The sequence below is a fragment of the Cloacibacterium rupense genome (assembly GCF_014645495.1).
GTDB classification, from domain to species: domain Bacteria; phylum Bacteroidota; class Bacteroidia; order Flavobacteriales; family Weeksellaceae; genus Cloacibacterium; species Cloacibacterium rupense.
Genome location: NZ_BMLV01000001.1, coordinates 806,081 through 921,423, shown reverse-complemented (window position 1 = coordinate 921,423; position 115,343 = coordinate 806,081). Strand labels below are relative to the sequence as shown.

The following is a 115,343-nucleotide window of genomic DNA, read 5'->3' as shown; positions in this document are numbered from 1 at the left end:
AAATTTGACGAAAAAGGACTAGAGCTCAAGTTCACCGAAAGAACTTTCCAAAGAGATAAACTCGCCATTGCTGATGTTTTCGGCATTCAGATTTCTTTTTCTAGAAAAAGAAAGGCTCATTTCATCGAGGAAGAAGAACTAGAACTTTCTCAGGAAAGTGTCTTTGACCAACTGCTGCTGATACAGGCCTACCGAGAAACCCAAGGCAAAACTGATGTGATGTTTTTCGAACCCAGAAGAGCCAGAGGTTTCGAACATCTCAATGGTATCATCCACGCCATTACCCAAAGAAAAGTCATCAAGTTTAACTATCAAAAATTCTGGGAAAACGAAAAATCGAACAAAGTGGTAACTCCCTACGCCCTGAAGGAATTTAAAAACAGATGGTACCTTTTGGCCGCTTACCATCAACCCAAAAATGGCAAATTTTTCATCATCACCTTTGGTTTAGACCGCATTTCTGACCTAGAAATTACCAATACCTCTTTTAAAAGAAATAGCATCAACGTAGAAGATGCCTACAAAAACTCTTTCGGCATCATCAGTGCAGACGGACAAGAACCTCAAGAGATTTTACTGAAATTTGACTACGAACAGGCCAATTACGTGAAAGCATTGCCATTGCACCATTCTCAGACCATAGTTTCTGAAAATAACCAAGAAACCGTCTTCAGAGTAGTGCTGGTGCCTACCTATGATTTCCAAAGAGAAATTCTCTCTCATGGCAAAAGAGTACAAATTTTAGCCCCAGAATCTTTTAAAAATCTAATGAAACAAGAAGTAGAAATCATGCTAAAAAATTTCTCGTAACAAAGTTACATTTTAAAATGAACTCCACCTTTGGGTGGTTTTTTTTCGAGTTTTCTCTGGGGTTTGTTCGGGGTTTGTTCGGGAATTCTCCCACTCAGCTTCGGAAAATAGGTACTTTTCTCGAACAAACCCCGAACAAACCTACCATTTGATTCGAAGGAAACCCCAACCCCAACCAAAGGGTTTTAAAACTTTTATCATTATTTTTTTAATTTTCTGGGTTCCCGTAGATGTGATTGATGTGGATTTTGTATTTTTGTTAATATTAGAATGTAATAATTTCTAGATTTGGAATTTCATAAACATTTTCAAATAGTTTTTACAAATAGAAGACCATGAATCAAATTTTTACAAGAGAAGAATTAATTAATGCAATACAAACTATTGATAATAATCCGTCATTAAAATCTGGGAGACATTCTTCTACCTATGATTTAATATATAATGGGAAAAAATATCCTCCTATTTTAGTTCTTTCTGTAGCTAATACATCAAAAGGAAATAAAGAATTAACTCTTGCAGATTTTGGAAACAGTGTTGAAATTCCATTTAAAATTCTTAATAATAATGGTTTTGATATTCTAAAAAAGAAAACAATTGATTTTGATGATAACGACGAAATAGAATTTATAAGTCAATTAAAAATATTTATAGATCAAGCTAATTCGAAAAATCTAAAAACCAAGAATTATGTTTCAAAATATTTAGGAACAAAAGTTAAGGTTAGTTTTGGCCAGGGTACAGCAGCACATATACCTTGGATTTCATTTTTAATTGAACCAAATAAAACAAGCGAAGGGATTTATCCAGTTTATTTGTATTACAAAGAATATAAATTGTTAATTTTAGCTTATGGTGTTAGTGAATCAGAAATTCCATCTGTTCAATGGTCACTACCTGAAAATGTACAAAGTATAAAAGTATATTTTATGGAACATTTCTCGAAGATACCAGAAAGGTATGGTGCTTCATTCATCCATAAAGTTTATGATGTAAATAACTTGCCTAATGAAAAAGTATTAGAGTCAGATTTAATTGAAATTATTGAAGAGTATAAATTGCAGTTTAGTGATTCTAAAATTGAAAAAGTAACAATGAAAGAAAAGAAATTATCAACCAAGGATTTCCAAACTGATATTTTAGAATCAGGTCTAATTTTTTCTGAAACACTAATTAATCGTTTTGTATCATCTCTAGTTACAAAACCTTTTGTTTTATTAACTGGATTGTCGGGTTCTGGGAAAACAAAAATCGCTCAAAGTTTTGTACAATGGATATGTCAAGATAAATCACAATTTAAAATTATTCCTGTGGGTGCAGATTGGACAAATAGAGAACCGCTATTAGGCTATCCAAATGGTTTGGTTAAAGAGGAATACATTACCCCAGATTCGGGGGCATTAAATCTTATTATTACAGCTGCAAAATCAGAAAATGCAAATAAGCCGTATTTCTTAATTTTAGATGAAATGAACCTTAGTCATGTAGAACGTTATTTTGCAGACTTTTTGAGTATTATGGAATCTGATGATAGAATAAATTTATACACGGGTAATGAAAGGATTGATTTAGAAGGGAATACTATTCCAAATGAAGTTTTTTGGCCAAAAAATTTATTCATCATAGGCACGGTAAATATTGATGAAACAACTTATATGTTTAGTCCAAAGGTATTGGATAGAGCCAATACCATAGAATTCAGGGTAGATTCATCTGATTTAAAAACTTTCTTTGAAAAACCAAAGAAAGTAGACCTTTCTTTATTAGAAGGTAAAGGAGCAGGAATGGCTCACAATTTCATAGAAATTGCTCACGACAAAGAAATACTAAACGAAGAAATCTATTCGCTTACATTTCTTAAATTTTTTGAAGAACTAAAAAAAGTAGGAGCTGAGTTTGGCTATAGAACAGCTACAGAAATGCTTTTACTAATTAAAAAACTTAAAACTTTCAGTAATCTATCAGACGGAAAATGTTTAGACATTGCAATTATGCAAAAATTATTGCCTAAACTTCATGGTTCTAGGAGTAAAATTGTAAAAGTTTTAGATGCTCTTATACTACTCTGCTTAAAAGAGGGGCAAGAGTTTTCTATTGCAAAATGTGATGAGGTTAGCGAAAGTAATATTATTTATCCTATCTCTTATGAAAAACTTATAAGAATGTACAAGAATGTTCTAGATAATGGTTTTACAAGTTATGCTGAAGCTTAATTTATGCAAAAAGAATTTCTAGAAATACCACTTAATCTTATAGAATCAGGATTGATTTTAACCATTTATCCTGAGGGGAATTCTGAAATAAGAGAAATAGATGACTTTGAAGCTAAAGAATTTTCTGAAAGTAAATATCAGATTCTTGAAGGTAATACTTATGAATACTATTTCAATAAAAGTAATTATCAATTATCTGCGAATATTTCTGGAATTGTAATACCATCTAAAAAACATGTAACTTCTGGCAGAATTGTTCCCAACATTTATGTAGGAACTTTAAGTCTAGATATTGTAGATACTTTGAAAAACGTTTCGATTTCTAAAATAGATATTGAAGTTTTAGCGACTAAATTTAATCAAGAATTAGATAAGAGTTATCGAGAAAATTATCGGCTAATGTTAGAAGACATTACAGATAAATGTACAGAATTATTAATGCAAATTAATTCTCCAGTTTATCAAACATTTGATATTAATTTTAATTCTGACAGTAGTACTATTTATCAACGGTTTTGTTTTATTCAATCGGTTCTTAATAATTCAGATTTTTACGAATCTGTTCAAAAAATAATTAGTAATCCTAAAACAAGTTGGGATGAGGAAACAGAGGTTATAGATATAAGAAAAGTTAAAAGATTTTCTAATGCTTCTATTCGTCAGATATTGACAGGTTCTAATAGGCTAAATTTACCAGAGAATCATTTTTTGAGGAATAATAATATAAATTCTGTTCCGCTAAAGATTAAAGGCAATAGAAAAATAGAAAATATAGATACTCCAGAGAATAGATTTATTAAGCATGTTCTAGAAAGATTTAAACAATTTTGTGAAGAATGTCTTTTAATCTTTGATAAAAACAAAATGGTTAAACCCATTCAAGAAGCTGAATTTTTAATAGATAAATTGAACAGAGAACTTAGTCAACCTTTTTTCCAAATTATAAATGAACCTAATTTTTTAAAATTAAATAGTCCCGTTTTACAGAAAAGAAGTGGGTACAGAGAAGTACTCAATAGATGGTTGCAATTTGAATTAGCATCAAAACTAATATGGAAGGGTGGTGAAGATGTCTATAATGCAGGAAAGAAAGACATAGCTAGTTTATATGAATACTGGTTATTTTTTACTCTTTATGATTTAATAAAAGAAAAATTTAATATTCATTCTGTAGATTTTGAGGATAAAGCTTATAAACATTTAATAGAACCAACCAAGGATGGTTTAAATGTTATGGTTAAATCGGGAAAACATACCGCTTTAAAGGGAATTTATACCAAAAGAAATAGAGATTTAAATGTAAAGTTTTCATACAACAGAACTTTTAAGGGTGGTGTTAATTATTCTGAAAAAATTACTGGAAGTTGGACTGCTCCTTTACGACCAGATTATACACTTAGTATTTGGCCTAAATATTTATCTGAAAAAGAAGCAGAGTCTAATGAATCTATTGTTCATATTCATTTTGATGCAAAGTACAAAATCAATAATTTTTATCAAACTGTAAATCCAAATATTGAAGATTTAGAGTTAGAAGAAACTTTAAATAGAGAAGAGATAGAGGAAAGAAAAGGAACATACAAAAATGTAGATTTATTAAAAATGCATGCCTATAAAGATGCTATCAGACGTTCTGGGGGAGCATATATTTTATATCCTGGTATTAAAGAAAAACCTTTTAGAGGTTTTCATGAAATAATTCCAGGATTGGGAGCTTTTTCTGTTAATCCATCAAATAATACATCTGAAATTAAAGAGTTATCCAAATTTTTAGATTTAATAATTGACCATTTACTCGATAGAACCTCTCAAAGAGAGAAACTTTCAGATGAAACTTATAAAATATTCAAAGAGCCTAAATCTGATGATAATGTTCTACATGAGCCAATGCCTGAATATTATGGTGAAGAAAAGATAAACCCTGATGAAACAAAAGTAATTGTTGGTTTTTATAAATCTAATGAACAATTAGATTGGATATTGAAACATAATCTTTATAATGTAAGAACTGGAACAGGAAAAGGTTCTTTACCATTGTCAAAAGATAATTTAAATGCTAAATATTTGATTTTACACGGTTCTGATGAATTAAAAACCAATAGGGTTTTTCAATTGTCATCAATAGGACCAAAAATATTATCTCAAAATGATTTAAACAAAAAAGGCTATCCAAATGCAACAGGTGAGTATTATTTGGTTTATAATATTGAGAAAAATGTTTCTGATGATTTTAATAATGTATTGATTGATATAAGGAAACTTTCTCAATATCAACCTTACAGAAACTCATCAAAACCATTTACTACGTCTTTAACAGAAATATTAAAAGCAAAAGAAGATTAATAAAAAAAACTAACCACCCATGGCCATCTCAAAAAACGGAATATTAGGAGGATTTTCAGGTAAGATAGGTAATGTAGTAGGCGTGCAGCTGAACGGTGAGCAGATTTTGCGTGCTGCCCCTAGACCTTCTAAAAAACCGCCCACAGAAAAACAACGCATCCAAAGATTGAAATTCTCTCTCGCCATAGAATTCACCAAGCCTTTTATGGGCATTGTAGAACGTTTTTTTATGGATAATGCCACTGTAGGAGAGAGAAAAACCAAAATAATCTCTTATGTCTTAAACCACGTCATCCAAATCCAAGAACAAGAATTCACCATAGAGTGGAGCAAGTTTTTATTGTCTTGTGGTACTTTGTCAGGTTTTCATCAGTTACAAACACAGTTTTCTGGTGATGAACTCACTTTGCAATGGCAAGACAATTCTCACCAAGGCTTTGTCCAAGCAGAAGATGAGGTCTATCTGCTGCTAGCAGATGAGTCACTAGTACACGTCTTATTTATAGAAAAAATAGCCCGGAGAAGTGATAGACAAGCCAAAATAACAATCCCCCAATGGACAGAGACAGAAGCCATATAGGGCTATGCCTTCCTTTACAATTCCGAAAACCAACAAACCAGCAACAGCTCTTACCTAGGCAAACAGATGAGGGGAGAGTGGTTGTAAAAGGGGTGTTGAAAATAGTTTTTTTATAGTGACCTATTACTTCAGTTTCAATTTAAATAAATTGATTAACAGTTGGTTTGCATTAGAAGGGTTTGGTAAAGTTCCGTTACCGTAGTACAATCCAAAATTATCTTCGTGATATACATGATAGGTGAAATGAAATTCATTGGCTTTGGCAATGTCCACCATATCTGTTACCCATTGTAGCCCCCCTTTATTGTTTTCAAAACAATGAACTCCCAAACCGAATTCTCCCATATATAATGGAACATTTTTGCTCTTGCCCCAATCTGCATATTTTTTAAGCATGTATTCTAAATAGGCTTTATTGCGTTTTTGAATTGGGTTTGGTGACGTAAGAAAATCTATTCTTAAACGGCAACCAGCATTGGCGGAGATGTTTTCGCCTTTCATCCATCCATTAATTTGATAAGAATAGCCTTGTTTTGTGAAAAATTTTTGGTTGTAATTAGATAAGTTGCAATCGCCAGTGGCACCTTCTATGTAGAGACTAGTATTGTTGCTAGTTCCAGTAGTGCTGCTCAAGCCAGAAGTGCCAGAATTATTACTGCTCCAAAATGACCAACCGTTTGTGCTGTTAAGAGAAGAACTGAAAACAGTTTTGGTGTAATGACCATTAGGGTCATATTCTTTAATTTCAATATCGTCAAAGTAGATTTTTCCGCCTACATTAGAAGCTATTAATGCGGGCAAACCTAATTTTATTTTGTCATCCGTTACTTTGTATTTTATGCCTTCAAAATACATCCAATCTTTTGTGCCGCTTTCTATTGCAGGGTTGTTAGATGTGGCGGTGTACCATTCTGTAGTGTCTGCATAGAGGTAAGTTTCGTCTGGATAACTTCCACCATCGCCTTGGTTTGCCCAACTGAATAATTGATGGGTGTATTCAAAAGGATTGTACATGTGGAATTCATACACTACATTGCTATCATTTATGCTAGGAAAATTATAGTCTGCAGTTTCTGTTTTTCCTTTCACATAATTGGCTCTTTCTATAAACAGAAGGTGGTTTTTATCTACCATTCTTATTTCGTTGGTAAGCCTTTGTGATAACTGTTGCCATTGTGAGATGTCACTAGATGGAGATGGCTCGTTTACCAACCCAAAACCTATGATTTGTGCTTCATCTTTGTATCTTTTTGCAATCTCTTTCCAAAGTGCAGTTAAGCGATTTTGATTTTCTACTGTATTCCAAAGAGCATCTCCACCACCATTAGATTGAAAACCACCTTGCGGAACATGCATATTTAAGATAAGAAAGATGCCGTTTTTCTTCGCCCAAGTGATGTTTTGATTGAGCCAATCCCAGCCCGATTGTTTGTATTGGTAAGGATTGGCATCATCTTCAAAAGTTTTGTAATTTAGATAGAATCTTACTGCATTCATGCCCATATCTTTTACACGAGCATAATCTATTTCGCTGTGGTGAGCGTATGGCAAAGGATTATCACTCCATACTTCATTTCCAAAAGCTATTCCTTGTAATGTAAGGGTTTGGTTAGAAGCATTCATGATTTTGGTGCCACTTATTCTGTACAAAGGATTGTGGGTTACCGGGGGATCTTCTGAAATATCACTTTTACAATTTTGAAGAAGAATGGCTAAGAAAGTTAATAGAAAAATATTCAATAATTTTTCAGAAAAAAACGCTCTTTCTTTACATGTAGAGATAGACATCGTTTGATTTTTAAACTTAAAATGGACTAACATTATTTTGAATTAAATGTTAAAAGGTTATGGTTTTCTTTTACTAAAACCTCATCAAAGATATTCATATTATAAGAAATAAAAGAAAATATAAATGTGTATTTTGTAGAAAAAAATAAAACAGTGAAGAAGATGTGAAAAATAAAACAAAACCTTTTAAATTCCCCCCAGCTCTCCGAAGTTACAAACTTCGGAGCATTTAAAAATAAAAAGCTCCCGATGTCGGATTTATAATCCGTGACCATAAACATTTTAAAGTTCCATAATCTTGAAGGGGTGGCTTTCGAACCGGTTCTAAAGACTAGGGTAGTGTAAAACTCATTTTCAACCACTAACCAATTCCCCTTCCATCAATAGCAACAAGCTTTAGCCCATTAAAAAAAAATGAAGAATAATTACCAATTCCATCCTCATCACCTTTTTCCATTAACCAACTCACTCAATCACTCAATCACTCAATCACTCATTCACTCATTCACTCATTCACTCATTCACTCATTCACTCATTCACAAATACATTAACCAACTATACCACCAATTGTGAGCCACCATCCAATAATCTACATAAATCTGCGGGAAACAAATTCTTCCAGTACCCAGTCTTTCTCTACACCATCCATGCTTCAAAACAACTGCCTTTTTCAGTTTTTCGGTAGGTAAGATAGCCTTGGTGTGCTTCCATAATGCTTTTGGCCAAGGTAAGACCTATGCCTGAGCCATTGGGTCGGGTAGTAAAGAAAGGAAGGAAAATTTTATCGGCTATTTTTTCATCAATTCCAGCACCATTGTCTTCTACTTTCATCAGAATTCTATTGTTGATTTCTAGAATTTCAATGTAGATTTTCTTGTGGTCTGTTTTACTTTGTAGTGCTAAAATCGCATTGGTGATGAGGTTCACCAAGACTCTTTCTATCATTTTTTCATCAGCATTCAGATAAAAATCTTTCAGTTGAAGGCCCACTTCTATATTGTTGTTCTTGAATTCTGTTTCAAAGATTTTTAATACGTTCTCAACGGCTTTCTTAAGGTTAAATCGATTTTTTTTAGGTTTTGGTAATTCTGCCACTTGTCTGTAACTATCTATAAAATGAAGCAATTGCTGAGATTTAGAATTGATGATTTTCAGACTGTCCTTCATTTCATTTTGGTCTTCGTGGTCTATTTCTTCTTGTTCTGCTAGGTATTCTAAATTATGAACCAAACTGTTGATGGGCGTTAGGGTATTGAGCAATTCGTGAGAAATCACTTTCATAAGATTGTTCCACGCTTGTTTTTCTTTTTTATCGATGATTTTTTGGATGGATTCTAGAGAAATTACACAAAAATCGATCTGTGGAGTAGTAATTCTAGAAGTACGAATAGAGTAGGACTGTTTGCTGCTCTCTTGTATGGAAATATCAATAAAATCTTGAGAATCTTGGTATTCTGTTTTTTCTATCAATTGATAAAATTCTGGAATTTTCTCTTCATAAAAGCTCCATTCATGATATTTGGGTACTTTTAGAATGTTCATAAAACTTGGGTTGCAATAGAAAATCTTCCACTTGTTTTCGGTGGTGTTTTTCTGAAGGATGATCAAACCAATTTCCAATTTATTAAGAATAGTGTCGTATAAATTTTTATAAGAATACAATTGGTATTGTTCTTCTTTGCTTTGATAATACAATTTTACAGCCGTGTTTTTGAGCTCATCTAATGGTTCTTCTTTAGGAAAAAGAGAAAAGTCTTTTTGCAAGACAGAAGTAATGATTTTCTCGGTTTCTTTTATTTTCGTTGTAATTAAAAAATAACCATAAGACATTAAAATCAAGCACAATAAGGAAAATAATAAGGTCGTGAAAAATTTATTTTCTCCCAAAAAATGATAAGCAATGATTCCAGAAATAATGCCCAGAACACTAAATAGTAACCATTGTAGAAAATAATATTTTTTCATTGAGTGAGTATTATTTGATAAGTTTTACTTAGTTTGAAAATGGTTTGAAACGGTTTGAAGTTGTTTGAAATAGTTTGACATTGTTTAAAAAGGTATGTTAGCCTATTCATTGGTTTTGTTAATTCATTGATTTTTTTCATCATTCATCATTCATCATTCATCAGAACTCCCATCTTCCATCTTCCATCTTCCATCATCCATCATCCATCTCCCATCTCCCATCTCCCATCTCCCATCTTCCATCTTCCATCTTCCATCTTCTAAATCCCAAATTTCTCCATTCGTCTGTACAGTGAAGCTCTTGTTAATCCTAATGCTTCAGCAGCTAGCGTAATATTACCTTTGTATTTTTTCAAGGCGTTCTTAATCAAGCGTTCTTCCATTTCTTCCAAATTTAAGGAACTTATTTTTTCCTCAGCAACAGAATGGTTGAGCGTAAGCGTAAGTTCTTCGGTTTCAGTTAAAATAATTTCCCTTTCTACAGAATGCTCTAGTTCACGAATATTACCCGGAAAAGCATAGTGTACCACTTCGTCTAAATTCTGAATTCTGAGATGACTTTTTCCGTATTTCTTCTCATATTTTTTGATGAAAAATTCGGCTAATGCTGGGATGTCTTCTTTTCGCTCTCGCAAAGGTGGCAGTTCTACCTCTACGGTATTAATCCTGAAATACAAATCTTCTCTGAAACGATGCTCCGAAATCATTTTCTTTAAATCGGCATTCGTGGCAAAAATAAATCTCACATCAGGAAAACGTTCTTTGGTTTCGCCAATTCTAGACAGTTTTTTGGTCTGGATTAAGGTCAGCAACTTTTGCTGAAGAGGTAAGGTAAGGTTCCCAATTTCATCTAAGAAAACTGTGCCGCCATCTGCATTTTCTATTTTACCAGCTTTATCGGTTTTGGCATCGGTATAGGCACCTTTGGCATACCCAAAAAGTTCTGCCTCGAAAAGATTTTCAGAAATAGAACCCAAATCGATATGCACGAAAGGTTCATTTTTTCTGGCAGAATTTTGATGAATATACTCTGCCATTACATATTTTCCGGTTCCGTTTTCTCCCAAAAGCAAAAGATTAGCATCAGTTGCCGCCACTTTTTTAATGGTGTTAAGCGCCTGCTGCATTTTCGGGGATTGTGTTTCTAGTTCGTAGTTTTTAGAATGTTCTTGCAGATTTTCCCACTGAGAAATTTTTCTGTTTTTTCTGGAAATATCTACTGCCAAATTCACCGAAGCGTACAGTTTTTCGTTATTCCAAGGTTTTAGAATAAAGTCTGTAGCACCGTTTTTCAGGGCTTCTACCGCCAGTTCTACTTCGCCATAAGCCGTCATCAGAATTACAGGAATATCTTTATTGATTTCCTTGATTTCAGACAGCCAATACAAGCCTTCTTTTCCATCCTCGAAACCTCTTCTAAAATTCATATCCAATAGAATCACATCTATTTGATGAGATTGTAAAGAGGTTACGATTTTATTGGGAGAATTAAGGGTAATCACTTCTGTGAAGAATTTTTTTAACCAAACTCTTGCCGAAAACAAAATATCTTCGTCATCATCTACAATTAAAATTCTGGCTTCTTTTTTTCGCATATTCGTGATACAATTTTTACATTAGTTTTTTACGTTCAAAACGTTCTTTTGCTTCAATTAGAGCTAAGTGTAATTTTTTTTCTAATTCTTTTTTTGGAGGCAATTCTGTCCAATATTCAGCTACCATTATCCCGTCTTTGTGCATTTCTAATAGTTCTACTTGTTCTTTACTACTTTCTGCGCAAAGGATTAATCCTATTGGGGTTTCTTCACCTTCTTGTCTTTCATTTTTATTAAGCCATTTCAGGTATAATTCCATTTGTCCTTTATATTTTGCCTGAAATTTTCCTAATTTCAGTTCTATGGCAACCAATCTTTTTAATGTACGATGATAAAATAATAGGTCAAGATAAAAGTCTTCTCCGTCTATAATCATTCTTTTTTGGCGTTCTACAAAAGCAAATCCTTTTCCTAATTCTAAAATAAAATTTTCTAGTTCGTGAAGAATTGCAGTCTCTATATCTTTTTCAAGAAAATTGTTTTGTAGTCCGAGAAAATCTAATAAATAGGGATCTTTGAATGTATTAATCGGGATGTTTTCGTTTTTGCCAGTTTGTAAATTTGCAATTTCAGTTCGTTCAAAAGCTTTATTGGCAATTTGTTTGCGAAGTTCTCTTTTTCCAAGTGTTCCTTCGATTGCTAGTTCCGCATAAAACAATCTTTTCTCTATTGATTTTAAGGGAATTAAAATTAAAAAATGAGACCAACTTAATTGTCGTGCCAGTGGAACGACAATCTGCAAATCAGAAAAAACTTCTGCAAACTGCATCATTCTTCTTACATTTTTTTCAGTAAAATTTCTTCCATAAGAGGTTTCCAATTGTGCCGAAACGGTCTGTACAATCTGTTTTCCGTATTCTGCACGCTGTTTTTTGAGAATATCATCATTAATACGTTTACCAATCTGCCAAAACAAAATCGTAAGCGTACTGTTAGCTTGCATTGCGACTTGTTGCTTACTTTGCTCTATTAATTTTGATAAATCAAAAAATAGTTTTTCGTTAGAAAGAACTATTTTATTTTCGGATGATTCTATAATTTTTGATTTTTTAGCCATCAGTTTTGGGAGTGAATTATAGTTTAGTTGTTCATTTTCGGACAAAAAGTGTTCGGAAACGGACAGTTTTTTTGATTTCTTACTTGTAATTGTTTCTCATTATCAATACCTTACAACTTCATAAATCTATGGCATTGCTATTGTGTAATATATTGTAAATCAATTCGGTATAATGGATACGAAATTAGAAAAAAAACAATCTAAACTCAAAATTATTTTAATCATTTCTGCCATTGCAGCAGCGGTGGTTTTATTTGCGGTTTATTTCTTACAACAAAAGAAAACGTATAACATTCCAGAAGAAGACATTCAAACCTCTGAAGTGGTCTTTGGTAAGTTCGAAGATATGTTGATGATAACGGCACAATCTCAATCTTTGAATTCTTCTTTAGTCAACGTTTTAGAAGGCGGAATGGTAAAAGAAATCTATGCCGAAGACGGACAAATGGTGCGTAAAGGAGAACCGCTTGCAAGAATCTATAATCCGAATACAGAATTCAATTTTATGAATCAGGAGACGGGAATTATGCAACAAATTAGCCAAATGAGAAATTCTTTGTTAGAGTTAAAAAATCAAGAATTTAATCAAAATAAAGAATTGCTTCAATCTCAAAATGATTACAACACGGCTTTGCAAACGTATAATCTTCAAAAAAGATTGTATGATGCAGAGATTGGGAGAAAAACAGAATTCGATTTGGCAAAGCAAAATTTAGAATATCAGAAAAAACGAAAACAACTTACTGAACAAGGCATTCAGAACGAAAATAACTCTAGAAACCAACAAATAGCTGAGATTAATAAATCTATCGGGCAAATGCAGAAGAGTCTAGACGTTTTGAGAAATAACAAAAATAATTTCTTGATTCTAGCTCCAGAAACGGGTAGGCTGTCTTCTTTCAATATTAATTTAGGTCAAAACCTTACTTCTGGGCTTAGCATTGGGAAAATAGATTTGATGGACGGTTACAAATTGGTAGCTAAAATAGACGAATTTTATATCAATAAATTACAACCAGGCATCAAAGGAACTTTAGATAATAGCGAACAATCATATAATGTAATCATTACCAAAATTTTACCTGAAGTAAAAGATGGGCAATTCTCTGCCGAACTCAATTTTGCAGACGAAAATAAACCTAAAGATTTAAGAATTGGGATGACTTTCGGGGTGAAACTGAAATTATCTGCCGATACCCAAAGTATGATGATTCCGAAAGGGAATTTCTACAAAGATACCAACGGAAAATGGATTTTTGTACTGAATGGAAATAAAGCGGAGAAAAGAAACATAAGCCTAGGAAGAGAAAACGCACTCTATTACGAAGTGGTTTCGGGCTTGAAAAAAGGCGAAAAAGTAATTACTTCGGATTACAGCGATTTCAAAAATTATGAAATTTTAGAAATTAAAAAATAAGCAAAGAATGATTTGGGCAAAAAAAATAGTAGGATTGTGTATTCTTTTGGCATCTGTTTTAGGTTTTTCACAAGAAAAATTAACACCAAAAGTAGATGAAAGAGTAGAATTGGTAAGTATTGCATTTAGACTAGCTGGCGCAGAAGAATACATGCGAAATGATAATAAAAAATATGCAGAAGACATCAATGCTTATTTTGAACCTTATAAAAATGCAGAAATTATACAATTTATTAAAGAAAATAGAAACCAAAATGGATTGGGTTATGATGCGGTAATGTCTATGGCAGCTCATCTTTCTTTCAAAAATAATCAATTTAAACTGGTTGCAGAAAAAGAGAATACATTAGATAAAAGATGGACAAAGGTAGATCAAAAGAAGTTTGTAGAACTACTGAATCAATTTTATAAAAAGTCAAATTTTCAGAAGTTTTTTATCAATCATGCTCAGAATTACGCTCAGGCAGAAAGAGAATATCAAGAAGTTATTCTAAAAGATTTTAATCTGAATTGGTATGCTAAATTTTACGGAAAAGTTCCTAATGAGGAGTACAAAATCATTCTAGGATACGGAAATGGCGGCGGAAATTATGGAATAAAAGTAGAACCCAAAAATGGTAAAACCATTGTAAATGCAATAGTTGGCGTTTGGGATTTTGACGAAAATGGTAATGCTAAATTTGATAAAAATGAATTTCAACCATTATTAATCCACGAATTTAACCACTCTTTTGTGAATTATATTTTGGATAAAAAAGATTATCATGCTCAAATGAAGAATTCTGCTGAAAAAATCTATGCTTTATTAGAAAAAGAAATGAATGCTCAAGCCTATGGAAACTGGGAAACTATGGTTAACGAAAGTATTGTGAGAGCTTCAGTAATAAGATATATGATAGCTCATCATTACGCTCAAAAAGATATTGATGATGAAATTTTGGCACAAAGAGGTCGTCAGTTTTTATGGATTAAAGAATTGGTAGATTTGCTTGGAAACTACGAACAAAACAGACAAAAATATCCAACTTTGGAGAGCTTTTATCCCGAAATTATAGCGTTTTATAAAAATTTAGAACCTCAGGTAAAAACAATGATAGCGCAACAACCCAAAGTGGTTTCTGTTTCGCCAGATATTTGGAATAAGAATGATGTAGATCCTTCCATTACAGAGATTACCATCAATTTCAGCGCAGAATTATTAGATTTTATAAATGTAAAAATGGGAGTGCAAGGCAGAGAGCATTTTCCACTTTCTAAAAATTTAGGATTTGAAAACAACCATCAATCGATAAAATTTAAAATGGAGTTAAAACCTAACACCGAATACGAATTTATACTCGGAAACAGATTTAGAGATAAAAATGGATTTCCATTAAAAGAAACCTCAATAAAGTTTAAAACGAAATAATTAAGTAATTTTTATAAAAATAAAATCAAGATGCAAAAACTATTATTAATACTTATCACACTTATTCTCAGTTTTCTAAGCCCTGGATTGGTAGTGAAGGCAAAAGAGATTTCGAGTAAAGCAGAAAAAATTGAAACTAAAACCATCACACTGAATCATTTTGCTCATATTCGTTCTGAAATGATTTTTGATGTAGAAATAATAAAATCTAACGAAGAAAAAGCAGAAATAAAAAGTAATTATTTAGCTTACGTAGAGGTTAATGTAAAAAATAATGTGCTAGAAATTGGCTATAAAAAAGGGCATTCTTTAAATAATGTTTCTACTAAAGTTATCATCTATGCCAAAGATGTAAAAACGATTAGTGCAAGTACAGGTTCTGTGGTAAAAATTAAAAATAACTTTGGAATTGAAAAATTTTCTACAGAAAGCGGAGGAAAGATTTTTGGTGATTCTAATGCAAAAAATGTGGCAATTGCCACACAATCTGGCGGTTCTTTTCTTGGAACAATTAACACAGAAAGTTTGGTTTTGAATGCAGAATCTGGAAGTTCTATTGATGTTCAGGGAAAAATTAATTCGGCGAAGATTACATCTGAAGGTGCATCACAAATTATAGCGACTAAAACCAATATTTCTGTAGCTAATGTAAACGCAGAATCTGCTTCATCAGTTACATTGAGTGTTTCCAAGGAATTGACAGCTTCGGCAAGTTCTATGGCAAAAATTAGATACAAGACTTTATCGGGAATCAAATTTTCGGCGAAAAGAGATTCAGGCGGAACAATTGATTCATTTTAAAATACTAAACTATAAACTTAGAAAACTCAGATTAAATGATGACCTCAAAGCTGATTTATAATAGCATTTTGACTTTGATGATGATTTTATTAACGGTAAATCTGAAATCTCAATCGAAAGTGGATGTAGAATTTAATCCCAATATTGCAACCTATTCTATTGTTGAATTTTTGGTGGCAAAAGAGCAAGGAAGGCTTTTCTATATCGATGGAAAATCAGATATCAGTTACCTTCCTTTAGCAGATTTGGCAAATAGAGAAATGACAAAATATGACAATTCCAAAATCATCAAAGCGATGCAAAATTATCTACAGATTGTAGGTCAGCAACAAGATTTGACGTATCAGGTTTTATTGAAACATAATGTATTTCCTGCAAAAGGTTATGCTTTTCAGATTGAAGAAAATGATGTTGCCAAAAAAGCAGCTGTAGAGAAATTTGCAGAACAGTTGAGAGAATTTTATATCGAACGCAATCTTGGAAAATTCTTCAAAGACCAAAGTCGTTTTATAGAAGGTGCAAAAAACGAAGTCAGAAGAAACATACCGGCTGGTTATATGACAAAAATGGAAAAATACTACGGGCAAAAGTTTCTGGCTTACAGATTTTACGTAAATCCATTAGATGTTGTGCCTTACAGCGAAGTTTTTTGGCACGGAAACGGACCGATGTTTAAGTCTAACAAAGGACAAATTGCCAATATGATTAGCAGTGCTTATGTTCCGCTCAAAAAGAAAAATAACATCAAAGATTATACAGAATTTGGATTTAATCATCCAGAAACGACTAATTTTCTCATCACACACGAATTTGGTCATTCATTTGTCAATCAATATTTGGGAAAATATGAAAATAAAATTAATCAAAGCAATAATCTGATGTCTGAAGCTTTTATAGGAAAGATGGACGGACAAGGTTATTCTTACTGGCCATCTTGCATAGGTGAACATATTGTAAGAACAGGTGAAATTAGAATTGCTTTGGCGAACCGAAACCCTGAATTGGCAGAAAAATTAAGACAACAGCACATCAAAGAAAATTCTTTTGTTTTGATTCCTGACTTCGAGAAGAAAATGGAAATTTATGAAAACAACCGAAAAAAATATAAATCATTTAAAGAATTTGTTCCTGAATTGCTGACGGTTTTAGATGAAACTAATGTAGAAAAAGTAAGAGCAAAGCTCGGTTTGCCTAATGAAAAATATGAAGTGACTCTATCGGTAACTGTTCCTGAAAACAGTGGTGATGTTTACATCACAGGCAATCAATCTTCTATCGGAAGTTGGAATCCTCAGAAAATTAAACTCAATAAAATTAATGAAACAACCAGACAAATTACCTTCACTACATATCCTGATTTGAAATTCAAACTGACAAAAGGAAGCTGGGAAACGGAAGGATTTGTTGACGGAATCGAAGAAGGAAAAGATATTTCTTTGTCCTTAAATAAAAACACATCATTGAATTATACCATTAAAAACTGGAAACAATAAAAATTTACCAATAATTATGAAAAATATATTCAAAATATTGCTTGGAGCAGTTATTCTTCAATCTTGCATCATCGTAAAAACAGATAAAGAAGGAAACTATAGCAATTATAGTACATCTCAAAATGGGGAAGATTACTCAACAAAACCAATGGAAAGTCACGATTTTTTTGTGACCAAATTTTCAGAAATCAAAGCACAATCTGCAATGAAATTTTATATTAAAAAGGCAGATAAACAAAAGGTTGTGGTAAATTCTAATGCACCTTGCTTGGTTGTGGTTTCTTCTAAAAATGGAGTTCTAAACATTGAATACGCTCATAAAAATGGTTCTCTAAATAATGTAAAAACCGAAGTGACGGTCTATACCCCAGATTTTGATAAATTGAATGCTTCTAGTGCAGCACAAATCTTCATTGATGATGAATTTCAACTAGACAAACTAAATATCAATTTGAACAGTGCTGGCAAAATAGCAGGAAATATTTTTGCCAATAAATTATCTGCTAATATATCTAGTGCTTCTACTTTAGATGCTAAAATTCAATCGAAAATTATCGATTTAGAAGTGAATTCCGCGGCTAAAGTTAATCTATCAGGAAACGTAGATAACATAAAAGTAAACGCTTCTAGCGTTGCAAAAGTGAACCTAGAAAACTTGAAATTTAAAAATATAGAACAAGAAACCAACTCATTAGCAAAAATTTATACCAAATAAATCTAAAACTATCAAACTAAAAAATATGATCACAACAAGCAACTTATCAAAAATTTATAAAACCGAAGAAGTACAAACTACAGCACTTAACAAAGTTAGTCTTAGTATAAAACCAGGCGAATTTGTAGCCATTATGGGGCCTTCTGGTTGCGGGAAATCTACATTGTTGAATATCTTGGGGCTGCTAGACAGTGCTTCCGAAGGGTCTTATCAGTTTGAAACTACAGAAACAGTGGGCATTTCTGAAAAGAAAAAATCAGACATCAGAAAGAAAAACATAGGATTTATTTTCCAGAATTTTAATCTGATAGATGAATTGACGGTTTACGAAAATATAGAACTTCCATTAATCTACAACGGAATTCCTTCTTCTGAAAGAAAACAACGAGTGCAAGAAATTATGGAAAAAATCAATATTGCGCACAGAGCCAAACATTATCCTCAGCAACTTTCTGGTGGTCAACAGCAACGTGCTGCCGTTGCCAGAGCATTGGTTACCAAACCAAAATTGATTCTAGCGGATGAACCTACAGGAAATCTAGACAGCTCCAACGGAAACGAGGTAATGAACCTTTTGGCAGAACTTCACCGTGAAGGTTCTACCATTGTAATGGTAACGCACTCTTCTTATGACGCTGGTTTTGCCTCTAGAATTGTCAATATGAAAGACGGCGAAATCTTCAGCGAAGAACACGCAGCACAAAGAAAAGATGTTTTCGAAAAAGCAGACGCAAAAAACTTTGAATAATAAAGCTGGAAGCGGGGTGATGGATGCAGAAAGTTATTGAACACAATATTTTAAACATCCAGCTTCCATCATCCAGCTTCCAACCTAAAAAACTACAATTATGCTCAACAATTGGCTCAAAATAGCATTCATCAATTATAAAAAAAACTGGCTTTCTACCATCATCAATTTGTTTGGATTGACCGTAGGATTAACGGGTTTTATGCTCATTCTAATGCATTGGAATGACGAAGAATCTTTCGAAAGTTGGAATCCTAAGAAGAACGAAATCTATTCTGCATCGTTCTTCTACAAAAAAAATAAAGATTACGGCAGCAATATCTCTTACCCAATGGCTGAAACGGGATTAAAAAAAATCCCTGAAATTCAAGACTATTTGCTTTTGGCAGGAACTGGCTCAGATAAATTTGTGACCTCGCAAAAATCATTCTATGCAGAAAATGGATTTGCTGTTTCTAAAAGTTTCTTTAAATTTTTTCCATTCAAATGTCTAGCAGGCAGCTATCAAAATATCTTTGAATCGAAAACAGATATCGCCTTGTCTTCTGAATTGGCACAAAATCTATTCGGAACTCAAAATCCTATCGGACAAAAAGTGAAAATGAGCATCGGTGAGTTTCTAGTAAAAGCGGTTTATGAAATTCCAAAAGAAAATTCTCAATTAAAGCCGAATTATGTTTTATTAGGCGCAGACCGCTTTGATGCAGATAAAGACCAATGGGGAAATTTTAACTATGGCTGTTTTTTTATGCTGAAAAAAGGAGCAGACCCAGCAGTTGTTGAAAGAAAATTCAAAACAGAGGTTATAGATTTAAGAGCAAAATTAGGAACTGAAGGAAGTGCAAAAACATCCCCAGAAGAGTATCTGGATTTGTATGGACCTAATGAATTATTGCTTACCCCAATTACAGAAATCAAACTCCATGCAAAATCTTCTTGGTTTGGTAATCCAGATTTCAAAATCATCCTTATTTTGTTTTCTCTGTCTGTGCTCATTGTAGTATTATCGGCCATTAATTTTATCAATCTAAAAACGGCGCAATCATCTCAAAGAGCCAAAGAAATAGGCGTAAGAAAAGCAATAGGCGTTTCAAAATCCTCTTTGGTATTGCAATTTTTATTAGAAACATTCATCATTTGCCTCTTTTCATATTTGCTTTCTCTGGCATTAACAGAATTATTGTTGCCGAGTTTTAATGAATTCTTTGGCAAAGAAATAGTGATGAACGATTGGCGTATTTATTTCTATTCTTTTTTAATGGTGCTAGCAGTAACTTTGATTTCAGGAATTATTCCAGCGATTTATTTATCCAATTTCAAAGCAATAGAAACTTTAAAAGGTAACTTCGCCAGAAGCAAACACGGAATTTGGCTCAGAAACGGAATTCTAACATTGCAATTGATTATTTCTTCATTCTTCATCATTGGTGGATTGATTGTCAACAGTCAAGTGAAATATATGATGAACAAAGATTTAGGATTTAATGGAAAACAAATTCTATTCATTGTTTTTAACGAATACACCCCAAAACCTTGGCTAAAATATGAAAAATTAAAAACGGAGGTGTCAAAAATAAAAGGAGTAGAAGAGGTAAGCTTTGGTGAAGCTTCACCCAATAGCGGAAGCAATAGTTCTTCTAATATAGATTTTCAAAACAAAAGTATAGATGGTCAACACGGTGCTATGGATTACAATTATCTGCAATTTATGGGAGTGAAATTGAAAAAAGGTCGTTGGCTAAACCCCAATTTAGCATCAGATACCATCAATACTTTTTTAGTTAACGAAGCTTTTGTAAAAGAAATGGGCTGGACGGACGAACAAGCACTGAATAATCAAGTTAATCCAGGTTTTGATTATCAAAATAAATACAAAATTGTGGGTATCGTCAAAGATTTTAACCTAAATGGTCTTAATCATAAAGTGAATCCTGTAGTCTTTTTTCACTATCGAGAAACAGAATGGAAACGCTTCAATATCCAAAATATGCAAGTGAAAATAAGTGCGAATGATCAAGAGGAAACCCTCAATAGATTAAAGCAGTATTGGGAAACAAAAGTAGAACCAGGTTATCCTTTTACCTCGTATTTTTTAGACCAAAGATTTGCAAGAACTTTTGTGAAATATCAAAAACAAAAAACGCTATTCACCATTTTGAATGCCATGGTTCTTATGGTAGCATTGCTTGGCTTATTTGCATTATCATCCCTAATGATTGAACAAAAACTGAAAGAGGTAGCCATCAGAAAAACATTAGGCGCTTCAGATAGCAACTTAATGCTAGGATTAACCAAACAATTTCTTTGGATGACTTTAATAGCTGTGCTCATCAGTATCCCAATCAGTTATTATTTTATGAATGAATGGCTGAAGGATTTCGCCTATAGAATTGAAATGCCCTTCTTCCCATTTGTATTGAGCCTTGTTGTTTTATTGACATTAACTTTTACAGTAGTAAGCGTCAAAGCATACAAAGCCACCAAAGTAAATCTTGTGAATTATTTGAAATACGAGTAAATTGTTGGTAGTTGTCGGTTGATAGTTGATAGAACTTTCGCCGACAACCACCAATCATCAATCATCAATCATCAATCATCAATCATCACTCATCAACCATCAACCATGATAAACAATTGGCTCAAAATAGCATTCGCTAACTATAAAAAAAACTGGCTTTCTACCCTAATTAATGTTTTGGGATTAAGCTTGGGCTTAAGCATTTTTCTAATGGTTTTCATCCATTGGCAAGATGAAAAATCTTATGAACAGTGGGTTCCTAATCATGAAAATATTTACGTGGTAGAAAATCATGTTTCTAATTTTGGTGACCTTACCCAATCCAGTTATCCTCAATTATATGTTTCTAAAGAGAAATTTTCAGAAATCGAAGATTTTGCAATCGCCAATGTTTGGAGCTGGTACAAAACCAAGTTGGTTGCTGGCAATAACTCTAGCTATTCTACAACAGGGCAGGTTTCTAATTCTTTCTTTAAATTTTTTCCATTCGAAACAGTAGCTGGTAATTCTAATAATGCTTTGAGAGACAAATCTCAAATTGCATTGTCAGAAAATACAGCCAAACAATTGTTTGGGAAAGAGTACAAAAATAGCATCGGGAAAACAGTGAAAACGGACCAAAATAATCAAGTCTATACGGTTTCTCTAATCTATAAATTGCCAAAAGAAAATTCGGTTTTCAAAGCAGATTATCTATTGTTAGAGACTCCTGACGAACCTTCACCTCAATGGCTAAATTATAGTTTTATTGGTCTTTTTAAATTAAAACCCAATACTGATGTCAAAAAGTTAGAAGAAAAATTGTCTCAGCAACAAAGAGAACAAGAAGAAATTTCTTCCAAAAAATGGGGCTTTAAAGTGGATAGCAAAGATAGAGTAAAGGTTTATCTAACACCATTATCAAAATTTAAACTAGAATCCAAAGGAGAGGGGATGAATAAAGGCGATAAAAAGTCAATTTTGATTATGCTAAGTTTATCTGTTTTGATTTTGATATTATCAGGAATTAATTTAATAAATCTGAAAACAGCACAAGCTTCTCAACGTGCCAAAGAAATAGGCGTACGAAAAGCAATGGGAAGCTCTAAATCTAAAATTATCACGCAGTTTTTACTAGAAAATTTAATGATTTGTCTTGTCGCCTACATTATTGCGTTTGCCTCCATAGAATTGTTATTGCCTTCTTATAACCAATTTTTAGAAAAAGAAATGCTATTGAATGATGCTCGAATTTTTATCTATTCTGGACTCTTATTGTTGGGTTTTGCTTTGATTTCAGGAATTCTACCGGCCTTGTATTTGTCTAATTTTAAACCGATTAATACCCTGAAAGGTAATTTTTCTAGAAGCAAGCACGGTGTTTGGTTGCGTAATTTTATCCTGACCTTACAATTGATTATTTCATCTTTCTTCATCATTTGTTCTTTAATTATTCATTCTCAAGTCAAGTTTATGATGAATAAAGATTTAGGATTCAGGGGAGACCAAACCATTCAAATAGATTTTAAAAAGACCAATTATTTTGAGAAAGATTATGATGTTAAAAAGTATGAACGCCTGAAAAATGAAATAAGAAAAATAAGAGGTGTGGTAGCAACTACAGGCTCTATACAATCTTTAGGAAGAGGAATTAATAATTCTTCTATGGCTAAATATGCCGCAGATACTACGAAAGTGGTCAATAATGTTGCTGTAGGTGCAATAGAAGAAAATTATTTCGATTTTTATAAAATAAAAATGGTCTCTGGAAGAGATTTAGACTGGAGAAAAGCTTCAGACACCATTAGTGGCGCTGTGGTCAATGAATCTTTCATCAAGGCTTTAGGATGGAATAATCAACAAGCATTGGGTAAAGAACTTTTTACCGGTTGGGAAGATAAAAAGAAGTATAAAATTCTTGGCGTTGTAAAGGATTTCTATTACGGAGGAGTTGATAAACCGATAGAAGCAGCCATATTTTTTAACTACAATAGAAATTGGGCTAAAAATAATATGACCAATCTCCAAATAAAACTAAACCATAATGATATCGAAGGTACCATCAACCGCATCAAAGAATTTTGGCTCACCAAAGCAGAACCTGGCTATCCTTTCGATTATGAGTTTATAGACAAACAGTTTGCTAAAACCTTCGAGAAATTCCAAAAACAGCAAACACTTTTTACCATTTTAAATATTGTGGTTTTGTTAGTCGCATTACTCGGTTTATTTGCCTTGTCGTCTCTTTTAATTGAACAAAAACTGAAAGATGTGGCCATCAAAAAAACACTAGGAGCAGATGAAAAAACCATTGTTTGGGATTTAACCAAAAGATTTTTAATCATCGCTGCTATCGCAGTAATCATCAGCATTCCATTTGGGTATTATGCCATGAATGAGTGGCTGAAAGATTTCCATTATAGAATAGAAATGCCAGTTTGGCCTTATGTTTTGAGCTTTGTTCTTTTGCTTCTTCTCACGTTTGTGGTGGTAAGCTTCAAAGCATACAGAGCGACCAAAATCAATCTTGTAAATTATTTAAAATACGAATAAAGAGGAAAGCTGGATGCTAGAAGTAGGAAGTTTTGCATCACATTCATCAGTAAACACCTAATAAAACATGAAAAAACTACTTTTTATATTATTTATTAACTTTTTGCCGGCACAACAAAAATGGAACTTGCAGCAATGTCTAGATTATGCAATGCAAAATAGTCCAGAAGTACAACAAAGCATCATCAATGTTAATAAAAACCAGAGACAAATTAATGCGGCCAAAGGCTATTTATTGCCTTCGGTTAATGCAGGCCTTAATCACAGTTATAGTTTTGGGTCTACCATTAATCCCAATTCTAATCAGCGCGAAGCACTCAATGTGCAGTACGACCAATTTTATGCACAAGCCAATGCAGAACTTTTGAATTGGAAGAATTATCTGAACATTTCTCTAACTAAAATCAACAAAGAAAGTTCAGAATATCGTTTAAAATCGATTCAAAATGAAGTAAAGTTGAGCGTCATTGGACTGTTTTTTCAATATATGAAAGACAAATCTTGGTTTGATGTGCTTCAACCACAAATTTCTGGGATGAAAGAACAAATTGCCAGAACTGAAAAAGAAGTGGAAATTGGGAACAGACCAAAAAGTGATGTCTATGATATCAAAGCCAATTTTGGAACCATTCAAGAACAATGGATTTCGGCGCAAAACCAAATGAATATTTCTAAAATCAATCTTTTGGCAGCTCTAAACATCAATAAAGACAGCCTAGATTTTGAAACTGACCAAAAACTAAATACCGATTTCAACTTTATCAACTCGCAAGACTTAATAGAAAAATTGGTGAAAAAAAATCCAGTTTACCAAGAAAACCGTAGAAATCTAGATTATGCCGAAAAGAAAATAAAATGGGCAAAATCTGATTATTTGCCTACCATTTCAGGACAATACCAGTGGTCTTCTTTTTACAGTAAAAATTTAAAAGAAAGCATCAATACTGCATTTTCTGAGCAATTTAATCAAAACAAAAATTCTCAAGTCTCTCTAGGGCTTAATGTTCCTTTGTTTCAAAAATTTCAAGTAAAAAATGCAGTTGAGCTAGCCAAATTAGACCAACAATACACGGTTTTTGAAAATCAGAAAAAACTCAATGAAATTTATAAAACATTAAATATCATAGCAGAGCAATACGAAAACGCCTTAGAAAAAAATAAAATTCTCCAACAAAATTTCGAGAATCAAAAGCTCTCTTTTGAACGTTCAGAAGAGAAATACAAAGAAGGATTAATAGACGCCTACACGTTTTTCTTGGTGAGAAACAATTGGTTACAAGCCAATTTTAACTTGAATTCTAGTCAGTTCGAGGTAATGCAACAAAATGCTTTGATTAAAGTTTTTGATGAAAGCAATTAATAAAACTCACTAAATTTTCATAACAACTAAATTAAATTTTCACTGTCCTTTTCTAAGGGCAGTTTTTTGTAGCTCAACTAAAGAACTTAATAGCTAAAAATAAAAAAGAATCAACCTAATAATCTAATAAGCCCGCAGGCGGGGGTAACTAACAACATTTTTCCTCCCTTTAAGACAAGTACAAAGAAAAATGTTCTCCAACAATCAACAATCGTAACCATTCCCCTTCCATGAGGGGGTTGCTTTCCTTTCCCAAAATCGACCTAGAAAACGGAGGCGTTAAGAAATTGCTTTCTTTTTTCGTTAAAAAAGTTTTCCTGTTTGAGCCGCTTTGGTCAAAGCTTAGGAGGCGAAACTAAGTGAAACAGTTCGACGACCGAAGGGAGTCAAACCTAGCGCAGCGGTTCGACGACCGAAGGGAGTCAATTTTAAAACTTTTAGAAAAAAGTAAGCGATTTTAGCCGAGTTTCCAGTCTTGATTTTTTGTTCTTTTGCATTAAGGCAAATCGCAAATCGATTCGCTGATTCCATAGAAAAAACAGAAACTATGAAGCAAAAGAACGAAATATTAGATCAAACCAGAAAGCGGATTTGCAATCCGTGCTTGTAATAAAAGAAGAAGCGCAAACTGTAAGAGGTTAGCGTTTTTTGTTATAAAAATTTGTATATTTACAACTACTTTGACCACCTAGACAAATGAAAAAAAGCGAAAGCTTTTTTGAAATTTGCGAACGAAGTTCAGAGTTAGACAGCGAGACAGGATATTACTATTATGGTGCTAGATACTACAACCCTAGGGTAAGTCTTTGGTTAAATGTAGATCCACTGGCGGACTATAATCCTTTCTATAATTCTGAGCATTATATAGATGGGCAACACAACGGTGGAGTTTATATCAGCGGTAATATAAATCCATACATTTATTGTTATCAGAACCCTGTAAGGTTTATATATCCTAATGGAAAGCAGGTAGATACAAATGCGCCTGCTGCAATTAAATTTTACAAAAATTTACTAAAATAATGATAGCTATGAATTTGAAAATAAGAATTATATTAACTGGATTTGTTTTTTTATTATTTAGTAATTGTGTATTGTGTCAAAAAATAGAAGTATTTATTGATAAAGCCTGTGTGAGAAATAACAACCTAGATGTGAGTATAATTATAAATAATAAAACTAATAATTTATACTCATTAAATAATTTCTTTAGTTCTCAAAAAAATATAAAAGAAGAAAATAAAATATTTATTATTGAAAAAGATTCAGTAGTAAATATTCCTAAATTAAATTTTTATAAAGAGAAAATCATTAAAAAAACTAAATGGTTGGTTAAGCCTAATTCTTCTAAAAATATTAAGATAAACATATATAAATTTATAAATAAGAATGAGGCGGGAGGAATATATCTTATTTTAAATACTACTGAAATCTATAATAAATACTTAAAATTAGACCTAGCATTAAAAAAAGAGGATAATTCTGTTGAAAGCATTTCCACTAACTTAGTTAAAATAGAATATTGTAACTAAATGTAGAAGTATAAGTCACTGGCTACACCTTAACGAATATTTAACTTCCCCGCTCTCCGAAGTTTGTAACTTCGGAGCATTAATTAAAAAAGGCTTCAGCTAAACGAAGTCTTCGACTCCGTGCCTTTACATTTGCTAATAATTACTTTAAAAAAATTGAAACCCCGATGACTGAACCCGAAGAACTCAGGATTAGAGGAAAAAAAATTCTTTCAAATAATAAACAATACTTGTAACCATTCTCCTTCCATGAAGGGATGGCTTTCGAACTGATTCGAAAGACGGGGTAGTTAAACCCATCACCAAAGAAAATGAAGATTTTACATCCTTTAGGACCGAGGAAAATTAAAATCTTCATTTTCAACCACTAACCAATTCCCCTTCCATCAAGAGGAACAGGCTTCAACCCGTTTAAAAAAAATAAAAAAAATGACCAATTACACCCTTATCACCTTTCTTCTACCAACCAACTCAATCACTCAATCACTCAATCACTCACTCACTCAATCAATCAATCACTCACTAAAACATCAACCACCCATGCCAATAATCCACAAATTCTACCTTTTCAATCAAAAACCAACTTGCCTTAAAATGGTTTTCCCCATTGGGACAAGAGTTACTTGTTCTAATTGTTGCGTAGAACTATTCAACAATTGAGTTGTAATGTCCCCATTCTGATATGTGGTTTTTACTCCTTTTTGATAGCGGTATTGATGATTTGATAATGGTTCGTAGGTGAAATCTGTAAAATCTGAAAAATAAGTTTTTCCCTTGATTTCTTTAGCTTCTATTGGCAATGCAAAAAGCAACGCACCATACGTAAAATAGTGTGAACCAGTAGGGTCAGACTTTATTTCTACTTCTGCATCAAAAGAGAGATTGACCTTGTCTTTAGCAGAAAAAACTCTTTCGATAATGATAAAATCATCTTCTAAACGATATTTTTCTGTGGTGTTGATTTTTTTTACCCAATCAGGTTTTCTAATTTTTAAAGTAAATTGGGTAGCCTGAGGTTGCGTAATTTGAAAAACAAATCGGTTTTGGTAAGGATATTCTGTGATATTCTCAATTTTTACCAGAACTCCATTGATTGTAGTTTCCAAAACATTGGGCATTAGCAATGTAGCAACCAATGTACTCTCGTTTTCTTTCATCCAAGAATTTTGAACAAAATAAGGCGAAATTCTTCCAGCATTGGGGTTACAACACACCGCTACATCTTGATGGGCTGGCGAATATTTGTAACGAGTTTGTTTTCTATCGACTTCTATTTCTCCGTTTTTCGTCCCCAACATCTCAAAAGAATTATCGGTTTTTAAATACGCAATACATGAATGATTGGGGTTTCTAGAACCTTGTGCAGCATTGTAAAAGATATTTTCTATATCGTTACCCACGGTCGCTTTTCCTGTTTTTTGAAGCAGTAAACTATAACTGTCCAGCAATTCTTGAAGCGAACAATATTCATAACCTGTGTGTGTGGCATCTGCATTTCTTTCCGCAATCCATTCGTCACCAATGGCACCGCCACTCATGGTGGTTGCATTTTTTATTCGATGGAGATACTCCGCTAAGGCATGGTCTATTTCAGCCGTGTTGGCCGCATATTTGGCAATAATTAGGGGTCTAAGATGCTCAAAAGTGTGTACGCCATGAGATTGGAGTTTGTAGTTCGGGTTTAAAATATTTTTCAACTGAACATCGGCTTCAGATTGATAAGTGTTGGAGAAATCCTGATACAAAAACAAGGCATATGCTCTGTATTTTTCATTTTGGGTGTGAAAATAAAGTCTTTCCAAAATATCGGTAAAGGTTAATCCGTGTGAAACACCACCATTAAAAGAATTTCCAGAACTGAACGGACTAGATGCATAGATGGGGTAATTCGTCATCACATTTTCTACCGCTCTTTCTACCGCTTTGAAAACTTTTTCATCTTTAGTATATTCATAATACGCCAATAATCCACGGTATAAGGTTGCCTTAGACCACAGTTCACCATTTTCGGAGTTGAATTTGTAACGCAATTCTTTGTCATAAATCCCAAGGTAGCCATCTTCATCTTGTGTTTTCAAAATGCTTTCTACATATTTTTTTGCTTTTTCAATCCCTTTTGGGTCATTCAACAAAAAAACATTTCGAACATAACCGTCCCACCAATTCGATTGGGTTTCACTGTTCCACCATTTATATTGTTCATCACCTTCTGCATCGCCTTCTTTCATATTTCCCAAATCTTTGACTTTAGAATGCTTTTGCAATCTTCCTTCTCCATAAATAGGGTCATAGATGAGTTCTGGAACAATCTGGTCTAGGTTTCCTACAAAACCATCCACATCTTTTTGCATTTGTTTTTGCAGCCATCCTGTTGGTTTTACGCTACCAAAGGGGAGTGTGGTCAACTTTTCTGAGGTTTTTTGGGCATTCAAATTCATACTTAAAATGAATATACTTGAGATGAATAAGTTTTTCATAAGATTATTATTGGGGAGAAATCATTTCAAATGTTAAGGTTCCTCCATTCATAATGTCTTGGTAAGTTATAAATGGATTTTTTATGTTTTTGTCGTTCAAAAAGCGACTTTCATTGTATATATTTTGTTCAGAAAAATTCTTTGTATCTACCGTGAAATTTTTATTTTTTGAAAGATGAATCACCGCTTTTTTTACTTGTGGACTTCCCAATACATATTCGCCATTGGCTGGGTTGACAGGATAAAATCCTAAGGTAGAAAGAATATACCAAGCCGACATTTGTCCGCAATCGTCATTGCCAATCATTCCATCAGGGGTGTTGTTATGAAATTGATGGATGACTTGGTGAATGTATTTTTGAGCTTTTTTAGGTTCGTTGCTGTAGGCATACAAATATATAATGTGATGACTCGGTTCGTTGCCATGAGCATATTGCCCAATCATGGCTTCTTGTCCTAAAAATTTGTTCGGATTTTTGGCTTCAGTGGTGAAAAATTCATTCAGTTTTTGGGTAAATTGAGACTTACCGCCCAAAAGTTGGGTGACCCCATTGATATCGTATTGAGTGGGCGTCCAAAAATATTGCCATGCATTGGCCTCGGTATAATCTCCGGGATTATTGAGGGGTGAAGTGGCCATTAAAGGATCAAATGGCGTGCGCCAATTGCCTTTCGTATCTTTTCCTTGGAAAAATCCAGTTTTTTGATTGTACAAATTCTTATAATAATTCGCCCTTTGGGTAAAAGTGTTTTCTACGGTTTTATGGTTTAAATTTTTTGCCATTTCTGCCACACACCAATCATCATAGCCACTTTCTAAGCTTCGAGAAACAGCTTCATTGTCTAATTTATCAAAAGGATAATACCCGTATTGATTGTACAACTCCCAATCAGAATTGATGTGAGATTTTGTAGAGGTCTCTACCATGGCTTTTAAGGCTTCTTCTGCATCAAATCCTTTAAAACCATTCTTATAGGCAGACAATATCATCGGAATGGCGTGATTGCCAATCATACAATAATTGTCTTGTCCCCATGCAGTCCATATTGGTAAAAATCCTTTGACTTTATGATGAATAAGCATGGTTTCAATAATTCCGTCAATTTTTTCAGGAACTAAAATCTGCAACAACGGAAAGGCCCCTCTGTAAATGTCCCAATTAGAAAGGGTAGAATAGTAGGCTTTGTTTGCAGCTATGGCAATTTGGTCATCTACACCTCTGTATTTTCCATCGACATCAGCTATATTAGAAGGCTGCAAAAACAAATGATACATGGAAGTGTAAAATATTTCTTTCTGTTTCGGAGGGGCTTCAATACTGATTCTACTCAAGTATTTTTCCCAAGTTTTTGCGTTTTCTTGATATACTTTTTCAAAATCCCAATGCGGAATTTCGGTTTTTAAATTCATTTTTGCACCTTCTACAGAAACCGTAGATAAAGCGATTTTTACTTTCAGTTTTTTGCTATTCATCAAAGAAAAATTCAATAGATATTGAGGTGCTTTATCGTTTTCTTTCTTTTCAAGCAATGCAGATTGAGTAAATGGCTGATCAAATGTCAAGGTAAAAAAGTATTTGCGGTTCACCCAATTTTGGGTAGAACAATAACCAGAAATGGTATGGCTGTTTTCTATTTTTACATCACTCTCGAGTACCAATCCTTTTTGATGGTTTTCATCAAAAACGAAACGCAAACCGTGCTGCAAATTCACCAAAACTTGTGCCTCTGCTTCTGGAAAGGTGTATTGATGAAAAGCCACTCGCTCACTACACGTAAGTTCTACTTTTACATCATCTTTTTTGGTCAATGCATAATAACCTACTTTTCCTACTTCAGTATTTTTAAAATATGCATTTCTAAGATTGGCCTTTTTAGGATTTATGGGCATTAACAGTACATCTCCCATTTCATTAATCCCTGTTCCGCTAAATCTAGTTTGCGAAAAGCCCAATAGCTTTTCGTCTTTGTACTGATAACCACTGGTATAATCCCAACCAAAATCCCGGTTATCTGGCCCTGGCTGTACCATCCCAAACGGCATTGATGGGCCAGGGTAGGTATGCCCAGTTCCGTCAGTGCCTATAAATACATTCACCCATTGGCTGTTCTGTGAAAATGCCATTTGAAAGGTGAAAACGATGAAAATGAGAAGGATGCGCATTTGGATTTTTATTTGTAGTAAAATTAATCATCATTTTTCTGAAAAAACAATACTATTTGATACACTATAAGTAGTATGTTCTCTTTATTTGTACCTTTGAATAAAATTTGAATCTTAATACTGATGACTCCTAATTTTGAAAATATTTCTAAAGAATATACTCTGAACGTCTTTTCATTTACCCAAGATTTTTTCGAGTTCAATTGGCATTTTCATCCAGAATATGAAATAACATTGATTCTAGATGGTCAAGGGAAAAGGTTTTTAGGCAACTGTGCTGAAGATTTTTATGCTCAAGATTTGGTGTTTATCGGCTCTAAAATTCCTCATACTTGGAAGAGCGAACCCCAAACAGGAACTTCAGTGAGCGCTTTGGTGATTCAGTTTTCGGAAGCTCTACTTCAACCCATCATAGAACTATCAGAGTTTTCTGAACTTAAAAAATGGCTCGACTTATCTGCATTTGGTTTAAAAATAAAGACTAATGATAAAATTCTGAAAAAAATGCAAGAACTAGAAAAGTGGAGTGGAGCGTTGCAAATCATCAAATTTTATGAACTCCTGTGGTTTTTGTCTCAACAAAAAAACGAAAAACTACTCACAGAAGCTTACGAAATCGACTATTCTAAAAAACACCAACGCATCACTTTTTTGCTAGATTATCTAGAACATCACTTTCAAAATCCATGTACAATAGATGAGGTAGCCGCTTTGCTAAGCCTTACCAAAAGTGGCTTTGCTAAATTCTTTAAATTGCAAACCGGAGTTTGCTTTTCTCAGTATATGAATGAGTTACGGGTGAAAAAAGCCATAAAACTCCTCACTGAAACAGACCAAACCATCAAAGAAATTTATACCCACGTAGGATTTGAAAATCAAGCGTATTTCAATAGAGTTTTTAGAAATATAACCTCTTCAACTCCCAAACAATACAGAATAGCACAATGGGGCAAAAATTCATAAATTTCAAATAACTCATCTTTTCTCTAGTCTTCAGTATTTTCAATTAAAACCCGCAATAATCTAGAAAAACCATAAAATTCTGACACATTAAAATATCCTTCGCTTTTTGAAATTTATTACCATATTTGTAACTCAATACTTTTAAAAATGAAACTTTTTTACGTCATTATCGGTTGTACCCCAAAAGGTAGACATACAGAACAACACGATGCTTTTTTTGGGATTGCAGAACATATCAGAGATTTAGTACCAGAAATCATTAACTTTTGGCCTGAAGCTCAAGGAATATTGCATATAGATGCTTATAGAGAAGTAACTATTGCAGATGGATATCGAGTAGAAGTGATAGAAAAAACAGAAAAATCAACCGAAGAAGCCTTATTTTTCTTCAACCTAGGAGGATACCTACCCAATGTCTTACAAGAGTTTCATCATCAAATGTTGGTGGTAGAAAATAACCTTGCCGAAGCTACCAAAAAAGTAAAAGCCACGCCTTTTTTCAGAGACTATCACCAACCCAACGGGGCATCTAGTCATATCGATGATAAATATGCTCTAGATGTAGACGATGTCTTTGCAGTAGAAGATATTTTACCAGCATCGCAGAAAGCAAACTACAACCTAAGACTTACCAAAACAGAGGATAAAACAGAAGATATAATCTATAATGGTTATTTTAAATTAAATCAATTGTAGTAGATTCTCTATGCTAAAATTCTGAAACAGAAGTGCCAAAATTTTAAAACTTTCACTTCTAAAAATAACCCTTAATCAATTAACCAACAATACCCCTAATTCACTATATAACAACCAGATAGGCGGAATTACATTCCGTGCTTTTTCATACTTTTCCCCTCTAAAAAGAGGGGTGCCCGTAGGGCTGGGTGTGTAATTAAAAAAACAATTTTCCTCCCTTTAGAGTTAGGGCAAAGAAAAATGTTCTCCAACAATCAACAATCGTAGCCATTCCCCTTCCATGAAGGGGAGGCTTTCGAACTGGTTCGAAAGACGGGGTAGTTAAACCCATCACTAAAGAAAATGAAGATTTTACATCCTTTAGGACCGAGGTTAATTAAAATCTTCATTTTCAACCACTAACCAATTCCCCTTGCATCAATAGAAACGGGCTTTAGCCCGTTTAATAAATTGAGAAAATATTTGGCTTTAGCCAAAACCTAGAAAATCAAAATTTTTATTCAAAAATCAACTGATTTTCATCAATTTCTACCAAAATTCCGACTTCCCGTATTTCTTATTAATAAATTTTGTTTATTTTTGATAAAAAACAAATAAGCATAGACTCAAAATTACAACCAATCAAATACTTACAATTATTTCCAAACGAATATTTTGCTATAAATCAGTGTTTTAGTATTTAATTGCTAATATTTATGAGTTACTGGCAATGTTATCTCAAATCACTGTTTAAAAGAAGACTGGAAGAAATATGACAATTAATAAACATTTAAAATAATCTTTATGAGTAAAAAAATTTTGATTTTATTTTTAACTATTAGTTTTTCATTTGCATTAGCTCAAACTAAGAATGAGAATTTAAACGCTCAACTTGGAGAAATGAAAAAATTCTTTCTTGCAGGAGATTATGAAAACTTTGCAAATTACACCTATCCAAAAGTTATTGAAATGATGGGCGGAAAATCAAATATGGTAAAAGTTACTAAACAAGGAATGGACAAAATGAAAGATGATGGATTTTCATTTACCGATTTGAATTTTAAAAATCCAACTGAATTTCTAAAAAAAGGAAAAGAATTACAATGCAGTATTACACAAGTAATTGTCATGAAAACTCCTCGAGGAAAAATAGAATCTGAATACACTTTAATTGGAATATCTAATGACAATGGACAGAAGTGGACTTTTATCGATACCTCTGGAAAAGAAAAAGAAACAATGCTTAAGTATTTCCCAAATCTGCACGAAGACATTATTATAAAACCAAAAAAACAAAAGCTAATCGAATAAAACCAGATGGCGAGGGAATATACCAGATAGGCGGAATTGCAATCAGTGCTTTTTCATACTTTTTGTCACCTCCTATAGAAAATATATTTACATGAAATACCTTTTCAAATGCGCCACCGCTTTTAAAACCGTTTCCTCCTTTTTTGCAAAACAAAACCTTACAAAACCGGTATTCCTCTGATCTTGATAAAATGCACTCAAAGGAATTGTCGCTACCTTGCATTCTTTAGTCAACCAAATGCTAAATTCCTTATCCCCCAAGTCTGAAATCTCATGGTATTTCGCTAACTGAAAATAACTACCCTCGGCTTTTTCGTTGAAATGAAAAGGTATATCTTTCATCTCTGATAAGAAAAAATCTCGTTTTTCTTGAAGATATTGGCTATTGGCTTTGACATCAAAATGTTCTAAATGCTTTGCCAATGCATACTGTGCAGGTGTATTCACACTAAAACATAAATACTGATGCACACTTCTAAAGGCTTTGCTTAATTCTTCAGGAGCCAGTATGTAACCCACTTTCCAACCCGTAATGTGAAACATCTTCCCAAATGAAAAAATGGCAAAACTTCTTGCTCTCAATGCTGGGTGATGCCATATACTGTAGAATTCATGACCATCAAAAGTGATTAAATCATATACTTCATCAGAGATCACAATGATTTCAGTGTCTTTAATCAATTGATAGAGTTGTTCGTAATCATCTTTTTTCCAAATTTTTCCCGTGGGATTATGCGGAGAATTGATGATAATGGCTTTTGTTTTTTGGGTAATCGCTTTTTTTATCGCATCAAAATCTGCTTCGAATTTTTCGTTCAAACTTACAAAAACAGGAAAGCCCCCGTTGGTTTCTATCGCAGGAACATAACTGTCATAATGAGGTTCTAGTATGATAATTTCGTCTCCAGGTTCTATAACAGATGCAAGTGCAGTGTAGATGCCGTAGGTAGCTCCAGGTATTATCGTTAACTCATGTTGAGAAACAGAGATATTTCGATTATGATTAAAATAAATCAAGGCCTCTACCAACATAGGCAGTCCGTTCATAGGAGCGTACTGATTGAAATTTTTTGCGGTAGCTTCTGCCAATAAAATCTTGAGATTCTGGTGAATGTCATCATCAGGAAATCCTTGTGAAAGATTAACTGCGTTTTCTTGCAGTGCAAGAGCAGTCATTTCTGCAAAAATAGTGGTTTCAGCACCTTGATGTTTCTTCGGAAGTTTCATGTTCTTGGTTTGCTCAAAAATAACATTTATAAAACGAACAAAAAAATGATAATGGGAACATTCTTTCCTAATCTAAAAATCAAGCTATTCAAAAGAGTAATAAACAATACTTGTAACCATTCCCCTTCCTTGAAGGGTGGCTTTCGAACTCGTTCGAAAGACGGGGTAGTTAGAAATAACCCTTCCATCAATAGAAACAAGCTTCAACCCGTTTAAAAAAATAAAAAAAATTTCAATTATATCCTCATCCTTTTTTGTCCACTAAAACTAATCCGCTTTAGAACTTACCATTCCCAAAATCGACCTAGGAAACCGCAAGCGTTAAGAAAATTAATAGGCTTTTCGTTAAGAAAATTCCATGTTTGAGTGGCGGCAATAACCCACTTAAATAGAATAAATTTTCTTTCCGCCCGAAACCTAGCGCAGCGGTTCGACGACCGCAGGGAGTCAAACCTAGCGAAGCGGTTCGACGACCAGAGGGAGTCAATTCTGGAATTTTTAGAAAAGGCTATTAATTTTTAGCTGAGGATTTCCAGTCTTGATTTTTTGGTTCTTTTGCATTAAGGCAAAAGAACGAAAAAAAAGACGACCGAAGGGAGTCAATTTTAAAACTTTTAGAAAAAAGAATGTAATTTTAGCCGAGTTTCCAGTCTTGAAACCTAGCGAAGTGGTTCGACGACTAGAGGGAGTCAAACCTAGCGCAGCGGTTCGCCGAATCCTCTGAAAAAATATAAATGATGAGGCAACTTTTGGTTCTTTTGGTTCAAGCCAAATCGCAAAGCGATTCGCTGATTCCTTAGAAAAAAATAAAAACTATGAAGCAAAAGAATGAATTCTGCGCAATCTGTGGGAAATAAAATCATCCATTTTTCTCCCATTATCCATCTCTACCACTCACCAACTCACCCACTTCATTACTACCCCTTCACAAATCGACCTAGGAAACCGCAAGCGTTAAGAAAATTAATGGGCTTTTCGTTAAGAAAATTCCATGTTTGAGTGGCGGCAAAAATCTACTTAAATAGAATAAATTGTCTTTCCGCCCGAGTTCTGGAATTTTTAGAAAAGGCTATTAATTTTTAGCTGAGGATTTCCAGTCTTGAATTTTTGGTTCTTTTGGTTCAAGCCAAAAGAACGAATTAAAAGACGACCGCAGGTCAAACCAGATAGCGCGGAATTGCATTCCGTGCCTTTTCATATTTTTCCCTCTAAAAAGAGGGGTGCACCTAAGGCGGGGTGTGTAATTAAAAAAACAATTTTCCTCCCTTTAGGACAAGGACAAAGAAAAAAGTTCTTAATAATCAACAATCGTAACCATTCCCCTTCCTTGAAGGGGTGGCTTTCGAACTGGTTCGAAAGACGGGGTAGTTAGAAATAATCCTTCCACCAACCAACTCAATCACTCAATCACTCAATCACTCAATCACTCAATCCCTCAATCCCTCAATCCCTCAAACACTAACCAACTATACCACCAAATGTGAGCCACCTTCCAACCCAAGCATCCTTTTTTTAATTAAATTGTTCATTGTGAGTAAAATCATTGATAATTTAAAATGAAATATTAATAAAAATCTTAATTTTATACCACATTATTTTTAATTATAAAAGAAAAATACTTTGAAACCAACTGATATTAAAAATCCTGAATATTTCCATAAAGTAGTGGATTGTCAGTACGCTTGCCCAGCTCATACCCCTGTTCCTCAATATATTAGATTGATTGCCGAAGGTAAATATTCTGAAGCTTACATGATCAATTGGGACTCTAATGTTTTCCCAGGGGTTTTAGGAAGAACCTGCGACAGACCTTGTGAACCTGCTTGTAGAAGAGGAAGATTGGCGGAGGAAGAACCCGTTGCCATTTGCCGCCTAAAAAGGGTAGCAGCAGATAACAAAGACGAAGTAAAAAGCCTAATGCCTAAAGCTCCTTTTGCCTCCAACGGAAAAAAAGTAGCGTTAATTGGCGGTGGTCCCGCTTCTCTTACTGTGGCTAGAGACTTAGCTCCTCATGGTTATGAAATTCATCTCTATGAAGAACAAAAAAAAGCAGGTGGTTTTATGAGAAGCCAAATTCCTGACTTTAGATTACCCGAAACAGTGCTAGACGAAGAAGTAAACTATGTTTTAGATTTAGGAATTCACACGCATTTTAATCAATATGTCAACAGTTTGAAAGAATTTTTATCTAAAGATTATGATGCCGTTTTCGTAGGTTCTGGTGCACCAAAAGGTAAAGATTTACCCAACTTAGATGGAAGAAACGAAGGGGCTGCCAATATTCATGTGGGCATCAATTGGTTGGCAAGTGTAGCCTTTGAACATACCAAATCTATTGGCAAAAATGTATTGGTTTTAGGGGGCGGAAACACCGCAATGGATTGTTGTAGAACGGCTAGAAGATTGGGTGGTGAAAACGTAAAAGTGGTCGTAAGGAGCCCTTTTGCTGAAATGAAAGCCTCGCCTTGGGAAAAAGAAGATGCTCAACACGAAGATATCCCAATTATTGACAATCACGTTCCGAAATCTTTCGTGACTGAAAACGGAAAATTAATTGGAATGACTTTCGAAAAAGTAACCGCAGTGTATGACGATAACGGGAAACGCAGCTTGGTACCAACGGGTGAACCTGATGTCTTCATGGAAGCTGATGATGTGTTAATCGCCATCGGACAAGAAAATTCTTTCCCGTGGATTGAACGTGATTTAGGAATTGAATTCGATAAATGGGAAATGCCCATCGTAAATGAAACTACTTTTGTAAGCACCAATCCTAAAGTGTTTTTCGGAGGTGATGCAGCTTTCGGTCCCAAAAATGTGATTACAGCAGTTGCTCACGGTCATCAAGCAGCCATTTCTATCGATTTATACTGTCAAGGAAAAGATTTGGTGAATGATAGACCTTCTCCGTTTGTGAATTTGGTGAGCCAAAAAATGGGAATTCACGAGTGGAGTTATGATAACGCAGTGGTGAATGATGCCCGCTACGTTGTTCCTCAATTAGAGAAAGAATTGACCCTGAAAAGCCTTAAAAAAGAGGTAGAACTAGGTTTCGATTTGTCTCAAGGTTTCAAAGAAGCAGAACGTTGCCTCAATTGCGATATCCAAACGGTTTTTACAGAAACCAAATGTATAGAATGTGATGCGTGTGTAGACATTTGTCCTACTTCATGCATCAGTTTTGTGCCGAATCAAGAAACAGAAGATGAGTTAAGAGCGGTTTTAAAAGCGCCAGCCAACAATAAATCTCAAGATTTATACGTTTCTGATATCCTGAAAACTCAACGGGTAATGGTCAAAGACGAAAACGTTTGCTTGCACTGTGGTCTATGCGCAGAACGTTGCCCAACTTCAGCTTGGGACATGCAAAAATTCTTCTATAACATCACCAAAGCTGGGAACAAAATTTATTCAAAATAGGTTCAAATTAAGAAAATGACACATAATAAAATAAACGATTTTGTAGTAAGATTTGCCAATGTAAACGGTACAGGTTCTGCAAGTGCCAATTTTTTATTTACAAAAGCCATATTCAGAATGGGAATTCCTGTAACTCCCAAAAATATTTTCCCAAGTAATATTCAAGGTTTGCCTACTTGGTACGAAGTTCGCGTTAGCGAAAAAGGCTATCTCGCCAGAAAAGCAGGAATCGATTTAATGGTGGCAGTCAATCCGCAAAGTATGTTGCAAGACGTAAAATCGGTGAAAGCTGGCGGTTATCTTTTGTACGATTCTTCCAAAAAATTGCATGCAGAATTCATCAGAGATGATATCAATTACATCGGTATTCCTTTGATGGAAATGTGCAACGCTGCTTACAGTGATGCGCGCCAACGTCAATTATTCAAAAATATCATTTATGTAGGTGCTTTAGCAGCACTTTTGGATATTGATTTCAAAGTTTTTGAAGATTTATTAGCAGAACAATTCAAAGGTAAAGAAAGACTCATCCCTGCCAACATAGAGGCTTTAAAAATGGGAGTTGATTATGTGAAAGCCAATTTCCAATATCCACTTGAATTTAAAGTAGAAAGAAGAGATTTAATTGGCGATAAAATCATGATGGATGGTAATACCGCTTGCGGTTTAGGTGCGGTCTTTGCAGGTGCTTCTGTGGCAGCTTGGTATCCTATTACGCCTTCTACATCGGTGATAGAGGCTTTTTCTAAATATGCAGAAAAATTCAGAATTGATCCCAATACCGGGAAAAGTAATGTGGCCATCGTTCAAGCTGAAGACGAACTCGCTGCCATAGGTATGGTCATTGGGGCGAATTGGAACGGTGCTCGTTCTTTCACCGCTACCAGTGGACCGGGCTTAAGTTTGATGAACGAATTTCTAGGCTTGGCCTATTTTGCTGAAATTCCTACGGTTTTAATCGATGTTCAACGTTCTGGCCCTTCTACAGGTATGCCTACCAGAACTCAACAATCAGATATTCTAGAAGCTGCCTATGCTTCTCATGGTGATACAAAACACGTTTTACTGTTCCCTGCTAATCCCAAAGAATGTTTTGATATGACTGCTACTGCTTTTGATTTGGCAGAAGAATTACAAACACCAGTGATTCTAATGACTGACCTAGATTTAGGAATGAATGACCATATCAGCGAACCGCTAGTCTGGGACGAAAATAGAAAATACAACCGCGGAAAAGTTTTAACCGCTGAAGATTTAGATAAAATGGAAAAATTCGGGCGTTACCTAGATGTAGATGGTGATGGCATCCCTTACAGAACTATTCCTGCTACGCATCCTACCAAAGGTTCTTACTTCACCCGTGGCTCTTCCAGAGACGAATATGCAGTCTATACCGAAAGCAGCGAAGCTTACCAAAGAAATATGGAAAGATTGATGAAAAAATGGGAAACTTCTAAAAATAAGGTGCCTGCTCCTGAATTATTTCAAGAAAAAAATGAAGGTAAAGAGGGAATCTTATTCTTCGGAACATCCACTTTTGCTGCCGAAGAAGCTATGGATGTTTTAAAAGAAAATGGTTCTCCTTTAGATGCCATCAGAATTAAGTCTTTCCCTTTCAATCAAACAGTTCAAGATTTTATCAATGACCACGAAAAAATATATGTGGTAGAACAAAACCGTGATGCTCAAATGAAAAGCCTTCTTTCAATAGAATTGGGAGTAGACCCATCAAAATTAATTTCAATATTGAATTATGACGGTGCTCCTATTACTGCTGATGTGATCTTAAAACAAATCTCTAATCAATTCGCAACTCAAACCTTATAAAATTGTAGAAAAATGAGTTATTTCAAACCTAAATTTCGTCACCCCGAACTCCCTAAAAATCAATTAGGCTACACCATAGATTATTACGAAGGGTCTCTTTCTACACTCTGTGCAGGTTGCGGACACGATTCTATCTCTGCTTCTATTTTACAAGCGGCCTTCGAAATGAATATAGAACCTCACAAACTGGCAAAACTTTCTGGTATTGGTTGCTCCAGCAAAACACCAGCATATTTCCTTAATAATTCTCACGGTTTCAATTCTGTACACGGTAGAATGCCTTCTGTTGCAACCGGAGCTAATCTTGCCAATAAAGAACTCATCTATTTCGGAGTTTCTGGGGATGGGGATACCGCTAGTATTGGGATGGGACAGTTTATCCACGCCGTTCGTAGAAATCTCAACATGGTTTATATCGTCATGAACAATGGCTGCTATGGCCTTACTAAAGGTCAAGATTCTGCTACTGCCGACCAAGGTTCTATCAATAAAAAAGGTAAAGAAAACCCTTTTGAATCCATTGACTTAGCCAGTCTGGCTCTAGAAATGGGAGCGGGTTTTGTGGCGCAAAGTTTTTCAGGAGACAAAAGTCAATTGGTTCCTTTAATCAAAGCGGCCATGAAACACAAAGGCTTTTCTTTTATCAACGTGATTTCTCCTTGCGTAACGTTCAATAACAATGTGGGTTCTACCAAATCCTATGACTACGTACGCGAACATGTAGAAGCTACTTCTACCATCGATTTTATCCCCGAAATGCAAGAAATTAACGCCAATTACGACGAAGGTAGCCTCCAAAAAGTAAAATTGCACGATGGCTCTCAACTCAATTTGCATAAACTAGCTAAAGATTGGAATCCTACAGATAAACGCTCTGCCATCAATGCCATGCAAAATGCCAAAGAAAGTGGTGATATCCTAACCGGACTCATCTTCCTAGATGATAATCAAGTAGAACTCCACGAAATCCTAAATACTTCGGATAAACCACTCAACAAAATGACTGAAGCTGAACTCTGCCCAGGTAACGATGTGCTTCAAAAAATAAATGCAGGTTTTAGATAAAAAACATACAAAAATTCCTGTCAATTAAATCATTCTTACTAAAATGATTCTTTAAAAGTTTTATGAACAGTCTTCATAAAACTTTTTTTATGCCCACTAATAACCTATGTTGGATAAATAAAAATCCCAAAAAAATGAAATTTTGTTTCCTTTAGAAACGTGGCAAATAAAATCATCCATCTTTTCACCCATTCACCATTTATCACCAAAGGCGAAACTTAATGCCCTTAATCCCTTAAAGAAAACTTCATGTTTCCTCTCAATATATGATTTCCCTAATTCTCTCAAATTTCTAACCATAATAAACTACCTAATAATCTGTGAAAATCTGCGCAATCTGTGGGAAATAAAATCATCCATTTTTCTTCCATTATCCATCTTTACCACTCACCAACTAATCCATTATACTACCAATTACATCAAAGGTTCCGTAGGAACCCAATGAGTGTAACAAAATAAGCTTGTAGCTATGAGCGTTCCATAGGAACGCAATGTCTTTTTAATAGAAATAAATGATTATAATAAGACTACCTTTTGAGTTAACCTCTTTTAAAAATTGAATTCTAAATTGACTTCAACCGAAATCTAAATCTAAATTGCCTTCTAAAAGGCTTATTTTCAAACATTTTCTTACACCTTTTTCTATTCTAAAATCTTGAGAGTAAAGCTGTTAAAAATAATTTTACCCTGATCAAATATTACCTAAAAAAATGCGCCTCTTTTTTATGCTTTTGCACCTATTTTTTATCATTCATAACGATTTAATAAACAGGAGTTTGAAGTAGGGTTGTAGTATAGTTGTAGTATAGTTATAGTATAGATAATGAACCTTTAATAAAACTCAAAGCCATCTTACATTCATCTCAAAGGAATGGGTAATCTATCGACCGTAAAGAGGAAAATAAAGGATTTTCTAAGCTTTTTAAATGGCGTTAGATATTTATTTCCTCAAAAACACTATTTTTACTTCATTAAAAATTATGAAAAAATGAAACTAACAAGAATTTTTGTTCCATTAGTATCGGCTATGCTTTTGTACAGTTGCGCGTCTAACAACCTCTCTTATGACGGCAAAGCTTTTAAAAACGCCTATGCCTCCATCAAAGCAGATGAATTAAAGAAAAACCTAACCATTATCGCTGCAGACGATATGCAAGGCAGAGACACCGGCTCTGAAGGACAAAAAAAGGCTGGTAAATACATCATAGATTTCTATAAAAATATAGGGGTATCTTATCCTAATGCATTAGGAAGCTATTACCAAATCGTGCCTAAAGAAGCCCTAAAAAGCCGAGGAAGAGAACTACCAGAATCCGAAAACATATTAGCCTTCATAGAAGGTACAGAAAAACCAGATGAAATCATCGTTGTTTCTGCACATTACGACCACGTGGGAACCAAAAATGGAGTAGTCTACAACGGAGCAGATGATGATGGTAGCGGTACCGTAGCCGTAATGGAAATCGCTGAAGCTTTCCAACAAGCCAAGAAAGTGGGCAAAGGTCCTAAACGTTCTATCTTGTTTCTTCACGTAACTGGTGAAGAGCATGGTTTGCTAGGCTCTAAATATTATGCAGACCATCCTGTATATGAAATGAAGAATACCGTAGTTGACCTAAATATCGACATGATTGGTAGAAGTGATAAAGAAAACGAAGGCAAGAACTATGTTTATGTGATAGGTTCAGAAATGTTGTCCTCAGAGTTAAAAGTCATCAATGAAGCGGCCAACAAAATTACACACAATCTAGAACTCAATTATAAATATGATGACCCAAAAGACCCGATGAGATTATACTACAGAAGTGACCACTACAATTTTGCAAAAAGCGGAGTGCCAGTTGCTTTTTATTTTGATGGCATTCATGCAGATTATCACCAGCCAACAGATGATGTAGATAAAATAGATTTTCCTTTACTCCAAAAAAGAACGCAGTTGGTTTTTGCTACAGCATGGGAATTGGCAAATCGTGATGCGAGAATTGTAGTTGATAAGAAATAGTGAGAGGGTTTTAGACTTGAAGAATGGTAGAGTTATAGAGTTATAGAGCGATAGAGTTTTTTTTCTCCTATTCTCCCATTCAAAATAGTAGCCCCACCAAGAATCGAACTTGGATCTAAAGTTTAGGAAACTTCTATTCTATCCATTGAACTATGAGGCCGAACAACAAATTTAAAAAATTAAAATCAGACTTCACGTCTGATTTTTTTATGATTTTGGTCAAGAAATAAGATGAAAGAACCCGCTCTTTAGAAGCGAGTTCAGTAGATAAAACATCTCATTTTTTTTAGTTAATGGCAAAAGAAAAGGGAAGCCGACGGTGCTTCCCTTAAATTTTTATCTCAAATTTAATTGTGATTTCTAGTGCGATTGGTGAAGAAAATTTCATAACCTTAATTTTCTGTATTAAAGATACAAAATATTTTGAATCAGTATATTAACTAAATGTTAATATTCACATTTTGTTCACAATTTTTTTGTGGATTGTGATAAATATCTTCTTTGAACTCATCAATTTTTATAATTTCTCCTTCACAAACCTCGCAGTTCTAGAGATTTTATCTTCTGCCAAATCTTCTGGTGTTCCTGCAAAAATTACTTCGCCACCGTGTTTTCCTGCATCTGGACCAATGTCTATAATGTAATCTGCAGATTTTATAATATCTGGTTGGTGTTCTATCACAATCACAGAATGCCCTAAATTAATAAGCGCTTGTAGAGATTTTAGCAATTTATTAATATCGTGAAAATGCAATCCAGTACTTGGTTCATCAAATACAAAAAGCGTTTTTTCTGTTGTAGCACCTTTTACTAAAAACGAAGCCAATTTCACACGTTGTGCTTCTCCACCAGAAAGCGTAGAAGAACTTTGCCCGAGTTGTAAATATCCTAAACCTACATCTTGAAGTGGTTTCAGCTTGGTTACAATTTTTTCTTCGTGGTTTTCAGAGAAAAATTCTAATGCTTCGTCAACTGTCAAATGTAAAATATCCGAAATATTTTTTTCATCATATTTTACCTCCAAAATTTCATCTTTAAAGCGCGTTCCATGGCAATGTTCACATTCCAACTCAATATCTGCCATAAATTGCATCGAAACCGTAATTACGCCGTCACCTTTGCATTCATCACATCTTCCTCCGTCAACGTTGAAAGAAAAATGTTTAGGTTTCAAGCCTTGAACTTTTGCAGATTTTTGTTTCGCAAAAAGGTCTCTGATATCGTCGTAAGCCTTCAAATAGGTTACAGGATTAGAACGAGAAGATTTTCCGATTGGGTTTTGATCAATCAATTCAATATTTTGAATCACTTTTTTAGGAAATTCCACCGAATCATAATCTGCTTTTTTTCCACCCATTCCTAATTCTATTTGAATTGCATTTGTGAGAATTTCTTTCATTAAAGTTGATTTTCCACTGCCAGAAACTCCCGAAATTACGGTGAGAACTTCTAGCGGAACTTCTACATCAATATTTTTGAGATTATTTTGTCTCGCACCTTTTATTTTGATGAATTCTTTCGGTTTTCTACGTTTTTCAGGAACTTCAATTTCTAATCTTCCTGTTAAATATTTCGAGGTTAAAGTATCGGCGTTTTTCAATTCCTTGAAATCTCCAGCAAAAACCAATTCACCACCCAAAAATCCAGCTTCCGGACCAATGTCTATGATGTAATCTGCCGCTTTCATTACATCTTCATCGTGTTCTACCACAATCACGGTATTTCCTAAATCTCGAAGATTTTTTAAAACTTCAATTAAATTTTCTGTATCTCTGGAATGCAAACCAATACTTGGTTCGTCTAAAATATAAATACTTCCTACCAAAGAACTTCCGAGAGAAGTGGCGAGATTAATTCTCTGCGATTCACCACCAGAAAGCGTGTTAGAAGTTCTATTTAAAGTTAAATATCCTAATCCAACTTTATTCAAAAATTCTAAACGAGTGTTGATTTCGTAGGTTAATCTTTTGGCGATTTCTGCATCGTGTTTGTTGAGTTTTAGGCTTTTCATTAACTGAAGTAATTCATCTAAAGGAATTTCTACCAAAGATTGAATATCGTGTCCGTCAATTTTTACATATTCCGTTTCAGGACGAAGACGTTTTCCCTCGCAAGTTGGGCAAGTTGTTTTTCCACGGTATCTGGAAAGCATTACTCTATATTGAATTTTATAGAGATTTTCTTCCAACATTTTGAAGAAATTGTCAATACTTGGGAAACTTTTTGTTTTATCACCTCTCCAAAGAAATTGTTTTTGCTCTTTCGATAGTTGATAATACGGTTTATGAATAGGGAAATCTTTGGCTTTTTTAATGAATTCTTTTTTCCATTCACTCATAGAATCGCCTCGCCAACAAGCAACTGCGTCTTCAAAAATGGATAAATTTTTATTAGGAATTACCAAATCTTCATCTATTCCAATCACTTTTCCGTAGCCTTCACATTCCGGACAAGCTCCGTATGGATTATTAAAACTGAAAAAATGAACATTGGGTTCGTTAAAGGTAATTCCGTCAAGTTCAAATTTATTCGAAAATTCTTTGGTTTTTCCACTTTCAGTTTCTTTCAAAGAACATGTTCCGTGTCCTTCATAAAATGCCATTTGTACTGAATCTGCCAATCTTTGCAGAAATTGTTCGTCGTTTTCATAAGAAAATCTATCAATAATGAGATTAATTTCCATCGTTTCTTCAGGAACGAAACCAAAACTTTCTAAATCTTCAATATTGGCTACATTTCCTGCAACTTCTAACCTTGTAAAACCTGCAACTTTCAAAGTTTTAAGTAAATCTTTAAATTTTTTAACCTCAAATTGAAGCGGCGCTCTCAAAAGAAACGTTTTACCTTCATTTTTTTCGATGAAATTGATAACATCTGTTACCGAATCTTTTTTTACTTCTTCGCCAGAAATAGGAGAGTATGTTCTCCCAACTCTAGCAAAAAGAAGTTTCATATAATCGTAAATTTCGGTAGAAGTTCCCACGGTAGAACGCGGATTGCTAGAAATTACCTTTTGTTGAATGGCGATAGAAGGTGCTAGTCCTTTGATGTCATCAATCTTTGGTTTTTCTAATTTTCCGAGAAATTGTCTTGCGTAAGAACTCAAAGATTCTACATAACGTCTTTGTCCTTCAGCATAAATAGTATCAAAAGCGAGAGAAGATTTTCCACTACCAGAAACGCCAGTTATAACGATGAGTTTGTTTTTCGGAATCAGTACATCTATATGTTTTAGGTTGTTAAGATGTGCATTTTTTACGAAAATATATTTCTTGATGTCAATGTCTTGTGTTGTAGTCATAGCAAATTGAAGAATAGCAAAATTACGGAATTTTTTTCGGAAAATATTGTGATGCTGTATTTCTAAAATTGTTGAGAAAATTTTAAACAAACATTTGGTTTTTTAAGAAAAATTGACAACCTTTGTTGTACAAATTGTAATTAAAATCATTATGAAAAAAATCATTGAACATTTAATTGCACATTTGATGAAAATGAGATAATTAGCAATAATTATCGAAAAACTAAGGCCCAACTCTTGTTGAGCCTTTTTTATTATTTCTAAAATTTAATCTTGATTTTGATTTGATAATTAAAAAAATCATATAAATTTGCCCGATTTTTTATCAAAAATAAAATATGAAGAAACTAATTGTAAGTATCGCTCTATTAGGGCTAATTTCTAATGCAACAGCTCAAGAAAAAAACATAGACGAAGTGACCATTACGGGCAAATTAATGGATTTACCACTGAAGAAAAGCAGTGTAAATGTTACCATCATAGATAAAACTCAAATTCAAAATTCAGCCGCTCAAAGTGTAGAAGAAGTTCTGGCTTATTACACCGGAATGGACATTAGAAAACGTGGGGCCAATGGTGTACAAACAGATTTATCCATCAGAGGAAGTAGTTTTGAACAGGTTCTCTTGTTGGTTAACGGAATTAGAATGGCTGATTCTCAAACGGGTCATAATACGATGAATCTTCCTTTTGATCTGGCTTCTGTAGAAAAAATAGAAATTCTAAAAGGCACTGCAGCTAGAGGTTTCGGAAACGGAGCTTATGCTGGTGTTGTGAATATCATTACAAAACCTAATTCTACGAATAGCCTTACAGTAAGAGGAGAAGGTGGTGATTTTAACACCTATGCTTATGGTGCTGCTTCTAACTTTGGGACAGAAAAATTTAGAAATTTTATTCAAATAAATAATTCTGAATCTGATGGTTATAGATACAATACCGATTATAAAATTAAAAATATTTGGTATCAAAATAACCTTGCCATAAAAGATGGAAATCTGAAATTGATGGCGGGTATTCAGGAAAAAAAATTCGGGGCGAATGGCTTCTATGCTTCGCCAGCTTTTACAGACCAATATGAGGAAGTACAAGTTTCTTTGGTTTCAGCCATTTTTGAGAAAAAGCTTTCGGAAAGTATTAATTTCAATGCAAAAACCTATTGGAGAAGAGCGCAAGATATGTACTTGTTTGTAAGAAATAATCCTTCGCTCTACAGAAATATGCATATTGGGAACAATGTAGGAGTAGATTTAGGAATTAATTTTAAATCAAAATTAGGGATTACAGGATTTGGGGCAGATCTAAGAAAAGAATTTTTAGCAAGTAATAATTTAGGAAGCAGAGAAAGGTTTGTTTCTCAGGCTTTTTTAGAGCATCATTTCTCTTTATTTAATGAAAGTCTGAATATTTCTCCGGGAATTTCTTGGACAAAATTTAGTGACGGAAAAGATTATTTCTTGCCAGGTATTGATGTGAGTTATACTGAGGAAAATAATAAGTTTTACGCAAATTTTGCTAAAGTGAATAGAATTCCTACCTATACAGATTTGTATTATATAAGCAGAGCAGAACAAGGAAACCCTAATCTAAAGGCAGAAACAGCGTGGTCTGGAGAGTTTGGTTATCAATATCAAGATGGACAAAACTATCTGAAGTACAGTATGTTTTGGAGAAAAACAGACAATGCCATAGATTGGCAAAAGGATAGCACAACTTCTAAATGGACAGCTCAAAATATAGGAACATTAGAAACTAAAGGTTTTGAAATGGAAGCTAATCATCAGGTAAACAATTGGTTAGGTTATTCGTTTGGATATACATATTTAGATAATCAAAATCTAGATAAAGATATTATTTCTAGATATTCTTTAGATAATTTAAGACATCAGTTTGTGGCTAAACTCAGAAATAATTACAAAGGGTTGTCTAATGAGTTGATTTACAGATACAACGAAAGAGTGAATCTGGGAAGTTATAATTTGCTAGATGACAAAATCAGTTATCAGTTTAAGAATTTTAATGTCTATGTTTTGGTCAATAATATTACCAATTCTGATTATATAGAGACTTCATTGGTGCCAATGCCAGGAAGGTGGTTTCATGCAGGATTTACCTATCAATTTAGTTTCAAATAAAAAAGTATTGCCAACTCCCAAGATTTGGCAATTTTTTTTCCACAAACATGAGATTTATTTTGAAAAAATCATTAATTCCTATAAATTTACACCTATTAAAAATTGATGACCAATGAAAAAAATCTTATTATTTGTTTTTGTACTTATTGCTAGTTTTTATTTCGCTCAAGATTTTAAAACCATCATAGCACAAAATACTTGTAAATGCGTGAAAGATGTTAAAAAAGAAAATTTAACGAAGAAGCAGATAGAATTTCAGTTTGGAATATGTATGTTCAAGGTTGCTAATCCTTACAAAGCTGAGATTAAAAAAGAATTTGGAATAGACATAAGTGATTTTTCTAAAAAAGAAAATATGTATAAATTGGGAACAGAAATAGGCATTTTGATGGCCCAAGAATGTCCTGATGTTTTTGAACAATTTATTCCGGAGGATAAGAATGAATCTCAAGCTGAAGCTGAAGAAGTGGTGTCTAATGAAGAACTAATGAACGGCGAAATTACTAAAATTGAAAAAGAGAATTTTGTGGTATTTTATATGAAAGGAGATAATAATATTCTCACTAAATTTTATTGGATTTCTAATGTAGACTCAAATATAGAACTCGAAAAAAAATATAATGAATTGGTAGGCAAGAAAGTAAATGTAAGCTATTATTCTGCTGATATCTTTGATTATCGTATAAATGAATACAGAAAAATCAATATTCTCTCAATGTTGAAAACTGAATAAAAATTAATGATTTTCAAGTTTGTCTATTGTTTCCAAAATCGTATATTTGTGTACTAAATATAATTTTAATTTATGAAATTTATTGTTGCAAGTGGTGAATTACAGAAAGCTCTACAGATTGTAAGTGGAGTAATTTCTAGTTCTCAATCAAGACCCATCTTAGAAAATTTTCTTTTTGAATTAGATAATGAAATATTAAAAATTACTGCTTCAGACGGCGAGACTACACTCATTACTTCGGTAGGGGTAAAATCTGATGATAGTGGTAAAATTGCAGTTCCTGCTAAAATGTTTCAAGAAGTGATTAAGTCTTTCGGAGACCAACCCCTTACTTTTTCTGTAAAAGAATCAGAAAGTGGAGAAGGTGGTTTATTAGAAATTCTAGACGAAAAAGATAATTATTTCGTGGCACTTGATAATGCCGAAGATTATCCAGAATTACCAGAATTCGATGCTGCTCAGAAAGTAACCATTTCATCTGGAGTATTGGCAGATGCACTAAGTAACACCCTTTTTGCAACCAGTAATGATTCTCTAAGACCTGTAATGACGGGAGTTCTTTTCCAGTTTTCTGATAAAGAAACCAATTTTGTCTCTACAGATTCTCATAGATTGGTGGTTTACAAAAGAACAGACGTTACCAGTGAAGAACCAGTAGAATTCATAATGCCGAAAAAACCATTGTCTATTTTCAAAAACATTTTGTCTAGTTCTAATGACGATGTGGTGATTGAATTCAACGAAAATATGGCTAAATTTACCTTCGGAGAAAACATCTGGATTTGTAGATTAATAGATGGTAAATATCCTAATTATTCTGCGGTAATCCCTAAAGAAAACCCGAATGTATTGACCATTAATAGAAATTTATTGTTAAGTTCTATCAGAAGAGCTTCTATTTTCTCTAATAAATCGACCAACCAAGTAAGATTTAAACTTTCTGGAAATATCTTGCATTTACACGCAGAAGATACTGAGTTTGCAAACAAGGCAGATATGCAAATCCCTTGTAACTATGCTGGCGAAGACATTAATATTGGTTTCAGTTCTAAATTTTTAACAGAAATGCTTTCTGTTTTAGGGGCTGATGATATTACACTGAAAATGTCTCAACCAAACAGACCAGGAATTGTAGAACCAGTTGACGGTTTAGACGAAAACGAACACATCTTAATGCTTTCTATGCCAGTAATCGGAATGTAATTTCTGTATTTCGAGATACGTATTTCGTGTTGTCGAGATTAAAAAATATCAATAGAGTCGGACTTTTGTCCGACTTTTTTTATTGAAGCTCAATTTGACTTCATACAAAACCGAAATTAAGGTTTTTAAATTTTCTTATCTCTCAAAAATTCACGATATTTGCAACTTACTTTTTTAGAAAAAGTTTAAAATTATTTTTAGACTTTAAACATTAGACTTTAGACATAAATTATGAAAATTTCTAACAATTGGTTAAAAGACTTTATCAAAACAGATTTAAGCTCAGAAAAAATTGGGGCTTTTCTTACGGATATTGGTCTAGAAGTAGAAGGAATAGAAAAATATGAATCAGTAAAAGGAAGCCTTGAAGGAATAATCGTAGGTAAAGTATTGACTTGCGAGCAACATCCTAATGCAGATAAACTCAAAATAACTACGGTAGAAGTAGACGAAGGAAAAATTCTAAATATTGTTTGTGGCGCACCTAATGTTGCAGCTGGACAAACGGTCCCAGTAGCTGTAGTAGGTACTAAAATCTATGACAAAAAAGGAGGCTTTTTCGAAATAGCTAAAGCTAAAATTAGAGGTGAAGTTTCAGAAGGAATGATTTGTGCTGAAGATGAATTGGGACTTTCTGATGACCACGGTGGAATAATGGTGCTAGACGAAGAAACTTATAAAGTAGGACAACCTTTTGCTAAATATTTTAGCTTAACTAATGATGAAGTTTACGAAATTGGTTTAACACCTAACAGAACAGATGCAATGTCTCATTATGGTGTAGCGAGAGATTTACAAGCTTTTTTATCTAATAATGGACTAAAATCTGAATTCGAAAAAGTAAGCACTGCAATTGTAAGTACAGAAGGTGAACACGGTTTTGAACTTGAAGTTGAAGACTCTGCATTATGCCCAAGATATATTGGTGCGATTATAGAAAATGCAAAAGTAGCACCTTCTCCTGTTTGGCTTCAAGATAGATTGAAAGCAATTGGTCTTTCACCAATCAATAATGTGGTAGATATCACCAATTATATTTTACACGGTCTTGGTCAGCCTCTTCATGCTTTTGATGCAGATAAAATTGCAGGTAAAAAAGTAAAAGTAGGGGTAAACGAAGCTGGAACTAAATTTACAACACTAGACGGAATTGAAAGAACTCTAAATGGTTCTGAAATTATGATTAAAGACGGAAATAACCAACCAATGTGTATTGCTGGTGTTTTCGGGGGTAACGATAGTGGTGTTTCAGACGAGACTAAAACCATATTTTTAGAAAGTGCGTATTTTAATCCAGTTGCCATCAGAAAAGCGGCGAAATCTCATGGTTTAAATACAGACGCTTCTTTCCGTTTCGAACGTGGAGTAGACCCAAATAATACCAGAACTACAATCACTCAAGCTATTAAATTGATTGAAGAAATCACTGGTGGAACAAAAGTTGGAAATCTTCTAGAGCATTATCCAAGCAAAATAGAAGACGCTAAAGTGATTTTTAGATATTCTAAATTGGATCAAATTTTAGGTATTAAAATTCATAGAGAAAAAGTAAAAGAAATATTAAAATCACTTGATATTTCGGTACTTAATGATATTCCAGATGGTTTAGAATTGGCAGTTCCTGCTTACAGAGCAGACGTAACCAGAGAAATAGATGTAATTGAAGAAATTCTTAGAATCTATGGTTATAATAAAGTAGATGCGCCTCAGAAAATATCTTTCAGCCCTGTAAAACTAAGTTTTGACGACCAAGATGCATTAGAAAATTCTTGGGCTAGAACTCTTCAAAGCAATGGTTTCAATGAAGTGATGAACAATTCACTTACCTCTGTAAAAGACGAAACCAATGCAGTGAAATTGCTCAATCCTTTGAGTGGAGATCTGGCTTTTATGAGAAAATCTTTGTTAGAAGGACTTTTAGAAAATGCAATTTACAATATCAATAGAAAAAATTCTGATATCAAATTTTTTGAATTAGGAAAAATTTATCACAAAAAAGAAAAATACGAAGAAAGAAAGCAATTGGCGATTTTGGTTTCTGGTAGAAATAATCCTGAAAATTGGTTATTGCCAAAATCTTCTACAGATTTCTTTACATTAAAAAGTTTTGTCAATATTCTTTTGAATAAATTAAATTTAAAGACTGAAGAAATTTCTCTAGAAGATGAGAGATTTGATGATGCTTTAGAAATTGTTTCTAGCGGAAAAAGCATCGCAAGATTAGGAAAAGTCTCAGCAAAACTTTTAAAAGATTTTGATATTGACCAAGATTGTTTTTATGCAGAGATAGAACTAGAAACTGCCCAAAAATTAAGAAGTACAGACAATTTTAAATTTGTAGATATTCCTAAATTTAATAAAATTAGAAGAGATTTGGCATTGTTAGTAGATAAAAATGTAACTTATGCAGAATTATATAAATCTGCAAAGAAAAACCCTTCTAAATATCTTAAAAACATCAATTTATTCGATGTTTATGAAGGTAAAAATCTACCAGAAGGCAAAAAATCTTATGCGCTAAGTTTTGAACTTTTAAATGAAGAAAAAACATTGGAAGAAAAAGATATCACTTCTGTGATGGATTCTTTGATTAAGAATTTCAAAAAAGAATTTAATGCCGAACTTCGTTAGTAGTAACCATTAATCAAAATATATCATATGAAAAATATAGTTTTAGCACTTTTTGCATTGATTGTTGTTGCTTCTTGTGCTTCTCAAATGGGTAAATCTTCTAAACAAGAAGTGGTTACCAATACCCAATGGACATTGGCTGACCAAGTTTCGGGGAGTAAAATTCCTACTTTAAACATAGAGGATAAGAGAATTTCTGGAAACGGTGGTTGCAATAATTTCTTTGCTGAAGCTACGGTAGATGCCAAGACTGGTACTTTTCTTATTGGAAATGTAGGTTCTACCAAGATGGCTTGTAATGACCTAAAAACAGAACAAAATTTCTTTAATTTGTTAGAACAAGCCAATAAATATACTGTGAAAGACGGTTATTTAGAACTTTATAAAGATAATCTTCTTTTGTTAAGATTCAAAAAATAAGCTGAAAACCTCGATTTAATCGAGGTTTTTTTTATTTGATAGCTTTAATAAATTCTTCGGCCTTTTCTTTCCAATTTTCGTTTTCTAGAATTGTTTTTACGAAAGCAGTTCCTATAATTCCGCCTTGTGATTTTTCGGTAACTTGTTCGAAATCTGATTTATTTTTGATTCCAAAACCAATCATTACAGGGTTTTTAAGTTTGATGGAAGCTAATTTATTCAAATATTCTTCGTTTTTCACTTCTTTGTTTTCGTTTCCTGTGGTAGATGAACTAGAAACGGCATATAAAAATCCAGAACTTAAAGAATCTAAATATTTAATACGCTCTTCCGAAGTTTCTGGCGTTACTAAAAAGGTAAAATTCAATCCATATTTTTCTAAAATAGGTTGATAATTTTTTTCAAATTCAATGGGAGGTAAATCTGGAATAATCAATCCCGAAACTCCTGAATTAGCACATTCTTCGCAGAATTTTTCAAAACCAAAACTCAAAACAGGGTTAATATAACCCATCAAAATCACAGGAATGTTGATTTCATTTTTCACTGATTTCAGTTGAGAAAAAAGCTTGGCAATCGTCATTCCATTTTTTAGAGCCAATTCGTGTGCTTCCTGAATTACAGGGCCATCTGCAACAGGATCAGAATAAGGCATTCCGATTTCCATCATATCTGCACCAGAATTCTGGATGGTTTTCATCATTTCTGTGGTATCTTCCAAATTAGGAATTCCTGCAGTGAAATATATATTTAATTTTTTCATAATAATCGTTTTTAAAGAATGAATATTTCGCCTTTTAGGTAGGTTTTGCATTTTCCGCTGATGAGAATTCTATCGTTTTTTAATTCGCATTCTAAAACACCACCACGTTTTGAAATTTGTTTCGCAATAAGTTTAGTTTTGCCTAAGTTTTCTGCCCAAAATGGCGTTAAAGTAGTGTGAGCAGAACCCGTAACAGGATCTTCATTTACTCCGCAATTGGGACCAAAAAATCTAGAAGTAAAATCGTAATTATCTGATTTTGAACTTACAATGATTCCTCTAGCCTCTATTTTTGTAATTTCTGAAATTTTGGGTTGTATATTTTGAATTTGAAGTTCATTTTCAAAAATCAATAAATAATCTGTTTTTCCTCGATAAGCTTCAATGGGTTGAAAAGCAAAACATTTCTCAAAAATAGATAAATTTTCCACTTTTTGAAGATTATCTTTTGGGAAGTCTAAAGTTAATAAATCACCATTTTTAGTAACGGTAAGTATTCCGCTTTTTCTAGAAAAGAAATTGATTTTAGCTTCCGTAAATCCTTCAAAATTCATTAAAACAAATGCCGATGCTAGAGTAGCGTGACCGCATAAATCTACTTCAACTTCTGGTGTAAACCAACGAATTTCATAGCCATTTTCTACAGGAACGGTAAAAGCGGTTTCTGCCAAGTTGTTTTCGGCGGCGATTTTCTGCATCGTTTCATCATTTAACCAGTGTATTAGCGGACAAACAGCTGCTGGATTTCCCGTGAAAAGTTTCTCTGCAAAAGCGTCTATTTGATAGATTCTTTGTGTCATATTTATCAAATTAAATATTAAAAAAATGAATGATTGATACCATAATTTTTGGAATGTAGTATAAACCAATAAAAATTAGAATTCCAGTGATAACGTATTTTAAAAAGTTATTCTTTAGAATTAATGCATTGGTAAGTTTTAATTTAGAAAATGCTTGCAAAATTTGTTTTCTATGCCAATAAAATATAATAAAAATTAGAATCTGGTAAAGAATAGCACCTAACAAAGCACCGAGATGAACTCCATAAAAAATATCTTGTAAAATGATGTTAACAAGAATTGAAGTCAAAATAAATCCACCTAAAATTCTGGTTTTTGGAAGGATTAATAAAACCGAACCTACAATTTCAAAAATACCTATAATGACTGAAAAAGTTTTTGAATAGGCATAAAAAGCCCACATTAGTTGCATTCCTTTGTATGAATTTAAAGGTTGCGTATATTGATTGATGTCTCCGAACTGAATGTATTTTGCTGCACCATATACGCTCATATGAAGCGCAACATACAAAACAAAAACCCATTCTAAGAGTTCAATAAATTCTTTACGAGAAAATAATTTCATTGTGATAAATGTTTCAAATACGTTTCCATATCTTTATCACCACGTCCGCTTAAGCAAATTACGACTACATCGTCTTTTTGGAAGGTTTTCTTCTTCAAAACTTGCAATGCGTGTGAACTTTCCAAAGCGGGAATAATGCCTTCTAATTTAGTCAATTCAAAAGCAGATTCTAACGCTTCATCATCATTAATACTGAAAAATTCTGCACGATTATTTTTAAATAAATTAGCGTGAAAAGGCCCAATTCCTGGGTAATCTAACCCTGCAGAAATAGAGTGAGGTTCTATCACTTGTCCATCATTGGTTTGCATCACAATACTTTTACTACCATGCAAAACGCCAGTTGTTCCAAGAAAAGTTGTAGCTGCAGATTTTCCTGAATTTACGCCGAAACCACCAGCTTCTGCCGCAATAATTTTCACAGAAGGTTCATCTACAAAATGGTAAAAAGTTCCTGCTGCATTGCTTCCTCCGCCAACACAAGCAATTACGTAATCCGGATTTTTTCTACCTATTTTCTCTTTCAATTGCCATTTAATTTCCTCGGAAATTACACTCTGAAATCTCGCCACCAAATCTGGAAAAGGATGTGGGCCAACTACACTTCCGATGATGTAATGGGTAGTTGTAGCATTGTTAATCCAATCTCTCAGTGCTTCATTTACAGCGTCTTTCAAAGTTTTTGAGCCAGAAGTTGCAGGAACAACTTTTGCTCCGAGCATTTTCATTCTTGCAACATTAGGAGCTTGTCTCGCAATGTCAATTTCTCCCATATAAACGATGCATTCCAGATTCATTAAAGCGCAAGCTGTCGCCGTTGCAACGCCGTGTTGACCAGCTCCAGTTTCGGCAATAATTCTCTTTTTTCCTAGTTTTTTGGCGAGAAGAACTTGTCCGAGAGCGTTATTGATTTTATGAGCGCCAGTATGGTTTAAGTCTTCACGTTTCAGGTAAACATTAGTGCTGTATTTTTCGCTTAAATTTTTTGCAAAATAAAGTGGAGTAGCTCTTCCTACATAATCTTTCAATAAATCATTGAGCTCGGTTTTGAACTCTTCAGATTCTATAATTTCTATATAATTATGTTGAAGTTCTTCCACGTTTGGATAGAGCATTTCTGGAACAAATGCGCCACCAAATTCTCCGTAATATCCGTTTTTGTCAGGGTTTTTATATGTCATTTTAATAATGATTTGAATGTTTTTATTTTTTCTACATCTTTAATACCTGCCTCAATTTCAAATTTTGAATTGATGTCTAAAGCAATTGGTTGATGGTTGATGGTTGATAGTTGATGGATGTTTTCTAACGAAATTCCGCCACTTAAAAAATAAGGAATTGGAATTTCTATTTCGTTGAGAATTTGCCAATCAAAAGTTTTTCCTGTTCCTCCGAAAGCTTTGCTGTCTGTGTCGAATAAAAAATAGTTGATGGTTGATGGTTGATGGTTGATGGTTTTTTCCAATTCTTCTTTCTTTTGATTACCAATTCTAATTACTTTAATGATTTTAGTGTTTTTGCTCAACTTTAACCCTAACTTTTTTACAAATTCTTCTTCTTCATCTCCGTGCAATTGAATAAAATTGAGTTTTGCTTTTTCTGAAATTTCGACAATTTTTTCAACCGTTTCATTCACGAAAACGCCTACTTTCCCTTGATGATTAATTTCTGCAATTTCTTTTAAACTCAAATGATTCAATACAAATCTTGGAGATTTTTCGTAGAAAATAAAGCCTAAAAAATCTACATTCAAAGAAATTAATTCTTGAATTTGAGACTGTTGAGTTAAACCACAAACTTTAATTTGCAATTGGCTTTTAGCTTTTGGCTTTTGGCTTTTCATTATTGGTAAATTGTTACATTTCTATATTGTTACATTAGAAACAAATTCTTTGAATTTATTTCCGGGATTTTCGTTTTTCATAAAATATTCGCCCATCAAGAAAGCATCAAATCCTTTTTCTTTCAGAAATTTAAAATCTTCTACATTGTAAATTCCACTTTCGGCAACTGATAAAGTTCCTTTTGGAAGGAGATTTTTTAAATTGACTGAATGCTGTAAATCAACTTTGAAATCTTTTAAATTTCTGTTGTTAATTCCCACCAAATCAATTTCAGAATTGAAATGTTTTAACTCTTCTTCGGTGTGAATTTCTAACAAAACTTCCAAATTCAATTCGTGAGCCAAATCTGTAAACTCCTGAACTTGACTAGTGGAAAGACAAGCTGCAATCAGTAAAATGACATCTGCACCGAATGATTTTGCTTCATAAAATTGGTATTCATCTACCATAAAATCTTTCCTCAAAATCGGAATATTTACTGAATTTCTAACATTCAAAATATCCTCAAAATTTCCTCCAAAAAAATCTTTATCCGTGAGAATTGAAATTCCACTTGCACCGAACTCTTCGTATTTGGTAACTACTTCCGAAGGTGAAACTTTATCGTTGATGATTCCTTTTGAAGGCGATTGTCTTTTAAATTCTGCGATAATTCCGTTTCTGGATTTTACAGATTCTTTCAAAGAAAAAGTTTCTTTCCCAAAAAATTCTGAATTTTTGAGTTCATCAACAGAAATTTTACTTTTTGAGAAAGCTATTTCTTCTTTTTTTCTAACTATTATTTTATCTAAAATGTTCATGTTTTTTAAAACGCAAAGAGCGCAAAGATTTTTTTTACAACTTTGAAAATATTTTTAAGTTCGCAAAGATTCATCTAAAGATGAATTGCAGAGTTCGCAATTTTTCTAATTTTCAACTTTCAATTTTCAATTTTCAATTAGTTTAATAAGACATTCCAAAGCTTTTCCGTTTTCTAAACTCTCTTTTGCAGCAGCTAAACTTGCCTCGTAATTTTCAAATTTCCCAGTATTTTGTAATGCTTTTGCAGCATTGGCAAGAACTACGGCGTTTTGTTCGTAAGTTCCTTTTCCTTCTAAAATATTTCTGAAAATTTTGGCAGCTTCTTCTTTAGAATTTCCTCCAAAAATAGTTTCTGGAGCAATATTTTTGAAACCTAATTCTTCAGCAGAGAAAATTTCTTCTCCATTTTTATTGAAAATTTTGGTGTCGCCTGTCAAGGAAATCTCGTCGTAACCGTCTAAAGCGTGAACCAACATAAAATCTTCGTTGTTTTTTTGTAAAATATATTGATACAACCTCGCAATTTCTAAACTGTAAACGCCAATCATAGAAAATTTTGGTTTTGCAGGATTTACCAAAGGTCCCAAAAGATTAAAAAAAGTTCTTAAACCTAATCCTTTTCTCAAAGGTGCAACCGATTTCAACGCTGGATGAAAAAGCGGAGCGTGAAGAAAGCAAATATTGGCTTTTTCTAAATCTTTCTTCAAATCTTCTTGATTATTTTTGAATTTGTACCCTAATTCCTCCAAGACATTAGACGAACCAGAAATCGCAGAAACGCCATAATTACCGTGTTTTGCTACTTTTTGTCCGGTTCCTGCAACGATGAAACTTGCCAAAGTGGAAATATTAAAGGTGTTTTTTCCATCACCGCCAGTTCCAACAATGTCAACCAAATCGTGAGTTCCGAGATCTACTTTTACCGCCAAATCTAGCAAAGCATCTCGAAAACCTTGCATTTCTTCTAGCGTAATGCTTCGCATCATAAAAACGGTGATAAACGCCGAAACTTCTGTTTCGTTGAATTTATTTTGTGCAATTTCAATCATTATCGCCTTTGCTTCGGCTTTGGTCAATGTTTGATGATTGAAAAGGTATTGTAATATTTGTTTCATAGTGCTATTTGCAATTGGCCATTAGCTTTTTAAAAAATTCTCTAAAATTTCTCTTCCTTTCGGTGTTAAAATACTTTCAGGATGATACTGTACTGCGTGTACATCGTACTTTTTGTGTTTTAGGCTCATAATCATTCCAGAATTATCAATAGAAGTAATTTCTAATTCTTCAGGAAAATCATCAGGATTTACCGCCCAAGAATGATACCGCCCAACTTCTAAAACTTCGGGTAAATTTTCTAAAATTTTGTGAGGTTTTATTTGTTTTGCTTCGGTGGCAACTCCGTGATAAATTTCAGAAAGATTAATTAAACTTCCACCGAAAGCTTCGGCAATTGCTTGTTGCCCCAAACAAACTCCAAAAATAGATTTTGTTGGAGCATATTTTTTAATCACGTCAAGTAAAATTCCTGCTTCTTCGGGAATTCCTGGTCCAGGTGAAAGGATAATTTTATCATATTGGTTGATGTCTTCCAAAGGAATTTCGTCATTTCTGAATACATCTACTTTTTCGCCCAAAATTTGTTCTACAATTTGAACCAAATTATAAGTAAAACTATCGTAATTATCGAAAACTAAAACTTTCATAATTTTTCTGCTTTTTTAACTGCCATTTTCAAGGCGTTTAGTTTGTTATTTACTTCTTGCAATTCACTTTCTTCGGAAGATTTAGCAACAATTCCAGCTCCAGCTTGATAAAAGAGTGTGTTGTTTTTGCTCAAAAATGTTCTAATCATAATCGCTTGATTGCAACTCCCGTCAAAGCCTACAAAACCGATACAACCACCGTAATAACCTCTGGAAGATTTTTCGTAAGCGTCTATTAATTCCAATGCTTTATATTTTGGAGCGCCACTTAAAGTACCTTGCGGAAAAGTGGTGGCAATCATTTCATAAGGATTAGTGGTTTCTTCTAATTCTGCGGTAACTTCTGAAACCATGTGAATAACGTGAGAAAACAACTGAATTTCTTTTAATTTAGAAACCGTTACGTTTTTTCCTAATTTGCTTAAATCATTTCTTGCTAAATCTACGAGCATCGTATGTTCGGCATTTTCTTTTGGGTCTTTTTTTAGAATTTCTACAGATTGTAAATCTTTTTCGGTGTCACCAGTTCTGCGGAAAGTACCTGCAATTGGGTGAATGATTGCTTTTTGATTTTGAATAATCAACTGACTTTCAGGACTAGAACCCATTAATTTATAATCTCCATAATCAAAGAAAAATAGATAGGGAGATGGATTGATGTTTCGTAAAGCTCGGTAAACATTGAATTCGTCTCCTTGGAATTTTTGCTCGAATCTTCTGCTGAGAACCAATTGAAAAACATCACCTCGGAAACAGTGTTTTTTGGCTAATTCTACCAAATTTCTGTATTCTTCATCAGTGAGATTAGAGGTTTCTTCGTCTATTTTTTCGAAAGAGTAGAGTGCAACATCTTTGTTATGAATAATGTTTTCAATTTCCAAAATTTCGGATTTTAAACCTTCGATTTTATTTTCAATCAAGAACATTTCGTCATTAAAGTGATTGATGGCAATCACGTACTGATAGAGTCTGTAGCGTAAAAGTGGGATTTCTACTTCTTTGCTTTGAGGTTTGAATTTAATCGTTTCAAAAAACTGAACGGCATCAAAACTAGTGTAACCAAACAAACCTTGCGCTATTTTTTCTACAGGATTTTTCACCGTTTCACAATCAAAACTTTTAGAAAAATTTTCTAAATATTCTGATATTTTCAAACCTTCTGGAATGACAGATTTTTCTGGAGCTGTTAAAGGAAATTTAACCTCCATTTCTTGCAGATTTTTAATTTCTACTCCTGCAATTGCGTTGATGGCGATGTACGAAAAACTATTGTTATTTACATTATGGTCGGCACTTTCAAGAAGAATAGTGTCTCTGAATTTATCTCTTAATTTCAGATAAATTCCCATTGCGGTATGTAAATCTCCCATCAAAGATTTGGAAGTGGTTTTTATTTTAGTTTTTGGTTGTTGGTTTTTGGTTGTTGGCATATTTAAAGGTTTTAAATAAAAAAAAGACTTCAACGGATAAATCGCTGAAGTCTTCTTTTATGAAATTAGTTTACGTAGAACGTTTCCATAGCAGTTTAGCTTAGACTCAGCGAAGAGTATAAGTGCCACCACCAGTTTTTGTTCATTGTTGATTTCATTGGTACAAATATATAAAGTATTTTAATTTTTGCAAATATTTTTAAGCATTTTCTGAATTTAATTTGCTGTGTTTTTTCCCGTAGAAGAAATAAATTCCTAATCCTACGATAAACCAAAGACCAAACCAAAACCAGTTGTTGTGCGTCATCCCAGTTAAAAGATAAAGACAAGAACTCAATCCTAGAAGTGGAATTAATGATAAATTTTTAAGATAAGAAAGAACAACTAGCATCAAGTTGATCATAATATAAATGATTACAGAAAGTCTGAATTCGCCTTGCTTTTCGTCTGAAATATTCCATAAATCGTGGAAAAATTGAGGTTGCCAAAAATAAAATCCGATCAATCCTCCTAAAAATAATATAGGGAATATAAACTTAGAATTGATGTAAGGAAGGTGGAAGCTGCCTTTTACTTTTTCGCGAGCAGGCATTAGTAAAATACCTCCATTTACCAATACAAAGGCAAAAATAGTCCCTATACTTGTAAAATCTAAAATAAAAGATTTGTCTGTAAAAAAAATAGGTAAGCCAACTGCTATACCAGTGATAATGGTCGCAAAAGAAGGTGTTTTGTATTTTGGGTGAACTTCTGCAAATTTTTTAGGCAAAAGTCCGTCTCTACTCATACTCATCCAAATTCTTGGTTGACCCATTTGGAAAACCAATAATACGGTGGTTATTGCAATAATCGCGGTTACAGAAACTACAAATTCCATCCAAGGGATATTGCCATTTTCTGGAGCGAAGATAAATGAAAGCGGATCACCAATTCCTTCAAATTTTCGGTAATCTACAATTCCGGTAAGAACTAAGGTTAGAACCATATAAATTGCTGTACTAAGCACTAGAGAAAGAATCATTCCTTTGGGTAATGTTTTTTCGGGTTCTTTGGTCTCTTCAGATAAAACACTGAGTGCATCAAATCCAATATATGCAAAGAAAACACCACTTACGGCTGCCATTACACCAGCAAAACCATTGGGCATAAAGGTTTTTACTCCGTCATTATTGGTAGGAACCCAATTGTCTGAATTGATGTAGAAAACGCCAACGGCAATAATTAGCATAATTACAGCCAATTTCATAATTACCAAAATGTTATTGAAATTTCTACTTTCTTTGATACCTATGTAAACCAACCAAGTGATTAAAGCATTGATAATTAATGCAGGAATGTCTACAATAAATTTAATTCCGGCAACTATAGGTGCGGTAGTCCAAGCGGTTATTAATTCTTTATTTTCAGAGCCTGCCAAAAATGCTTTTTTAGCTTCTGTATAACTTGTTGTTAAATAATCTGGAATATCAAAACCTATTCTTTCTATAAATGAGGTGAAATAATCACTCCAAGAAAAAGCTACATAGATATTCCCAAAACTGTATTCCATGATGAGAGCCCAACCAATAATCCACGCAATAATTTCTCCGAAACTAGCGTAAGCATAGGTGTAAGCACTACCTGCTGTTGGGATTCTGGTAGCAAATTCTGCATAAGACATTGCGGTAAAACCACATGCAATTCCACAAATGATATATAATGTAATTACACCAGGTCCACCCCTGAAAATAGCCTCGCCTAAACTACTAAAACTTCCAGCTCCAATAATAGCGGCTAATCCAAAAAACACAATATCCCAAAGACCTAATGCTCTCTCTAATCCAGAATTACTCTTTATAGTAAATGTCTTTTTTCTAAAAAGTTGGCTCATTAATTCAATTTTTATCTGTCAAAGTCACAAATGTAATGAATTTTGTGTTTAAGTATTATTTTAAATAGGGGTAAATCTAAAAAAAAATAAATCATCTAATCATTTCCTAGTTTTCAAAGAAAAAATCTTTATAACTTGTTTCTGCAATAAGTTTTCAGTATTTTCGTTCAATTAATGTACATCAATTCATCCTTAACCAATGAATAATAAACAAAAATTCTTACTGCTTTCGGCATTTTCTTTATATAGTTTTTCTGAAGCACAACAATCGCAATTTTTTGCAGACCAAGAACTTTACCGCTATAATTTAGCTGAAAATCTTTACCAAAATAAAATCTACGCTGCTTCTCAATATGAGTTTTCTAGACAATATTTTTTTAACCAAAATCTAGAAAATTCTAAAAAAGAAACCGCGCTATTTTTTAGCAATGTTATTGGAGTAATTTTAGGGAAAAATTACGCAGAGCAAGGTTTGGATAATTTCATCAAAGAATATCCTAAATCTGCACTTTTTGCGCAAGCCAATTTACCTTTGGCAGATTATTATTTGGCTAAAAAAGATTTTCCAAAAGCTTTAGAAACGTTACAAAAAGTCAATCAGTATCAATTGGATAAGCAAGAAAATACGCAGTATATCTTAAAGTTGGGTTATGCCAAATTTATGACTGGCGATTCTAATGGTGCAATTGAAGCATTAGAAGAAGCCTACAAAACCGCCGAAGATAAAGGCGATATTGCATATATGCTCGGGCATTTGTATTATGCTGATAAACAAAACGATAAAGCATTTCAGTATTTTGATGAGATTAAAAATCAAGAAAAATATGCTAAATTGGTAAAGCCTTATTACGTGCAATTGTATTTCAATGAAAAACAATATGATAAGGCTATTTCCGAAGGAAATGATTTATTAAACGAAGATATTTCAACAGCTTATAAAGCCGAAGTTCACAAGATTATCGGTGAAAGTTATTTTATGCAAAAACAATATTCTGAAGCATATCCTCATCTAAAAGCTTATTTGCAAACTCAACAAAATCCTTCGGAAAGTGATTTGTACGAAATGGGTTTTGTGGCAGCAAATCTTCAAAAATTTGATGAGGCAATTTCTTACTACAATAAATTGCTTAATTCTAAATCTGCTTTGGCGCAAAATGCTTATTATCAATTAGGTAACGCCTATTTAGAAGTAGGGAAAAAACAAGAAGCTTTGGCTGCTTTTCGTTCTGCAAAGGAAATGACGTATGATAAAAACGTCTCAAAATTAGCTCACGAACAATACGCAAAACTGAGTTACGACATCGGAAATCCGTTTGAAAGCCCACAAATTGCCATCAAATCTTACCTCGAAAAATATGGTTATTCTAAAGAATTAGAGCAACTTTTGGTAAAATCTTATTTGTATTCTGGAGATTACAAAGGCACAATAAAAGCCATCGAAGAATTGACAGGAGTTGATGCTCAAACCGAAAAAATCTACCAAGAAGTGTTGTTTCTCTACGGAACAGAACTTTTTAACAAAGGTGAATTAGATGCTGCGGAACAGAATTTCAAGAAAAGTTTAAAATACAATCTTAATAAAACCTTCAACTTAAGAGCGCAATATTGGTTGGCGCAAACCTATTATCAAAAAGGAGATTACGCGACTGCAATTTATGGTTTTGAAAAATTGGATAGAAATGTAGAAGAGTTTCCAGAAAAACAACAATTGAGTTATGATTTAGGATACGCTTATTTCAAATCTAAGAATTTTGAGAAAGCTAAAGAATATTTCAAAGAATATCTTAAAAATCCGAAACCAGAGTTTAAATCTGATGCAGAATTGCGATTAGCAGACACGTATTATGCTGGTAATGAACTGAATGAAGCGATTGCAATATACAATAAAACAGAAGGTGCGAACGATTACACGCAGTTTCAAAAAGCAATGGCGATTGGTTTCAAAGGTGATACAGAAGCCAAAATTGTAGAATTGAAGAGATTAATTTCAAATTATAAAAACTCTGAATATCAAGATGATGCGTATTACGAATTGGGAACTTCTTATGCTTCGATTGATCAGTTTCAAAATTCGAGTGATGCGTTTTCGCAAGTGATAAAAATTGGAGCAGATAAAGATTTGGTAGCGAATGCAGAAATCTACAGAGCGCAGAATTATGAAGACTTAAATCAGCCAGAAAAAGCTTTAGCAGAACTGAAATCTCTTGGCAATAAATATAAAAATACTGCTTATGCAGAGAAAATTGTAGCGGCAGCAAAACCAATTTATTTGAAAAACGGAGACGCTTCTGGTTACGAATATTTTGCGAAAAACTTAGGCGTAAATATTGCTCAAACAGATTTAGATGAAATCAATCTTTCTTTGGCTCAACAACAATTTGCGAAGAAAGAATACGCAAAGGCCATTCCGAATTATGAAAAGTTTTTAACCCAAAATCCGACAGGTGAAAAATTCTACCAAGCGCAATATGAATTGGGCGAAAGTTATTATCAAACCAAAAATTTAACGAAAGCGAAATTGGTTTTAGGTGAGGTTGCTAATGCTCAAAATGATTATCAGGAAGATGCTCAAGTAAGAATTTCTCAGATTTTGTTGAGTGAAAATAATACTTCGGAAGCTAAAATTTATTTAGAAGGACTTACCAATTCTTCGAATATCAATATTAAAAACTTCGCCAATACTGAATTGATGAAAATCTACGCCGAGGAAAAGAATTTCTCTCAAGCAGAAAAATTTGCGAATGAAGTATTGAAAAATTCTAAAAATTCTGCTGCGGTTTTAGAACAAGCGAAAGTGATAAAAGCCAGAAGTTTGATGAATCAAGGTAAAGATAAAGACGCGCAATCTGCTTATGCTGCGTTAGAAAAATCTGCAAATACAGAAGTGGCAGCAGAAGCTTTATATGCAAAAGCTTTTTATCAAAACAAAGGAAAAGCCTTCAAATCTTCCAACGAAACGATTTTCAAACTCGCAAATAATTATGCTTCAGAAGAATTTTGGGGTGCAAAAGCTTTGGTGTTGATGGCTAGAAATTATTTGGCTTTGAAAGACAATTATCAGGCAAGTTATACTTGTGATCAAATCATAGAAAACTATCAAGATTTCCCAGAAATCGTTTCAGAAGCTAGGGGAGTGAAAGCGATGATTAAGTAATTTGATAATTAATTTAACTTTTAAAAAATGAACAAAAACATAAAAATATTATCTTTCGTTTTAGTAGGAATTTCGCAGTTTTCTTTGGCTCAAATCAAAGAAGAAAGACTGATTCTCGATAGAAAACGCGAACCTGAAGTGAAGAAAATCGAAAAGAAAAAAACTTCGGTAGAAACAGAGAAAAATTATCCTCCGAAAGAAAAAGAGCAAGAACCTGTGGATTACAAAATTACCAATGTTCCTGCGGTTTCAGATTTCAAAACTTCTACTATTGAAGGTGAAGATATTTCTCCGAAATTCAATAATGATAGTCAGCGAAACTATTTTCAGGTTGGTTATGGCAACTATTCTAAATTTTTGGCAGACGGAAATATCTCTTACGAAATTAATAAAGACACAGAGGTTGGCGTAGATCTTCACGGACTTTCTACCAATGGTTTGAAAAAGGAATTTCCTTGGAGTTCCAAGCAAAGTGATTTCAATGTGGCTGCGTTTATCAATTCTACTACAGAAACAGGTAAATTCAATATTACGGCAGATTTTGGTAATCATAATTACAATTATTACGGAATTTATGCACTTCAACCAGCTGCTGATATTGATTTGAAACAAAGTTACAATGAATTGAAAATCAATGGATATTATGATTTTTTTAAAAATAATTGGATTAATGATGTTCGATTTAAATCTTCGTTATTGACGGATCATTTCGATGCCAAGGAAAATTCTGGGGAAGCTCAAATTAATTTTTCTAAATACGATTTACCGTTTTTAGCAGAAGAAAATACCAAAATCAATGCAGATTTAGGCGTGAAACTTTCTACCCAAAAATCAACTTTTGAATTACTGAATCAAAACCAATCGCAATATTTAGTTACGAGTTTGAAGCCTAAAATTTCTTTCTACAAAGGCAATTCATATTTGGCAATTGGTTCAGATTTTTCTTTTGTGAATTCTAAAATTTCGGATAAAAATACAGCGGAAACTAAAACCAACAATTTCCGATGGTTTCCTTATGCAGAAGTGCTTTACGAAGCTACAGAACAATATAAATTCTACGCAGGAATTGATGGCGGAGTTCAGTTGAATTCTTATTCTAATTTGCTCCAACAAAATTCATTTCTTGTTTCGGATTTGGTTTTGAAACCTACAGAAACCAAATATCATTTTTATTTTGGTTTGAAAGGAGACATTGATCAGGATTTGAAATATGATGTGAATGCAGGTTTTAGTCAATTGAAAAATGCACAGTTTTTCAAAGCCAACAATTTGTTTGATTTCAACAATACGCTTAATCGTTCTGCTTATAATTTTGCGAATAATTTTTCTGCAATTTATGATGACGGAACTTTGAGTGAAGTGAAAGGAAGTGTGCAATATTTTCCTTTGCAGAATTTGGTTTTAGATACGGAACTTCATTTTATGAAATTTAATTTGAAAAATCTAAACGAAGTGTATTACAAACCAGTTTTGCAATCTACTTTTGGCGCTAAATATTCTTTGTTAGACAGAAAGCTAAATCTTGGTTTCAAAGGAATTTTTGTAACGGAAAGAACCACTAATTCTTATAGTGTAGTAACTACTTTTCCATATTTTTCGATGCAGGAAAATGTTAAAAAATCTTTACCATCTTACTTGGATTTAAATCTAAATGCTGATTATAAAATCAATAAAAACTTTACGGTTTTTGTGATGGGAAATAATCTTTTGAACAAAAAATACGAACATTATTTAGGTTATAAAGTTCTAGGAGCGCAAGTTTTAGGCGGTATTAGAATTGCTTTTTAATGAAGAAGAACTTATTTTTGCATTCTCAAAATTAAAGAATTTAAAATCGTAAATCATAAATCGTAAATAAAATAGGCTGCATAGTTTAATGGATAGAACTTCGGATTTCGGCTCCGACAGTGAGGGTTCGAATCCTTCTGCGGTCACATAAAACTTCCTTTTTGGAAGTTTTTTTGTTTTTAAGAGCGTTTTTTTAGGGATGTAATTAATAAATTTCAAAAAAAATATAAATTAATCGCTTTAAAATAAGGGTTATTTGATAAATTTTATTAATTTTATCAATAATTACCCTATTTTAAATAGGGTTAAATCACAAATGTATGATTTTTGAAGATTTTAAAACTGATTATAATGGGTCAGACAAGGTTTGGGACGAGATGTTTTCTCGTGATGGTGTAAGAGAGCATTATGAACTTTTTCTTAATGGTTTAAAACAAATGGGCAAAGAAGAATTGGCCAATAGAAATGAGTTGGCTAAAAAACTTTTTATGACTCAGGGAATTACTTTTACCGTTTATGATAACGGAGAAGGTATCGAAAAGATTTTTCCTTTTGATGTAATTCCGAGAATTATTGAGCAAAAAGAATGGCGAACTATAGAAGAAGGAATTAAGCAGAGACTTAAAGCATTAAATATTTTTTTGAAAGATGTTTATCACGGGCAATTCATCATAAAAGATGGCATTATTCCTGCGGAATTGGTGTATTCTTGTCCGTATTTTCTCAAGCAAATGGTAGGTGTTGATGTTCCTTATAATGTTTATACGCATATTGCTGGTGTAGATTTAATTAGATCTAATGACGGACAATATTATGTTTTGGAAGATAACCTCAGAACACCTTCAGGAGTTTCTTATATGCTCGAAAATAGAAATATTAGCAATAGAATTTTCCCTAATGCATTGAGAAATAATAAGGTACAACCTGTAAGAAATTACCCTGATTTATTGCTTAAAAATTTGCTAGAACTTTCTAATTTACAAACAAGTAAGCCAGAAGTGGTTTTGTTAACCCCAGGAATTTATAATTCTGCTTATTTTGAGCATTCTACTCTTGCTAAATTAATGGGAATAGAATTGGTGGAAGGTAGAGATTTAGTGGTAGATAATCTTAAAGTTTACAAAAAAACAACCAGAGGTTTGGTGCAGGTAGATGTTATTTACAGAAGAGTAGATGATGAATTTTTAGATCCTTTGGTTTTCCGTCCAGACAGTCAGTTAGGGGTTGCAGGTTTGTATTGGGCTTACAGAGCAGGAAATGTGAATATTGTAAATGCCATTGGTAATGGAGTTTCAGATGATAAAGCAATCTACGCCTATGTTCCAGATATGATTAGATATTACCTTAACGAAACGCCGATTCTTAATAATGTACCAACTTACCATATGGAAAACGAAGATTATAGAGAAATGGTTTTCGGGAAAATGAATGATATGGTGATAAAGCGTACCAACGGAAGTGGTGGTTACGGAATGTTGATAGGAAACAGCGCAACAGACGAACAAATCAATGATTTCAAAAAAGCAATTACCGAAAATCCTAGAGATTTTATTGCTCAACCTATTATCAATTTATCATCATCTCCTTGTTTTATTAATAATGAACTTTCGCCAAGAAGAGTAGATCTAAGGCCTTTTGCTTTGTACGGACCTAGAGGAATTGATATCGTTCCTGGAGGTTTAACCAGAGTTGCACTAAAAGAAGGTTCTTTGGTGGTGAATTCTTCTCAAGGTGGCGGCAGTAAAGATACTTGGGTTTTAAGCGAATAAATTAAATTACAAAGTACGAAGTAAAAAGTACAAAATGCAAAACGCCCAATACTAAATACCAAGTACCAAGTACCAAATACCAAATTACTAACTACATTTAAACTAAAAATATGCTGAGTAGAGTAGCGGATTCAATTTTTTGGATGTCCAGATATATGGAACGTACAAAATCTGAAATAAAATTATTACAAACCAATTACGTAGCACTTCAAGATAATGCCATAAAAGACAACTGGAAATTTATAGTAGAACAATATGGAAGCAAAGATGTTTTAAAAAATGATGATATAAATGATTGGGCTTATTCTGATGCTTTAATTTATCTCATTACTGATAAAGACAATCCTTCTTCTATTATCAATAATATTTTCTACGCTAGAGAAAATGCAAGAGCTTCGCAAGATCATATTACTAAAGAAATGTGGCAAACTTTGAATAATTTTTACCATTTCGTGAGGAATGATAAAATCAAAAAGCAGCTAAAATATCAAGATTCAGTAGATGTGATGGATTCTATATTGCAACAATCTGTATTGTATGTTGGGATGATAAATACAACGATGGATAGAGGTGTAGGTTATTCTTTTATGAGTATTGGCAGGCATATAGAACAAGCTTTGCAAACGCTAAAGATTTTGTCATTAAAAATCAAAGAAATAGATTATAAAATTACCAATGAACAAGAGGTCACTTCTTTCAGGTATCTTCTTTATTCCTTATCAGGATATGAATTGTACAATAAAACGTACAGAGGCGAACTTACGGTTCAGAACATTATAAATTACGTTCTTTTTAATCCAATTTTCACCAATTCTGTCTATTATGCACTCAATAGAATTAAAACAAGATTAGAAAAGATTAGAGAAGATTCTACGGTGGAAGCTTTTAATACCGTTCAGTTCGAAGTTGGGAAGATTCTCAGTAAATTTCAATATTCTAAACCAGATATGGAAGACGGCAAAAAACTGCTTCTTTATCTAGAAGACATCGAAGAAGACATCAGTTATTTATCCAATTTATTTTCTAAATTTTATTTCGGTTATTTATAAATTATGGCAAAGTATAAAATTAAACATATCACGCATTATTTTTACAATTCTCCTGTTTATGAGTCTATTAATCAAATAATGCTATATCCTATCCAAGATTTGCATCAGACATTGCATTTTCAATCGATTAGAATTACAGATTCTCCGAGTATTGAGGTTTTTAAAGATCATTATTTCAATCAATTAGGGGTTTTTAATATTCTTAAACCTCATTCAGAATTAAGCATTCAGTCTAATATTGTGGTAGAGGTAATTCCGATAGAAGAACCTGTTTTAGAAATTTCTCCATCAGAACAATGGAAAGAAATAGAAAACTTAAAAAACGATTTTACTTTGAAAGATTTCCTAGAAATAGAAGATTTTGATTATAAAAAAGAAATTACAGAAGTGGTGAACTCTCTGGTTGATAAAGGAAAACCCGTTTTTGAGAATGCTTTTAATATTTCAAAATATATTTTTGAAAATTTCACCTACAAACAAGGCGTTACTACTATTGAAACAAATATTGACGAAATTTGGAGTTTAAAAGCTGGTGTTTGTCAAGATTTTGCACATTTATTATTAGAAATGTTGCAAATTGTAGGGCTGCCTTCAAGATATGTAAGTGGTTACATTTGTCCTAAAAATCACGATTTAAGAGGTGAAGGCGCTACTCACGCTTGGGTAGAAGTTTTTTTACCAACTTACGGTTGGATTGGGATAGATCCTACCAACAATTGTTTGGTTTCTGATAGGCACGTAAGATTGGCGGTTGGTAAAGATTTTCACGATTGCACGCCAGTTAAAGGAATTTACAAAGGAAATTTAGAGCATAGATTAGAAGTTACGGTGGTTGTGGAAAATACAGATAGTCATATTTCTGCAATTTACAATGATTTTTTCAGTGATAGAGTAGAAAAACCGTCTTTTGTAAGCATAAACGAAATTCCGGAAACGGTAGAAAATAACAATTCTTACTGGCGACATATGCAAATGCAACAGCAACAACAACAACAGTAGATTTAATGATAAAATATAGTGACAATTTTCATAAAAGATAATTGAGTAATATTTCCTAACTTTAGTGTACTAAAAAGAGTTTAATTCACTTAAAACTTAAAAGTTATGGAACACCACACGATTACCCACGAATTTCCTGAATTTACAGACAAAATCTCAGAGTTGAAAATTTCAGATCAAAAATTCCTAAAACTTTATGTAAATTATGAAGAGGTAAATGCCTTGATAGAGCATTACGAAGACGGTGAACAAAATCACACCACAGACGAACATCTTACAGATCTTAGGAAAAAAAGAGTTCACCTAAAAGATGAAATCTATAATTATCTCCGCAGTATTTAAAAGTATATAAAAGTAAAAGCTCCGATTTTTCGGAGCTTCTTGCTTGTTATTTATTTTTGAGTAAATCTCTAATTTCTGCTAATAGTTCTTCTTGAGTTGGCCCGGTAGGTGCAGCAGGTGCAGGTTCATCTTTTTTCTTTAAACTATTGATTCCTTTTACCAACAAGAAAATTACAAATGAAATGATTAGAAAGCTAAGTACAGCTGCTAAAAAATTTCCATACAAAATTCCTCCATCTGTTTTTAATTCTTGAATTTTTTCTAAGTTTGCAGCCTTTAGAGCTGGTTTTAATAAGGCTGGAGTAATTACGTCATCTACCAATGAACTTACAATTTTACCAAATGCAGCACCAATGATTACTCCCACTGCTAAATCCATTGCATTTCCTTTTGCAATAAATTCTTTAAATTCTTTTACAAGTCCCATATTTCAAGTGTGTTATTTTAACAAAAGTATAAAAAAATAATTAATTGCATTATTTTCGTTTACTTTTTTTGTTAAAAATTAAATTTTTATTGAAGTTTATATTTTTCCAAATGTGTAAATTTGTATAAGTATATTTCACAATGAAAATTTTTACTGCTTCTCAGATTCGTGCTTGCGATGATTTTACCATTCAAAATGAACCAGTTTCTTCTCTTCTTTTGATGGAAAGAGCTGCTCAAAAATGCACAGATTTTCTTTTTCAAATTCTAGATATTGAACAAAAAATTCATATTTTTTGCGGAAATGGTAATAATGGCGGAGACGGTTTTGCTATCGCCAGAATGTTATATTATTTGAGTTTTGATGTTGTGGTTTACATTAATAAGTCTCAAGAGCATTTTTCTAAAGATGCTCAGGTTAATTTTAATCTATTAAAAGAACTTTCAGGAATTGAAATCAAAGATTTTTCAGAATTTTATTTAACTGAAATTATTGAAAATGAGGTAATTATTGATGCGGTTTTTGGAAGTGGACTCAATAGAAAATTGGATGGAGAATTGGCTAAAACCATCGAAAAAATGAATTTCGCAAAAGGAACTAAAATTTCTATAGATATTCCTTCGGGCTTATTTTGTGATGAAATAATTGAGGCAGATGCAGTGGTTTTTAAAGCAGATTATACGTTAAGTTTTCAGTTTTATAAGAAAGCATTTTTACATCCCGAAACTGGAAAATATTGCGGAAAAATTGAAATTTTAAATATAGGTTTACATCAAAAATATATTAACGTAACAGAAACAAGCAATTTCACTATTGATGGTGATTTAATTAGAGAAATTTATCTGCCCAGAAACGAGTTTTCTCATAAAGGAAATTTTGGCAAAACGTGTATCATTGCAGGTAGTTTCGGGAAAATAGGAGCAGCGGTTTTGGCTACAAAATCGGCTTTGAGAACAGGGAGTGGTCTAACTTATATTCTCGCTCCGAAATGTGGTTATGAAATCCTACAAACATCTTGTCCGGAAGCAATGTTTTTATACGGAGGTAAAGATTTTATTCAAAATTTTGAAGTAGAAAATGATTTTATTTGTGGAATTGGTCCCGGATTGGGAACAGACCCCGAAATGGAAGAGAAATTTTTAGAATTTTTAAATAATTATTCTCTTCCATTGGTTTTAGATGCAGATGCCCTCAATATTTTAGCTAAAAACTCAGAAAATCTGAATTTAATTCCGAGAAATTCTATCATTACGCCTCATCCTAAAGAATTTGCTCGACTTTTTGGCGAAACCAAAAACTCTTTTGAAAGATTAAATTTAGCGAAGCTAAAAGCTAAGGAATTACAGATTTTTATTGTTTTAAAAGACCATCATACACAGATTGTAACTCCAGAAGGCGAGGTTTTTTATAATGTTACGGGCAATTCTGGTTTGGCAAAAGGCGGAAGCGGAGATGTTCTTTTGGGAATGATTGCTTCTCTTTTGGCTCAAAATTATTCGCCTAAAAACGCTTGTGTTTTCGGAGTATGGCTTCACGGAAAAGCAGCTGATTTTGCTGCTGAAAAATTCTCAAAAGAAGCGATGCAACCAAGTGATGTAATTGATAATCTTGGTGAAGTTTTTAAAAAATTGTACTAAAAAAGGAAACCACTTTCGGTTTCCTTCGTTTTTATGCTTCTACTTTGTCTTCGTACTTCATTTTAGAGGAATAAATCATACAAATAATTCCTATAATAATTAAAGGTATAGAGAGTACTTGACCCGTATTTAGAATTCCCCAAGTAATTTTTTCGTCGCCTTGTGGTTCTTTTAAAAATTCTACTAAAAATCTAATCGTCCACAAAACGGCAAAGAAAAATCCGAAAAGCCAACCTTGACTGTATTTTTTCTTGGTGTACAAATAAATTCCCCACATTACAAAAAATAAAGCCAAATAAGAAAACGCTTCGAATAATTGAGTTGGGTATCTAGGAACTATTGGTCCGTAACTATTATCTTGAGGAAATTGAACTGCAAAAGCAAAATCTGGAGCTGGTTTTCCTACAATTTCAGAATTGAAGAAATTGCCAATTCTAATGAAAAATCCTGCCAATGCAACGGTAATTGCCAATCTATCAAGCAACCAAAACGGATTTTTTTTCAAAACTTTTATGGCTAAAAATATAGTAGAACATACCAAAACAATGGCTGCACCGTGACTTGCTAATCCCGAAAATCCAGTGAATTTGAATTCTGGAACAGTCTGTATTGGTAAGAAAACACTTAAGAAATCTTGTTTGAAAAGCTCTGGTTGATAAAAAATAACGTGTCCTAATCTAGCACCCAAAATCGTTCCTACTAAAGTCCAAGTGAAGATAGAATCTAAACTTTTCTCGCTTTCGTGGTCTATTTTAAACATTTTTACAAATAAATAATAACCAATTCCAAATGCTAAAACAAACATTAAACTGTAATAATGCAATGTAAAAGAACCTATTTCTATTCCTTTAGAAGGATCCCAAGTGTAGTAGAGTAGCGTAGCTAAATTCATATTTTTATTGATTTAGTTTTTATTGTTTAAAAATGTTACAATTTTTATTTCTATTTTTTCGGTGGAACAGGGTCGTAACCACTTCCGCCCCAAGGATGACAACTCATAATTCTTTTAATTCCTAAAAATCCGCCTTTGAAAAGTCCGTGAACTTTAAGTGCTTCTAAAGTGTAATGCGAACAAGTTGGCTCATACCTACAGTTTTTTCCTAACCAAGGCGAAATGGCATATTGATAAAATTTGATTAAAATTACCAATGGAAATATGAGAATTTTGTTGAGCATTTCCTTGCAAAAATAGGATAATAATTGATAAATTTGAAATTTAAGAATTCAAAATATTTTCCATGACAGTTAATTATAGCAAGAAGAGACTTTTTTTCAATTTATTTTTAGGAATTCTCTGGCTTTTTATTGGTGCAAGTTATTTATTAGGTGAAGAAAAATTACTGTGGCATCATTATGGATTTTTGATTGTTGGATTACTTTATTTGTGGATTTTTTTATTAGAGTTTTTCAAAAAATATTTTAAAATTACATCTCAAGAAATAGTTTTGTTTGGACTAAAAAATAGAAAAATAGATTTTAAAGATTTGTTGGAAATCAAATATTTTGCTGGGGATTATGTGTTTAAAGATAAAAATAAAAGTATTACCATTGTCAAGTCGCAAATAGATAAAAATCAATTAGAAGATTTTGAAAAAATATGGAATGAAGTAAAATCTACTTTTGAAATTTCTTCTCAACCTTAATCTTAACTCAAGCTTGAAAAACAATATTCCTTTAGCCGAAAAATTAAGACCAAAAACTCTAGACGATGTTTTAGGTCAAGAGCATCTTACTGGTGAAAACGGAACCATCCGAAAAATGCTAGAAAATGACACGCTCAATTCTCTTATTTTTTGGGGACCTCCAGGAACGGGAAAAACCACTTTGGCAGAAATAATTTCGGAAAAATCTGGCAGGAAATTCTACAAACTTTCGGCGGTTTCTAGCGGTGTAAAAGACGTGAGAGATGTAATAGAAGAAGCCAAAAAACAAAACCTTTTTTCAGGAAAATCTCCTATTTTATTCATTGATGAAATTCACCGTTTTAATAAATCTCAACAAGATTCTCTGCTTCATGCGGTAGAAAAAGGGTGGATTGTATTAATCGGCGCGACGACGGAAAACCCAAGTTTCGAAGTGGTTTCTGCGCTTTTGTCTAGAAGTCAAGTTTATGTTTTAAAATCGTTAAGTTTTGAAAAACTAGAAGAATTGGCAGAAATTTCTCTGCAAAAATTCAATGAAGAAGAAGGAACTCAATTCAAAATTAAAGAAAAGGAAGCTTTCATTCAATATTCTGGAGGTGATGCTAGAAAACTGATTAATTCTATAGAATTGGTGCTTAATCAATTCAAAAATATAAAAGAAAAAGAAATTACCAACGAAGATGTACTCTCTGTTTTGCAAGAAACGATGGCACTTTACGACAAAAACGGAGAACAACATTACGATATTATTTCGGCGTTCATCAAATCAATGAGAGGTTCTGATCCGAATGGTGCAGTTTATTGGCTCGCAAGAATGATTGCTGGTGGTGAAGATGTGAAATTTATCGCAAGAAGAATGCTCATTTTAGCTTCGGAAGATATTGGTTTGGCCAATCCGAATGCTTTAACAATTGCTAATAATTGTTTTCAAGCGGTGAATGTTATCGGAAATCCAGAATCTAGGATTATTTTGAGTGAAACTGCGGTTTATTTGGCTTGTTCACCAAAATCTAATTCTACGTACAAAGCAATTGATGCAGCTTTAGCCTTGGTAAAACAGACAGGTAATTTGCCAGTTCCGTTGCATCTTAGAAACGCTCCGACTAAATTAATGAAGAATTTAGATTACGGAAAAGACTATCAATACGCCCATTCTTACGAAGGAAATTTTGTAAATCAAGAGTTTTTGCCCGAAGAAATTTCAGGTACTCAATTTTATGAACCTGGCGAAAATGCCATCGAAAAGAAAATTCGTGAAGAAATGGAGAAAAAATGGAAGGGAAGGTATTTTTAGGTTGGATGCTACTTTTTTTTATTTCTGAAAATTAAAATTAAAGGAAGTGCAATAATTAATACTGGAGCTAAAAAAACAAATAGAAATTTTTCTAAAAAACTACTTATTGTTACATCTAAAAAATCTTTTAAAATTTGTTTTGGTTCTTTAAAAAATGTGTACAAAGCAAGAGAAACTAAAAAGTAGAATATTCCTCCAATAATAATTTGATATAAAATTTTGTTTTCCATTTTTATTAAAAATATTTTTTATCTCCTAATTGCACCAATCTAATTTTTCTGTACTTAAAAATTCTCGATTTTTCTCTTTCTGCATCTCCTTTTGGTGAAAAATCTTTTGGAATAGATTTATTTTCAGAAAAAACACCAGTTGCTTCTACAATAAAAGGTAAACTTGAGCCATCCCAAAAATCTTCCGCATCTTATGTCAATTTTTTGTCATCAATTAAATAAAATTTTTCTGTCGATTTTTTGTTGTTAAAATTAGTCCATTGTGCACAAGGACAAGCAATTGCATTGAAAATAAATTGTACGGTTTCTTCTTTTTTTGAAAATTTTAAAATGTCTTTTTCGCCAAAATAATTTTTGTATTCGTTTTCTATGTTTATATTATCTATTAGTAAAGGTTTTTTGTTTATGTCAAATAAGTATAATTTTAATATTTTGTTTTCTTGATTTGCATCGATTATAAAATTTTCTTTTAAATTTTTGAATATTAAGAATTTTGAGTTAGTTGATATAACTTTCAATCCTTTGTTTTCTATATACATCTTAGCGTAACCAAACTCATCAATTTCTTTGTAGTGTTTATCAAATCCTTTATTTTGTACATTTTTTATTATTAAATTTTTTTCTGGAATTAAGAAAACAGCACACTTTTCCTTGATAAAAATAGTGTCGTTTTTGATTTTTTCTAATGTCTTTTTTTTAACTTTAGAATTAGTTTTTTCTTCTTTTTTGCAAGAAAACACACTTAAAAAAATGAGCAGAAAGAATAGAAAGTTTTTCATTGATTAAAAGCTTTCCTCAAAGTTACAAAAATCACATCAATTGTATTTTAATTTCATTAAATTTGTAATTCTTAAAAAATGAGAACAGTAATTTCCATATTTTTATTATTGGTTTTGGCGCTTAGAACGGCAATGCCCATCTTAGATTATGCTGTAAATTATGAATATATTTCTACTCAGCTTTGTGAGAATAGAGCAAGACCAGAATTGCGTTGCAATGGTAAATGCTATGTGAAAAAAGAAATTCTAAAATCTTCTGAGAATCAAAGTGCCAAAGAATCTAAAGTTCAGATTAAAAGTATAGACGTTTTTGTTGTGAACGAAATTTCAGAGTTTATAGCAGATTTTTCAGTAGAAAAAAAGACAGAAAATAATTTCCAAAATTGCTTTAATTTGAGGGGAAAACCTTTTGATGAAGGCGTTTTTCATCCGCCACTTTCTTAGTTTTATTTTCAAAATAATCACTTTTAATTTTAACCCAAAAAGAAAAACGATGAAATACAACTAAACCTTTTAAAAGTAGAAATTTTTCTTTTTTTTGCTTTTGAAATGTTTTTTCTCAATAATTTCTTTTTTGGTTTTAATTTTCAAATTTTAATTAACCCTTTAAATCAAAAAAAATGAAACATATTTTATCTGCTGCATTGGTTGCAGTATCTCTATTATCTTATTCACAAGAGGCAAAAAAAGCACCCGCTAAACTTAATGTAAAAGTAGTGAACACTGAAGACCCAATTTGCGGAATGAAAACTGCTCAATTTCTGAAAGATACCGTTACTTATAATAAGAAATTATACGGATTTTGCGGAACGCATTGCAAAGAAGCTTTCAAAAAAGAACCTAAAAAATACGTTAAAAAATAATTGAAATAATGATGAAATCAATATACTTAATCGCAGGAATTCTGGCAATTACTGTAATTTCTTGCAAAAAAGAAAATATAGAAGTGAAAAAAGTAGATCATTCTAAAATGATGAATGCTGCACACGGAGAAAAACTGAATGTAAAAGTAGTAAATGCAGAAGACCCAATTTGTGGAATGAAAACCGCAGAATATCTGAAAGACACCGCTAATTACAAAGGTAAAACCTACGGTTTTTGTAATTCTATGTGCAAAGATGAGTTTAAAAAAGACCCAGAAAAATACGCTATAAAAGAATAAAATGAGTTCTAATAAAAAAAATCCCTCCAAATTTGGGATGAACAAAATGCTGATTTATCAATTGATAGGTTTGCTGGTGATTGTTTTGGCGCTGTTTATTGGAAATTCTTATTTCAAAAAAAGCCTTCATACGGTAATGAAAGCTCCAAATTTTGTGCTAACTGACCAAAATAATAAGAAAATTTCTAACAAAGATATGCTTGGAAAAGTCTATGTGGTGGAGTTTTTCTATGCCAGATGTCCTACCATTTGCCCAGTGATGAACAGCAATCTGAAATTTGTAGATAAAGAGATAAATAGCCCAGATTTCGGAATTATTTCCATCAGCATTGATCCTACGAATGATACCCCTGAATTTCTGAAAAATCACGCCAAAAAATTAGGCGTTACCAATCCTAATTGGCATTTTTTGACAGGTGATAGAGAATACATCGGCAAGGTTGCTAATGAATTTGATATTTTCGTAGGGGATAAAGATGACCAAGCTGAAAGCCTAAACCATAGCGGAATGATTGCTTTGGTAGATAAAGAAGGTAATGTGAGATGCAGATTTGGGAAAGATGGAATGCCTATTTTATATTATTCTGGTTTGAATTATGAAGATGCGGAAGGTAAAAACCCGAAATTAGATGGAAAATTTCAACCAGATAGAAAACTACTTATTGAAGATATTAAGAAACTTTTAGAAGAATAAAAATCATAATTTTTCTTGTTTTTTTAATGACATTATTCAATTATATTTGGCGTGTTATTTTAATAAAAAATACTTGTTTTAAGTTAAATAGAAATGAAGAAAATTTTACTACTACTTAATTTTTTGTTTTTTAGTGTTTTTTACACTCAGACTGTAACTACAATTCCTGCGATTATTCCTGATGATTATACAGGGGTTATTAAAGTTATTTACAATCCTGGTTCTGGCCCAATGTCTACTGCTACTAACTGTTATGCTCATATTGGAGTGAAGACTGGTGGAGTAAGATGGCAGTGTGCACCATCTTGGAGAAGTGGTTTAGAAAAACATAAAATGGTAAAAAATGGTTCTAATTGGGAGCTAACCATTGATAATATGTATAGTTATTTCTCAGGTTGTGCTGCTCCATTTCAAGAATTAGATATGGTGTTTAATGATGGACCTGCTGGAACAAAAGAAGGAAAAACCAGCACTGGAGGAGATTTTTTCATTAATATATCTCCTGCAAGTCAGCTTAGTGTACAGTTTTCTACTACATCTTCATCTGGGATAATTAATGCTGGGTCTACTGTGAATTTAACTGCAAATACAACATCTACAGCAAATATTGTTCTGAAAAAAAATGGAGCTACAGTAAGTAGTACTTCAGGAACTAGCATCACTTTTTCTGAAACATTATCTGTAGCTGGCGATTATCTTTATACAGTAGAAGCCACAGCAAATGGAAATACTGTATCAGATACTAGAAATATTACTATTGTTTCTGCTTCTGAAGACCAAGCAAAACCCAATGGAATAAAAGAAGGAGTAACTTATAATTCATCAGATCCAACCAAGTTGCACTTATGTTTGTATGCGAAAGATAAGAATAATGTTTTGCCAGACAATGTTTTTGTTATTGGTGATTTTAATAATTGGACAGCTTCTAATGCTTATCAATTAAAGAAAGACGGGAATACAGGTTATTGGTGGATAGAGCTATCAGGAATTCAGCCTGGAGTTGAATATGCCTATCAATATGTAGTAAAAATTGGTAATAATACTATAAATATTAGTGATCCTTATGCTACTAAAGTTCTGCATCCTAATGACCAATGGGAACCCTCACAAAATTATCCAAATCTGAAGCCTTACCCAACAAAAGCAGATGGTAATTATGTTGCTGTATTTCAAACGAATAAATCTCAATATAGTTGGAGCCCTCAGACATTAGGTTTCACAAAACCTAATAAAAATAATTTAGTTATATATGAAGTTTGGGTTCATGATTTTGCCCCAAATAAGAATTTAAAATCTATTATTGAACGTTTAGACTATATTAAGAATTTAGGGGTGAATGCCATTGAACTAATGCCAATTGCAGAATTTGAAGGTAATGTAAGTTGGGGCTATAATCCTACTCATTACTTTGCATTAGACAAAGCATATGGTTCTGAAAACGACCTCAAAAAATTGGTTGATGAAGCTCATAAAAGAGGGATAGCAGTAATTATGGATATGGTTTTTAATCATGTTACTGGGTCAGCACCTCAAGCTAAACTATATTGGGGTACTAATAATACAGCTGCTAACAACCCTTGGTTTAATCAAATGGCACCTCATGGAGCAAGTGTTTTTCAAGATTGGAATCATAATTTTGGACCAACTAGAGACTTACTTAGAAGTGCTTTGAAATATTGGATTGATGAATACAAAGTAGATGGCTATCGTATGGATATTTCTCATGGATTTTGTGGAGAAAATTGTTCTAATCGTACAGATATTGTATTTGATTATTATAATAATGGAGTTAAAGCTGCTAATAATGATGCATATTTTATCTTAGAACATTGGGAAGAGGCACCAGGAGAAAGACAAAACTATATCAATTGGGGAATGCTTTGTTGGCTTAATAATACTCATAGTTATGAGCAAACAGCAATGGGATGGTTACATGACGGAGATAGCTTAGACGCTTCTAATCAAGATGGTTGGGTCACTTATTGTGAAAGCCATGACGAAGAAAGAAATATGTTTAAAGCAAAAACTTATGGTAATGGTTCTACCTTAAGGTCTACTCAGGGTTATACAAATAGAGCTCCTCTTAATACAGCTTTTAATGTTCTGCTCAATGGACCACATATGCTATGGATGTTCCAAGAATTGGCTTATGATTATAGTATTTTGAGCAATGCGAGTGGTGCTGCTGGTAATAGAACAGACCCTAAGCCCGTTCCAGAAACTTTAGGTTGGTATACTAATTCTTCTAGAATGAATTCTTATAAAAAAATTGCTCAAACCATACAACTGAGAACCAGAATTCTACCAGAGGTTTTCGAAGGTAATCCTATAAATTCTGATTTAGGAACCGGAAAAGCTGCTAGAAGTGTTATCTGGGGAGCTGATGATAAAAGAGTTTTTATAGTAGGCAATTTCAATGCGCCAACGGACGGGTCTACCTATACAGGAAATGTAAATGTGAATTTACCACTCGGTAATAATTGGTATGATTATTTTGAAGATAGCAACACCGCTTTAAATGCTGGAACAAGTATACCATTACAGCCTGGTGAACTAAAAATTTATACCGCAAAAAAACTGCCATTGCCAGTAGTTCCTGTAAGTTATGATTTTTTATCGACTTCTAATTTTTCAAAATCTATTGATGTAAAAGTTTATCCTACTTATGTTACAGATGACCTAACAATAGATACTAAAGAAACGATTAGATACATTCAGCTTATTAACATGAATGGGCTTACTTTTACGCCAAGTATTATCAATAATAAAGTTCAGTTAGGCTCAATTCCTTCAGGAATGTATATCTTACACATCATGTTGAATAATGGTAATGCTAAAGCGTTTAAAATTATCAAGAAATAAAAATAAAGTGTTTTGATGCAAAAAAAGCGAGGCAGAATCTGTCTCGCTTTTCTTTTAATATGAAATGAATATGAAAAAAATTACTTTATTTCTATGGTTTTTATAGCGTTTTCTTCTTTTACTTTTTTAGGAATTACTATTTTTAAAATTCCATCGGTGTAGCTAGCAACAATGTTTTCTGCATCTACCACTTGTGAAGGTAGAGTAAAAGATCTGCTGAAAGCATTATAATTAAATTCTCTTCTGGTGTATTTGCCATTTTGGTCTTTTTGTTCGGTTTCAGATTTTTGTTCAGAAGAGATGGTAAGAATATTTCGGTCTAAACTAATTTTGAAATCTTCTTTTTTCATTCCAGGAACTGCTAATTCTATGTCAAAATTTTGGTCTGCTTCTTTCACGTTTACAGATGGCAAGGTATTCCCGAAATCTGCGAAATTTTTGTCGTTCCAATTAAAAGCATCTTTTGCAAAGAAGTCATCGAAAAAATTAGCAAATGCTGGTACGTTTGGGTTTCTTTTAATAAGTGTCATTTTGTGATATTTTTTTTGGTTAAACATTTTATATTTTTAATGTGTTGTACCAAGAACTTCACAAAAAAAATGCCACTCAAAAAAAGCGACAAAATTTCATAACTATTTGATAGTGAGCGGTAAAAATGACTTATTTTTAAAAAAATGACTTAAAAATTCTGACAAAATTTCAGATTTATATTTCAAAATAGTCTAAATCTTTAGAAAAAGTTTCCTTTAAGGTGAAAATTGAAATCAACGCCATTGCGCATAGCAGAAACAATGTAATGTAAGCAGAAGTAATGAGATTTGTTTTTCCTGCAACAAAATTGAAAAAAAAGGTAGTAGGAATTAACAATCCACGTACAAAATTAGGTGCAGTAGTAGCTACGGTAGCTCTTATGTTTGTCCCAAATTGCTCCGCAGCAATGGTGGCAAAAGTAGCCCAATATCCTGTGCCAATTCCTATTAAAAACGCCAAAATGTTAAATTTCTGAGGCGTTATATTTTCGGAATTCAAGTAAATGGTGGCAAATGTAATGATGAGAACTTGGAAAATTAAAACTGTTTTTAATCTAGATTTTAAAATTTGTGCCAAAAGTCCTGCAATTAAATCCCCTAGAGAAATCCCGATATAACAGTATAAAATTCCTTTTCCAGCGCTCAGCGTTTCTGTGGCGTTTAATTCTTTGCCAAATTCTGGAGCTAAAGTGATGAGAATTCCCACCAAAAACCAAATAGGCGCACCTACTAAAATTACTTTTGAAAATCTTAGAAATCGTTCTTTAGTATTAAAAAGCACCACAATATCACCTCTAGGAATTTCTGAATTTTGAGAATTTTTAAACATTTTTGATTCAAAAGTTCCCATTCTGAATGCTAAAAGAACCAATCCTAAAATACCACCAATAATGTAAGCGTTTCGCCAAGTGGTAATTTCAGAAATGTAAAATGCAGCAACAGCTCCCAAAACACCTGTTGTAGCTACAATCATAGTTCCATAACCGCGTTTTTCTTTGCTCATGGTTTCAGAAATTAAGGTAATTCCTGCGCCTAATTCGCCAGCTAAACCAATTCCTGTAATCAGTCTAATCCAAGCGTACATATCGATTTGGTTTACAAATGCATTGGCAATATTAGCCAAAGAATAAATAAGAATAGACCCGAAAAGTACTTTTACACGTCCTAATTTATCGCCAATAATCCCCCAGAAAATTCCGCCAAGAAGTAAACCTGCCATTTGCATATTCAGTACATATTGCGTGTTTTTTAACATTTCGGCTTCGCCAGAAATACCTATTTCGGTAAAACTTTTTACGCGCACAATAGAGAAAATAACCAAATCATAAATGTCAACAAAATAGCCAAATGATGCCAAAATGATGATGAAAAGTACATTTTTTTTCTGCGGAGTAGAATCCATTGATGGTAGAAAATTTTTTGAAATTTTATTTTTTATTTTCGATGAAGTCTTTTAAAATTCCTTTTAGTTTTTGGTACATAAAGGAACTAGAAAGCAAGATAATTCCTAGAATGATGAAAGCAATGATTCTAGAAATGTTATCCATTTTCCAAACATCTAGTGCATAGAGTTTTACCGCCATTAATCCGATTAAACCAAACCCGAATTTTACAAAATCAGGAATTTGTTTTCTTAATCCTAAAAATAAGAAAGTGATGGCGCAAACCGTCCAAATCATAGGCAAATAAAAGTAAATATAGCGACTCTTTAAAGGTAGAATTTCATTAAATTTTGAAGCATTTGAAACAATATAAAAATGCGAAAGCTCTATAGAAATAATGTAAGTGAAGAAAATTGCCAAAACATAATAAGCAAATTTTGTAGTTAAATATTTCTTTTTCAGCGTTTTCCAAATGATATATGCAAGTGGAATAGTGTAGAGTAAATAATAGGTGTATGTTCCTGTTTTGGTGATAAAGTAGGTATTAATATCTGGTTTTGAAATCAATAAAGTAATTAAAACAGGTATGGTGAATAATAGGAGTTCTTCTTCTTTTTCTTCCAAAATAAATCTGGAGAGTAAAACAAGAATAAAAATGTAGAAAATGGTAAACAAAAGACCTGTAATGTATAGGAAATTGTCATCTGAATTTCTGTAAAGATACATCAACTCTAATAGAAAAATCACATACAAATTAGCAAGTGCTAGAAATTTGAATAAGGCTTCGAATTCAATATCTAGGCCATTTTCAGCTTTATTTTTTCTGATAAAATAGTAGTTGGTGCCAAATGTAACACTAATTAATAACCCCGTGAAAAAGATTGGGTTAAAAATGAAATTGAAGTGAGATATTTCGTTGTATTTAGTCCAAGAAGTAAGTTCTGCAATTAAAATTAAAGGAAGTAGAAATAGAAATGCTCTTTTGAAGAGATCTTGTTTCGTTTTGTACCAAATAAAAAGCAACAAAGAGCCTTCTATTGCCCAAAGTGAGGTGAAAATATGAAGATCAAATTGTAGGGCAACTGCAATCGTGATGAGGCTTAAAGTAATGCCAATGAAAATAGGATGATAAATTTTTGAGCTGTTGTTTTTTAGTTCAATAAACCAAAGGAGTGCATTAATTCCTGCAAAAATCAGTGGAAAAAGAATGATAGGTTCTAAGTTTAGTTCTCTGAAAATGTAGGTAATAGCTATTAAACTAGAAATATTTACCATCACTAAAAGTAGAATATCTAGTGCATTCCAATTTTTATTTTTAATATAATTTCTAATCGCAAAAGCATAGAAAATTACATAAAATAGAGCAACAAAATAAATCGTTTTTTGGTCTAAAGAATCAGAAATCCAAACGGTAAGATATAAATAGCTGGTAAAATAGGAAAACCAACCAATGCTTTTCCAGTTTTTGAGATAAGAAATTGCCAACATTCCTAGGTTTAACAAAGAAATGTAAATGAACAGGAAAAGGTAATTGCTGTTGCCGTTGCTTACCATAAGAGGAGATGCAAAACCACCAATTAACGCAAAGATAATCAGCACTTCGCTGTCATAAAAATAGGCAGTAATTACCGCAAGAATAGTGATGAAAACTAAAAATATAAAGGCAATATTCTGCGTAAATAGATGGTATTCTTGGAAGGCGAGTGTAACGCTGAGGTATAAAATAGCGACTCCGCCGCCCGAAATAATTGAAGAAAAAGTTTTGTAATTTTTATGAATGAAATAACCAATTCCCATAATTCCGAAACCTATAAGCATTCCTATAATAAATCTTGCGGTTTCGCCAATCCAGTTTTTATCAATAGCGTATTTTACAAAATATCCAATTCCGATAACCAAAGTCAAAATCCCAATAATGGTAAGGATGTTTTGTTTTACAAAGCTCAAAACATCATCTATCCAAGTGTTTTCTTTACTTTCGGAAGTTTGATTTTGAGGTGAATTTTGTGCAATTGGTTCTTCTGTTTTTGTATTTCTGAAAGTTAAATAAGTTTCAGGAATAGTTTTTTCTTCAGAAATTTCAGTTGGTGAAGTTATTTTATCTTCGCTAGGTGAATTTTCAGGGTTTTTACCAAGAAGATTTCTTCTTTTTAAATCCTTAATTTCGTTTTCTAGATGGTTGATTTTCCCATTAAAATGAGAATACAAAAAGAAAATGAGAATTGCTAAAATAATATTGACCAACATCATTTTTTTGTTGTTTAATTGGTTTTAACTTTCGAGTAAATATTCTTCGTAATGACCTAAAAATTTTACCCTTACATCAATTGATTCTAGTTCTTCAATGGCATTTTTATAAAGAACACTTTCCCAATTTCCATCTACATTAATAAAGAAAAAGTAATTACCAAGACCTGTTTTCAGAGTTCTGCTTTCAATTTTGGTAAGGTTCATTTTTCGCCACGCAAAAACAGAAAGTACCTGGTGTAATCCACCAGCATGGTCTTCGGGCATTGTAAGTATGAGAGAAGTTTTTTCGGCAACTTTATTTTTAGAAAGTTTTAGACTTTTATCTTTTTTAGAAATTACAATAAATTTGGTGTGATTTTGTTCAAAATCTTGGATGTTAGAATGCAGAACTTTTAAATGGTAAAATTTAGCAGCATATAAATTGGCAATTGCGGCATATTTTTTCTCTGGATTTTCTGCTACTCTTTTTGCAGCAGCAGCAGTAGAACCGAATTCTTGTTTAACGACTTCTTTATATTCTTTATCTAAAAAATGATAGCATTGAGCCAAAGCTTGAGGATGAGAATAAATCTTTTCAATTTCTGTGTTTTCGGGGTGTATCATCAGGTGATGAGTGATGGGCATTACTGCTTCTGCTTCTATTTTTATGCCGTCGAATTCGTATAAAAAGTCTAATGTAGTTGATACTGTGCCTTCAATAGAATTTTCTAACGGAACCACAGCTTTGTCTATTTCACCATTATCTACCGCCTTGAAACAGTCTAGAATAGTGGCTTTTGAGATTAATTCTTCGTTTTCAAAAGTTTGTAATGCTACAATGTGTGTGTTAGATGCTTCGCTCCCGAAATATGCTATCTTCATTATAAATATTTGTTGATTTTAATTTTAAAAAAGTAAAAATAGGAAAAAATAAAGACAAAAAATAGGATTAAAATTTAAAATTCATGAAATACTTCAGATGTTTTTATCTTTTTAGGGGGGTGTTCAGTATTTTAATTAGATAAATTATCTACTAATTAAGCTCATTGTAATTAATGATTTTTAAATTATAAAATATATTGGAAATAATATTTTATTTTGCTTGAATCGCTTTGAATGCTTGATTTTTTTATAATTTTAGCACGGATTTATAAATATTGATAAGAATGAATAAATTTTATTTATTGTGTGCAGTTTGTCTTTCTGTGTTTTTTTATTCTCAGAAAAAGTATGTAGTGGTGATACACGGAGGTGCGGGGACCATTCTAAAAAAAGAAATGTCTTCTGAATTAGAACAACAGTATAGAGAGAAATTGAGAGAGGCTTTACAAAAATCTTACGAAAAAATAAAAGAAGGCAAATCTTCTCTAGAAGCTGTAGAAACTGCAATTGTAGTAATGGAGGATAGTCCACTTTTTAATGCGGGTAAAGGAGCTGTTTTTACCAATGATGGCAAAAATGAATTAGATGCATCTATTATATACGGAAAAGATAAATCTGCAGGAGCTGTGGCTGGACTTAGTACAGTAAAAAACCCAATAAAAGCTGCCATTGCCGTGATGCAAAAATCTGAACATGTAATGATGATTGGGAAAGGAGCAGAACAATTTGCAAAAAAAGAAGGTTTAGAAATCGTAAATCCTAAATACTTTTGGACCAAACACAGATGGGATGCTTTGCAAAAAGTGAAAAAAGCTGAGCTAAAGGCTAATCAGCCCAATGCAATGAACAACTCTCATTATCCAAGTTACTACTGGGTTGATAAAAAATTTGGGACAGTTGGCTGTGTTGCCTTAGACAAAGAAGGCAATATTTCTGCTGGAACTTCTACTGGTGGAATGACCAATAAAAAATACGGAAGAGTAGGTGATGCTCCCATCATAGGTGCTGGTACCTATGCAGACAAAAATATAGGAATTTCTGGAACTGGTTGGGGAGAATTTTACATCAGAACATCTGCAGCCAGAACAGTTGCTGCTAAATATGAATATCAAAATAAAGATGTGAAAACCGCAACACAAGAAGTAATGCTAGAAATAGAAAAACTAGGAGGTGACGGCGGAATGATTGCACTTGACAAAAACGGAAATGTAGCGATGACCTTCAATACTGAAGGAATGTACAGAGGAACTGTAACTGAAGATGGTGAAATAAATATAGAAATCTACAAGTAATGGATAGACGTATATTGTTTTTATTATTTTTTATTTTCAATTTTACTTTTTCTCAAAGTCCAAAAGGAAAATTATTCATTATAGGAGGTGGCTCTAGACCAGATTTTTTGGTAGATAGAATGATTAAAGAAGCAGGATTAAAACCTAGTGAAACGGTTGCAATTTTTCCTCATGCTAGCGAAGAGCAAGATTCATCTTTTTATTATGCAAGACAGCAATTTGAGAAAAGAAATCTTAAAACTTTAGATTGTGCCTTCAAAAAAGAGGGTCGACTTTCTTCTTCTAAATTAGATTCTCTAAAAAATGCAAAATTGATTTATATAGGTGGTGGTGACCAAGTAAGATTTATGGAAATAATTAATTCTTATCCTGAAGTAAAAAATCTGTTAAAATCTGCTTATCAAGATGGTAAAATGATTGCAGGTACTAGTGCTGGTGCTGCAATAATGAGTGAAGTAATGCTCACAGGAAATCAATTAAAATATAAAAATTACGAAAACACTTTTGATAATATAGAGGCTCAAAATGTGGATACAAGTAAAGGCCTAGGTTTTATTACTACTGCAGTTATAGACCAGCATTTTGTGGTTAGAAGTAGGTACAATAGATTATTATCTATAATTATAGAAAATCCTAAATTAAAAGGAATTGGAATAGACGAAGGGACTGCTATTTTAGTAAAAAATAATGTTGCCGAGGTAGTAGGTAGAGCTCAGGTGGTTGTTTTTAAAAATCCTAAAAAATCTAAGCATTTATATAAGGACAAACTAGGAGCTAAATCTATCATTCTAGATATTTACTTAAACGGAGAAAAGTTTCAATTTTAATTTTTTTGTTAATTTAATGTTAACAAACGTTCTAGTGATTTAGATTTTACTGTTAAAATTTTGTTAAAAATAAATTTATTACTAATATTGAAAAAATTTAATTTGATATGAGAAAAAACGTACTTAAAGTATCTGTTGCGTCATTATTTTTCATAGGAGTAGGTGTTTATGGTCAAAAAAAAGACACCATTGCTGCTGAGAAAAAAATAGATGAGGTAATAGTTGTAGGTTATGGAAAATCTACTAAAGCAAAACTCACTGATAATGTTGCAAAAATCAGTTCAGAGTCTATTAAAGAAATTCCAAACGCGAATTTCCAAAATACCATTGTAGGTAAAGCAGCGGGGGTAAGAGTTACACAAACCAATGGTAAATTAGAATCAGGTTTCAATATCAACGTAAGAGGGGCTGCAAGTATAAGTGCAGGAACAGATCCTCTTTATGTAATTGATGGGATTCCTATGATTAATAGAAATGAATCTACCAACGGAGCTGCTGTAAACCCATTAATTTCATTAAGTGCCACTGAAATTGAATCTATAGAAATTCTAAAAGATGCATCTTCGGCTGCTATTTATGGTTCTAGAGGTAGTAACGGGGTGGTATTAATCACTACCAAGACAGGTAAAAAAGGAAAACCAAGATTAAGTTTAAATTTATCTCAAGGTTTTAGTGCTCCTACAAACAAAGTAGAGTGGTTGAATGCTAAAGAATATGTTGAACTATTTTTAGAAGCAGGAAGAAACGTGGGTGATGAGCCTTTTGTAATAGGTAGATTAGATAGATATTCTAACAATACTGACTGGAGAAATGGAGAAATTAATACAGATTGGCATGATTACATTTTCAGAACAGGTTCTGTAAGAGATGCAGACTTTACAGTTTCTGGAGGTGATGAAAAGTATAACTACATGTTTACAGCTTCTAATAACGATACCGAAGGTATTATTAGAAAAAACGACATGGATAGAAATACAGCTAGATTAAATGTAAGTGCACAGGTTACCAATAAACTTAAATTGGGATTGAACTTAGGTTTTTCTAGAACAAGCATAGAAAGGGTTTCTAATGACAACCAATTTACCACACCTATGCAAGCGGTAGCATTAGCACCTATTTCGCCTGCTTTTGTAAATGGTGAACCTTTTGCTGGTACTACTTATGTAAACTTCTTACTAGCTGATAAATACGGTACTTATAAGACCAATATAAAAAGAGTTACTGGTAAAGTTTTTGGTGAATACAAAATAATTAAAGACTTAGCATTCAATTCTGATTTTGGATATGATTATTATTCTCAAAAAGAAAAAGAATACCAAGGTAGAAAATATCCGTTTATGTCAACCGATGGATATGCCTTTAACTCTAATGTAGATTCAGAAAACATTATTTTCTCAAATTATTTAACCTATAATCTTAATCTAGGAAGTCATCATGTAACCACAGTTGCAGGTATGGAATACAACAAAAATACTAGAGAATATACCAGCGTTACAGGTATTAGATTCCCTTCTGATGATTTTCAAAATATAGATAGTGCTGGTGAAGTAAATGCTGGTTCTGGAAACGTTACTGAATATGCATTTTACTCTTTATTCGGAAGAATCAACTATGATTTCGAAGGTAAATACCTTTTGAAAGCTTCAATTAGAAGAGATGGTTCTTCTAGATTTGGTGTTAACAATAGATATGGTATCTTTCCAGCATTTTCTGCAGGTTGGGTAATTTCTAAAGAAAATTTCTTATCTACTTCTAATACTATTTCTTTATTAAAGTTAAGAGCTAGCTGGGGTGAAACTGGTAATGCAGAAATTGGTAACTTCGCTTCTAGAGATTTATGGGGAGTTAATAACTACAAACAAATTCCAGGATTTATCTCTTCTCAACCGGGTAATGATGATTTGACTTGGGAAAAATCTTCACAATTTGACTTAGGTTTAGATTTTGGGTTATTCAAAAATAGAATTTCTGGGGAAATAGACTATTACAACAAAAAAACCAATGGATTGCTTTTCTACCAAAATGTACCATATACTACAGGATATTCTAATATCTATAGAAATATTGGAGACCTAAGCAACAAAGGTTTTGAATTTATTTTAAATACTAGAAACGTTGTTAAAGAAAACTTCTCTTGGGATACAAGTTTCAACATTGCAAACAATGACAATAAAGTAGTTTCGTTGCCAAATGGTAACCAAGATATTGTTAATGGTTTTGTAATTAGAAGAGTAGGAGAAAGACTAGATTCATTCTATTTAGTAGAATACGCAGGAGTAGATCCAGCAAATGGTGATGCTTTGTTTTATAAAAACACACTTTTAGCAGATGGTTCTAGAGACAGATCTACTACAAATGACTACTCAGAAGCGAGTAGAGTAATTGCTGGAAACTCTGCACCAACTTGGATTGGAGGTATTACCAATAATATCGAGTATAGAAATTTTGATTTTTCATTTACTTTCCAAGGTGAATTTGGAGCTAGTATTTATAATGCAGCAGGAAGATTCCAATCTACAAGTGGTGATTGGTTTGATAACCAAACTAAAGACCAAATGAACCGTTGGCAAAATCCTGGTGATATCACAATGGTGCCACAAGCAAGGCTAGATGGAGCAAACGGAACTCAAGAATCTACAAGATATTTAGAAAAAAGTGATTTTGTGAGATTGAGAAATATCAGTTTAGGTTATACCTTTAATAAAGGTCTTATGGAATCTATAGGAGTAAGTAAACTAAGAATCTATGTTTCTGCTATTAATGCGCTTACCTTTACTAATTATAAAAACGGATACGATCCAGAATCTAGATCAGATACTTCTAGAGGTGGTGGTGGTTCTACTTTCTACTCTGCACCTCCAGCTAAAACAGTAACTTTTGGTGTAAACGTTAATTTCTAAATTTTAAAAAAAATGAAAAATATAAAATATTTATTATTAGGTCTTTCAGTCGTTTTCTTGATGAATTCGTGCGACAAAGAATTAGATATAGACCCAGCACAAAGTATTTCTACAGACAAAGCAGTTTCTACTCCAGAAAATATTCAGAATATATTGGTAGGTAGTTACGGTCTATTACTAGATAGCTATATGTTAGGTGGAAGAACTCAGATTTATGCTGATCTTCTTGGGAACAACGTTAGCAGTTCTAATTATGTGAATTGGTACGGCACATATTCTCAATTGAGACAAATGAATGGTAAAACCATAACTTCTGACAATTCATATGTAGAAAATACTTGGGCTACAGCTTATAAACTAATTTTCCAAACCAATACTATTATAGATAATTTAGCAGTAGTTACAGATGCTTCTGATAAAGCTAGAATTGAAGGGGAAGCTAAGTTTTTAAGAGCTTTTAGCTACTATGAACTAGTTAAACTATATGGTAAAACATATGAAGCCGGTAAAACAAATACTCAACTTGCCGTACCTATTATGCTTTCTAGCAAAGTAGATTTTACTAAAGACCTTAATGTAGCTAGAAATACTGTAGAAGAAGTATATTCTCAAATCATAAAAGACCTAACCGAAGCGGTAAGTAAATTGCCTACTTCTAATTCTTATTATGCAGATAAGAATGCTGCTAAGGCACTTTTAGCTAGAGTTTATCTTCAAAAAGGAGATACTAAAAATGCAAGAGATTTCGCCAATGATGTTATAGAAAACGGAGGTTATTCTTTAGTTTCTGATTATACGAAAGCATTTAATACCAACGAAAATACATCAGAAGATGTTTTTGCTCTACATATCACATCTCAATCAGGATTTAATGACTTAAATTTATTCTATGCAGATGATATTTATGGTGGTAGAGGTGGTGATATTGCTGTAAGAAGTAGTTATACTGCACTTTTTGAATCAGCTGATGTTAGAAGATCTTTCTTTCATTTTAATATCTATGATGATAGACTTACAAGTAAATTTATCAATCAATTTGGTAATATTCACGTGGTAAGATTAGCAGAAATGTATTTGATAAGAGCAGAAGCTAATTTAAAAGAAGGAACTTCTATAGGAGCTACTCCAAGTGATGACGTAAATCTTGTAAGAACAAGGTCTGGCGCATCTACTCTTAGTTCTGTTACTTTAAACGATATTTTACTAGAAAGAAGAAGAGAATTAGGCTTTGAAGGATTTTTAGTACATGATATTAAGCGTACCAAAGGAGTTTTAGGAACAGGTTCTTGGACTTGGGATTCAGACAAACTAGTTTTCCCAATTCCATTGAGAGAAATGCAAGTAAACACCAAATTGGTTCAAAATCCTGGTTATAACTAAGATTATTAACCATATAAAAACTAAAACCAGCGGATTTTTTCGCTGGTTTTTTTGTTAGATGATTTTTACAAAAAAACCTCACTTTTTGTGAGGTTTTCAATCAATTTAAATTAACAATTTTATAATTTAGATTCTTTCATTTTTAATTTCATCTACAATTTCAGGGTTTAGAAGCGTAGTAGTATCTCCGAAATTACTGAAATCTCCTTCTGCAATTTTTCTTAAAATTCTACGCATAATTTTACCAGAACGTGTTTTTGGCAATCCAGAAACAAACTGTATTTTATCTAATTTAGCAATAGGACCTATGGTATCAGAAATCAGCATATTGATTTCTTTTTTCAAATTTTCTTTATCTCGGTCTTCGCCAGATTCTTTTAGAATGACGAAACCATAAAGTGCATTACCCTTAATATCATGTGGGAATCCTACAATCGCAGATTCTGCTACTGCTGGGTGCAAGTTGATACTGTCTTCTATAGGCGCAGTTCCTAGATTGTGACCAGAAACAATGATTACATCATCCATTCTACCTGTAATTCTGTAGTAGCCTACTTCATCTCTTAGAGCGCCATCTCCTGTAAAATATTTACCCGGAAATGCCGTGAAATAAGTTTCTTTATATCTTTGGTGGTCTCCCCAAATGGTTCTAGCAATTCCTGGCCAAGGAAATCTGATGCAAAGAGCACCATCTACTTGGTTTCCTGTAATTTCGTTACGCTTCTCATCCATTAAAACGGGCTGAATTCCTGGCAATGGAAGCGTAGCATAAGTAGGTTTAGTAGGCGTAACAAATGGAAGCGGAGAAATCATAATTCCACCAGTTTCGGTTTGCCACCAAGTATCTACAATTGGGCTTTTTTTCTTACCAACGTGGTCGTTATACCAATGCCAAGCTTCATCATTAATTGGTTCACCTACAGAACCTATGACTCTAAGGCTAGATAAATCATGTTTTTCTACCCATTCTGAAGATTCTTTAGCCAAAGAACGAATAGCAGTAGGTGCAGTGTAGAATTGGTTAACTTTATGTTTTTCTATCACAGCCCAGAATCTATCAGGTTCAGGATAAGTTGGCACTCCTTCAAAAATTACAGTAGTTGCTCCGTTTAAAAGTGGTCCGTACAGAATATAAGAATGACCAGTAATCCAACCAATATCTGCAGTACACCAATAGATGTCATTTTCTCTATAATTGAATACATTCTTGAAGGTGTAAGCCGTGTAAACCATATAGCCAGCTGTAGTGTGAAGCATTCCTTTGGGTTTACCAGTTGAACCAGATGTGTATAAGATAAATAATGGATCTTCGGCATCCATAATTTTGGTTACAAAATCAGCAGAAGCTTTAGGATAGAAATCATCTAACAAGAAATCTCTACCTTCTTTAATTTTGATTTCAGTATTGGTTCTTTTTACCACTAAAACTTTTTCTACAGTTGGGCATTTTTCAGCAGCTTCGTCTATAATTCCTTTTAAGTCTATGGCTTTATTTCCTCTGTAGCTTCCGTCTGAAGTGATTATCATTTTCGCTTCGCAATCATTTACTCTAGAAGCAACCGCAGAAGCAGAAAATCCTGCAAAAATTACTGAATGCACGGCTCCCATTTTGGCACAAGCCAACATCGTAACTGCCAATTCTGGGATCATAGGAAGATAAATACAAACTCTATCCCCTTTTTTGATGCCCAATTCTGTAAGTACATTTGCCATTTTGCAAACTCTTTCGTGGAGTTCTTTATAAGAAATATGCTGTGCTTCTTCATTAGGATTATTAGGTTCCCAAATGATTGCAGTTTTATCACCTCTTAAGTTAAGGTGTCTGTCTAGACAGTTTTTAGTAATATTGAGTTTAGCCCCTTTAAACCATTCGATTTTGGCTTCTTCCATATCGAATTTTACTACTTTGTTCCACCTTTGATACCATACAAAATTTTCATCAGCTATTTTGTCCCAGAATTTTTTTGGGTCTTTGATGGATTTTTTGTATTGTTTAAAATAGTCTGGTAGATTGTCTATTACGTAATTTTTCATAATTATTTTTATATTTTTAAATTCAATTTATTTTCGGTATTCTAAAAATTTTTCTTCTAATTCTGTAATAATTGTTTCGTCATCTATGGTAGAAGGAATTTGGAACTCTTTACCATCTAGCATTGTTCTGATGAGTTTTCTCAATATTTTTCCGCTTCTGGTTTTTGGTAATCTTTTTACCACAACAATATTTCTGAGGCAAGCTACAGCACCTATTTTTTCTCTTACCAATGCTACCACTTCTTTTTCTAGATTTTCTTCTGTAATTTCAACTCCAGATTTTAGAACTGCCAATCCGAAAGGAATTTGACCTTTTAAATCATCATCTATACCTACTACACAGCATTCTGCTACATCTTTGTGCCCAGAAACTGCTTCTTCCATTTCTGCGGTAGATAACCTGTGACCAGCTACATTAATGATATCATCTACTCTTCCCGAAATGAAAACATAACCTTCTTCATCTTTAATAGCGCCATCACCAGAGAAATAATAACCCGGGAATTTTGCCAAATATCCGTAATGAAATCTTTCATAATCTCCCCAAATTCCTAGTAAAGCACCTGGAGGAAGCGGAAGTTTTATCACCAAATAACCTTCGTGGTGTGGTTCTAGTTCATAACCTTCTTCGTCAAAAATTTTAATATCATATCCCGGAACTGGTTTTCCTGCTGATGCGCGTTTTATTTCGGCAGTTTCTACACCTGGCATTAGAGATAGCATTGGCCAGCCAGATTCTGTTTGCCACCAATGGTCAATAGGTGTAATTCCTACTTTTTCTTCGTACCAATCTAGTGTGGCTACATCACATCTTTCGCCAGCTAAAAATTGAGTTCTAAGGCTAGAAATATCATATTTTTTAATTAATTCACCATTTGGATCTTCTTTTTTTATGGCTCTAATTGCAGTAGGAGCGGTAAACATTACAGAAACTTTGTGCTGTTCTATAACGCGCCAAGTAGTACCAGCATCTGGAGTCATAATTGGTTTTCCTTCGTAAATGATAGAAGTATTTCTATTGAAAAGTGGACCATAAATGATAAAACTATGACCAACTACCCAACCAATATCTGAAGCAGCCCAAAAAACTTCGCCTTCATTTACTCCATATATATTTTTCATAGAAAATTTAAGAGCAGTAGCGTATCCACCAGTATCACGAATTACTCCTTTCGGTTTGCCCGTAGTACCAGAAGTATAAAGAATGTACAAAGGATGCGTAGAAGCTACAGGAACGCAATCTACATATTCTGATTTTTCTAACAATTCTTGAAAATTGGTGAGTTGAGGTTCGTTTTCCCAATCTACTTTATTACCCCAAAGTTGGCGGTCAAAAACCACTATATTTTCGGGTTTATGAGCAGACATTTCATATGCTTCTTTTACAAAAGGAAGATATGGAACTCTTTTTTTAACTTCTACACCAGCGCTAGCAGTGATGAGTACTTTTGGGTTACAATCATCTATTCTAATGGCCAATTCGTGAGGTGCAAAACCTCCGAAAACTACAGAATGTGTAATACCTAATCTGGCACAAGCTAGCATAGCATACGCAGCCTGAGGAATCATTGGCATATAAATAATAGCCGTGTCTCCTTTTTTAAGACCTAGAGATTGTAAACCTCCAGCAAATTTCGAGACGTTTTCTTGCAATTCTTTGAAGGTGATTTTCTGGATGGTTTCTGTAACCGGAGAATCATAAATATAGGCTACTTGGTCTCCATATCCGTCTTCTACGTGTTTATCTACGGCGATATAACAAGCATTAAGCTCGCCATCAGCAAACCAGATAGGGTAGTTGTGTTCTCCTTCAGAGAGAATATTTTGAGGTTTTTTGAACCATTGAATTTTTTCGGCTTGTTCTGCCCAAAATAGTTCCTTGTTTTCAATACTATTGAGGAACATTTTATGCGCTTTCATTGTGTAGGTGTTTTAGGTTAATATGTAAATGATTGTTAAGTTTCTAAGAGTTCATCTATCTGTTGGATTAGTTTTTTGATGGAATAAGGTTTGGTAACGTATGCGTCTGCTCCCAAGCTCAATCCTTTTTCTATATCTGCAGGATTGGTTTTGGCAGAAAGGAAAACCACTTTACATTCTTTCAGTTTTTCTTGTTTTTTTATTTCTTGTATTGTCGTGTAACCATCTACATTGGGCATCATAATATCTAGTAGAATGATATCAGGGGTTTCTTCTTTCAGAAGTTCTAAAACTTCTGAGCCATCTCTTGCGATAAAAACTTCGTAGCCGTTTTTTCTAAAAGTGTACTCTAGCGTCATCACAATTTTGTGTTCATCGTCTGCAATTAAAATTTTTCTCATACTGCTTCATTTTTGTCATTATTCATTAATATGTTAATCGTTACGCCTATTTCTTTGTTTTCTGCGTAGATTTTTCCTTGGTGTGCGTCTATAATTTTTTTACAAATCGCCAATCCCAGTCCTGTACCAACTGGTTTTCTAATATTTTGATGTTTTGATTGATAAAATTTATCAAAAATAAGTTCTATATCTTCTTCGGGTATTTTTTTTCCTGTATTGAAAATTCCAATTTTCAAGAGATTATCTTTTTCTTGAAATTTCACTTGTATCATTCCACCTTCTTCTGTGAATTTATAGGCATTTCCTAAGATGTTTTGGAATACTTGAATAATTCTGGCTTCATCATAATAGAATTCATTGTCATTTAATAGATTGATTTCAGAATGATGAATGTTTTTTTGATGAAAAAGATGATAAATTGGTTTCAAAGCCTTGTGATAGGTTTCTATAATATTGTTTTTATTAATGTTAAGTTGTATCGTTCCAGATTCTAGTTTGTCTAGGTAAAGAATGTCATTGATGATTTCATTTAATCTATCGGACTCAGAAATAATATTTTCTAGAAAATCTTTTTTAATTTCGGTAGGTATGTCATCATCATCTAGCAAGATTTCTCCAGCAGCTCTTATGGCGGTAATAGGCGTTCTTAGTTCGTGGGTAACAGAATCTAAGAAATCATCTTTTTGCTTGTCTTTTTCAATTAAGCTGTAATTGGCAATTTGTAAGTCTTCAGAGAGTCTTCTCAGTTGTTTAGATTGTTCGGTAAGCTTTCTGTTTAGGGTAATGTTTTCTTTACTTTCTTCTAGAATTTTAAGAACTTCAGGAAGAGAAATTTTGTCTTCTTTGGTTACACCTTCAATCAAAATTTTAGCAGAAGCTGTACCTATTCTTCCTGAGAGAAGGTTTTCAGAAAATTTGATGAATCTAGAATCTGCAGTGTCGTTTTCATCATCAATATTATATTTTAGATTAAAAATTTTGAGGGCTTGCTTCGTCTTTTTATCCCCCAAAAATCTTACTAAAATTTTTCTAATGTCAGACACATTGGCTTTACCTTTCCAGATGTATGCGCCTTCGTGATTTTGGATGTATCTATTGATATCTACATAGATTTCGGCATAGTTTCTTTCTCTATAGTTTCCTTTAGAACTTACAGAAATAATGGTGAAAACAGTAGCATTTGCCAATAAACTCCAAAAGAAAACCTGTGGAATAGTTTCTAAATATGGAATTTTGAAAAATTGTAAAATTCTATATTGATTGATTGCCAATTCTGGATTGATAGCCTTTAAATACTGAGGAATAATAAGGTTGATATAGCATATTAAAATTCCTAAAATAAGACCAATTACCGCTCCTGTATAGGTGCCTCTTCTCCAAAAAATAGCTCCGAAAAATGAAGGCGCAAGCTGTGCAATCAATACAAATGAAACCAAACCAACAGAAAAAAGCGATGATTCTAGAATTAAATATTTGTAAAAAACAAATGCTGTTATAATGAGTAAAAAAATACTTACTTTTCTGATGTTTACAATATTCTTATTGTTAAAAGTATCATTTTTTGTTTTGAAAGTATCTATCCAACCGTACGGAATGATTACGTTGTTTGATAGCATAATAGACAGTGTAACGCTAGAAATAATAATCATAGATATACTGGCACTTAATCCTCCTAAAAACACAATGACTGAGATTAAAATACTTCCGAATTTTTGAGGAATAAGAATAGGGAAAAGTTCTGGATTTAGATTTTGCCCAAGAAATAAAATTTTGCCTCCCCACGCAATCGGGAATACAAATAAATTGAAAATCAATAAGTATAAAGGAAATACCCAAATTGCAGTTTTCAAATGATTTTCTTTTCGGTTTTCTATAATGGTCGTGTGGAACTGTCTTGGTAATAAAAAAATAGCGGTCATAGATAACATAGAAGTAAGCATCCAATTGAAACTTCCTTCAAGACCGTTAAATGAATTTCTTTGGGTGAAATCTGGTAGATTCTTAGCTTTTTCATAAATATCATCAAAACCATTGAAAATTCCGTAGGTTACGAAAATCCCAAGAATGGCAAAAAAGATAAGCTTAAGGAAGCTTTCTACCGCAACCGCAGAGATAATTCCTAATCTTTTTTCTGATGCATCTACATATCTAGTGCCGTAATAAGATGAAAAAATAGCAATTAAAAGCACTACATAAGTTGCCGTATCTGTAAAAATATTACTTGGGTTTTCTGATTTGGTAACCAAGTGAAAAGTGTCTGATATGGCTTTAATCTGAAGACCAATATAAGGTATAATCGCCAAAATACACACCACGGAAATAATAGCTCCGAAGGATCTGCTGTTGCCGTATCTCAACGAAATAAAATCTGCAATAGAACTTATTTTGTTCACTCTTGATATTCTAATAATTTTAGAATTAATGACAATCCAAGCAGGAATAATGATGATAGGGCCAATGTAGATGGCAAGATATTCTAATCCTTGGTTAGCCGCTACACCTATGCTCCCATAATACGTCCAAGCGGTGCAATAAACCGCAAGAGATAATGAATAAACATAAGGATTATTTGCCCAAAAATTACTTTTTTTCTTCTCTGCCCAAAAAGCAATGAAGAAAAGAAGCGCCAAATAAAGCATAATGATTACAAATAATTCTATATTATTCATCGAATTTTTTGAATATTACAAAAGAAAAAACTACTGATAAAAACCAAACTCCGAAAATGTAAATGTAGATTAATGGAAGACCAAAATAGTTTTCAATTTTATTAAACAAAAGCAAAACTGGTGCATTGAATAATACAAAAAGTATTACACTTAGAATCACCAATTTTTGCTCGTGTCTTTTTTTCATAATTATTAATTAAAAAGATGGTCGATAAGAGAATACTTCAATTATCAACCATCTATAATCATCTATTTTTTGTTTGCAGAATACTCACCATTTAGCGAATACCAACCGAAAACGGCTAATCCGCCTACTACAATTGGCATTAATATAAATACGATGATAATACCAAAAACTAGGTCTTCTTGTTTTTCAGATGTGATTTTAGGAATTCCTAAAACTGTAAGTCCGAAGTATGCTACTGCTGCTGCCAAAGCTAGCCAAACAATACCTAATATTTTTTTTATTGCGTCCATTTTTTTGTTTTTTAAAGTTAATGAAAATTTTTAAAATTTTGTTGGGTGATTGAAGTTGGGTGCAGGATGCTTTTCTAGTGTTAAATTTTTTACTTCTATTATCTAAAATCCATCACCCATCAAATTAATCTTCTACATTTCTGTCTTTTCCGTCTAGATAAATCATTCCTATGATTAAACAAACGCCTGCAACTACAATTGGATACCATAAACCTTGCAGGTAATATTCAGGATTGCCGGCATCTTTAGCAGAAGTTACTAAGTAAGTTGCTACTGCTGGTAATAGTCCTCCGAAAACGCCATTACCAATGTGATATGGTAAAGACATAGAAGTGTATCTGATTCTGATTGGGAACATTTCAACTAAAAATGCTGCAATAGGACCATAAACCATTGTTACAAAAACTACTTGTATAAAAACCCAGAATGCAAGCATCCATTTTGTATGGCTATCTACGGTTTTGGTGATTTTAGTTTCTACTTTTTCTTTGCCTTTATCATCTAGCATTATTTTTCCGTTGTCTAAATGTTTGGTAACAATTTCTTTATAAGCAGCGCCATCTGCATAGAACTTTTGAGTCGTGTAGACAGAATCTACTTTTGTGCCTTCTAGTACTTTAGCAGTAGCTTCTTTGGTTGTTTTTTCTGTTAATTCTTGTTTAGTAGAATAATCTCCTAGTTTAAACATTTTATCATAAATAGGTCTGTAAGATAATATGGCAATCAACATCCCGGCCATCATTATGGTTTTTCTACCCACTTTGTCTGATAGCCAACCAAAGAATATAAATAAAGGAGTAGCTACAAAAAGCGAAGTTGCCATCAGAGAATCTACTTGTGCAGAATCTAAGTTCATTACTTTTTGCATAAAAGACATGGCGTAGAACTGACCAGTGTACCAGATTACCCCTTGTCCCATTACCGCTCCAAATAATGCCAATAATACGAACTTGAAATTATATTTATTTCCGAAAGATTCTTTTAATGGATTGGTAGATGTTTTTCCTTCCTTTTTAGCCTTTGCAAAAAGTGGAGATTCTTTCATGTTTTTTCTAATGATGTAAGAAACACCTACCATCAAAATAGAAACCCAAAACGGAACTCTCCATCCCCAATTGTCAAATTCTTCGGCAGTCAGAGAAGATTTAGTCACTAAAATTACAATTAAGGAAACGAAAAGTCCTATAGTAGCGGTAGTTTGGATCCAAGAAGTCCAATATCCACGTCTATTAGGCTGAGAATATTCTGCTACATAAGTTGCAGCACCACCATACTCTCCACCGAGTGCTAGGCCTTGTAATAATCTTAACAATAATACAAGAACTGGCGCCATAAATCCTATGGTTTCATACGCAGGAATACAACCGATTAAAAAAGTAGAAAATCCCATAATTAGTAAGGTTACCAAAAAGGTATATTTTCTACCAATAAGGTCGCCTAATCTTCCGAAGAATAATGCTCCGAATGGTCTTACTACAAATCCCGCTGCAAATGTTGCAAGCGTAGATAAGAATGCTGCGGTAGGATTATCTGCTGGGAAAAATTTAGTAGATAATACTACTGCCAAACTTCCGAAAATATAAAAATCATACCATTCGATCATTGTACCTAATGACGAAGCCATGATTACGCTCCAGATGGTACTGTTTTTTTTGCGTTCTTCTACGTACGCATCGTGTTCTGCTTGAGAATTAAATTGGTGGCTCATAATAATATTTTGTTTTTTAGAATTATTGTTTTATTTAGAATGAATAAGTTGCACTTACTAATGCACGGAAATTTCCCACGTTTTCTTTCGCTGAAACTACTTTGGCAGAAGAATCCATAGCGCCCCAAGTAGCACCAGTGTATTCTAGTTCTGGGGTAAGTTTAAATTTATTTTCTTTGAAATCTACTCTTGCAGATACTCTCCACACATTGTCTATGGCTCGGGTTGTTCCATTCAGTCCTCTCATATACAATGCTTTGTAGCCTGAATTAGAAAGCCCATTATTTTTAGAATAACCAGCAAATAATCCCGGAGCGATTTTAGATTTATTACTTGCAATATCTACCCAAAATGCGGTTGTTTTGGTTGGTTTGTAAGAATCTATTCCGTTTGAATTGGCATAACTACCATAACCTCCTAACATGACAAGGTGAGTAAGGTTTCCTCCAGAGATACCATAGAGTTTGGTTACTATGGCTTCATTTGCGTATTTGAAATACCCAAAAACGGTAGTCGAATTTAGTTTTTCATCAGAAGCTAGACCACCAGATTCTATTACAGGTTTTAAGGATTGATATTCTGCTCCTAATCCTGCAATTATTTTTTTGTTTTTGAATTGAAATTGACCGTGCAGAGTTGGTACAGAAGAATTGAAAGTAGGTGCGTTTGGTGCAGTTCCACTAACAGAAGAAGCGGTGAATTCTCTATCTTTATAAGCTACTAAGTCAAAAGATAATTGTTCTGATATTTTTTGTCTGAGTCTAATTTGACCTGCCCAACCAAAAGGATTAAACATAATTCCTGTGTTGAAATTGGCGACACCTGGGAAAACCTCTGGAACAAAAGTAGGGTACCAAGTTTGCCCTAATGTGAGAGATGTTTTAGCCCAATCTAGTTTTATGGTTGCATGTCTAAGTCTAAAAAGTCCTATGCTTCCAGTTCCTGAAGCTGCAGCATTAACTTCTGTATTCCCAAAAAAATCTCCTTCTAAGTTTCCAGAAATTTTAGCTTTGAAAACGTCGGGTCCTTTAAATTTTACGCCTAGTCTAGAAACTACAGATAAAAAATTGCTAGAACCCGTTGCGTTTTTGTCTTCGCCGTTGGCATCTTTTGCTACATCTAGAGGGTAAAGATTGAGTTGGTATTCTCTTACATAAGCAGATTTTCTAGAATCGAAAATATAATCTGCTCTCGCATAGCCATAGAAATTGATATCCCATTCCTTTGGTTTTTCTTGTCCATACATTATACTGCAAAATATAAATGATGCAATTACAGTAAGGATTGGTTGAGTTTTCTTCATAATTTATAACAGTTTTTTGTGATTTTAACACAGCTAAACTGATAATAAAAAAAACTCTATAAAAATTTTGTATATATTTTTGTTAATAGGTATAGTTATTTTTTGAAACGTTCCCATTTTATGAGCATAAACTTGTCTCCAAATTCTGTAATGATGAGTCCACTTCCTTTTAAATTTTCTTCTTTTTCTATATATTCTGCTAGTTCTTTCTGCTTGAAAACCTTATATGTAGCATGGAAATCTGAATGTGGAGGTTTCTTGATGTTATATTCTTTAATCCATGAACTTATAGTTACATGTGAAATCCCCAAAATACGCTCTATTTCTCTCAAGCTTAAGCCTTCTAGATAAAGCTGAAGTGCCTTGGTGACATAGTAATCATCTATCTTTTTACCTATTTTATTAACCGTAAAATAATAGTTGCAATTTCTACAGAAAAACCTTTGTTTGCCTTTTACAACGCCACTTTTTACTATTTCTGTGTTTTCGCATTTTGGACAGCAAGAAATTTTCATATATACTTTTTTAGCAAAGATATACTAATTTTGCAATTAAAATGTTAAAGAAAAATAATTTTTTATAAAAATTTTGGAAGCATTTACTTTATATGTATATTTGCAACAATGAAACTAAAAGGTTACATATCTATAGTAAATATCGGTTTTCAAACCGTTACAATAATATTTTTTTAATCAAACGAAGTCGTATCGGCTTCGTTTTTTTTTATATTTTTTTGAGTTATGATTAAATTATCAAGATTATCCACAGATAGCATTTCTGGCATTCTCTCAGAAGCTCTAGATTTTGCTAATGGAAAAGTAGTAAAAGCAAAAAGTGACGTTTTTGTTGCTAATTTATTTTTTGAAGATAGTACAAGAACTAAAGTTAGTTTTGAAATTGCCGAGAAAAAATTGGGTTTACATCTTGTGCAGTTTGATGAGAAAAAAAGCTCAATTAATAAAGGAGAAACTTTGCTAGATACCATAAAAACGCTGGAAGCAATTGGTATTAATGTTGCGGTTATTCGCCATCAACAAACAAGGTATTATGATGAATTAAAAGACGCTAGATTGGCATTAGTAAACGCTGGTGACGGAGTAGGGCATCATCCTAGTCAAGCTATTCTAGATTTAATGACTATTAAACAAGAATTTGGAGATTTCAAAGGATTAAAAGTTGGGATTGTAGGTGATGTAAAACACAGTAGAGTTGCCAATTCTAATGCAGATACTTTAAGAAGATTAGGCGCTAAAGTATATTTTTCTGGTCCTGTAGATTGGTTTGATGAAGCTATGTTGGTTAATGGTACTTATCTTTCTTTTGATAATTTATTAAAAGAAGTAGATGTGTTGATGATGCTGAGAATTCAACACGAAAGACATCAAGAAAAAATGAAATTAACTGCTTCAGAATATCTCAAAAAATACGGGTTAACAAAAGAACGCGAGAAAAAAATGAAGCCTAATGCCATTATTATGCATCCAGCACCTATTAATAGAGGGGTAGAAATAGATGGTGATTTGGTAGAATGTAAGAGAAGTAGGATTTTCAAGCAAATGAGCAATGGCGTCTATGCGAGAATGGCGATATTGAAATACGTTTTAGAAAAGCAATCATTTGAGTTTGAAGAAATAAAATAATTTCAAAAAATGAGAGTGATGCTCTCATTTTTTATATCATAGAATTTGTAGAAATTTATAAAAATATAAAAATTACTGTTAAATTTATTTATTTAGATTTTTTATCTTTTTAAATTTAATTTTTTGTAATTTTGTTTAGGTTTTTTAATTAAAATTAGATAAATCTTAAAAGTAATAATGAAAAGTAAATTAGTTTTAGAAACAGGAGAAGTTTTTGTGGGAGAAGGCTTCGGTATAAATCACGAAACAGAGGGTGAAGTGGTTTTTAATACCGGAATGACTGGTTATCAAGAATTGATGTCAGATCCTTCTTATTGTGGGCAAATCGTTTGCATGACCTATCCATTAATTGGGAATTATGGTATCAATAGAGACGATTTTGAAAGTATAGAGCCTGCCATTAAAGGTCTTATTGTAAAAGAACTTTGTGATTTCCCTTCTAATTTTAGAAGTCAAATGTCATTAGACGAATTATTCAAAAAAAGAAATCTTACCGGTATTTCAGGTATAGATACTAGAAGACTTACTAGAATCATTAGAAATAAAGGAGTAGTAAAAGGTAAAATTGTGAGTTTTGATACAGATACTGAAACGGTAATTCAAGATTTGAAATCTAAAAATTTTCCAACCAATCAAGTAGAGCAGGTTTCTACAAAAACACCATATTCTGCGCCAGGAAAAGGCTTCAAAGTAGTTTTGGTAGATTTTGGCTCTAAGCTAGGTATCATCAGAGAACTTTCTAAAAGAAATTGTGATATTATAGTGGTTTCTCAAGATACTTCTGCTGAAGAAATCCTTCTCATGAAACCAGACGGAATTATGCTTTCTAACGGGCCTGGTGATCCGCAAGATGTACCTCATGCTCAAGAAATGATTAGAAGCTTATTAGGCAAAGTTCCGATTTTTGGGATTTGTTTAGGGCACCAATTAATTGGCTTAGCTTGTGGTGCTAAAACTTACAAATTAAAATTCGGACATAGGGGAGGTAATCATCCTGTTTTAGATTTAAAAACCAATAAAGTGGCCATCACTTCTCAAAATCACGGGTATGCAATAGATGAAGAATCTCTAGCCAATACAGATTTAGAAGTTACACATATAGCTCTTAATGATAGGACAAACGAAGGGATAAGGCACAAAATTCATCCTTGCTTCTCAGTTCAGTACCATCCTGAAGCTAGCCCTGGTCCTGAAGATGCGAATTATCTATTTGATGATTTTATCAATTTGATGGAGGGTTTCAAAGCTAATCATAATTAAGAATTTTAAAATAACTCATAAATCTTAGAATTTCGGATTTCCGAAGTTCTCAACAATATAAAAATGAAAAGAAACGATATAAAAACCATACTTGTAATTGGTTCTGGGCCAATCATCATTGGTCAAGCTGCAGAGTTTGATTATGCAGGAACTCAGGCTTGCCTTGCTCTTAAAGAAGAAGGTTACAAAGTAATTTTGATCAATTCGAATCCTGCTACGATTATGACGGATAAAGAAATTGCAGATAAAGTTTACATAGAGCCTATCTCTTTACCTTTTGTAAGTCATATCATCAGAAAAGAAAGACCAGATGCGCTTTTGCCTACTTTGGGCGGACAAACAGGCCTTAATATGGCAGTAGAATTGCAAAATTCTGGGATTTTAGAAGAATGTGGAGTTGAGGTTTTAGGAACCAAACTTTCTGCCATCAATCAAGCGGAAGATAGAGAACTTTTCCGTGCTTTGATGAGAGAATTGAATGAGCCTGTGCCTGATTCTGATATTGTAAATGATGTGCAAGGTGCTTTAAATTTTGCAGCAGAAATTGGCTATCCTGTAATCGTTCGTCCTGCTTTTACAATGGGAGGTACAGGTGGCGGAATTGCCAATAATGAAACAGAATTAAAAGAAATTACCGCTAATGGTCTTAAATATAGTCCTGTAAATCAGTGTCTTATTGAAAAATCAATTGCGGGTTTCAAAGAAATAGAATACGAGGTAATGCGAGATGCAAATGACAATGCTATTGTGGTTTGTAATATGGAAAACATAGACCCAGTTGGGGTACATACCGGAGATTCTATTGTAGTAGCGCCTTCTCAGACACTTTCAGATAGAGAATATCAAATGTTGAGAAATGCTTCCCTCAAAATTATCAGAGCTTTAGGAATAGAAGGCGGTTGTAATGTGCAATTGGCTCTAGATCCTCATTCTTTTGATTATTATATTATTGAAGTAAATCCTAGAGTTTCTCGTTCATCTGCTTTGGCAAGTAAAGCTACGGGTTATCCTATCGCAAAATTGGCGGCAAAAATTGCAGTAGGTCTTACGCTAGACGAAATGCTAAATCCTGTAACTGGTAAAACGTATGCTTGTTTCGAGCCAGCTTTGGACTATGTGGTAACCAAAATTCCTAGATTTCCTTTTGATAAATTCGAGCATGGTGACAGAAGACTTTCTACTCAAATGAAAGCTACGGGTGAAGTAATGGCCATCGGAAGAACTTTTGAAGAATCTTTAATGAAAGCTATTCGCTCTTTAGAAACTGGTATTCAGCATTTTGGTCTTAAATCTAAACAAGCAGCTGCACTTACCGAAGAGGAAATTGAAAGAAGAATAAGAGTATGTGATGACGAAAGATTATTTATCATAGGTGATGCGCTTAGAAGAGGATATGATTGGGAAACTATTGTAGAATGGAGTAAAATCGATAAATTCTTTGTTTGGAAATTCAAAAAACTAGTTGATTTCGAAAAAACAATTTCTGAGAATAAATTCAATAAAGAAGTTTTACTTCAAGCCAAAAAATTAGGTTTTTCAGATATTAATATTGCACATCTTTGGGAGACTGACCACAGAGAAATTTTTAAATTCAGAAAAGAAAACGGAGTGATGCCTGTCTATAAAATGGTAGATACTTGCGCCGCAGAATTTGAAAGTGAAACCCCATATTTCTACGGTTCTTACGAAGAGGAAAATGAAAGCATTGTTTCTGATAAAGAAAAAGTAATTGTTTTAGGTTCTGGTCCTATCAGAATTGGACAAGGTGTGGAGTTTGATTATGCAACCGTACACTCAGTTTGGGCAATTAAAGAAATGGGTTACGAGGCGATTATCATCAATAATAATCCCGAAACAGTTTCTACAGATTTCTCTATTTCAGATAAATTATACTTCGAACCTCTTACGGAAGAAGATGTAATGAACATCATAGAGCTAGAAAAACCAAAAGGGGTAGTAGTTCAGTTTGGCGGACAAACCGCTATCAACCTTGCAGATAAATTAGCAGCGCACGGTGTACAGATTTTAGGAACTTCTTTAGAAGACTTAGATAGAGCTGAAAACCGTGATAAATTCGAAAAAGCGTTACAAGAATTGGGTATTCCTCAACCGAAAGGAAGCACTTGTTTCAATAAAGAAGATGCATTGGTTATTGCTAGAGAAATAGGTTTCCCAGTTTTGGTAAGACCAAGTTATGTTTTGGGAGGTAGAGCTATGGAAATTGTATATGCCGAAGAAGAATTGGCGAGATATATGGAAACTGCGGTTGATGTAAATCCAGAGCATCCTATTCTTATCGATAAATATATGATTGGTAAAGAACTAGAAGTAGATGCAATTTGTGATGGTGAAACGGTGGTGATCCCAGGAATTATGGAACACATCGAAAGAGCAGGAGTGCACTCTGGAGACAGTATTGCAATGTATCCTCCGCAAAATATTTCTGAAAAAGCCAATCAACAATTGATAGAATATACAGAAAGATTAGCAAGAGGTCTCAATGTGATTGGGTTAATGAATATTCAATATGTACTTTTCGAAGATGAGGTCTATGTAATTGAGGTAAATCCGCGTTCGTCTAGAACGGTTCCATTTCTTTCGAAAATTACGGACGTTCCTATGGCGAATCTCGCTACAAAAGCAATTTTAGGCGCAAAACTGAAAGATTTAGGTTATGAAAACGGGTTAGTTCCAATTAAGGAAGGGGTTTATGTAAAAGTTCCGGTTTTCTCTTTCTCAAAATTAACGAAAGTTGATATTACCTTAGGCCCAGAAATGAAATCTACGGGCGAAGTAATGGGTAAAGATTTAACCTTAGAAAAAGCTTTGTATAAAGGTTTGGTAGGTGCTGGTAGAAAAGTTCCACTTCATGGGGCATTTTTATTTACCATTTCTGATAAAGATAAACCAGAAGCGGCTGCTTTGGCAAAAAGATTGTTTGATATGGGCTTCAGAATTTGGGCTACGGAAGGAACTGCACAATATTTTAATGAACGAGGTATAACAACCAAAATTGGTTATAAAATAGGTGAAGAAGATGTAAATTTAATTGATTTGATCCAAAAAGGAAAAGTACAATACGTAGTAAACACCACCAAATCTGGAAAGCAATCTGAAAGAGATGGTTTCCAAATCAGAAGAACTTCTGTAGAAAATGGGGTACCATGTCTCACTTCTATGGATACCGTAGCTGCTTTGGTAAAAGTAATAGAAAGTATGAACTTTAAAATGGAAGCTATGTAAATCTACTTTGTCAAAGTTTTTGCGAAGCAAAGAAATATTTTTACTAAGTTTTTAATAGATAACCTCTAAGATTTTATTTCTTAGAGGTTTTTTGTTTTAAAAAATATTATCTTTATCAAAAATTTAAAAATGATATTTATGTTAAAAAGAATTTCACTTTTCGCATTTCTAAATGTAGCAATGCTTGGTTTTTCTCAGCAATACAATATACCAGCGGTAAGTCCTAGACAAGCGGTAGAACAACAATTTTCTGTAACTAAAATTTCTGTAGAATACGGAAGACCTGCTGTGAAAGGAAGAAAAATTTTCGGAGAATTGGTGCCTTTTGGTCAGGTTTGGAGAGCTGGTGCTAATGAAGCTTCTAGAATTACCTTTGGGCAAGATGTAATTTTTGGAGGACAAAAAGTTAAGAAAGGAGTGTATGCTGTCTACATTGTGCCACAAGAAAAAGAATGGAAAGTTATCCTAAACAAAGGAATTAACAATTGGGGAGCTTATACTTATGATGCTAAAGATGATGTAGCTACTACCACTGTTCCTGTGAAAATGATGAACGATAAAATGGAGCGTTTTACCATTAATTTCGAAGATATTACAGATGAAAAATTAAACCTAGTTTTTGAGTGGGACAAAACCAGAGCAGATGTACCGGTAGAAATTCAGAATGTAGAAGAAACTTTACAAATCATAGACCACCTCAAAAATATCAAAAAAGTAGAAGGTGAGATTAGAAAGAAAAATGAACCTAAAAAGTAAGTGAATTTTTGTAAATTCTTAGTCATAATTTAGAAATTGTAAATATTTTTTATTTTTATTTGTTTTTTTTTGTAATTTTATACAACCAAAAAAAATATTACGATGAAAAATTTATTTAAACTTTTAGGAATCTTATTCCTAATGTCAGCTATTTCTTGTGTGACTACTTTGCCACAGCCAATTAAACCAGACACATCTGCTAAAAGAGGTGCAACAGTAATTAAGGACTGTACTGGAACTTATGTGAAATTTGATAATAATAATTCAGATTACTTAGTATGCAACTCTAGTATGCTAAATAGTTTTCAAAATGGAGCAAGAGTATCCGTATCTTATAGAGGAGTAGGAAAGTGCAGTACTACAATAGAACCTAAGTGTAAAATGTTTCATGAAAATAAAGGTTCAGTAGAAATATTATCTGTAGAATAATTTTTTTATAATATTAAGTTTAGCCGGATTCTTTCCGGCTTTTTTATTACTTGTCCATTTTTCGGTTGTCAAAAAATTAGGTTTCATTTACCTTTGGAAAATAAATTTTGAATCGATGAATCTTTCAGCAGATATAATGTACAATGCCTCATATAATAAAGACGCCAGTTTTGAAGGCATTTTTTGGATGGGCGTAAAAACTACAGGTATTTTTTGCAGACCAACTTGCACTGCCAGAAAACCTAAACCAGAAAATGTAGAATTTTTTGACAATACCAAAGATGCTATTTTGAAAGGTTATCGCCCTTGTAAAGTATGTAAACCATTAGAAAAACTCAATGAAACCCCAAAATATATTCAAGAAATTATAAATGAATTGTCAGACAACCCATCGTTGAAGTTCAAAGATTATGATTTGGTAAAACGTGGAATAGAACCTGCAACTATGAGGCGATGGTTTCTTAAAAATCATGGAATTACGTTTCAAGCCTACCAAAGAATGTTTAGAATAAATTCGGCTTTTAAGAAAATTCAAAAAGGGGAGAGTGTTACCGAAACTGCTTTTGAAAGTGGCTACGAAAGTTTAAGTGGGTTTAACGAAAGCTTTAAAAACGTTTTCGGTGTTTCTCCAAAAAATTCTAAAAACCAGATAGTTATTGATTTGAAACGCATCGAGACTCCCCTAGGAACAATGTATGCTGCTGCAACTGAAAACGGGATTTGTATGCTAGAATTTACAGACCGTAAAATGCTAGAAACAGAACTGAAGCACCTTTCTAAATCATTAAATGCCAATATAATACAAGGTGATAATCCTTTTTTTGATATTTTAGAAAAAGAACTTTCAGAATATTTTGAAGGAAACAGAACTGAGTTTACCGTTCCGTTGGATTTCGTAGGAAGTGATTTCCAAAAAAAAGTTTGGGAAATTTTAATGAAAATTCCTTACGGACAAACTTGGAGTTATGCCAAACAAGCTGAAGTTTTAGGAGATAGAAACAAAGTTCGTGCTGTAGCTAACGCTAACGGAATGAACAAAATATCAATCCTAGTTCCTTGTCATAGAGTAATTGGCAGTGATGGCAATCTTACAGGTTATGGTGGCGGAATTTGGCGAAAACAAAAACTTCTTGAGCTAGAAAAAGTAATTTTATTTTAATTTTTATTCAGCAAAAACTCTAGTGGAATATTTAGTCTTTTATTCCAAGAGGTTTCAGTGTGACTTTCTCCTGGGAAGTAACCAGTTGTCCAGTTTTTTGAATCATAACCTTTTTCTTTCATTATGGCATCTGCCTTTTTTTGGATTTCAGGGTACAAAGCATCCAAAGTTTGGTCGCCTGTATCAAAATAGATTTTATGATTTTTTGGGTTTGGAAGATTATTTTTTAAGTAATTTAAAAATGCATTGGGAATAGGATTGTTATCTAAAGTAAATGTTCCGGGCCAATGCGTAGAAAGGCAAGCAGCCCCACCGAAAACTTTCGGGTATTCACAAATAGCATACATAGAAATTAATCCGCCCATACTGCTACCTGCTATAAATGTATTATTTCTGTCTTTGTACACAGAATATTTTTTGTCGATAAAAGGTTTTAATTCTTCTACTATAAATTTTAGATAATTGTCAGATTTTGGTTGAAAAATTTCTTTGGTTCTACCAGCTTTTTGCAGTTGACCAACTATGGTGTCCTTGTCTTTTTGAGCTAAATTTTCAAAAGGTTTTTGCGGAAAATAATCAGGGTGTCTGGTTAATCCTCCGTTCCAGATTCCTACAATAATGAAAGGTTTTGTTTTTTCGGATTTTATAAGCTCAGAAGCTACATCATCTACATTCCATGCTTGTTTGTTCCAGCTCATTTCTGGGTCGTAGAGCATCTGACCATCGTGCATATACAAAACGGCATATTTTGTCTTAGTTGAGTAATTTTCTGGTAACCAAACATCTATATTTCTTGCGGTTACATATTTTGATGAAAAATTTTCTATTCTTTCTACTTTACCAGAGATAACTTTGGGCATTTTCTCTTGCGATTGATGCAGAGACAC

The 115,343-nt window shown here is 33.1% G+C and carries 88 protein-coding genes and 2 tRNA genes (2 of these 90 running past the window's edge); 52 read left to right on the top strand and 38 right to left on the bottom strand.

The window, feature by feature from the left end; translation table 11 throughout:
* The 4 genes from IEW40_RS03950 to IEW40_RS03935 form a co-directional block, all read left to right on the top strand.
* Nucleotides 1-810 carry the 3' portion of a helix-turn-helix transcriptional regulator gene (locus IEW40_RS03950; protein ID WP_229663364.1) on the top strand. The gene continues 210 nt to the left of window position 1, outside the view, so only the last 810 of its 1,020 coding nucleotides appear in the window; its start codon lies off the left edge, out of view; it ends in the stop codon at nt 808-810.
* Between the two features lie 335 nt (nt 811-1,145).
* Nucleotides 1,146-3,023: an MrcB family domain-containing protein gene (locus tag IEW40_RS03945; RefSeq protein WP_188616775.1), complete on the top strand. Its 1,878-nt coding sequence runs from the start codon at nt 1,146-1,148 to the stop codon at nt 3,021-3,023.
* Nucleotides 3,024-3,026: 3 nt separating this feature from the next.
* Nucleotides 3,027-5,366 (top strand): DUF2357 domain-containing protein, encoded by a 2,340-nt coding sequence (locus IEW40_RS03940; RefSeq protein WP_188616774.1) that lies wholly within the window; start codon nt 3,027-3,029, stop codon nt 5,364-5,366.
* 19 nt (nt 5,367-5,385) lie between these two features.
* Complete coding sequence (locus IEW40_RS03935) at nt 5,386-5,946, top strand: DUF6266 family protein (protein ID WP_188616773.1); 561 nt, start codon at nt 5,386-5,388, stop codon at nt 5,944-5,946.
* Between the two features lie 123 nt (nt 5,947-6,069).
* Here IEW40_RS03935 and IEW40_RS03930 read toward each other — a convergent pair whose 3' ends face one another.
* The 4 genes from IEW40_RS03930 to IEW40_RS03915 all read right to left on the bottom strand — a co-directional run bounded on the left by IEW40_RS03930 (nt 6,070) and on the right by IEW40_RS03915 (nt 12,352).
* Nucleotides 6,070-7,734 (bottom strand): glycoside hydrolase family 5 protein, encoded by a 1,665-nt coding sequence (locus IEW40_RS03930; protein WP_188616772.1) that lies wholly within the window; start codon nt 7,732-7,734, stop codon nt 6,070-6,072.
* Nucleotides 7,735-8,371: 637 nt separating this feature from the next.
* Complete coding sequence (locus IEW40_RS03925; protein WP_188616771.1) at nt 8,372-9,700, bottom strand: sensor histidine kinase; 1,329 nt, start codon at nt 9,698-9,700, stop codon at nt 8,372-8,374.
* Between the two features lie 260 nt (nt 9,701-9,960).
* Nucleotides 9,961-11,295, bottom strand: a complete 1,335-nt coding sequence (locus IEW40_RS03920) for a sigma-54-dependent transcriptional regulator (RefSeq protein WP_188616770.1) — start codon at nt 11,293-11,295, stop codon at nt 9,961-9,963.
* Nucleotides 11,296-11,311: 16 nt separating this feature from the next.
* The gene (locus IEW40_RS03915; protein WP_188616769.1) at nt 11,312-12,352 is read right to left on the bottom strand and encodes a PDDEXK nuclease domain-containing protein; all 1,041 of its coding nucleotides are present in this window, start codon (nt 12,350-12,352) and stop codon (nt 11,312-11,314) included.
* A 172-nt stretch (nt 12,353-12,524) separates the two neighbouring features.
* Here IEW40_RS03915 and IEW40_RS03910 point away from each other — a divergent pair, with 172 nt between their 5' ends.
* The 11 genes from IEW40_RS03910 to IEW40_RS03860 all read left to right on the top strand — a co-directional run bounded on the left by IEW40_RS03910 (nt 12,525) and on the right by IEW40_RS03860 (nt 26,876).
* Nucleotides 12,525-13,769, top strand: coding sequence for an efflux RND transporter periplasmic adaptor subunit (locus IEW40_RS03910; RefSeq protein WP_188616768.1), 1,245 nt, complete (start codon nt 12,525-12,527; stop codon nt 13,767-13,769).
* Nucleotides 13,770-13,776: 7 nt separating this feature from the next.
* Complete coding sequence (locus tag IEW40_RS03905; RefSeq protein WP_188616767.1) at nt 13,777-15,177, top strand: DUF4932 domain-containing protein; 1,401 nt, start codon at nt 13,777-13,779, stop codon at nt 15,175-15,177.
* Between the two features lie 30 nt (nt 15,178-15,207).
* Complete coding sequence (locus tag IEW40_RS03900) at nt 15,208-15,978, top strand: GIN domain-containing protein (RefSeq protein WP_188616766.1); 771 nt, start codon at nt 15,208-15,210, stop codon at nt 15,976-15,978.
* 35 nt (nt 15,979-16,013) lie between these two features.
* The gene (locus IEW40_RS03895; protein WP_188616765.1) at nt 16,014-17,471 is read left to right on the top strand and encodes a DUF4932 domain-containing protein; all 1,458 of its coding nucleotides are present in this window, start codon (nt 16,014-16,016) and stop codon (nt 17,469-17,471) included.
* A 16-nt stretch (nt 17,472-17,487) separates the two neighbouring features.
* The gene (locus tag IEW40_RS03890; protein ID WP_188616764.1) at nt 17,488-18,186 is read left to right on the top strand and encodes a GIN domain-containing protein; all 699 of its coding nucleotides are present in this window, start codon (nt 17,488-17,490) and stop codon (nt 18,184-18,186) included.
* Nucleotides 18,187-18,211: 25 nt separating this feature from the next.
* Nucleotides 18,212-18,934 (top strand): ABC transporter ATP-binding protein, encoded by a 723-nt coding sequence (locus IEW40_RS03885; RefSeq protein ID WP_188616763.1) that lies wholly within the window; start codon nt 18,212-18,214, stop codon nt 18,932-18,934.
* Nucleotides 18,935-19,034: 100 nt separating this feature from the next.
* Entirely contained in the window at nt 19,035-21,452 is a 2,418-nt protein-coding gene (locus tag IEW40_RS03880; RefSeq protein ID WP_188616762.1) for an ABC transporter permease, read from the top strand.
* 105 nt (nt 21,453-21,557) lie between these two features.
* Nucleotides 21,558-23,984: an ABC transporter permease gene (locus IEW40_RS03875; protein WP_188616761.1), complete on the top strand. Its 2,427-nt coding sequence runs from the start codon at nt 21,558-21,560 to the stop codon at nt 23,982-23,984.
* A 67-nt stretch (nt 23,985-24,051) separates the two neighbouring features.
* Nucleotides 24,052-25,344 carry a TolC family protein gene (locus tag IEW40_RS03870; protein ID WP_188616760.1) on the top strand — a complete coding sequence of 431 codons (1,293 nt, stop codon included), beginning with the start codon at nt 24,052-24,054 and terminating at the stop codon, nt 25,342-25,344.
* A gap of 696 nt (nt 25,345-26,040) precedes the next feature.
* A complete protein-coding gene (locus IEW40_RS03865; RefSeq protein WP_188616759.1) occupies nt 26,041-26,367 on the top strand; it encodes an RHS repeat-associated core domain-containing protein in 327 nt (108 codons plus the stop codon).
* Between the two features lie 8 nt (nt 26,368-26,375).
* Nucleotides 26,376-26,876, top strand: a complete 501-nt coding sequence (locus IEW40_RS03860; RefSeq protein ID WP_188616758.1) for a hypothetical protein — start codon at nt 26,376-26,378, stop codon at nt 26,874-26,876.
* A 572-nt stretch (nt 26,877-27,448) separates the two neighbouring features.
* On the opposite strand, the gene IEW40_RS03855 is transcribed toward IEW40_RS03860, so the two are convergent.
* Together IEW40_RS03855 and IEW40_RS03850 are read right to left on the bottom strand one after the other, a co-directional pair.
* Nucleotides 27,449-29,353: a beta-L-arabinofuranosidase domain-containing protein gene (locus tag IEW40_RS03855; protein WP_188616757.1), complete on the bottom strand. Its 1,905-nt coding sequence runs from the start codon at nt 29,351-29,353 to the stop codon at nt 27,449-27,451.
* A gap of 7 nt (nt 29,354-29,360) precedes the next feature.
* On the bottom strand, nt 29,361-31,517 hold the full coding sequence (locus IEW40_RS03850; protein WP_188616756.1) for a GH92 family glycosyl hydrolase: 2,157 nt from the start codon (nt 31,515-31,517) through the stop codon (nt 29,361-29,363).
* 123 nt (nt 31,518-31,640) lie between these two features.
* Here IEW40_RS03850 and IEW40_RS03845 point away from each other — a divergent pair, with 123 nt between their 5' ends.
* The 3 genes from IEW40_RS03845 to IEW40_RS03835 all read left to right on the top strand — a co-directional run bounded on the left by IEW40_RS03845 (nt 31,641) and on the right by IEW40_RS03835 (nt 34,466).
* Entirely contained in the window at nt 31,641-32,480 is an 840-nt protein-coding gene (locus IEW40_RS03845; protein WP_188616755.1) for an AraC family transcriptional regulator, read from the top strand.
* Nucleotides 32,481-32,627: 147 nt separating this feature from the next.
* Nucleotides 32,628-33,176, top strand: a complete 549-nt coding sequence (locus tag IEW40_RS03840) for a DUF1543 domain-containing protein (protein WP_188616754.1) — start codon at nt 32,628-32,630, stop codon at nt 33,174-33,176.
* A 783-nt stretch (nt 33,177-33,959) separates the two neighbouring features.
* The gene (locus IEW40_RS03835; RefSeq protein WP_229663363.1) at nt 33,960-34,466 is read left to right on the top strand and encodes a hypothetical protein; all 507 of its coding nucleotides are present in this window, start codon (nt 33,960-33,962) and stop codon (nt 34,464-34,466) included.
* A gap of 87 nt (nt 34,467-34,553) precedes the next feature.
* On the opposite strand, the gene IEW40_RS03830 is transcribed toward IEW40_RS03835, so the two are convergent.
* On the bottom strand, nt 34,554-35,693 hold the full coding sequence (locus tag IEW40_RS03830; RefSeq protein WP_188616752.1) for a methionine aminotransferase: 1,140 nt from the start codon (nt 35,691-35,693) through the stop codon (nt 34,554-34,556).
* Nucleotides 35,694-37,313: 1,620 nt separating this feature from the next.
* Between IEW40_RS03830 and IEW40_RS03825 the strand changes: the two genes are divergently transcribed.
* The 4 genes from IEW40_RS03825 (at nt 37,314) to IEW40_RS03810 (ending at nt 44,007) form a co-directional block, all read left to right on the top strand.
* Nucleotides 37,314-39,113 (top strand): FAD-dependent oxidoreductase, encoded by a 1,800-nt coding sequence (locus IEW40_RS03825; protein ID WP_188616751.1) that lies wholly within the window; start codon nt 37,314-37,316, stop codon nt 39,111-39,113.
* Nucleotides 39,114-39,128: 15 nt separating this feature from the next.
* Nucleotides 39,129-40,940: a 2-oxoacid:acceptor oxidoreductase subunit alpha gene (locus IEW40_RS03820; protein ID WP_188616750.1), complete on the top strand. Its 1,812-nt coding sequence runs from the start codon at nt 39,129-39,131 to the stop codon at nt 40,938-40,940.
* A 12-nt stretch (nt 40,941-40,952) separates the two neighbouring features.
* Complete coding sequence (locus IEW40_RS03815) at nt 40,953-42,005, top strand: 2-oxoacid:ferredoxin oxidoreductase subunit beta (protein ID WP_188616749.1); 1,053 nt, start codon at nt 40,953-40,955, stop codon at nt 42,003-42,005.
* A gap of 988 nt (nt 42,006-42,993) precedes the next feature.
* Nucleotides 42,994-44,007 (top strand): M28 family metallopeptidase, encoded by a 1,014-nt coding sequence (locus tag IEW40_RS03810; protein ID WP_188616748.1) that lies wholly within the window; start codon nt 42,994-42,996, stop codon nt 44,005-44,007.
* An 88-nt stretch (nt 44,008-44,095) separates the two neighbouring features.
* Here IEW40_RS03810 and IEW40_RS03805 read toward each other — a convergent pair.
* Both IEW40_RS03805 and uvrA read right to left on the bottom strand, forming a co-directional pair.
* Nucleotides 44,096-44,167 (bottom strand) — tRNA-Arg (locus IEW40_RS03805).
* 357 nt (nt 44,168-44,524) lie between these two features.
* Nucleotides 44,525-47,308: an excinuclease ABC subunit UvrA gene (gene uvrA / locus IEW40_RS03800; protein ID WP_188616747.1), complete on the bottom strand. Its 2,784-nt coding sequence runs from the start codon at nt 47,306-47,308 to the stop codon at nt 44,525-44,527.
* A gap of 338 nt (nt 47,309-47,646) precedes the next feature.
* Here uvrA and IEW40_RS03795 point away from each other — a divergent pair, with 338 nt between their 5' ends.
* From IEW40_RS03795 to IEW40_RS03775, 5 genes are all read left to right on the top strand, one after another.
* A complete protein-coding gene (locus tag IEW40_RS03795; protein WP_188616746.1) occupies nt 47,647-49,443 on the top strand; it encodes a TonB-dependent receptor plug domain-containing protein in 1,797 nt (598 codons plus the stop codon).
* A gap of 112 nt (nt 49,444-49,555) precedes the next feature.
* Complete coding sequence (locus tag IEW40_RS03790) at nt 49,556-50,176, top strand: hypothetical protein (RefSeq protein WP_188616745.1); 621 nt, start codon at nt 49,556-49,558, stop codon at nt 50,174-50,176.
* Nucleotides 50,177-50,248: 72 nt separating this feature from the next.
* On the top strand, nt 50,249-51,379 hold the full coding sequence (gene dnaN / locus IEW40_RS03785; protein ID WP_188616744.1) for a DNA polymerase III subunit beta: 1,131 nt from the start codon (nt 50,249-50,251) through the stop codon (nt 51,377-51,379).
* Nucleotides 51,380-51,610: 231 nt separating this feature from the next.
* Complete coding sequence (pheT, locus tag IEW40_RS03780) at nt 51,611-54,010, top strand: phenylalanine--tRNA ligase subunit beta (protein ID WP_188616743.1); 2,400 nt, start codon at nt 51,611-51,613, stop codon at nt 54,008-54,010.
* 27 nt (nt 54,011-54,037) lie between these two features.
* On the top strand, nt 54,038-54,430 hold the full coding sequence (locus IEW40_RS03775) for an META domain-containing protein (protein WP_188616742.1): 393 nt from the start codon (nt 54,038-54,040) through the stop codon (nt 54,428-54,430).
* Between the two features lie 31 nt (nt 54,431-54,461).
* Here IEW40_RS03775 and trpA read toward each other — a convergent pair whose 3' ends face one another.
* The 10 genes from trpA to IEW40_RS03725 form a co-directional block, all read right to left on the bottom strand.
* Nucleotides 54,462-55,193 (bottom strand): tryptophan synthase subunit alpha, encoded by a 732-nt coding sequence (gene trpA / locus IEW40_RS03770; RefSeq protein WP_188616741.1) that lies wholly within the window; start codon nt 55,191-55,193, stop codon nt 54,462-54,464.
* 11 nt (nt 55,194-55,204) lie between these two features.
* Entirely contained in the window at nt 55,205-55,993 is a 789-nt protein-coding gene (locus tag IEW40_RS03765) for a PhzF family phenazine biosynthesis protein (RefSeq protein ID WP_188616740.1), read from the bottom strand.
* Nucleotides 55,994-56,003: 10 nt separating this feature from the next.
* Nucleotides 56,004-56,558 carry a hypothetical protein gene (locus tag IEW40_RS03760; protein WP_188616739.1) on the bottom strand — a complete coding sequence of 185 codons (555 nt, stop codon included), beginning with the start codon at nt 56,556-56,558 and terminating at the stop codon, nt 56,004-56,006.
* On the bottom strand, nt 56,555-57,739 hold the full coding sequence (gene trpB, locus IEW40_RS03755; protein WP_188616738.1) for a tryptophan synthase subunit beta: 1,185 nt from the start codon (nt 57,737-57,739) through the stop codon (nt 56,555-56,557). The genes IEW40_RS03760 and trpB overlap by 4 nt, the downstream gene beginning before the upstream one ends.
* Nucleotides 57,736-58,401, bottom strand: coding sequence for a phosphoribosylanthranilate isomerase (locus tag IEW40_RS03750; protein ID WP_188616737.1), 666 nt, complete (start codon nt 58,399-58,401; stop codon nt 57,736-57,738). Before IEW40_RS03750 ends, trpB begins: the two co-directional genes overlap by 4 nt.
* Before the next feature lie 21 nt (nt 58,402-58,422).
* Nucleotides 58,423-59,202 carry an indole-3-glycerol phosphate synthase TrpC gene (gene trpC / locus IEW40_RS03745; RefSeq protein ID WP_188616736.1) on the bottom strand — a complete coding sequence of 260 codons (780 nt, stop codon included), beginning with the start codon at nt 59,200-59,202 and terminating at the stop codon, nt 58,423-58,425.
* 126 nt (nt 59,203-59,328) lie between these two features.
* Entirely contained in the window at nt 59,329-60,318 is a 990-nt protein-coding gene (gene trpD / locus IEW40_RS03740) for an anthranilate phosphoribosyltransferase (protein WP_188616735.1), read from the bottom strand.
* A gap of 21 nt (nt 60,319-60,339) precedes the next feature.
* Nucleotides 60,340-60,906, bottom strand: coding sequence for an anthranilate synthase component II (locus IEW40_RS03735; RefSeq protein ID WP_188616734.1), 567 nt, complete (start codon nt 60,904-60,906; stop codon nt 60,340-60,342).
* On the bottom strand, nt 60,903-62,336 hold the full coding sequence (locus IEW40_RS03730) for an anthranilate synthase component I family protein (protein WP_188616733.1): 1,434 nt from the start codon (nt 62,334-62,336) through the stop codon (nt 60,903-60,905). Before IEW40_RS03730 ends, IEW40_RS03735 begins: the two co-directional genes overlap by 4 nt.
* Before the next feature lie 199 nt (nt 62,337-62,535).
* Nucleotides 62,536-64,206 carry an APC family permease gene (locus IEW40_RS03725; RefSeq protein WP_188616732.1) on the bottom strand — a complete coding sequence of 557 codons (1,671 nt, stop codon included), beginning with the start codon at nt 64,204-64,206 and terminating at the stop codon, nt 62,536-62,538.
* A gap of 199 nt (nt 64,207-64,405) precedes the next feature.
* On the opposite strand from IEW40_RS03725, the gene IEW40_RS03720 reads away from it, so the two are divergent.
* From IEW40_RS03720 to IEW40_RS03690, 7 genes are all read left to right on the top strand, one after another.
* On the top strand, nt 64,406-67,360 hold the full coding sequence (locus IEW40_RS03720) for a tetratricopeptide repeat protein (protein ID WP_188616731.1): 2,955 nt from the start codon (nt 64,406-64,408) through the stop codon (nt 67,358-67,360).
* Between the two features lie 27 nt (nt 67,361-67,387).
* Nucleotides 67,388-69,148 (top strand): TonB-dependent receptor, encoded by a 1,761-nt coding sequence (locus tag IEW40_RS03715; RefSeq protein ID WP_188616730.1) that lies wholly within the window; start codon nt 67,388-67,390, stop codon nt 69,146-69,148.
* Between the two features lie 74 nt (nt 69,149-69,222).
* Nucleotides 69,223-69,294, top strand: a tRNA-Arg gene (locus IEW40_RS03710).
* Between the two features lie 174 nt (nt 69,295-69,468).
* Nucleotides 69,469-70,917, top strand: coding sequence for a circularly permuted type 2 ATP-grasp protein (locus tag IEW40_RS03705; protein ID WP_188616729.1), 1,449 nt, complete (start codon nt 69,469-69,471; stop codon nt 70,915-70,917).
* Nucleotides 70,918-71,027: 110 nt separating this feature from the next.
* The gene (locus tag IEW40_RS03700) at nt 71,028-71,966 is read left to right on the top strand and encodes an alpha-E domain-containing protein (protein WP_188616728.1); all 939 of its coding nucleotides are present in this window, start codon (nt 71,028-71,030) and stop codon (nt 71,964-71,966) included.
* A 3-nt stretch (nt 71,967-71,969) separates the two neighbouring features.
* Complete coding sequence (locus IEW40_RS03695; protein WP_188616727.1) at nt 71,970-72,965, top strand: transglutaminase family protein; 996 nt, start codon at nt 71,970-71,972, stop codon at nt 72,963-72,965.
* A gap of 105 nt (nt 72,966-73,070) precedes the next feature.
* Complete coding sequence (locus IEW40_RS03690) at nt 73,071-73,307, top strand: HP1242/YdcH family protein (RefSeq protein ID WP_188616726.1); 237 nt, start codon at nt 73,071-73,073, stop codon at nt 73,305-73,307.
* A 46-nt stretch (nt 73,308-73,353) separates the two neighbouring features.
* Here IEW40_RS03690 and mscL read toward each other — a convergent pair whose 3' ends face one another.
* The gene (gene mscL, locus IEW40_RS03685; RefSeq protein ID WP_188616725.1) at nt 73,354-73,734 is read right to left on the bottom strand and encodes a large conductance mechanosensitive channel protein MscL; all 381 of its coding nucleotides are present in this window, start codon (nt 73,732-73,734) and stop codon (nt 73,354-73,356) included.
* Between the two features lie 140 nt (nt 73,735-73,874).
* Between mscL and IEW40_RS03680 the strand changes: the two genes are divergently transcribed.
* Nucleotides 73,875-75,371: an NAD(P)H-hydrate dehydratase gene (locus tag IEW40_RS03680; RefSeq protein WP_188616724.1), complete on the top strand. Its 1,497-nt coding sequence runs from the start codon at nt 73,875-73,877 to the stop codon at nt 75,369-75,371.
* 31 nt (nt 75,372-75,402) lie between these two features.
* Here the strand turns inward: IEW40_RS03680 and lgt are convergent, their stop codons facing one another.
* Both lgt and yidD read right to left on the bottom strand, forming a co-directional pair.
* On the bottom strand, nt 75,403-76,263 hold the full coding sequence (lgt, locus tag IEW40_RS03675; RefSeq protein WP_188616723.1) for a prolipoprotein diacylglyceryl transferase: 861 nt from the start codon (nt 76,261-76,263) through the stop codon (nt 75,403-75,405).
* A gap of 50 nt (nt 76,264-76,313) precedes the next feature.
* Nucleotides 76,314-76,547 carry a membrane protein insertion efficiency factor YidD gene (gene yidD / locus IEW40_RS03670; RefSeq protein WP_188616722.1) on the bottom strand — a complete coding sequence of 78 codons (234 nt, stop codon included), beginning with the start codon at nt 76,545-76,547 and terminating at the stop codon, nt 76,314-76,316.
* Nucleotides 76,548-76,609: 62 nt separating this feature from the next.
* On the opposite strand from yidD, the gene IEW40_RS03665 reads away from it, so the two are divergent.
* A complete protein-coding gene (locus IEW40_RS03665) occupies nt 76,610-77,014 on the top strand; it encodes a hypothetical protein (protein WP_188616721.1) in 405 nt (134 codons plus the stop codon).
* Nucleotides 77,015-77,027: 13 nt separating this feature from the next.
* On the top strand, nt 77,028-78,308 hold the full coding sequence (locus tag IEW40_RS03660) for a replication-associated recombination protein A (RefSeq protein ID WP_188616798.1): 1,281 nt from the start codon (nt 77,028-77,030) through the stop codon (nt 78,306-78,308).
* Between the two features lie 8 nt (nt 78,309-78,316).
* On the opposite strand, the gene IEW40_RS03655 is transcribed toward IEW40_RS03660, so the two are convergent.
* Entirely contained in the window at nt 78,317-78,538 is a 222-nt protein-coding gene (locus tag IEW40_RS03655; protein ID WP_188616720.1) for a hypothetical protein, read from the bottom strand.
* 191 nt (nt 78,539-78,729) lie between these two features.
* On the bottom strand, nt 78,730-79,317 hold the full coding sequence (locus IEW40_RS03650; protein ID WP_188616719.1) for a hypothetical protein: 588 nt from the start codon (nt 79,315-79,317) through the stop codon (nt 78,730-78,732).
* 78 nt (nt 79,318-79,395) lie between these two features.
* Here IEW40_RS03650 and IEW40_RS03645 point away from each other — a divergent pair, with 78 nt between their 5' ends.
* From IEW40_RS03645 to IEW40_RS03625, 5 genes are all read left to right on the top strand, one after another.
* Nucleotides 79,396-79,761 carry a hypothetical protein gene (locus tag IEW40_RS03645; RefSeq protein WP_188616718.1) on the top strand — a complete coding sequence of 122 codons (366 nt, stop codon included), beginning with the start codon at nt 79,396-79,398 and terminating at the stop codon, nt 79,759-79,761.
* Between the two features lie 176 nt (nt 79,762-79,937).
* Nucleotides 79,938-80,180, top strand: a complete 243-nt coding sequence (locus IEW40_RS03640) for a YHS domain-containing protein (RefSeq protein WP_188616717.1) — start codon at nt 79,938-79,940, stop codon at nt 80,178-80,180.
* Between the two features lie 8 nt (nt 80,181-80,188).
* Nucleotides 80,189-80,479: a YHS domain-containing protein gene (locus tag IEW40_RS03635; protein WP_229663361.1), complete on the top strand. Its 291-nt coding sequence runs from the start codon at nt 80,189-80,191 to the stop codon at nt 80,477-80,479.
* 1 nt (nt 80,480) lies between these two features.
* A complete protein-coding gene (locus IEW40_RS03630; protein WP_229663360.1) occupies nt 80,481-81,173 on the top strand; it encodes an SCO family protein in 693 nt (230 codons plus the stop codon).
* A 93-nt stretch (nt 81,174-81,266) separates the two neighbouring features.
* Nucleotides 81,267-84,035 carry an alpha-amylase family glycosyl hydrolase gene (locus tag IEW40_RS03625; protein WP_188616716.1) on the top strand — a complete coding sequence of 923 codons (2,769 nt, stop codon included), beginning with the start codon at nt 81,267-81,269 and terminating at the stop codon, nt 84,033-84,035.
* 80 nt (nt 84,036-84,115) lie between these two features.
* On the opposite strand, the gene IEW40_RS03620 is transcribed toward IEW40_RS03625, so the two are convergent.
* The 4 genes from IEW40_RS03620 to pheA all read right to left on the bottom strand — a co-directional run bounded on the left by IEW40_RS03620 (nt 84,116) and on the right by pheA (nt 89,058).
* Nucleotides 84,116-84,565 carry an Hsp20/alpha crystallin family protein gene (locus tag IEW40_RS03620; protein WP_188616715.1) on the bottom strand — a complete coding sequence of 150 codons (450 nt, stop codon included), beginning with the start codon at nt 84,563-84,565 and terminating at the stop codon, nt 84,116-84,118.
* A 175-nt stretch (nt 84,566-84,740) separates the two neighbouring features.
* On the bottom strand, nt 84,741-85,967 hold the full coding sequence (locus IEW40_RS03615; RefSeq protein ID WP_188616714.1) for an MFS transporter: 1,227 nt from the start codon (nt 85,965-85,967) through the stop codon (nt 84,741-84,743).
* Between the two features lie 25 nt (nt 85,968-85,992).
* Nucleotides 85,993-88,197, bottom strand: coding sequence for a DUF2339 domain-containing protein (locus IEW40_RS03610; protein ID WP_188616713.1), 2,205 nt, complete (start codon nt 88,195-88,197; stop codon nt 85,993-85,995).
* 21 nt (nt 88,198-88,218) lie between these two features.
* Nucleotides 88,219-89,058, bottom strand: coding sequence for a prephenate dehydratase (pheA, locus tag IEW40_RS03605; RefSeq protein WP_188616712.1), 840 nt, complete (start codon nt 89,056-89,058; stop codon nt 88,219-88,221).
* Between the two features lie 284 nt (nt 89,059-89,342).
* Between pheA and IEW40_RS03600 the strand changes: the two genes are divergently transcribed.
* The 4 genes from IEW40_RS03600 to IEW40_RS03585 all read left to right on the top strand — a co-directional run bounded on the left by IEW40_RS03600 (nt 89,343) and on the right by IEW40_RS03585 (nt 95,457).
* Nucleotides 89,343-90,350: an isoaspartyl peptidase/L-asparaginase family protein gene (locus tag IEW40_RS03600; RefSeq protein WP_188616711.1), complete on the top strand. Its 1,008-nt coding sequence runs from the start codon at nt 89,343-89,345 to the stop codon at nt 90,348-90,350.
* A complete protein-coding gene (locus IEW40_RS03595; RefSeq protein ID WP_188616710.1) occupies nt 90,350-91,177 on the top strand; it encodes a cyanophycinase in 828 nt (275 codons plus the stop codon). Before IEW40_RS03600 ends, IEW40_RS03595 begins: the two co-directional genes overlap by 1 nt.
* A 107-nt stretch (nt 91,178-91,284) precedes the next feature.
* On the top strand, nt 91,285-94,077 hold the full coding sequence (locus IEW40_RS03590; protein WP_188616709.1) for a SusC/RagA family TonB-linked outer membrane protein: 2,793 nt from the start codon (nt 91,285-91,287) through the stop codon (nt 94,075-94,077).
* A gap of 12 nt (nt 94,078-94,089) precedes the next feature.
* Entirely contained in the window at nt 94,090-95,457 is a 1,368-nt protein-coding gene (locus IEW40_RS03585; RefSeq protein ID WP_188616708.1) for a RagB/SusD family nutrient uptake outer membrane protein, read from the top strand.
* A gap of 126 nt (nt 95,458-95,583) precedes the next feature.
* Here the strand turns inward: IEW40_RS03585 and acs are convergent, their stop codons facing one another.
* The 9 genes from acs to IEW40_RS03540 form a co-directional block, all read right to left on the bottom strand.
* Complete coding sequence (acs, locus tag IEW40_RS03580; RefSeq protein ID WP_188616707.1) at nt 95,584-97,491, bottom strand: acetate--CoA ligase; 1,908 nt, start codon at nt 97,489-97,491, stop codon at nt 95,584-95,586.
* Between the two features lie 27 nt (nt 97,492-97,518).
* The gene (locus IEW40_RS03575; RefSeq protein ID WP_188616706.1) at nt 97,519-99,411 is read right to left on the bottom strand and encodes an acetate--CoA ligase; all 1,893 of its coding nucleotides are present in this window, start codon (nt 99,409-99,411) and stop codon (nt 97,519-97,521) included.
* 35 nt (nt 99,412-99,446) lie between these two features.
* Nucleotides 99,447-99,812, bottom strand: a complete 366-nt coding sequence (locus tag IEW40_RS03570) for a response regulator transcription factor (RefSeq protein ID WP_188616705.1) — start codon at nt 99,810-99,812, stop codon at nt 99,447-99,449.
* Nucleotides 99,809-102,481: an ATP-binding protein gene (locus IEW40_RS03565; RefSeq protein WP_188616704.1), complete on the bottom strand. Its 2,673-nt coding sequence runs from the start codon at nt 102,479-102,481 to the stop codon at nt 99,809-99,811. Before IEW40_RS03565 ends, IEW40_RS03570 begins: the two co-directional genes overlap by 4 nt.
* Nucleotides 102,474-102,668, bottom strand: a complete 195-nt coding sequence (locus IEW40_RS03560; protein ID WP_188616703.1) for a hypothetical protein — start codon at nt 102,666-102,668, stop codon at nt 102,474-102,476. The genes IEW40_RS03565 and IEW40_RS03560 overlap by 8 nt, the downstream gene beginning before the upstream one ends.
* Before the next feature lie 62 nt (nt 102,669-102,730).
* Nucleotides 102,731-102,958, bottom strand: a complete 228-nt coding sequence (locus tag IEW40_RS03555; protein ID WP_188616702.1) for a DUF6814 family protein — start codon at nt 102,956-102,958, stop codon at nt 102,731-102,733.
* 124 nt (nt 102,959-103,082) lie between these two features.
* Entirely contained in the window at nt 103,083-104,666 is a 1,584-nt protein-coding gene (locus tag IEW40_RS03550; protein WP_188616701.1) for an MFS transporter, read from the bottom strand.
* A gap of 34 nt (nt 104,667-104,700) precedes the next feature.
* The gene (locus IEW40_RS03545) at nt 104,701-105,969 is read right to left on the bottom strand and encodes a DcaP family trimeric outer membrane transporter (RefSeq protein WP_188616700.1); all 1,269 of its coding nucleotides are present in this window, start codon (nt 105,967-105,969) and stop codon (nt 104,701-104,703) included.
* 95 nt (nt 105,970-106,064) lie between these two features.
* On the bottom strand, nt 106,065-106,484 hold the full coding sequence (locus tag IEW40_RS03540) for an IS1/IS1595 family N-terminal zinc-binding domain-containing protein (RefSeq protein WP_188616699.1): 420 nt from the start codon (nt 106,482-106,484) through the stop codon (nt 106,065-106,067).
* A gap of 225 nt (nt 106,485-106,709) precedes the next feature.
* Here IEW40_RS03540 and IEW40_RS03535 point away from each other — a divergent pair, with 225 nt between their 5' ends.
* The 6 genes from IEW40_RS03535 (at nt 106,710) to IEW40_RS14225 (ending at nt 114,456) form a co-directional block, all read left to right on the top strand.
* A complete protein-coding gene (locus IEW40_RS03535; RefSeq protein WP_188616698.1) occupies nt 106,710-107,609 on the top strand; it encodes an aspartate carbamoyltransferase catalytic subunit in 900 nt (299 codons plus the stop codon).
* Nucleotides 107,610-107,786: 177 nt separating this feature from the next.
* On the top strand, nt 107,787-108,869 hold the full coding sequence (gene carA / locus IEW40_RS03530) for a glutamine-hydrolyzing carbamoyl-phosphate synthase small subunit (protein WP_188616697.1): 1,083 nt from the start codon (nt 107,787-107,789) through the stop codon (nt 108,867-108,869).
* A gap of 63 nt (nt 108,870-108,932) precedes the next feature.
* Nucleotides 108,933-112,112 (top strand): carbamoyl-phosphate synthase large subunit, encoded by a 3,180-nt coding sequence (gene carB / locus IEW40_RS03525; protein ID WP_188616696.1) that lies wholly within the window; start codon nt 108,933-108,935, stop codon nt 112,110-112,112.
* A 138-nt stretch (nt 112,113-112,250) separates the two neighbouring features.
* The gene (locus tag IEW40_RS03520; RefSeq protein ID WP_188616695.1) at nt 112,251-112,868 is read left to right on the top strand and encodes a DUF2911 domain-containing protein; all 618 of its coding nucleotides are present in this window, start codon (nt 112,251-112,253) and stop codon (nt 112,866-112,868) included.
* A 102-nt stretch (nt 112,869-112,970) separates the two neighbouring features.
* The gene (locus IEW40_RS03515; protein ID WP_188616694.1) at nt 112,971-113,297 is read left to right on the top strand and encodes a hypothetical protein; all 327 of its coding nucleotides are present in this window, start codon (nt 112,971-112,973) and stop codon (nt 113,295-113,297) included.
* A 115-nt stretch (nt 113,298-113,412) separates the two neighbouring features.
* Nucleotides 113,413-114,456, top strand: a complete 1,044-nt coding sequence (locus IEW40_RS14225) for a bifunctional transcriptional activator/DNA repair enzyme AdaA (protein WP_188616693.1) — start codon at nt 113,413-113,415, stop codon at nt 114,454-114,456.
* Here the strand turns inward: IEW40_RS14225 and IEW40_RS03505 are convergent.
* A protein-coding gene (locus IEW40_RS03505; protein WP_229663359.1) for an alpha/beta hydrolase crosses the window boundary here: on the bottom strand, nt 114,453-115,343 show its 3' portion. Its footprint extends 129 nt past the window's final position; the window shows 891 of its 1,020 coding nt (coding positions 130-1,020); the start codon falls outside the window, past its right edge; it ends in the stop codon at nt 114,453-114,455. The genes IEW40_RS14225 and IEW40_RS03505 overlap by 4 nt on opposite strands.

Coding starts and splice junctions, on each gene's coding strand:
- IEW40_RS03945 (WP_188616775.1), top strand. CDS start 1,146: ATGAATCAAATTTTTACAAGAGAAGAATTAATTAATGCAATACAAACT.
- IEW40_RS03940 (WP_188616774.1), top strand. CDS start 3,027: ATGCAAAAAGAATTTCTAGAAATACCACTTAATCTTATAGAATCAGGA.
- IEW40_RS03935 (WP_188616773.1), top strand. CDS start 5,386: ATGGCCATCTCAAAAAACGGAATATTAGGAGGATTTTCAGGTAAGATA.
- IEW40_RS03930 (WP_188616772.1), bottom strand. CDS start 7,734: ATGTCTATCTCTACATGTAAAGAAAGAGCGTTTTTTTCTGAAAAATTA.
- IEW40_RS03925 (WP_188616771.1), bottom strand. CDS start 9,700: ATGAAAAAATATTATTTTCTACAATGGTTACTATTTAGTGTTCTGGGC.
- IEW40_RS03920 (WP_188616770.1), bottom strand. CDS start 11,295: ATGCGAAAAAAAGAAGCCAGAATTTTAATTGTAGATGATGACGAAGAT.
- IEW40_RS03915 (WP_188616769.1), bottom strand. CDS start 12,352: ATGGCTAAAAAATCAAAAATTATAGAATCATCCGAAAATAAAATAGTT.
- IEW40_RS03910 (WP_188616768.1), top strand. CDS start 12,525: ATGGATACGAAATTAGAAAAAAAACAATCTAAACTCAAAATTATTTTA.
- IEW40_RS03905 (WP_188616767.1), top strand. CDS start 13,777: ATGATTTGGGCAAAAAAAATAGTAGGATTGTGTATTCTTTTGGCATCT.
- IEW40_RS03900 (WP_188616766.1), top strand. CDS start 15,208: ATGCAAAAACTATTATTAATACTTATCACACTTATTCTCAGTTTTCTA.
- IEW40_RS03895 (WP_188616765.1), top strand. CDS start 16,014: ATGATGACCTCAAAGCTGATTTATAATAGCATTTTGACTTTGATGATG.
- IEW40_RS03890 (WP_188616764.1), top strand. CDS start 17,488: ATGAAAAATATATTCAAAATATTGCTTGGAGCAGTTATTCTTCAATCT.
- IEW40_RS03885 (WP_188616763.1), top strand. CDS start 18,212: ATGATCACAACAAGCAACTTATCAAAAATTTATAAAACCGAAGAAGTA.
- IEW40_RS03880 (WP_188616762.1), top strand. CDS start 19,035: ATGCTCAACAATTGGCTCAAAATAGCATTCATCAATTATAAAAAAAAC.
- IEW40_RS03875 (WP_188616761.1), top strand. CDS start 21,558: ATGATAAACAATTGGCTCAAAATAGCATTCGCTAACTATAAAAAAAAC.
- IEW40_RS03870 (WP_188616760.1), top strand. CDS start 24,052: ATGAAAAAACTACTTTTTATATTATTTATTAACTTTTTGCCGGCACAA.
- IEW40_RS03865 (WP_188616759.1), top strand. CDS start 26,041: ATGAAAAAAAGCGAAAGCTTTTTTGAAATTTGCGAACGAAGTTCAGAG.
- IEW40_RS03860 (WP_188616758.1), top strand. CDS start 26,376: ATGAATTTGAAAATAAGAATTATATTAACTGGATTTGTTTTTTTATTA.
- IEW40_RS03855 (WP_188616757.1), bottom strand. CDS start 29,353: ATGAAAAACTTATTCATCTCAAGTATATTCATTTTAAGTATGAATTTG.
- IEW40_RS03850 (WP_188616756.1), bottom strand. CDS start 31,517: ATGCGCATCCTTCTCATTTTCATCGTTTTCACCTTTCAAATGGCATTT.
- IEW40_RS03845 (WP_188616755.1), top strand. CDS start 31,641: ATGACTCCTAATTTTGAAAATATTTCTAAAGAATATACTCTGAACGTC.
- IEW40_RS03840 (WP_188616754.1), top strand. CDS start 32,628: ATGAAACTTTTTTACGTCATTATCGGTTGTACCCCAAAAGGTAGACAT.
- IEW40_RS03835 (WP_229663363.1), top strand. CDS start 33,960: ATGAGTAAAAAAATTTTGATTTTATTTTTAACTATTAGTTTTTCATTT.
- IEW40_RS03830 (WP_188616752.1), bottom strand. CDS start 35,693: ATGAAACTTCCGAAGAAACATCAAGGTGCTGAAACCACTATTTTTGCA.
- IEW40_RS03820 (WP_188616750.1), top strand. CDS start 39,129: ATGACACATAATAAAATAAACGATTTTGTAGTAAGATTTGCCAATGTA.
- IEW40_RS03815 (WP_188616749.1), top strand. CDS start 40,953: ATGAGTTATTTCAAACCTAAATTTCGTCACCCCGAACTCCCTAAAAAT.
- IEW40_RS03810 (WP_188616748.1), top strand. CDS start 42,994: ATGAAACTAACAAGAATTTTTGTTCCATTAGTATCGGCTATGCTTTTG.
- uvrA (WP_188616747.1), bottom strand. CDS start 47,308: ATGACTACAACACAAGACATTGACATCAAGAAATATATTTTCGTAAAA.
- IEW40_RS03795 (WP_188616746.1), top strand. CDS start 47,647: ATGAAGAAACTAATTGTAAGTATCGCTCTATTAGGGCTAATTTCTAAT.
- IEW40_RS03790 (WP_188616745.1), top strand. CDS start 49,556: ATGAAAAAAATCTTATTATTTGTTTTTGTACTTATTGCTAGTTTTTAT.
- dnaN (WP_188616744.1), top strand. CDS start 50,249: ATGAAATTTATTGTTGCAAGTGGTGAATTACAGAAAGCTCTACAGATT.
- pheT (WP_188616743.1), top strand. CDS start 51,611: ATGAAAATTTCTAACAATTGGTTAAAAGACTTTATCAAAACAGATTTA.
- IEW40_RS03775 (WP_188616742.1), top strand. CDS start 54,038: ATGAAAAATATAGTTTTAGCACTTTTTGCATTGATTGTTGTTGCTTCT.
- trpA (WP_188616741.1), bottom strand. CDS start 55,193: ATGAAAAAATTAAATATATATTTCACTGCAGGAATTCCTAATTTGGAA.
- IEW40_RS03765 (WP_188616740.1), bottom strand. CDS start 55,993: ATGACACAAAGAATCTATCAAATAGACGCTTTTGCAGAGAAACTTTTC.
- IEW40_RS03760 (WP_188616739.1), bottom strand. CDS start 56,558: ATGAAATTATTTTCTCGTAAAGAATTTATTGAACTCTTAGAATGGGTT.
- trpB (WP_188616738.1), bottom strand. CDS start 57,739: ATGACATATAAAAACCCTGACAAAAACGGATATTACGGAGAATTTGGT.
- IEW40_RS03750 (WP_188616737.1), bottom strand. CDS start 58,401: ATGAAAAGCCAAAAGCCAAAAGCTAAAAGCCAATTGCAAATTAAAGTT.
- trpC (WP_188616736.1), bottom strand. CDS start 59,202: ATGAACATTTTAGATAAAATAATAGTTAGAAAAAAAGAAGAAATAGCT.
- trpD (WP_188616735.1), bottom strand. CDS start 60,318: ATGAAACAAATATTACAATACCTTTTCAATCATCAAACATTGACCAAA.
- IEW40_RS03735 (WP_188616734.1), bottom strand. CDS start 60,906: ATGAAAGTTTTAGTTTTCGATAATTACGATAGTTTTACTTATAATTTG.
- IEW40_RS03730 (WP_188616733.1), bottom strand. CDS start 62,336: ATGCCAACAACCAAAAACCAACAACCAAAAACTAAAATAAAAACCACT.
- IEW40_RS03725 (WP_188616732.1), bottom strand. CDS start 64,206: ATGAGCCAACTTTTTAGAAAAAAGACATTTACTATAAAGAGTAATTCT.
- IEW40_RS03720 (WP_188616731.1), top strand. CDS start 64,406: ATGAATAATAAACAAAAATTCTTACTGCTTTCGGCATTTTCTTTATAT.
- IEW40_RS03715 (WP_188616730.1), top strand. CDS start 67,388: ATGAACAAAAACATAAAAATATTATCTTTCGTTTTAGTAGGAATTTCG.
- IEW40_RS03705 (WP_188616729.1), top strand. CDS start 69,469: ATGATTTTTGAAGATTTTAAAACTGATTATAATGGGTCAGACAAGGTT.
- IEW40_RS03700 (WP_188616728.1), top strand. CDS start 71,028: ATGCTGAGTAGAGTAGCGGATTCAATTTTTTGGATGTCCAGATATATG.
- IEW40_RS03695 (WP_188616727.1), top strand. CDS start 71,970: ATGGCAAAGTATAAAATTAAACATATCACGCATTATTTTTACAATTCT.
- IEW40_RS03690 (WP_188616726.1), top strand. CDS start 73,071: ATGGAACACCACACGATTACCCACGAATTTCCTGAATTTACAGACAAA.
- mscL (WP_188616725.1), bottom strand. CDS start 73,734: ATGGGACTTGTAAAAGAATTTAAAGAATTTATTGCAAAAGGAAATGCA.
- IEW40_RS03680 (WP_188616724.1), top strand. CDS start 73,875: ATGAAAATTTTTACTGCTTCTCAGATTCGTGCTTGCGATGATTTTACC.
- lgt (WP_188616723.1), bottom strand. CDS start 76,263: ATGAATTTAGCTACGCTACTCTACTACACTTGGGATCCTTCTAAAGGA.
- yidD (WP_188616722.1), bottom strand. CDS start 76,547: ATGCTCAACAAAATTCTCATATTTCCATTGGTAATTTTAATCAAATTT.
- IEW40_RS03665 (WP_188616721.1), top strand. CDS start 76,610: ATGACAGTTAATTATAGCAAGAAGAGACTTTTTTTCAATTTATTTTTA.
- IEW40_RS03655 (WP_188616720.1), bottom strand. CDS start 78,538: ATGGAAAACAAAATTTTATATCAAATTATTATTGGAGGAATATTCTAC.
- IEW40_RS03650 (WP_188616719.1), bottom strand. CDS start 79,317: ATGAAAAACTTTCTATTCTTTCTGCTCATTTTTTTAAGTGTGTTTTCT.
- IEW40_RS03645 (WP_188616718.1), top strand. CDS start 79,396: ATGAGAACAGTAATTTCCATATTTTTATTATTGGTTTTGGCGCTTAGA.
- IEW40_RS03640 (WP_188616717.1), top strand. CDS start 79,938: ATGAAACATATTTTATCTGCTGCATTGGTTGCAGTATCTCTATTATCT.
- IEW40_RS03635 (WP_229663361.1), top strand. CDS start 80,189: ATGATGAAATCAATATACTTAATCGCAGGAATTCTGGCAATTACTGTA.
- IEW40_RS03630 (WP_229663360.1), top strand. CDS start 80,481: ATGAGTTCTAATAAAAAAAATCCCTCCAAATTTGGGATGAACAAAATG.
- IEW40_RS03625 (WP_188616716.1), top strand. CDS start 81,267: ATGAAGAAAATTTTACTACTACTTAATTTTTTGTTTTTTAGTGTTTTT.
- IEW40_RS03620 (WP_188616715.1), bottom strand. CDS start 84,565: ATGACACTTATTAAAAGAAACCCAAACGTACCAGCATTTGCTAATTTT.
- IEW40_RS03615 (WP_188616714.1), bottom strand. CDS start 85,967: ATGGATTCTACTCCGCAGAAAAAAAATGTACTTTTCATCATCATTTTG.
- IEW40_RS03610 (WP_188616713.1), bottom strand. CDS start 88,197: ATGATGTTGGTCAATATTATTTTAGCAATTCTCATTTTCTTTTTGTAT.
- pheA (WP_188616712.1), bottom strand. CDS start 89,058: ATGAAGATAGCATATTTCGGGAGCGAAGCATCTAACACACACATTGTA.
- IEW40_RS03600 (WP_188616711.1), top strand. CDS start 89,343: ATGAATAAATTTTATTTATTGTGTGCAGTTTGTCTTTCTGTGTTTTTT.
- IEW40_RS03595 (WP_188616710.1), top strand. CDS start 90,350: ATGGATAGACGTATATTGTTTTTATTATTTTTTATTTTCAATTTTACT.
- IEW40_RS03590 (WP_188616709.1), top strand. CDS start 91,285: ATGAGAAAAAACGTACTTAAAGTATCTGTTGCGTCATTATTTTTCATA.
- IEW40_RS03585 (WP_188616708.1), top strand. CDS start 94,090: ATGAAAAATATAAAATATTTATTATTAGGTCTTTCAGTCGTTTTCTTG.
- acs (WP_188616707.1), bottom strand. CDS start 97,491: ATGAAAAATTACGTAATAGACAATCTACCAGACTATTTTAAACAATAC.
- IEW40_RS03575 (WP_188616706.1), bottom strand. CDS start 99,411: ATGAAAGCGCATAAAATGTTCCTCAATAGTATTGAAAACAAGGAACTA.
- IEW40_RS03570 (WP_188616705.1), bottom strand. CDS start 99,812: ATGAGAAAAATTTTAATTGCAGACGATGAACACAAAATTGTGATGACG.
- IEW40_RS03565 (WP_188616704.1), bottom strand. CDS start 102,481: ATGAATAATATAGAATTATTTGTAATCATTATGCTTTATTTGGCGCTT.
- IEW40_RS03560 (WP_188616703.1), bottom strand. CDS start 102,668: ATGAAAAAAAGACACGAGCAAAAATTGGTGATTCTAAGTGTAATACTT.
- IEW40_RS03555 (WP_188616702.1), bottom strand. CDS start 102,958: ATGGACGCAATAAAAAAAATATTAGGTATTGTTTGGCTAGCTTTGGCA.
- IEW40_RS03550 (WP_188616701.1), bottom strand. CDS start 104,666: ATGAGCCACCAATTTAATTCTCAAGCAGAACACGATGCGTACGTAGAA.
- IEW40_RS03545 (WP_188616700.1), bottom strand. CDS start 105,969: ATGAAGAAAACTCAACCAATCCTTACTGTAATTGCATCATTTATATTT.
- IEW40_RS03540 (WP_188616699.1), bottom strand. CDS start 106,484: ATGAAAATTTCTTGCTGTCCAAAATGCGAAAACACAGAAATAGTAAAA.
- IEW40_RS03535 (WP_188616698.1), top strand. CDS start 106,710: ATGATTAAATTATCAAGATTATCCACAGATAGCATTTCTGGCATTCTC.
- carA (WP_188616697.1), top strand. CDS start 107,787: ATGAAAAGTAAATTAGTTTTAGAAACAGGAGAAGTTTTTGTGGGAGAA.
- carB (WP_188616696.1), top strand. CDS start 108,933: ATGAAAAGAAACGATATAAAAACCATACTTGTAATTGGTTCTGGGCCA.
- IEW40_RS03520 (WP_188616695.1), top strand. CDS start 112,251: ATGTTAAAAAGAATTTCACTTTTCGCATTTCTAAATGTAGCAATGCTT.
- IEW40_RS03515 (WP_188616694.1), top strand. CDS start 112,971: ATGAAAAATTTATTTAAACTTTTAGGAATCTTATTCCTAATGTCAGCT.
- IEW40_RS14225 (WP_188616693.1), top strand. CDS start 113,413: ATGAATCTTTCAGCAGATATAATGTACAATGCCTCATATAATAAAGAC.